Here is a 115,343-nt window from a genome sequence, read left to right as displayed (position 1 = left end):
AAGAAGTTCAACAACGATTGCTGTACCACAAATCCGTAAATGTAAACGCCATACGAGATGTCGCCAAAATTTTGTCCGATGCTCTTTAGATATGGTGTTTTGGATAGCCCAAAACTTAGGATAATCACCGGAAGCAGAAAATATCCTGCGTAATGAAAATATCCCATTTTTGTTGCAGCTATCAACAGGATTGGGCAGGCAATCAGTAAAGCCTTTTGGTATTTGAAATTCTCAAAATTTACCGAAGCCAAAAACGAGCCTGCAATGAAATAACATCCCAAATCATATAAATCTTTTGTGTCCAAAAAGAATTTGGAGAAGATGGCTGAATTCAGGAAATGCGGCGCAAAATTGGCTAAAACGAATAAACCGCCAAAGGTTAACAGCAATACAATCTGCGATAGTTTCCTTTGAAAGAAAAAGAACAACAATAGCGACAAATACATTGTAAATTCGTAGCGTATCGTCCACAAACTTCCGTTTATGGATTTCAGGTACGGATTGTCCTCGAATATGCCTTCAACATTATATTGCAAATGATACAGTCCTAAATTCCGGTAAAAATAACTCCAGTAATCCCAATGGCTGAAAATGCTTCCTTCTCCGGTATAAATCAATGGAAGGAACAACATTGTAAGCAGCAAAACCACAACCAAGGCAGGAAATATCCTGACGATTCTTTTCCAGATGTATTCCAAAAGGTTTTTACTCCGCTTCAGGCTGATGAAAATCAGGTAACCGCTGATGATAAAAAAACACTTCACCGAAAAAGTTCCCAAAGCAATCTGACCGTTGCTGATTACCAGGAAGATTTCATCCTTATTATTGTCGGTGAGCGAATAGGAATGCGAAACAATGACCAATGCCGAAAAGAGCAATCTTAAAAAATCGAAATTATTTTCTTTATCAATCATTTGGTAAACGCCGGATTTAGATGCATCCAAATGTAAGTATTTTTCATATCATCAACCATAAAAAAATCCCGCCAAAGCAGGATTGTATTTTATAAATCGACCATAATCTGGTTCTGCAGCAAATCTTCAAAACTCTCGCGTTCACGAATCAAATGGCCTTTGCCGTCTTTCCACAAAACTTCAGCCGGTTTGTAACGTGAGTTGTAGTTGGAAGCCATCGAAAAGCAATACGCTCCGGCATTCCTGAAACAAAGCGTGTCACCTTCGTGGATTTCTGCAATTCGACGGTTGTTCGCAAAGGTATCGGTTTCGCAGATGTATCCCACAACGGTATAAAAACGTTCTTTGCCTTTTGGATTGGAAATGTTTTCAATGCTGTGCTGCGAACCATAAAACATTGGCCGGATCAAATGATTGAAACCGCTGTCAATTCCGGCAAAAACAGTGGAAGTAGTTTGTTTTACCACATTTACCTTTGCAAGGAAATAACCAGCTTCGCTTACCAAAAATTTTCCGGGTTCAAAAGCCAGCGTCAGTTCACGGCCGTATTCCTTTTCAAATTCCTTAAAACGTTTGGTTAGTTTTTTGCCCAATTCCTCTACATTGGTTTCGATATCGTCCTTTTTGTAAGGAACCTTAAATCCCGAACCAAAGTCCAGGAATTCCAGATTTTTGAATTGTTTGGCTGTATCAAACAGGATTTCGGAAGCATATAAAAACACTTCAACGTCCAGAATGTCCGAGCCCGTATGCATGTGGATGCCGTTGATGTTCATTTTGGTATTCTCCACTATCCTTAAAACATGCGGAATCTGGTAAATTGAAATCCCAAATTTACTGTCGATGTGGCCTACAGAAATATTTTCATTACCACCAGCCATCACATGCGGATTGATTCGGATGCAAACCGGGGTTTTTGGATATTTGGCGCCAAAATGTTCCAGAATCGAAAGATTATCTATGTTGATTTGGACGCCCAAATGCGCTACAGCTTCAATCTCTTCAAAGGAAACACCATTGGGTGTGAAAATGATTTTATCCGGGGTAAAACCCGCATGAAGGCCGAGCTTTACTTCCTGGATGGAAACGGTATCCAATCCCGAACCCATATTTTTCAATAGCCTAAGGATGGAAACATTCGACAAGGCTTTCATCGCATAATTGATGCGAAGCTTCTCTACCTTAAATGCATTGGTCAAACGCTTATACTGAAACGCGATTTTATCGGCGTCATAAACGTATAACGGATTTCCAAAAGTTTCCGCAAGGTCAAGTAGCTCTTTAGGTTGCATTTAGTATTGGATGTTAAAGGTTCCTTCGGTGATGTTGATAAAATTCTGTGGCTGGATTTCGTCATCGCCCATTTGCCCGGCGAAAGTTCCAACTAATTTATTGTTGTTTCCATTGGATGTTAAATGAACTGTAAAAACTCCCGGAAGCCTTGTCCATTGTACGCCATCAGCAGTATAGAATACGCTGACAATGTCTTCCATATGGTTTTTCTCAGTAAAGAATTCTATATGTTCCGATGTGTTTTGCGGCATGGAATACACCCCCAAATCCGTGAATTCATCAGCTGTCCCGGGATTGATAACATTTTCACTCACATAAATGTTATCAAAGGTTTTTTGGACACCGTCAACTTTAAAACTTATGGTTCCTCCAATTACAGGATTGGTGTCATCTGAACTGCTTGAACAGGAATTAAACGAAAAAGCAGTAAGCGTTAAAACAACTAATAAAAATATTTTTTTCATAAGATTTAGTATTGAATGTTGAAAGTTCCTTCAGTTATAGTTATTGTACCAACAGGGCTAATCATATCGCCTTCAAAGGTTCCGATAAATTTGTTGTCGTTGCCATTTGACGCAACATTGACTGTAAAATTATCTTCGGTTTCATAACCCATATCGCCTTGGTTTACATAATTAAAATAGATGCTATTTCCGCCTGTAATTCCTTTGATGTAACTAAATTGACACCAGTTAAAATGCTCGTTGGAATCGGAATGGATGTTTACCGCAGTATATTCATCCGGAGTTCCTTTGAAAAAAACCGTTTCATGAAAATGAAGCCCTGTAAATGTTTCCAGGTTTCCATTAATCTTAAAGGATATTGTTCCGGTTGCCTTATCTGATTTACTGTCATCGCTAGAACATGAATTAACTGAAAATGCCGTTACTGAAATTAAAAGCAATAAGATTATTTTCTTCATGAATCTAGTATAAACTTGGAAACTGATTTGGTTTTGCCTCATGCATAATTGCATATACTTTTTCAAAAACGTCCTCTGCAGAAGGTTTAGAGAAATAATCACCATCAGTTCCATATGCCGGACGATGTGCTTTTGCGGTCAGTGTTTGCGGCTGGCTGTCCAAATGATTATATCCTTTTTGTTCATCGATGATTTGCTGCAGGATATAAGCACTTGCTCCACCAGGAACATCTTCGTCGATTACCAATAATCGGTTGGTTTTCATAATGCTTTTTACACAATCATGATTGATGTCAAAAGGCAGTAACGATTGTGCATCGATGATTTCAACATCAATGCCCACTTCCTGTAATTCCTTTGCAGCCTGTTCAATAATCCTCAAGGTTGAACCATAAGAAACAATAGTGATGTCGCTTCCGGTTTTGATGGTTTCCACTACGCCAATCGGAGTTTTGAATTCGCCAAGATTGGTTGGCATTTTTTCCTTCAAACGATAGCCGTTCAAACATTCGATTACCAATGCCGGCTCGTCGGTTTCCAATAATGTATTGTAAAAACCTGCAGCTTTGGTCATATTCCTCGGAACCAAAACGTGGATTCCACGAATGGCGTTGATGATCATTCCCATTGGTGAACCCGAATGCCAGATTCCTTCCAGCCTGTGTCCGCGTGTTCTGATGATCAAAGGCGCTTTTTGTCGACCTTTGGTTCTGTATTGTAGCGTTGCCAAATCATCACTCATGATCTGAATGGCATATAATAAATAATCCAAATATTGAATTTCGGCAATTGGACGTAATCCACGCATGGCCATTCCGATTCCCTGTCCCAAAATTGTAGCTTCACGGATTCCGGCATCGGCAACACGAAGTTCTCCGTATTTTTCCTGCATGCCTTCCAAACCTTGGTTTACATCGCCAATATTTCCGGCATCTTCACCAAAAACCAATGCTTCAGGATACTTTGAAAATATGGCGTCAAAGTTATCACGCAATACCAAACGCGCATCAACCTCTTCAGCCGAATCATCATAAGTTGCGGCAGTTTCAGTTGCTTTCAAAACATTTTTGCCTGATTGCGAAAATAAGTGTGAGCTGAATTTTGGCTGGATTTTTTCAGTGTAATTGGTAATCCAGTCTGCTAATTGTAGCCTGCCATTTTCATTGACTATCAAACGCAAAACTTTACGCGCAACCGTTAGAATCTCTTTGCGGATTGGTTCTTTTATGGATGCTAAATCTGTGGCTTCTTTTTCAATGAAAGCCTTTTTATCACTTGAAGCCGCAATCGAATTCAATAACGAAACCAATTCGCTTTGTTCTTCTTTCATTGGCGCGACAAAAGCTGCCCACGCTGCTTTTTTGCCTTCCAGGACTTCCTTTTTAGAGCTGGTTTCAATGGCTTCCAATTCTTCGGCTGTAGCCAAATCATTTTGGATTAGCCAAGTTCTCATTTGGGCAACACAATCAAATTCAGCTTCCCAACCCAATCTCTCAGCATTTTTATAACGCTCGTGCGAACCCGAAGTCGAGTGTCCCTGAGGCTGCGTTAATTCATAAACGTGTATCAAAACCGGAACGTGCTCTTCGCGTGCAATTTCGGCAGCTTTTTCATAGGTTGCCACCAATGCAGGGTAATCCCAGCCTTTTACGGTAAGAATTTCGTAACCTTTAACATTTTCGTCTCTTTGGAAACCTTTTAATATTTCCGATATATTTTCCTTGGTGGTCTGATGCCTGGCGTGGACCGAAATTCCGTATTCGTCATCCCAAACGCTGATTACCATTGGAACCTGTAAAACTCCTGCCGCGTTGATGGTTTCAAAAAATAATCCTTCCGAAGTGGAAGCGTTACCGATTGTTCCCCAGGCAATTTCATTACCGTCGTTGGAAAAATTTGAAAATCCTTCCAAACCACGAACGTTTCTATATATTTTGGATGCCTGAGCCAATCCTAACAATCTCGGCATTTGACCTGCAGTAGGAGAGATGTCGGCACTTGAATTCTTTTGTTGGGTCAGGTTTTTCCAATTCCCGTTTTCATCAATGGAATGTGTCATGAAATGGCCGCCCATCTGCCTTCCGGCACTCATTGGGTCGTGTTCCAAATCGGAATGGCCATATAATCCGGCAAAAAACTGTTCTATAGTCAATTGGCCAATAGCCATCATAAAGGTTTGGTCGCGGTAGTAACCCGAGCGGAAATCACCATTTTGGAAGGCTTTCGCCATAGCCAACTGCGGTATTTCCTTTCCATCACCAAAGATTCCGAATTTGGCTTTTCCGGTTAGCACTTCCTTTCGTCCCAACAGACTACATTCTCTACTAATTGTGGCAATTTTGTAATCGTTTAAAACTTCCTGCTTGAAGTCTTCAAATGTGATTTCTGTTTTAGATGTAGCCTCTGACATAGTGGTAAATTATTTCATGAAGTAACAAATTTAAATAAAAAGTAGTAACAAACTGCATCACAGATGCAAAATAAATATTTAAGTATCTGTAATTTATTTGTGAGATATAGAAGTTGTGTTGAGATATATTCAACAAAAATTAAATTTTGCAGAGAAAAATTTAAAATAAGTAAAGATTATGCTCTTTTTAAAACCATTTTCTTGTGAAAAGATTGATGAGTGTTTCCGGTCGGAATGTGGCAATAAATCGGATTCGTTCCGCATAATTTTGTTGGCCAATTTCCCACCCATTTCCGGAATAGACAGGAAAAAATAACTCGAAATAATCGGTTACCAGGTTCAAACGGATTCCGCTATCGTAAACAAACTTTGTTGGAATACCCTTGTTTTTCATTAAGCCGGCATCGCCATAAGCATCTATCCAGTTCCAAATAGTATAGCATGCATTGACTGTCGTCATCCAACGGTTTGCAGTTCGGGTTTCGAGCATTGATTTGAAAAAACCATCAGACATAATCAACTGCTGGCTGAAAACTCCCGAAGTTTCTGAACGTCCTATGTATTCACTTTCAAAAAGATAATCCGAAGGTCGGTCAAGGCCAAAATCAAAATAGCTGGAAGTGGTTTTATTGTGCAGAAAAGTTCCGGCAAAAACACGAAGGTTTAAGGTGCGGTTATTGTCAAAAAGCTTGCGGTACTGCACTTCGGCGGCTAATTTCCCAAAGTTCTTTTCATACTGAAAATCACCTAAAAACTGAATATGGTTGGTAAATTCTGTTTTAGTATTGTAGTATTTGGCATTGAAAACCGAATAATTTTCGCTATTTTCAGAAACCGTAAAAGCAGTCTTTTCTTTGCTCACAACGATTTCCTTAAAAACAAGTGTTTGCTTTCGGTTGTCCCTAAAATTATCAGGCCTGAAGAACATGAAAATTGTCGGTGCCAGTTTGGTGTAATACGCGTCTGGCGCATAATGCAGATAATGCCCGCTCATGATGTATTTTATCGAATACAGATTGCTTTCCCGATTATACTGATTGTACAATAAGGCTGCTTTACCGGACAGATTCTGCGTTTTGGTGGAAATTGTTGGATTAATGTCAAAGTTGAACGGTTTGTCCAAAAGCGTCTTGTTGTGAAAACGCATTCCCGGCAAAAAGCCGTCGTATAAATTGTATTCCAGCGTCGGAATGTAAATCACCTGATTGTAATAGGGATCTTCCAAATCCTTAAAGAAATTAAACTTTACAGGCCGGTTCAAATGAAAATTACGCAAAGAACGCCAGTTGTTCCTTCGGTTAAATTCGGGAACTTCATTGTTGTAATTGATGACAATTTTGTCGGCATTATTTCTCGGAAGCTTGTAAATGCTGTCGGCAGCAATGGTATCATACCATTTTTTGAAAACGACTTCCTTACCTTTTATTCCATAAACTGAAATAGGAACATCGGTTTGGGTTTTGTTTTTTATCGAAAAACCAACGCTGTCCTTTGTTTGGGTAACCTTGTCAAATTTGTAATCAATGATGTCGCGTGAAGCAATCATTTTGTCAAAAAACCAATTGATTTTCTTAGGGGAATTTGCCGTCAGGATGTTTTCAAAATCGGAGCTATTGGTTTGCCGGGTTTTGTTCAAAGTATAAAATTGCTGGATGCTTTTTTGAACGACATTATTTTCAAGGTAATGATCCAAATAGTTCAGGCTGAGTCCGGCCTTGTATTTTGAAGCAATTTTTTCATTGAACTTTATCAAAGTATTTTTAGGATTTGTCAAAGGTTGGTCCAAATTTTTTCGAGCCATCAGCATGGAAAAATAACTATACTGCCCATTAAAATCGAGCGAAACCAAATTGTAGCCTTTCAAAAGTTTCAGCTTGGCCACACTTCCCATCATCTTGCTGTCGGGATGGAATTCCTCCATGTATTTCATCATTAAATACGTCTGGATTCCATCGTAAACCCAACTGTCCCTGCGCTGGTCCAGTTGCAACGAAGTATGCAGGTAGTTATTGACATAAGTCTTCAAAAATTTAATTTCATACAAAAACTCATCTGAAAACGGACTCATGAATAACGGCAGCTGATTCAGTCCGTAAAACGGATTCCGGTCGTAATCGGTTTGCGAAACCGTTATTTTCTGGTTGGGATATTTACCCAGGTTTTCATTGACGTAAGTGACGATTTTATCCACAACAATCGCTCTTTGGATGTCATTCAGCTTATTGCCTTTTATATCTGAAATTACTTCAAGGTCACCATTTTTATAGACTTCGAAATCTTTTTTTGTATCAATGAAAAGGTTGAAATCCAAACGGTTTTTCCCCGAAAGATGATAAACATTAGCATCTTTTCCGACCTCATTCAAATCGGAATACAAATTGAAATTTTGAGGAACCGTAACATCAACTTCATAATCGGAAACCGCATTGGCAGCATCGTCAAGATTCAGGTTGTTGTATTTTATAAAGCCTTTGTTTTCATAGCGTGCAGGAATAAGAAAAAAATTCTTTAAGTACATTTTCCCATTCTCGCCATAACCGTATTTCGTGAATTTATCACTTGGGATTTTTACGGTATAATTTAAGGAAATCTTGATTTTTTGATTGGGCAGTAATTTTTCCTTTAATTGGATCAGGATTACATCAGGAATATTTGAATCCCTTTCCCATGTCAATGCTGTATTGGTTTGGTCATTAACTGAAATAGCGCTGGTTCTTCCGCGTTCTTTTTCTTTTGCCAAATGAAAACTCCTTTCAAACTCATCCGAAAACCGCGCAGCCATTGCTGTGTTTTTTGACGAATAACCATTCATCCAGTCGTTTAAAACGATTTGGGTTAAAGTGTCATTCGTCTGATTAAAATAAGTCAATTCCTGTTGAACCTTTAAAACCTTTTGCTCAAGGTCGACATTCACAACCATTTTGGAATTGTGTTGCGAAAATATGGCCTGGCTAGCAAGCAATAAAAGAATTAAGGCTTTTTTCAATGGAATTTATTTTGGATAAAATCGTTTAAAATAATGCTTGTAAATAATCGTGCGCCATCAACATTCATGTGGCCACAGGAAGCAAAATCTTTGTCATCGGTTACTTTGTTTTCATAATTATACACTTCGGGATAAACCGATTTGATGCTGTTAAAATAGGCATCAGATTGGCATTCCGGGCACATAGGCGTTGCAATGGCAATCAAATGGATATTATTCTTTTTACAGATTGCCTTGATTTCCTCGTAGGCAAAATTGCGTTTTGGTTTATAATCCGAAAGGTCATATTTCATATTCCGTCCTTCGCCTTGTAATGGGAAATAACCAAAATTATCCAATGCATTCGATTTTTTATTGGTCAAAGAGAAGAACATTTCCCTAAACCCAATCTTGGCGTCGCCTTCAATGTACCTATAAAACGGAATGTACAATAATTTATTGTACGATGCTTCGGTTTTGTAATGGTTGCGTATCGTTTCAGAGCAATGAAGGTAAGGCATGTACAAAGCTTTGGTACCTTCGGATTTGGAGTTGCTGTTCAGGTTCAAATCGACATCAAGGAAGATGTTTTTTATTTTGTAATTGCGCTCGAGCATCAGTTTCAAAAGCAATGCAGTCTCGTCTAATTTAGAGCCACTCATTCCAAAATTATAAGCCTTGATTCCTTTTTCGTCAAAGAGTTTCGCCATCATGTGGTTTTGTGTCCGCGACGAACCCATAAAAACCACGTCAAAGTTTTTGCCTTTGGAATTGTAAACGTATTCTATTTTGTTGCGCTTAGACGAATTCACATAAATCATGGTATACAAAACGTCAAGCACAACTGCCGAAAGCACAACTATGACTAATAATTTGGCTATAAAAACAACAAACTTTTTCATTAGAATTGAAAGTATATAAAGTTTTTATAATCAGTGAAAATTCCCAATGCGACAATTGCCATAATGCTCAAACTCACTTTCAGCCAGGAATATTTCCCCGAAAGCGGCTCAATTTTATAGCGGTTGTTCCATTCGACCATTACAAACAGAAGTATCATAATGATGATTTCGTAGTTGTAACGCTCGAAGCTGAAATATTGAGGAGCAAAATGCAAATCAGTCACCATTCGCTGGATGTAGGCAATGGCATCGTGTATTGTTTTTGCCCTGAAAAATATCCAGGCAAGACAGGTTATCGTAAACGTGATGAGGATATTAAAAAGTATCCGCAACGATTCCAAATTAAAAGAAATTTTGAAAGCCTCAAGATTGTTTCGGCTTCGGTTCAATACCAATAAAGGAATAAAATACAAGGCATTGATCAATCCCCAGGCGATGAAGGTCCAATTGGCACCATGCCAAAATCCGCTGACCAGGAAAATGATGAACACGTTCCGGATTTGGAACAATTTGGATCCTCTGCTTCCGCCAAGCGGAATATAGATATAATCGCGGAACCAGGTTGTTAAGGAAATGTGCCACTTGCGCCAAAACTCGGCGATATCCCTTGAGAAATAAGGAAAGTCGAAGTTTTTCAATAAGTCGATTCCGAAGAGTTTGGACGTTCCCAAAGCAATATCGGAGTAACCCGAAAAGTCACCATAAATTTGGAATGCAAAATAAACTGCGCCCAAAACCAGCGACAGCGAATTCATCGAATTATAATTGTCAAAAACCGCATTCGCATACATCGCGCAGGTATCGGCAACGACCACTTTTTTGACCAAACCCCAAATAATCTGGTAGATTCCTTCTTTGGCTTTTTCAAAATCGAATTCGCGTTTGACCTTTAATTGGGGTAAAAGATGTGTTGCCCTTTCAATTGGACCGGCAACAAGCAAAGGGAAATAACTTACGAACAGGAAATAATCGATAAAATTTTTCTCCGCTTCAATTCGTTTAAAATAAATATCGATGATGTACGACAAGCCATGGAATGTATAAAACGAAATCCCAACGGGAAGTATCAGTTTGAGAAGAAGAGGGTCGAGGTGCAATCCGAAACCGCTGGCCAATTCGGCAAACGAAACCGCAAAGAAGTCGTAATATTTGAAAATCCCAAGAAAGGCAAGGCTGATGATTACTGTCATCCAAAGCCAAAATTTGCGTGAAAATTCGGCTTTGCTTTCTTCTAATTTGAGTCCGGAAAAATAGACCAGCAAAGTTGAAAAAAGCAGTAAAAACATAAACCTCCAATCCCAGCACGAATAAAAATAATAACTCGCTACCGTTAGAACAATATTTTGGGAAGTCTTGGATTTATTGGGAATAAACCAATATGCCAAAAACACCACAGGCAGAAAATACGCAAATTGTAGTGAGTTAAAAAACATATTGGTTTATGATTTGGTTCTAGAAGTTCGGACTCAGATTGTACTTTTTGTAGAAGTTATCCAAAACTTCAACCACTTCGTCTTCGGTGTCTACAATTTTAATCAGGTTCAAATCGTCGGGATTGGCATTGTGTTCCTTGTCAATCATCACGGCTTTAATCCAGTCGAATAATCCTGCCCAAAATTCAGAGCCTACAAGGATGATAGGGAATTTTCCAATTTTTTTGGTTTGGATTAGGGTTACCGCTTCGAATAATTCATCTAGTGTTCCAAAACCACCAGGCATTACTACAAATCCCTGAGAGTATTTTACAAACATTACTTTGCGGACAAAGAAATAGTCAAAATTCAGGTTTTTATCCTTATCGATATACGGATTATAATGCTGCTCAAAAGGCAGTTCGATGTTCAGTCCAACCGAAGTTCCTGCGCCATTATGGGCACCTTTGTTTCCGGCTTCCATGATTCCGGGACCACCGCCAGTAATCACTCCATATCCGGCCTTACTGATTTTATAGGCAATTTTCTCAGCCAATAAATAATATTTTGTGTCGGGCTTTGTTCGAGCCGAACCAAAAATGGAAACACACGGACCAATTCGGGCCATCGTTTCGTAACCATTTACAAACTCCGACATGATTTTAAAAATTGCCCAGGAATCGTTGGTTCGTATTTCATTCCAGGGCTTTTGGATTAATTTATCCTGAATCCTGTCATCATCATTGGTGTACTGTTCTTTCATTTCAAAAATTTTAAGCGCGCTAAAGTAGTTATTATTTTAAATTTTGAATTATAAATTTTAAATTATTGGGTTTCATTTAGGATTCAAAATTTAGGATTCAAAATAGGATTTACTCCAATTCCTTCTTTAAAAACGGCGCAGTGTAGCTCTTTTTATTTTTTGCAATTTCTTCAGGAGTTCCTTTGGCTACAACTTCACCGCCGCCTTTTCCGCCTTCCGGACCAATATCGATGATATAATCTGCCAGTTTGATTACGTCCATATTGTGTTCAATAATCAAAATGGTGTTGCCTTTGTCAACCAATTTGTTGATAACGTCCATCAATACCCGAATGTCTTCAAAATGCAATCCGGTCGTAGGTTCATCCATGATGTAGAAGGTGTTTCCGGTATCTTTTTTGGATAATTCGGTAGCAAGTTTGATACGCTGTGCTTCACCACCGGAAAGCGTTGTGCTTTGCTGTCCCAAAGTGATATAACCCAAACCAACATCCTGAATCGTTTTTACTTTTCTGTAGATTTTCGGAATGTTTTCAAAAAACGGAACTGCTTCGTCAACGGTCATATTCAATACATCTGAAATCGATTTTCCTTTGTAACGGATTTCCAAAGTTTCCCTGTTGAAACGCTTGCCCTGACAGGTTTCACATTCCACATAAACATCAGGAAGGAAACTCATTTCAATAGTACGAACACCAGAACCTTCGCAGGCTTCGCATCTTCCGCCCGAAACATTAAAGCTAAAACGACCTGCTTTGTAACCGCGGATCATGGCTTCGGGAGTCTGCGTATACAAACTCCTGATTTCCGAAAACACATCGGTATAAGTTGCAGGATTTGAACGTGGCGTTCTTCCAATCGGGCTTTGGTCGATGTCGATTACTTTGTCGATATGTTCCAAACCTTCAATTTTTTTATAAGGTTGTGGTTTTTTGACACCGTTAAAATAATAGGCGTTTAGTATTGGATATAAAGTTTCATTAATCAATGTCGATTTACCGCTTCCCGAAACTCCGGTTACGCAAATCAGTTTGCCCAAGGGCAATTCAATCGAGACATTTTTGAGGTTGTTTCCCGTTGCGCCAGTCAGTTTCATAAACTTTCCGTTGCCTTCACGGCGTTTTTTGGGAACTTCGATTTTCATTTTTCCGTTAAGGTATTGGGCTGTAATCGTATCTTCTTTCAGTAATTCTTTTGGTGTTCCTTTACTGATAATCTGGCCACCATATTTTCCGGCTTTTGGGCCAATGTCAATCACATAATCGGCACGTTCTATCATGTCTTTATCGTGTTCCACAACCAAAACCGAATTTCCGATATCGCGTAATTGCTCCAACGAATGAATCAATTTCTCATTATCTCTTTGGTGCAAACCAATGCTTGGTTCGTCCAAAATATAAAGCACACCAACCAATTGCGAACCGATTTGTGTTGCCAAACGGATGCGCTGTGCTTCACCGCCGGAAAGCGATTTTGAACTTCGGGCAATCGAAAGGTAATTCAGGCCAACATTGACCAAAAAGCGCAAACGGTCTTTGATTTCCTTGACAATTTCGGTGGCGATTATTTTTTGTTTTTCATTTAAATGATGGTCCAAATCCTCAAACCAATTCGACAATTCAGAAATATCCATAGTCGATAATTCGAAGATGTTTTTTTCATAAATCCTGAAATACATTGCCTCTTTTTTCAAACGCGAACCATGGCATTCCGGGCATTCCACTTCGTCCATGAATTCCTTTGCCCAGCGTTTTATGGATGTAGACGGACTTTCATCGTATTGGTTTTTGATGAAATGCGAAATCCCTTCAAATTCAATTTTGTATTCTTTGGTAATGCCCAATGTTTTGGATTCCACTGAAAATTTTTCCTTTCCGCCATACAGGATAATCTGCATTGCTTCTTCGGAAATGGCCTCAATAGGATCTGTCAGGGCAAAGCCAAATTTTTCGCCAATGATTTCCAACTGCTTGAAAATCCAGGAACTTTTGTATTCACCCAATGGAGCAAAACCTCCATTTCTGATAGACAGTTTCGGATTTGGGATTATCTTTTTCAGATTGATTTCGTGTACTGTTCCCAAACCTTTGCAGTGTTCGCACGCACCTTTTGGCGAGTTGAACGAAAACAGATTCGGTTCCGGATTTTGATAGGATATCCCTGAAGTTGGGCACATTAAGTTCCTACTGAAATAACGCACTTCATTCGTGTCCTGATCCAAAATCATCAATACATCTTCGCCATGGTACATTGCGGTTTTGATGCTTTCGGCCAAACGTTTTTCATTTTCTTCATTGTCCTCAATCACCATTCGGTCGATGACAATTTCGATATCGTGGGTTTTGTAACGGTCGAGTTTCATTCCTGGCAATAAATCCTGTACCTCGCCATTGACGCGTACTTTCAGGAATCCCTGTTTGGTAATTTGCTGGAATAATTCGGCATAATGCCCTTTACGCGCACGGATGATTGGCGCAAGGATATTAATGCGTTTTCCTTTGAAATTCTGGATGATCAATTCCCTGATTTGGTCATCGGAATACGAAACCATTTTTTCACCAGTCACATAACTATAGGCTTCACCGGCACGAGCATACAGCAAACGCAGGAAATCATAAATTTCAGTGATGGTCCCAACGGTAGAGCGCGGACTTTTACTTGTGGTTTTTTGCTCGATGGCAATTACCGGAGATAATCCGTCGATTTTATCAACATCAGGGCGTTCGAGCCCGCCAAGGAATTGACGCGCATAAGCCGAGAAGGTTTCAATGTATCGACGCTGGCCTTCGGCATAAATCGTATCGAATGCCAAAGAGGATTTTCCCGAGCCGGAAAGACCGGTAATAACGACCAGTTTTTCCCTCGGAATCGTAATGTCAATATTCTTCAGATTGTGAACCCGTGCACCAAGAACTTCAATTGTATTTTCGGTATCTAACATAGCAATTTTGCAAAACGCAAAGGTAGTGTTTTACAGCGAGTTTTTAAATACAGGGTTCAGAAGTTATTGTTAAAAGATGCTAATCAATTATCATCTCTTTCAATCGCTGGCGGTAGCTTTCCAGGACATCGATTTTGGAAAGAAAACCAAAATATTTTCCCTTGTAGATTACAGGAAGAATCGACGCTTTTGATTTTTCGAATAGCGCCATTATTTTTTCGGGTTTGTCTTCAAACAGGATGAGCTCTTTGGGCTGATGCATTATCTCAGGAATGGTCATGAATTTTATCTTAAGCGGATTGAAGATAAATGCCCGGACTTCTTCAAAAGCTACAATACCCACCAGATTTTTATTGTTATCAATAATCGGAATGACTTTCTGTTCGGTTGTTGAAAAAATCTCTACGATGCTTTCGATGGAAGATTCCGGTGCTAATGTTTTATAATTCTGCTGCACCAATTTATAAAAATTGATACTCTGCAGGATGTTCTTGTCTTTGTCGCTGGTGAAAACATCGCCTTTGTCCGCCAGTGCCTTTACATCCATCGAGTGTTTTTCAAATTGCTTCGAAACCGCATAACTCACAGAAGAAACAATCATTAACGGAACCATCAAATCATAACCGCCGGTAATTTCGCCAATAAGGAAAATCGCGGTCAAGGGTGCATGAAATAAACCACTCAGGATTCCGGCCATGCCAACAATCGTAAAATTGGCAATCGGTAAATGATGGGTGAAATTGAGCAGGTTTACTGTTTTGGCTACAAAAAAACCAAGATATGAACCCACAAAAAGCGAAGGCGCAAAGTTGCCACCGTTTCCGCCACTTCCTAAAGTCAGTCCGGTTGCAAATGCTTTGAGCAACATCGTAACTCCAACAAACGCGAGCAAAACCCATTCGCTTTTGAATTGTTCGAGCATGGTATTGTCCATTAAAACTCCGGGGTTTTTGGATGCCAATATTTTGATGCTTTCATAACCTTCACCAAAAAGTGTTGGGAAAAAGAAAATCAGGACGGCTAAAATCGTAGCGCCAAATAAGGCTCTCCGATACCCTTTGTTTTTGAAGGTTCCGAAAAACTTTTCCACTTTTTGAAAATTGCGGGCATGGTAAATAGAAGCTAAACCAGCTAAAATTCCAAGTAAAATATAGTAAGGAGTATTGTGATAATCAAATTTTAAAGTTTGTTCGAAATTAAGTATTGTGTCCGAACTTAGTGATACTTTTGAAATTAAGGCGCCAGTTGCAGCCGATATGATGATTGGGATAAAAGCTGAAATCGAAACATCGGTCAGAACGACTTCAATGGCAAATAAAACTCCGGCAATGGGTGCATTAAACGCAGCTCCAATTCCGGCTGCGACACCACAGGCCAAAAGAAGTATCCGATCTTTTTGCGAGAGATGGTATTTTTGGGCAAAATTGGAACCAAAGGCTGCTCCGGTAATCACAATCGGGCTTTCCAATCCGGCTGAACCACCAAGTCCAACGGTTAAGGAACTTGTCACGATTTGCGCATACATTTGCTTTTTGGGAACTATTCCACCTTTTCGGGCAACGGCATAAAGGATTTTGGAACTCCCTTTTTCGAGGCTGTTCCCAAGGAAATTCCGAATGACAAATACCGTCAGCAAAATCCCGGCAATCGGAAGCAAACTGTTGATATAAGGCAATTTTAAAAATGCGTTGATATCATTGGCCCAAAGGAAAATATTGTGGGCAAAACTTTTAAGGATGATTACGGCAAAAGCGCAGGTGATTGCTACTACGACACTTGCAAAGTAGATGAAGTTCCGTTCGCTTACCTTGTCTTTCAAAAGGAAAATTAAATTCTCGGCTCTTCTGAGAATACTCCTTAAAATAATTTTAAAACTGGAAGCTTTGTTCTTTGACATTTATTCAATCTTTGAATCTGCTAAAATACTCCTTAAAAATAGTATTTCACAACATTAAACTCATAAATTAAGGGAATCTTTAAAATCCGGCAGCTTTGTCATCTCCACGATAATCGGCACCACCTTCGAGTTTGCCATTGGGCTGGACCAAAATCGCGTCGACTTTTCCAAGAACCGGTGCAAATTTTTCATTGATTTTATAGTTTTTCGCATTTAGGCTGTCAAGGGTTGGCTTGTCAAATTTCCCGGGCTCCACCATAATGTCATCGGGCAGCCATTGATTGTGGAATCTTGGAGAATCAACCGCGTGCTGCATATCCATGTCAAATTCATAAACATTTAAAATTGTCTGCAACACCGAAGTGATAATTGTTGAACCACCAGGAGAACCCAAAAGCATCAGCAGTTTGCCGTTTTTTTCGACAATAGTTGGCGTCATGGAGCTGAGCATTCTTTTTTGTGGCGCAATGCTATTGGCTTCGGCACCAACCAACCCATAATAATTTGGCACACCGGGTTTTGATGAAAAATCGTCCATCTGGTTATTTAAAAAGAATCCCAATTCGTCACAATACAATCGCGAGCCATAAGGACCATTTAAAGTCGTGGTTACCGCAACAGCATTGCCTTCGGCATCAACAATAGAGTAGTGGGTGGTTTCATTGCTTTCATAAACGGCAACATTCCCGTGGCTGACTTCTGAAGACTGCGTTGCTTTTTCAAAGGAAAAGTTTTTCATACGGTCTCTCAAATAAGAATCATCGAGCAATTGCTTTTGTGGGATTTTGACAAAATCGGGGTCACCCAAAAAATAATTCCTGTCGGCATACGCCCTTCTTTCGGCTTCCGCCAAAAGCTGTAGGTATTGAGTGGAATTGTGCCCCAGTTTTGAAACCTCATAAGGTTCAATCATTTTCATGATTTGCGCCAATGTAATTCCACCGCTTGATGGTGGCGCCATTGAAATTATCTTTAATTCCCTGTAGTTGAAAGTTATCGGCTTGCGCCAAACGACTTTGTAATCGGCTAAATCCTTCATCGAAATGATGCCGCCTTTTTGTTTTAGGAACGCCACCAATTTTTTAGCGGTTTTTCCTTTGTAGAATTCGTCTTTTCCGTTTTTTAGGATTTGTTTCAGCGTGCTGGATAAAGCAAGGTATTTTATTGTATCACCAACCTGAAAGTTTTTGTTGTAAAGTGTTTGGTCTCCACTAAGGGTGACAATAATATTGCGGTATTCATCGAGTTTTTCTTTTTGCTTTGCGGATACGATTACCCCTTTCTGGGCTAAATCGATGGCGGGTTGAAATAAATCTTTCAGTGGTAATGTTCCTAATTTTTTATGGACTTCAAAAATCCCGGCAATACTTCCCGGAACGCCTACAGATAAAGCACCATCGGTACTCAGATTTGGAATCACATTGCCATTTTTGTCTAAATACATGTTTTTGGATGCTTTTTGTGGAGCTTTTTCCCGAAAATCAAGTGAGCCGAAATCGCCGTTGGCTTTGCGATACACCATAAATCCGCCACCGGAAATATTTCCTGCATAAGGATAGGCCACCGCCAAAGCGAGTTGGGTTGCAATCATGGCATCAAAGGCATTTCCGCCTTTTTTGATAATTTCGATGCCAATTTTGGAAGCTTCCTCACGTGCGGAAACGACCATTGCTTTTTCGGTAACGAGGCCTTTTTGGGAATAAAGAAAAAAAGGAATCAGTAAAAATAGAACCAGGTACTTTTTCATGCATTCAGCTCTTTTAATTTTTCAATGCAATGCTGGCGCAATTCTTCGAAAAAAAGTTTGAATTCTGTTTCAAATTCAGAATAATATTGTTGCAGTTCCACCATTGATTCATGCATGTCAACTCGGTTTTTGGTGCGATGGTCCATTTGGAACATAATCATTTCCAAACCTGCTATGGTACTGTAACTTACAAGCCAGTTCCGGGCGACCATATACGGCATCATGCCTTTGACCCTTTCGGTAAGCACATCGTAGTGTTCCTTTAATAAATGATAGAAATTATCCGCATAATCTTCCAGGTTTTCATCGGAATAGCTGCTCCAGTTTTTGGCCAAAAAATGATCGTAGAAAATATCCATAATTACACCCGAATAATGCCCGTATTTTTCGTGTAGGCGATGTTTGCTCTGCCTGTAAACAGGATGCATATCGGTAAAACTGTCGATGGAACGATGCAGTAAAATCCCTTTTTGGATTTCCTCAGGATACACATCATAACTATGCCCGCGAATGCTGTCCGCCATAAAATTCCCGATTTTTATTAAATCGTTATCACCGGAAAGATAAATGTGTGCAAGGAAGTTCATGTGCCTAATTTAGGAATTTTAAATTATAAATTTTGAATTTTAAATTAGAATTGAAAATTGGCATTCTTTATATTTGTAAACCATTTAAAATTTATAATTCAAAATTCAAAATAATAAAAATGACTTTAATCAAATCCATATCGGGAATTCGTGGAACCATTGGCGGTAAAGTGGGCGATAACCTAACGCCTGTTGACGCTGTAAAATTTGCTTCGGCTTATGGAACCTTCCTGAAAAACAATATTAAAAAAGAGAAACTGACCGTTGTAATTGGCCGTGATGCGCGTATTTCCGGGCCAATGATTCATAATTTGGTGATAAATACCTTAATCGGATTGGGGATTGATGTGATTGATTTAGGTTTGTCGACAACTCCAACAGTTGAGATTGCCGTGCCTTTAGAAAAATCTGATGGTGGAATCATACTGACAGCTTCACACAATCCGAAACAATGGAATGCTTTGAAATTACTGAATGCCAAAGGAGAATTCCTAAGTGGTAAAGAAGGCGAAATGATTTTGGAAATTGCAGAATCAGAAGCTTTTGATTTTTCAGATGTGGATTCTTTGGGAGAAATTACCGTGAATGATGCGTATATGGACATCCATATTGATGAGGTTTTGGAATTGCCTTTGGTGGATGCAGCGACTGTGGCCAAAAGGAAATTCAAGGTTGTCGTTGATGGTGTGAATTCTTCGGGTGGCATCATTATCCCAAAATTATTGGAGCAAATGGGAGTGGAATGCGTAAAATTATACTGCGAACCCAATGGGCATTTTCCACATAATCCCGAACCTTTGAAAGAACATTTGGGTGATATCTGCAAATTGGTTGTAGATGAAAAAGCCGATTTCGGAATTGTAGTTGACCCTGATGTTGATCGTTTGGCGTTTATTTCCAATGACGGCGAAATGTTTGGCGAAGAATATACTTTGGTTGCCTGCGCCGATTATGTGCTCAGTAAAACTCCGGGTAATACGGTTTCCAATATGTCGTCTTCACGTGCGTTGCGGGACATTACCAACAAACACAACGGAAGCTATCAGGCAAGTGCCGTTGGAGAAGTCAATGTGGTGGAATTGATGAAAAAAACCAATGCAATCATAGGTGGTGAAGGAAATGGAGGAATCATTTATCCTGAATCGCATTATGGAAGGGATAGTTTGGTTGGAGTGGCTTTATTCCTTACCCATTTGGCAAACCTTGATATGACTGTGGCCGAATTAAGAGCATCCTATCCTCAATATTACATGAGCAAAAATAAAATCGAATTGACGCCACAAATTGACGTGGACGCCATTTTGGCCGCGATGACCGAAAAATATAAAAATGAGGAAATCAATACGATTGACGGAGTGAAAATTGACTTTGCTGAAAATTGGGTTCATTTGAGAAAGTCAAACACAGAGCCGATTATCCGAATTTATACCGAAGCGCAGACACAGCAATTAGCCGATGATTTGGCATTGCGGATCATAGACGAGATAAAGGCTGTAGCCGGAATTTAAAAACAAAACCCTTTCCGATTGGAAAGGGTTTTTAATTGTAAATCCACATCAAAACTGGCTTTTTGCTTGCCTTGAGCATCGGATCGATTAGTTTCATATTCTCATTCGATATTGTTGGGCATCCCCAGCCTTCAGCAGTTCCGTCAGGATAAACCTCTTTTTCTGAAACTTTTTCCCAGGAATGGAAAACAATGTAACGGCTCTGCGCGTTGCTGTTGGTTTTTTCCAATCCGTGCAAAACATATTTAACATTGATTCCCCAATCGCTCCAGGCTCTTTGACCGATTTTATATTTTCCCAAAGACGATTTATGGCTTCCATCTTCATTGCTAAAACCTGGCTTTTCCTTTGACCAGTCCTGGCTCCACGGATAATTTCCGCATCCATGCCCAACGAGCATTTTCATCGAAATAGTATCTTTTTTGAAATCATAAAGGAAAAAGCGGTTCAATCCCGAATGAATGCTCATATCAATGAGTATGCAGAAATCCTGATTGTAACCGTTCTTTTTGCAAAAAGACAATGCTTCTTTTGCTTTTTCGTCAATAGCTGAAACATTGATTTTTGGCTTGTGGTTTTTGGCAACAGCCCTGTTGTATTTAGTATATCCAAACGCAGTGGCGGCAATGATTAAGAGTAGTATGATAATTTTTTTCATTTGATTAAGATGAAGAATGATTGACTTATTTATCTAAACGTAAATAATGAAAAAAAAGTATGCCCGGATTCAAAATAATACCAATGAAATTAATATTATTGCTATTTCCAAAATCTGAAATCAATACTGTATATTTGCTTTTATTTTATAAGGAATGGATAAGAAGACAGAAGAATTTTATGCAAGATTGCGAGAGGAGTTGAACAATACTTCAACCTGGCCAAGTGAATACCTATACAAGTTCATTGTGCCAACAGATCCAAAAAAGATTGAGGAAGTTGAAAATGCTTTTGATAATCTGGGCGCTGTAATTCAGACTACACAATCAAAAACAGCAAAATACACCAGTATTTCGGTAAACGTAACAATGGAAAGCCCTGAAAGCGTGATTGAAAAATACGTTGAAGTGTCTACAATTGAAGGAATAATTTCATTATAATGGCTGAAAAGTATATAAAAGAAAATGCCAATGAGGTTGTATTCAATTTGGAATACAACGCAGAACGTCCGCATTTAATCATTCCGGAGTATGGCCGTCATTTACAGAAACTGATTGACCAGGCAACGATGATTGAAGACAGGGAAACTCGTAATAAAGCTGCCAAATATATCATTCAGGTAATGGGAAGTTTGAATCCGCACCTGCGTGACGTACTTGATTTTCAGCACAAATTATGGGACCAGATTTTCATTATGTCCGATTTTAAACTGGATGTCGATTCACCGTATCCAATTCCAACCCGTGATGTAATCCATCTCAAACCGGAGCGATTGGCCTATCCACAAAAAAATCCGAAATACCGTTTTTATGGCAATAATATCAAGTATATGATTGATGTTGCCAACAGCTGGGAAGAAGGTGAAATGAAAAGTGCCTTGGTGAAAGTCATTGCCAATCACATGAAAAAATCCTATCTAAGCTGGAATAAGGATACGGTTACCGATGCCGTTATTTTTGAACATCTTTATGAGCTTTCCGACGGAAAACTGAATTTACTGCAAAGTACAGAAGAACTGTTGACTACAAACGATTTGATGCGTACCAATAAAAAGATGTCAAATAAAAGCATGCCAATAAGCAACAAACCCAAAAACAATAAAAATGGCAAAAAGCCATTTGTAAAAAAAAATAATAACCAAAAATAGTTATGAGTTATAAGTTATAAGTTATGAATTCATTTTCTGACTATTAAACTCATAATTCATAACTCATAATTCATAATTAGAAGAAATGGGAACTTTTAAAATAGAAGGAGGCATCCAACTTAAAGGAGACGTACAACCACAAGGTGCAAAAAATGAAGCATTGCAAGTTTTGTGTCCTGCATTATTAACTTCAGAAAAAGTCAGGGTTACCAATATTCCGGATATTATCGATGTTAATAAACTAATAGTCCTACTTGGAAATTTGGGTGTTAAGATTCAAAAAAACGGAGTTGGGGATTACACTTTCCAGGCTGATGAAGTCAATGTTGATTATTTAAAAACCGAAGCATTCAAAAAAGAGGGCGGAAGTTTAAGAGGTTCCATCATGATTGTTGGACCACTTTTAGCACGATTTGGTTGTGGCTACATTCCGAAACCTGGTGGAGATAAAATTGGGCGTCGTCGTTTGGATACGCACTTTGAAGGATTCATTAATCTCGGTGCCAAATTCCGTTACGAAAGAGAAGACCATTTTTATGGCGTTGAAACTAAAGGAAGGTTAAAAGGAGCACACATGTTATTGGATGAAGCTTCTGTAACCGGAACGGCAAACATTGTTATGGCAGCTGTTTTAGCCGAAGGAACAACTACAATTTATAATGCTGCCTGCGAACCGTATCTGCAACAGCTTTGTAAAATGCTAAACTCAATGGGTGCCAAAATCACCGGAGTTGGTTCTAATCTGTTAACGATTGAAGGAGTTGAAAAATTAGGAGGATGTGAGCACCGAATCCTTCCGGATATGATTGAGATTGGTTCATGGATTGGCCTTGCGGCGATGACAAGAAGTGAAATCACGATCAAAAATGTAAGCTGGGAAAATCTTGGTGTCATTCCGAGTGTATTCAGAAAACTGGGAATCACTTTAGAAAAAAAAGGAGACGATATTTATATTCCGGCCCATACCAAAGGATACACCGTAAAAACCGATATCGACGGTTCCATCCTAACCATAGCCGATGCGCCTTGGCCTGGATTTACACCCGATTTATTGAGCATTGTTTTGGTTGTCGCAACCCAAGCCAACGGAGATGTATTGATCCACCAGAAAATGTTTGAAAGCCGTTTGTTCTTTGTGGACAAACTAATTGATATGGGTGCCAAAATCATGTTGTGTGATCCGCACAGAGCCGTAGTTATGGGCCACGATTTCAAATCGCAGTTGAAAGCTACGATTATGAGTTCGCCTGATATCCGTGCGGGAATTTCATTGCTGATTGCTGCGCTTTCGGCAAAAGGGACTTCTACCATTCAAAATATCGAGCAAATTGACAGAGGTTACGAACGCATAGACGAAAGGCTTCGTGCACTTGGAGCCAATATCGTAAGGGTATAATCCGATGAGAATCCTGAGTTTTTGCCTGCTGTTGCTGTTGGTGTCGTGCAAAACGACTTATCGCAGGGCGGATATCAATTCTATTTCTGAAGCAGAAAAAAATAAGGTTTATAATTTCGGGATAAAGAATATTAAAACTTGTGAAACGCGGCAATTTGTTCAGTTAAGCGAAAGAGAAGTTACTAAAAGCCTTGCCACACTTTCACTTGAAGAAATGCAGCACTTTTGTGATGTGATAGCAAAAAGAAACGGAAAGTTTATCGATATGACACTTATCGAAGTCATAGATGATACTTTTACAAGTAATTCCAAGATCTATAGGTACAAAGCCAATTTTGAAAAAAACGATTTTTTAAATGAAGTTAGGATTTGGCTCGGAACTGATGGAAAATTCCAGGGAATTATATGGAAAAAATGGGAAGACGAATACATCCCTTATAAAAAGAAGAAATAACAGAATCCCAATTGGAATGAAACCAATTGGGATTTTTTAATTACCACTCACTAAAAATCACACTGTCGTTAACTGCCGCGTGTGTAATATGTTTGCAACGCCTTCCGAAAGGCGCTAACGGAGTCCAGGATTTGGCATAAAATAATTTGATTTTTTTTCCTTCAAAATCTTTTTTGGCTTTCGCCAGATTGAACCCGTTTTCAAATCCGCGGTTGATGTAATAAACAGCCTTGTTGTTTTCCAATACAAAAACCACATCCTTAACGCCGCCTTCATACACTAATTTCACTTTTCCCGAAACCTTAACGGAATTTTCCATCGATGTATCTATAGCTGTTGATGCAATAATAACACAGCCAATAATGATGGCGATGATAATATAGATTACTTTTTTCATGATTTTGGTTTTAGTGTTAGTATCATAACGCATAAAACCAGATTTTATTATTCCAAAACATTCAGAAACTTCAACCCGAAAATAACACCATCGCCCTGATAGCCATCCTGATAGGCTCGGACATAATCAACGCGGAACAATCGGTATTTTCCAAAACCTAGATTATCCAATCCAACCGAGAATTCCTGATATGGCTTTCGGTCGGGAACGGCTAAGTTGTGAAAACCTAAAACCAGTTGGGACTGCAGGTATTTCAGCAACGGAATCTTATTCATAAAATACCCTTTGTCATTATGCTCAATGTGGGTTTCAAAATAACTGTCGTTGGTACTTGCAGCATAATAAGGCAGTAAGTTAAAGACATTGGTGTAATTATCAGCCTGCCCAATATGCGTTTGGTTTCCGTTGAAATGCCTGTAATCTACAAAAGAGATATTATCCCCGTTAAAGAATTTACCGCCTTTGAAAACAGACTGCAGGTTTCCTTTATTACCCAAAGTAACATCGTAATTGACTCTTGCTGCAAGAAAATCATATTCATAATTTTTATCGGTTGCTGCAAAAGTTTTTTCATAACCGATAGAAAGCGAAGGATAATCGTCGTTTGTGATATTGTACTTTCCGTCAGGACGTGTGATGTATTTTTGGCCAAAATTAAACCGCACGCCAATATTGGTTTTTACGAGGTTGTGTTTTGTTATTGCTGCCGAAGTTTCATCGTTTGGATCAAGAGGATTGTTGGAAGTATACAAATCATCGTTTTTGATGACGGTATAATCGGTAGTGTTGTATAAAGGTTTCCTTTCCGAATATTCTGCACCCACATTCATGTAAATCCCATTGACAACCTCCCTTGCGAAAGCTGCTGAAGCAAAATTTTTCTCATACAACTTCATGAAATTGTTCTTGAAAAATAGCGTGCTGACAGTATTTACAATATTCGAAATGGGATTATTGGCATTAAATTGATCGGCCGAACTTCCGCCCTGAAGGGTTAACAAACTATTGTTGGTGTTATTGAATTTATGCATGTAATATCCGGTTCCCCTAATTTTTTCTTCCGAAAAACCATATTCAAACCTCGAGCCAATGCGCGTGTAGGTTCGCGTGTCTTCGTCTCGTTTGGTGTACGATAACCCAGCATTGAGATTCCAGCCCTGAACCGTATTGAATGCTACCGAAGTGAGCGGTCCATCATAATCAAGTGACCATTTCTTAAAGGAGTTTTTATAGCTGTAGCCGGAAAGAATGTCCATTACCTTAAACTTGTTGTGCTTGGCATCGATGGAATCCAGATAGGTTTTCGATTTCTTTTTGGTCTGTAATATGTCTTTCTTTGTATAATCTGTAGATTCTTCTTCGGTCAACGGAACAGGGCGAATGGTGTTCCAAAAAGTATCTTCCTTTTTGTTGGCATTCTCTTCAAAAGAAATGATTTCACGGCTAAAGGTTTTTTTATCAAATTGCTTTTCAAATTCAAAATTGGAATAAACATACGTAAAACGTCCATTGACTTTGATGCTCAGAAAGCCCGCGACAAAGTCGAGTGTCTGTGTATTCTGGACCCAGATTTTGTTCAGTGAATTGTAACTATAACTTTGCTTCAAAGTCAGTTTGTCAATAGCCGGAGACTGCATTTGGTTTCCGGTAATTGACAAATCTGTAGCATAAATAGAGTGGGAGTCGTCTACAATATAAATGTAGCCTTCCATTACAGGTTCGTTATTCCTACGCGGAATCACTTTTATTTTATTAATCTGCTGCCTGTTTTCATTGTAAAATGAACCTTCGAATTTGTATTTATAATAATTGAAGGCATTGTCAGCAATTGGTGAAACCACGTTAATTTCAAACGGAAGGTAATTTTCATAGAAATCAAAGTTTACCGAAGCAGCATTGTTAAAGCTAAAGCCATTGTCCTTTCCGCTTACTTTGGAAGCCACAATGGTTTCCTTCATTTTATCGGGTTTTTGAAAGGTAATTTTGGAAACTGTTTCCGAGAGATAAATGATTCCGCTTCGGGTGGAGTCGAGTATTTCGTCAAAGAAATCAAATTTTTGCCCCATTATTGTTTTTGGCGCGTCTTTCAAGCGAATGATTCCGCGTGAATAAAAATCGGCCTTGAAGCGTGCTGTCTTCTCTGAGTTTTCCTTTTTGTGCTTAATGGCGTTTCGAATGATTTCGTTCGCCGGATTATCTTTCGGGTTAATCACTACTTCCTTCAGCGTGATGTTTTCTTCAACCAGGGTAATGGTCACGCTTTCCGCAAACTGATTTTTGCTGATTGTCTTTTTTACGGTTTTATACCCCAGGTATTGAAAAACGATGGTTGGATTCTCGGTTTTTACATTGAGGATGAACTTACCCATATCATTTGTCGTAGTTCCGTTATAGGTATTCTCTTCAAAGATATTTACAAACGGCAGCGGATTTCCTTTGTCATCAATAACGGTTCCTTTTATTTGTGCAAAGGATTTGAAAGCGATTAAAAGCAATAAAAGAGGCAGGAGTTTTTTAGGTAACATATATAGGTATAATGGTTATAGAAAAGATTGCAGTGCCAATTCGTAGCTTTTCATTCCGAACCCGATGATAATTCCTTTGGCATTTGCTGAAATAAATGATTGATGGCGAAAAGCTTCCCGCGAAAAGGTATTGGATATGTGAACTTCAATCACCGGACTCGAAATGGCTTTGACCGCATCACCAATACCTACAGAGGTATGGGTGTAAGCTGCAGCATTCAGTAGAATGCCATCATAAGAGAATCCCACTTCCTGAATCTTATCAATGAGTTCGCCCTCGATGTTGCTTTGATAATATTCCAAATCAATTTGAGGGTAAGCCTGCTGTAATTGCAGGAAGTAATCAGGGAAAGTGGTGCTGCCATACACTTCTGGTTCGCGTTTGCCCAGCAGGTTAAGGTTTGGTCCGTTTATGATGATGATTTTCATAATGAATGATGTTTTTAGTAAAAGTATGATAAACTTCGGAATATTAAAAGGCATTTCAAATAGTATTTTTTGGAAGGAAAAAGGCAGTAAAGTCGCTGTTTTGCCCTAATTACAGGCCTTGACGTTTTTTTGAACAAGATGTTTTTGTGTTGATATTTCCTATAAATACTTGATATGGAGTCAATTGTTGTCAACATCTTGTTGATAACATTGTTAATAACTGTAATATAGGGGTAGGATGATAGAAAAGGATTACTTATAAATTTGTTCATATTAATTTTAAAATTAAACAAACATGAAAAAAATTATTTTAACAGTAGCAGCAGTATTCGCTTTGACGTTTGCTAATGCACAAGACAAAAAAGAAAGCACTGGGGAAGGATTTTCTAACGGAGATCTTTACTTAACAGGTACTGTTGGTTTCAACAGCACTAAAGTAGGTGATTTCAAAGCTGACGGATGGGAATTATCTCCAGGTGTTGGTTACTTCATTGCTGATAACCTTGCTATTGAAGGAAAATTAAACATTATGGGTGGAAAAAACTACGAAGATGTTTTCAATGATGGAGATCTTTACGAAGTTAAAACTACAGGATTCGGTATTGCTGCAGGAGTAAAATACTTCTGGACTCCAGCAAGCAAATTCTCTCTTTCTATCGGAGGTAACTTATCTTACGATTCAGTAAAAAGAGATATCACTGGTTTAGGAGATTCTACTAGCAAAATCATTGGTGTTAACGTACCTCTAGGAATGAACTATTTCGTTTCTGATGACTTCGCTCTTACTGCTGAGTGGGGTGGTTTCGGTTACTCATCTAACGATAACGGTGGAAACGGAGCTGATAAAACTACATCTTTCAACTTAGGTGTTGATTTGTCTGCTATCAACTTTGGTGTGATCTACAAACTGTAATCAGTTTAAGACCATAAACATTTAAACCGCGCCATTGGCGCGGTTTTTTTATTTAAATATTTCATTATCTTGTATCCATGAACTGGAGTAACTACATCAAAAGCTTTCAATCCTATCTCAAAATCGAACGTGGCTTATCCAAGAATACCGTAGCCAATTATACGTTTGATTTAGAACGGTTGTGTGGCTTTTTAAGTGAAAACAATATTTCTGTTGCGCCGGAAAAGATAAGCGAAGAAACAATTCAGCAATTCATTTATGCTGTTTCCAAAGAACTCAATGCGCGTTCCCAGGCAAGGATTATTTCGGGGCTCAAAAGTTTTTTCTCCTATATGGTTTTTGAGGATTACCGCACCGACAATCCAATGGAACTGATTGATGCGCCCAAAATAGGCAGGAAATTGCCCGATACGCTTTCGCTGGAAGATGTTGACAATCTTATTGCGGCTGTTGACTTATCAACTCCGGAAGGGGAAAGAAACCGCGCCATACTTGAGACTTTATACGGTTGCGGGCTTCGGGTTTCCGAAATAGTAAGCTTAAGGATTTCCGATTTATTTTTTGACGAAGGATTTATAAAAATTACAGGGAAAGGCAATAAACAACGCTTTGTTCCCATAGCAAAATCGACACAGAAATACATTGAGCTTTATAAAAATGCCATTCGCAACCACATGACGGTTGCAAAAGGCGCTGAAGACACCTTGTTCCTTAACAGAAGGGGAAACCAACTTACACGCGCGATGATTTTTACCATCATCAAGAGCCTGGCTGTTAAAATTAATTTGCAGAAGAATATAAGTCCGCACACACTTCGACATTCCTTTGCTACACACCTTTTGGAGAATGGAGCTGACCTTCGTTCGATACAAATGATGCTGGGACACGAATCGATTACCACTACTGAAATCTATGTTCATTTAGACCGCAAACATTTAACGCAGGTCATCAATACATTTCATCCAAGAAAAATGTAAAATGTGATATTTTTATTTATTTTAGCATAGATTAAACAAATTAACCAATACCACAAACCACTTTTATAACGAATGAAATTTAACGACGTTTTTGTTGTAGATGATGATAAGATATTCCATTTTATCATCAAGAAATTATTAGTTAGCAATAACATAAATGTTGAACCTGAATTTTTCGAAAACGGCCTTCTGGCCATTGAAGGAATCAAAAGTAAACTCGACAGGCAGGAGTCTCCGCCCGATTTGATTTTATTGGATATCAACATGCCAATACTGGATGGCTGGCAATTTTTGGAAGAATTCAAAAAGCTAAAGGATCTGATCCAAAAAGAAATCTGCATTTACATCATCAGTTCTTCTGATAATACAGTTGACCGAAACAGGGCGAATGATTTTAAGGATGAAATCAAGGATTATTATCTTAAACCCATTACCGTCGACGGATTAAAATCAATCTTTTCAAGATAAAAAAAGGCAGCCATTTGGCCGCCTTTTTCGTTTATTATATTTTTCTTATTTCGCAATGTTCACTGCTCTGGTCTCCCTGATTACGGTAATTTTTACCTGTCCGGGATACGTCATTTCTGTTTGGATTTTTTGTGAAATCTCAAAAGAAAGGCTTGCTGCATTTTCATCGCTTACTTTTTCGCTTTCTACGATAACACGCAGTTCACGTCCGGCCTGGATTGCATAAGCATTTTTAACACCATTGAATCCAAATGCGATGTTTTCCAAATCTTTCAATCTTTGGATGTATGAATCCAAAACCTGGCGTCTTGCACCTGGCCTTGCACCCGAAATGGCATCACAAACCTGGATGATAGGAGAAATTAAATATTTCATCTCAATCTCGTCGTGGTGTGCTCCAATCGCGTTGCAAACTTCTTCTTTCTCACCATATTTCTCTGCCCATTGCATACCTAATAATGCGTGTGGCAAATCACTTTCTGTATCAGGCACTTTTCCAATATCGTGAAGTAAACCGGCTCTTTTCGCCAATTTCACATTCAATCCCAATTCTGCTGCCATGATTCCGCAAAGCTTAGAAACCTCACGCGAGTGTTGCAATAAATTTTGTCCGTAAGACGAACGGTATTTCATTCTTCCCACAACTTTAATAAGTTCCGGATGCAAACCGTGGATTCCCAAATCAATTACGGTACGTTTACCAACTTCGATGATTTCGTCGTCAATCTGTTTGGTTGTTTTGGCAACAACTTCCTCAATTCTTGCCGGGTGAATCCTTCCGTCTGTTACTAATTTGTGTAACGAAAGACGTGCGATTTCCCTTCTAACCGGATCAAAGCACGATAGGATAATTGCTTCCGGTGTATCGTCAACAATGATTTCAACTCCGGTTGCAGCTTCAAGCGCACGGATATTCCTTCCTTCACGCCCAATGATTCTTCCTTTAACGTCATCTGATTCAATGTTGAAAACAGACACGCAGTTCTCCACTGCTTCTTCTGTTCCAACACGTTGAATGGTGTTGATGATCACTTTTTTGGCTTCCTGCTGTGCAGTTAATTTAGCCTCTTCAATAGTGTCCTGAATGTGCGACATGGCTTTGGTTTTGGCCTCAGCTTTCAGGCTTTCCACCAATTGTTCCTTAGCGTCTTCAGCAGATAATCCGGAGATAACTTCAAGTTGCTCAACCTGGCTTTTGTGAAGCCTTTCAAGTTCCTGCTGTTTTTTGTTTAATGTTTCAATTTTCGCAGTATATTCGTTGGTTTTTGCTTCAAAATCGTCGTTGATTTTTTTGGCTTTTGCCAATTCGCTCGAAACCTGTGATTCCTTGTCACGCGTTCTTTTTTCAATTTCAGCGATTCTTTTATCCTTGCCTAAAATCTCCTGTTCGTGTTCGGATTTTAGTTCCAAAAATTTCTCTTTTGCCTGAAGTAATTTGTCTTTCTTGATGTTTTCTGCTTCAAGATTGGCATCCTTTAAAATCGATGCAGCTTCCTTCTTGGCATTTTTAACCATATTGGAAATATTGCTTTTTTCAAGGAATTTTGCAACTCCAAAACCTCCTGCAATTCCCGCAATAAGCGCAATTATAATTAGTGTAGTTCCCATTGTTTTGTTTGTGTTTATATATAAAAAAAGCCTACATTAGGTGAATGCATAAACTCGTAAAGACAAGTTTTGAGCTAACGCGCTGGTCAAGGATCCACTCAGGGTGGCTTGCTTTAGTAGCATCGACTGGCTCATTCTAAATTGTTAGTGTTGAGTTTACCAATTAAAATCTAATGTAGGCGGTATTGTAATCCTATGTGATAAGAACGTTATTTTTTTTCGAGATAATCGAATAATAAATCATTGATTTTTTTCAATCTTTCCAAATCTTTTCCGTCTATGGAGCTTTCGACCTGCTTTTGTTCTACTTGTGATGCAAACTGCAGGGCACACATGGCCAATACATCCTGTTTGTCGCGAACCGCATAGTTTTCCTCGAATTGCTTAATCATTGCATCAATTTTTTTGGAAGCACTTCGCAGTCCTTCCTCTTGTGACAAATCTACCGTTAACGGATAAACCCTGTCTGCAATTGATAATTTTATTTTAAGCTTTTCATCCATATTTTTAGTCTGATAACTGCGCTATGCAATAGTCTATCTCTCGGATTAATGAATTTATTTTAAGCTTTGTATCTCGTTTATTTTCTTCACCGCCTAATAATGAATTTGCCATTCGGAGTGATTCGCAATCTGATTTCAATTGTGCAATTTCATCAGCTTGTTTCTTAATCAGGGTTGCAGCGTTTTCCAATTCACTTTTTGCTGAGGCGGATTGGCGTTCTAAACCTTCTATTTTAGTAAAAAGTTTGCCAATTCTTCCTTCAAGGGAATCAATTATTTCTGCAATTTCACTCATGAATTTTTATTCATTACTTACTTCACAAAGTTAGGATTCTATTTCGGTTGTACAATAGTTTTGACAATTATTTCTTTCTCTTTCGAACTTATGCGGTAATAATTTGTTTTTTAACATATTATAAAATACACATTTGTTGTAATTTTTTGCTAATCCTTTTCATTACCTTAGCTGAAACGGTTTTTTATGAAAAGTTTGGGGTTTCTTTTATTGTTTTCGATAGTGGCTTTTGGGCAAAATCAATATCCAAAAGACTATTTTCGTTCGCCATTGGACATTCCGTTACAGCTTTCGGGAAATTTTGGTGAATTTAGGCCCAATCACATTCATTCGGGCTTTGATTTCAAAACCCAGAAAAAGGAAGGTTTCAATGTTTACGCCGCTGCCGATGGTTATGTTTCCCGAATCAAAATTTCTGAAGTGGGTTATGGCAAAGCTGTTTACATTACGCATCCCAATGGTTTTACTTCTGTTTACGGACATCTGCAATCGGGTTTTGGTCCAGTCGAAAAGTTTATCAAAAACGAACAATACAAAGCGAAATCCTATGAGATTGATGTCAATTTAAATCCAAATGATTTATTGGTTAAAAAAGGCGACACAATTGCAATCTCAGGAAATACTGGCGGTTCTGATGGTCCGCATCTGCATTTTGAAATCCGCGATACGCAATCTGAAAAAATCATCAATCCTATGTATTTCGGATTTGATACTGTAATCACCGATTTCAAACGTCCTAATATCAACAGCCTTTGGGTTTATCCTTTGGATGAAAACTCCATTGTAAACCAATCCAAACGCCCAATTTCTGTTAGTTTATCACTTCAGGACGATGGAAGCTATCTTGCTGAAAAAGTTTCGGCTACCGGAAAAATTGGTTTCGGAATCACAGCAACCGATTTTGATGATGTTTCCTGGAATGCCAATGGAACTTTTCGGACACAAACCTATCTCAATGGTAAAGCCGATTTTGGGTATCAGTTTGATACTTTTTCATTTGATGAAACACGCTATGTCAATGCCCTTATTGATTATGAACGCTATAAAAAACTGGGTCAGCGCGTTCAGAAATTATTCATGAAAAATCCGTACCCATTGAGTGTCATTAAACCCGGAATTGAAAATGGCGTGATTACGGTTTCCAACAATATTTCACAAACCTATCGCATCGAAGTGGCCGATTTTAGTGAAAATATTTCCAAAATTTTTATTCCAATACAATATTCAGATTTGCCTGCCAAAGTTGCCGAAGTCCCCATAACCTCAAAATATTTTATAAAATCCAAAAAGGAAAATATGTTTTCACTGGAAAATGTAACGGTTAATTTTCCGGCGAATACCTTTTACGATGACTTTTATATGAATTTTGAAGTAAAGAAAGGAATTCTCCAGCTCCACGAAGACATTGTCCCTGCACATACCAATTTTTCAATCACTTTTGAAGACAGTATTTCGACTCAAAAAGACCGTGATTTAATGTTTATTGGACTGATTGATGGCAAAAAAGTAAACTACTATAATACTAAACGCTATAAAAATTCGTTTACCATCTATACCAAATATTTTGGCGAATACAAGTTGTTTAAGGATGGAACGCCACCAAAAATTAAACCCGATAAAAGCATTGGAGGCAAATGGATTAGCAATTTGAACGAACTGAAATTCACAATTTCAGACAATTTATCGGGTATAAAAAGCTATGATGGTTATTTGAATGGAAAATGGATTTTGCTGGAGTATGAATCGAAAACCAAAAAGCTGATTCATCGTTTTTCGGATGGCATTGTTGCCGAAGGAAAAAATGATTTAAAAGTAGTAGTTACTGATAATGTTGGAAATTCTACTATCTTTGAAACACAATTTTTTAGAAGTCAAAAACCATAACGATATAATTTGAAAACAAATAGATTCCTTTTCACGCTCTTATTTTTTACGATAAGCATCATCGCTTTTGCGCAAAACCAAACAGCTAAAGTAGCCGGAATTGTGCTCGATGAAAACAACAAACCTGTTGAAGATGTTAATATCAGTTACCAAACCAAATCAGCAAAAACAAATGCTGACGGATTTTATGAATTGACCGTTCCGGCCAACCAAAAAATCGTTTTGGTATTTACCCATACCGCCTTAAAAAGCATTACAGCAACCTTGCAGTTAAAGCCTGGCGAAAACTTTGAATACCATGTCGTGATGACCGATAAGGCAGAGCAGTTGAGCGATGTTGTCATTACCAGCAGTAAAAGAAGAGTTCAGGGAATTACCTCAATTGAACCTGAAACCATTCGTAAAAATCCGAGTGCGAATGCCGGGATTGAGAGTGTTTTAAAAACTTTTGCCGGAGTAAATTCTAACAGTGAATTGAGTACAACTTATTCGGTTCGTGGTGGGAATTATGACGAAAACCTGGTTTATGTCAATGAAATTGAAGTTTACCGTCCGTTTCTGATCCGTTCAGGTCAACAGGAAGGTTTGAGTTTTACCAATACCGATATGACCCAGAATGTCGACTTTTCTGCAGGAGGATTCCAGGCAAAATATGGCGACAAATTATCTTCGGTTTTGGATATTACCTATAGAAAGCCAACCAAATTTGGTGCAGCTGCCGAAGCCAGTTTCCTTGGTGGAAGCCTTATGGTTGAAGATGCATCAAAAAACAAAAAATGGTCCGCCATCACAGGAATCCGTTACCGCGATAATTCACTTTTAGTCAACAGCCAGGAAACGCAGACCAATTACCGTCCAACTTACGCCGATGTGCAGACGAATGTGAATTTTAATCCGAATGAGAAATGGCAGTTTAGTTTCCTTGGTAACATTTCGCAAAACAAATACAATTACCAGCCGTTAACACGCCAGACTAATTTTGGTACCATTGACGAGCCAATAGCGTTACAGGTTTTTTATGAAGGTCAGGAAAAAGATAAATACCAAACACTTTTTGGTGCGTTCAAAACCAATTTTGCTCCGAACGAAAATAACACCTTCAAATTAATCGGGTCAATTTACCACACACAGGAGCAGGAGTATTTTGATATCCTTGCAGAATATTTTTTAGGGGAAGTTGATACCAATATTGGTTCGGAAACTTTGGGAGAAGTAACCTTTAATCGTGGAATTGGCTCGCAGTTGAATCACGCCCGAAATGATTTGGATGCGTTGATTGTAAATGCTGAAGTCAAAGGAACGCATCAATTCAACAATAAAAAACACCAGTTGGATTGGGGATTCAAATATACCCGAGAAAACATCCGTGACCGTATTGTGGAATGGGAAGTAATAGATTCGGCAGGTTTCCAGATTAATCCGCCAATCATTGATGTACCACATGAGCAGCCTTATAACCCTTATACAGGGCCATTGGTTCCGTATCAAAATGTGAGGGCAACCAATTTTATTGACATTAACCGTTTTTCCGGTTATGCACAATGGAGCACTAAAACCAGCATAGGTAGCCACCAATTGTGGATTACTGCGGGTTCGCGTTTCCATACATGGAAAGTTTCCGGTGATGGAATTACCGGAGCAAAACAACAGACAGTTATCAGCCCAAGAGCACAGTTAGCCTTAAAACCCGATTGGGATAAGGACATGATTTTCCGATTGTCTATGGGGTATTATCACCAACCGCCATTTTATCGTGAGCTAAGGGATTCGTTGGGTGTTGTTCGGCCAAATGTAAAAGCGCAGCAATCCATACATTTTGTATTGAGTAATGATTATAACTTTAAGATGTACAACCGTCCATTCAAATTTGTAACCGAAGCCTATTACAAAACCATGACCGATGTCAATAGCTATACGCTCGAAAACGTGAGGATTCGTTACCGTGCCAATAACGATGCGGTTGCTTATGCCTATGGTTTGGATATGCGTCTGAATGGGGAATTCGTTCCGGGAACAGAATCCTGGTTGAGTTTTGGTTATATGAAAACCGAAGAAAATCAGAACGATCGGGGTTATATAGCGCGTCCAACAGACCAACGTTTGAAATTCGGGATATTGTTCCAGGATTATATGCCTAATATTCCAAACATGAAATTGTACCTGAATTTGGTTTACAATACCGGTTTGCCTGGAGGTTCGCCTTCTTATGCTGATTCCTATACGTATCAAAACCGTTTGCGTGATTACCGTCGTGCCGATGTTGGATTCTCTTATGTCTTCACCGAAAAGAATAACGAAAGGCCGGTTGGGCACTGGTTAAAGAAATTCAAGGATTTGTCTGCCGGTTTTGAGATTTTCAATTTATTCAATAATCAAAACGCCATTACCAATACCTGGGTTCGTGATGTTTATACCAAAAATCAATACGGAATTCCAAATTACATGACGACGCGGGTTTTCAATATTAAACTGACGGCGAGATTGTAGAAATAATTCACTAATTTTAGTGTCTAATTTTATGAAAATGAAAAATTACCTTTCCTACATAGCAATAATTTTAGTGGTTCTTTTTGCAGCCTGCAAAAAAGAAGAAGCCGATAAACCCAAAGTTATTTACGAAGACACTGCCAAATCAAAGCCAACGGCACCAATAGACACAACTCAGATTGAAGTTGCCGATTTGCCAATCAATATGGAAGGAACCAACTTTTTGATTCATCCAATTGGCGTTGTTTCGGGAAGTGGCAAAGGAATTAAATCGTCTTCAGATTCGGAGCAGAGTTTTACAGTTTCCAATTATGGCGAATACCAAATTACAGGCTACCTGAAAAACCTAAAATTCCAGGAAATAGGGAAAGACAGCATTTATGCGTTGACCGATAAACAGGTGCTGATTGAAACGGCGACCTATCTTAAAACATTTGCCGATAAAAGCAAACAGCAATTTCTGGTTTACTCGTTGGCTGATATGGATACCAATAAGGACGGAAAACTGGACAGCAACGACATCAAATCCTTGTATATAAGCACCATTTCGGGTCAAAAGTTTACCAAACTTTCTCCGGATTTACAGGAATTAATCGATTGGAAAATCATTGAATCCAAAAATATGCTGTATTTCAAAACCATTGAAGACACCAATAAAAATGGGGAATTTGACACAGAAGACAAGCTACAGTACCATTTTGTAAATCTATTGGATAAGGATTGGAAAGTTGTGGCTTATAAACCAATTTAACTTTCAAAGGACTGCATCGAAACCAATTTGGAATAGGTTCCATTTTTGGATAAAAGCTCATCGTGGTTGCCCTGTTCTACAATTTTTCCTTTTTGCATCACGACAATGACATCCGCTTTTTGAATTGTGGAAAGCCTGTGCGCAATCACAATTGAAGTACGGTTCTGCATCATATTTTCCAAAGCTACCTGAACCAATCTTTCGCTTTCGGTATCCAATGCCGAAGTCGCTTCATCCAGGATCATAATAGGAGGATTTTTCAAAACGGCACGCGCAATCGATAACCGTTGCTTTTGACCACCGGAAAGTTTGTTTCCGCTGTCGCCAATGTTGGTGTGGATTCCTTCAGGCAGATCTTTTACAAATTCGTAAGCATTGGCAATCTTCAACGCATCGATGATTTCATCGTCAGTAGCATTGGGTTTTCCCAAAGCAATATTGCCTTTGATAGTGTCGTTGAACAAAATGGAATCCTGGGTTACCAAGCCCATTAAATTACGAAGTGACTGCAGTTTGATGTCCCGTACATCTACATTATCAATACGCACAACGCCTTCATTGACATCATAAAAACGCGTCAGCAGATTGGCAATGGTACTTTTCCCGGAACCAGACTGTCCAACCAAAGCGACGGTTTTTCCTTTTGGAATGGTGAGTGAAAAGTCTTTTAATACATTTTCATTTTCATATCGGAAATTGATGTTTTCCAAAGTGATTTTATCGTCAAATGAAGGTTTGTCAACCGATTCGCGAGTGTCGGTAATCGTATTTTCCTGTTCCATCAAAGTAAACACTCTTTCAGCTGCAGCCAAACCGGTTTTTACCTGATACGAAGCTTTTGAAATTGCCTTTGCCGGAGTCAAAATAGTATAAGCTAAAGCAATGTAAGTGATGAATGTTGCCGATGATAATGCGTGTTCCTCCACAACCAATTGCGCGCCAAACCAGAGCAGGACAGCGATGGTTACAATCCCCAAAAATTCACTCAAAGGCGAAGCGAGGTTGTTTTTGTTTCCAATACTGTTGCTGAGATTTAAAAGACGGTTGATGGAATCGTTGAATTTTTTAATAAAGGATTCCTCAGCGTTGTAGCCCTTTACGACTTTCAATCCGCCAAGGGTTTCGTCCAAAATTGAAATAAAAATACCATTTTCATTCTGTGCCTTTACTGATTTTGCCTTGAGGTTTTTTCCAACACGCGAAATAATGAATCCCGAAATCGGAATGAAGGCAAAAACAAAAAGCGTCAGTTTCGGGCTGATGATGAACATTGTAATAATAGAGAATAAAATCGTCAACGGTTCACGCACCACAAGCTCCAAAATCTGGAAAAATGAATTCTGCACTTCGTTGATATCGCCCAGCATTCGGGCCATAACGTCTCCTTTCCTTCTTTCGGAATAATAGGAAACCGGAAGGTTGATAATCTTGTGATACAATTTTTGCCTGATATCGCGAAGCACTCCGGTTCGTAATCGGGTAACGTGGTAGGAAGCAAAATAATTGGTGATGTTCTTTAAAAAAGCTGTGGTAATAATGATTGAAATTACAAATAGCAACGCCCATTTGAGTCCGTTTTCTTCGGTTAGGATTGTTATCTTGTAATTCAGGAACTCTTCTGCGTACGCTTTGATATGTCCAATGCCTTCATAAGTTGGTTCTTTGTAGACTTTTTTGGTCAGGCCAAAAAGAACGTTTAATGTTGGTATCATTGAAACCATCAATAATGTTGAAAACAAGGCATAGAATATGTTGAAGAACACATTCATATAAATGTGGTTCTTGTATTTTAACGCAAAAGGTAACAGCTTTTTTAAATTAGCATCCATTAGTTTAATTGCATTTCAGAAATTATATTTTTGATTTTGGTATCCAAAAATGCTTCTGCAGCCGGAATTTCGTCCAAACCTTCAATCGCAGTATTCACACTGAAATAGAATTTGATTTTTGGTTCCGTTCCACTTGGACGCGCGCAAATCTTCGAACCGTCTTCCAAATAATAAATCAGCACATTTGATTTTGGTACAGACAAAGTTTCGACTTCATCCGTCAATAAATTTTTTGCAGTAGAATTTTGGTAATCCTCAACCATAATAACGCGTTGCCCATTGATTTCAGAAACGGGTTTGTCACGTAAATCCACCATCATCTGTTTGATTTCGTTGGCGCCTTCAATTCCTTTTTTGGTCAGTGAAATCAAATGTTCCTTGTAAAAACCAAAGTCAACATACATCTGTTCCAATTCCTTATAAACCGAACTTCCTTTTTCTTTGGCCTGAGCTGCGATTTCACACATCAGTAAAATGGCGCCTACAGCATCCTTATCGCGTACAGCGTCACCAACCATAAATCCGAAACTTTCTTCGCCACCGCCAATGAATTTCAGTTCAGGGAAATCGCGGATGAATTTGGCAATCCATTTGAATCCGGTTAAACCAACTTTGCATTCCACATCATAAGCCGAAGCCAGTTCAAGCATCATAGGCGTTGAAACGATAGTCGAACCGATGAATTGTTTTCCATTGATTTTGCCTGCTTTTTTCCATTGTTCCAACAGATAATGCGTCATCACAACCATCGTTTGGTTTCCGTTCAGCAACTGCATCTCACCTTTGTTATTTCGAACGGCAACACCAAGTCGGTCACTATCAGGATCGGTTCCAAAAACAATGTCTGCGTTGATTTTTTCTGCCAAAGCCATTGCCATCGTCAAAGCTTCCGGTTCTTCGGGATTTGGAGAAATAACTGTTGGGAAATCGCCATTGGGTTCAGCCTGTTCGGGAACAACGTTTACATCGGTGTAACCTGCCTTTTCCAAAACTTTCGGAACCATTTTGATGGAAGTTCCGTGTAATGAAGTGTAGGCAATCTTTAGATTCTGCCTTGCAGCAGCCGAAGTATTAAAACTGGCATTTTCAACCGTTGATTTGGCGAAAGCCTCGTCAATGTCGGCGTCAATATATTTAATCAAACTTTCGTTAGCCTCAAATTTGACTTCATCGTATCGTAAATTTTCAATAACCTGTACAATTTCAGCGTCATTTGGCGGAACCAATTGTCCGCCGTCCTGCCAATATACTTTGTATCCATTGTATTCAGGCGGATTGTGTGAAGCGGTTAGAACAATTCCCGCATGGCAGTTCAGGTATCTCACTGTGAAAGACAATTCGGGTGTTGGGCGCATTTCCGAAAATAGGTAAACCTGAATTCCGTTAGCCGAAAAAACATCGGCAACCACTTTGGCCAAAGTATCACTGTTATGACGGCAATCGTAGGCAATGGCAACTTTTAATTGTTCGCCCGGAAATGATTTTTTAAGATAATCGGATAAACCCTGAGTGTTTTTTCCGAGAGTATATTTGTTGATGCGGTTGGTTCCAACGCCCATTATTCCACGCATTCCTCCGGTTCCAAACTCGAGGTTTTTATAAAAACTCTCTTGTAGGTCTTTTGGGGATGAAGTCATCATTGCTGTGATTTCGTCCTGTGTTTTTTGATCAAAATTCGGCGTAAGCCATTCGTTGACCTTGTCTAATATATTTTGTTCGATATGCATATTCTTAATTTTATCCTGATTCTAAAGATTCACTTCCTTAGAAATTTTATAACGTTCTTCGTTGTTTTTTGTCCGTAAGATTATTTCGCCCAAAAACCCGGCTAAAAATAATTGCGAACCAATAATCATAGCGGTTAAGGCGATATAGAAAAGAGGGTTTTCGGTTACTAAAATGGTTGGGACATCCAACACAAATAGTTTGAGTAATTTGATTCCGATAATCAAAAAGGTCGATAAAAATCCGATAATAAACATCACTACACCAAGTGCTCCAAAAAGGTGCATTGGGCGTTTTCCGTATTTCGACAGGAACCAAATCGTAATCAAATCGAGGAAACCATTGATAAAGCGGTTCATTCCAAATTTGGATTCGCCATATTTCCGAGCCTGATGGATTACGACTTTTTCGCCAATTTTCCCGAAACCTGCATTCTTGGCCAAAACCGGAATGTAACGGTGCATTTCACCCGAAACTTCGATGTTTTTGATGACAGTATTTTTATAGGCTTTCAATCCGCAGTTGAAATCGTTCAGTTGAACTCCCGAAGTTTTTCGTGCAGCCCAATTGAATAATTTCGATGGCAAATTTTTACCCACAACCGAATCGTAGCGTTTCTTTTTCCAGCCTGAAACCAAGTCGTAATCCTGGTTCAAAACCATATTGTACAAATCAGGGATTTCCTCCGGACTGTCCTGTAAATCGGCATCCATTGTAATGATTACATCGCCTTTTGCCTTGGCGAAACCTGCGTGCAATGCCTGTGATTTTCCAAAATTCCTAAGGAAACGGATTCCTTTTACATTTGGATTTTCGGTTGAGAGTTGTTCAATAATTTTCCACGAATCATCAGTGCTGCCGTCATCTATGAAAATAACTTCATAAGAATAGCTGTTGGCTGTCATGACTTTGACAATCCACTGATGTAATTCGGGTAAAGATTCCTGCTCGTTGAGAAGCGGAATTACTATCGATAAATTCATTTATAGTCCTTGTGATGAAGGTGATTTAGATTTGAAAATTGCTGCCAGGATTAATCCAAAAATAGCGCTGAATAAAATACTGAAAACAGAACCTTTTAATAATTGCCCGATGGAAAACTGGTCGTTTGCCTGCATGTCTTTGATGGCTTGGTTTATGGCGTCTTTTGGGGCATCAAATTTTTCCATCATCTCTACAGCAAACTTTATGGTTAATTCCTTGATGGTTTCTTTTGCACCCGGATCGATGAAATTAAATAAAATGATATTAAACGCTACCGATATTATGATTCCAACAACAGCCGAAATAAAATACGTTGTGAAAGCATCCTTAAAAGGAAAAACCCCGTGTAACTCTTTTTTGGTTTTAACCAAAAGAAAAACCCCAATGGAAATATAGATGATGATGTTTAACACACCAAGCCACCAAGCGGTGAAAAGTTTTAAGTCGATAATGTAAATTAAGGTCGTAATAAGAACTGAAACTAATCCGGTTACAATTCCAAAAGTTATTCCGTTTTTCTTAATAATTTCATTCATGATTGTTTAGGTTTTAATTAATCAACAAATATAGTAATTCCATAAATACTACAGGTATGTTCAGTTTATTTAAAAAAAGTTACATAAGGCTTTGTTTATTGCAAAAAAGTTGTATTTTTGCACACTCAAATTAAAAATTAGAATAATAAAAGTTGTAGCGGCGTTTACACCTTTCAGAGCGAAAGCTTCGAAACGAAACTACTCCATAACAATAAAAAGATTTATCATGAAAAAAGGACTTCACCCAGAAAATTACAGATTAGTTGCTTTTAAAGACATGTCAAATGACGACGTTTTTATCACTAAATCAACAGTAGAAACAAAAGAAACTATTACTCACGAAGGTGTTGAATACCCAGTTTACAAAATGGAGATTTCAAGAACTTCACACCCTTTTTACACAGGTAAATCTAAACTTATCGATACTGCAGGACGTATTGATAAATTCAAAACTAAATACGCTAAACACGCGAAATAATTATTTAAGTGTTTCAATTTTATCAAAACCATTCACGAAAGTGAGTGGTTTTTTTATGGTTTAAATTCTGATAAACTTTGTAACTTTGGCTCACAACTCATAACAGACAAAATGAACTACATACTTTTTGACGGAACGGTTCGCAACGCGCTTTTGCCATTTACTTTTACAAGACCGGTTGCCGATATCCGTATTGGGATTTTGACCATACGTGAAAAATGGGAGAAATATTTAGGCTACACCACAACAACCTTAACTGAAGAATATCTTTCCGAGAAATTTCCAATGGTCGAAATGGAGGACAATGTGATGATCAACGCTTCTTTTTTGCCAAATGATATTTTGTCGGAAATGGTTAAAAGCCTCGAGAAGAACCAGGCAATTTTCCAAGGTGATGAAGTTATAGCGTTTTATACCAATGATACTCAGGAAGAAGTCGATTTTGACAGTTATGAGATAATTGAATTCAACGAAGAATGTTTGAAAGTCCAGAATACCTGGGATATTTTTGCCAAAAATGATGCAGCGTTGCGCGAAGATTTTGAATTGATTACCGAAGGAAGGGATTCACAGCCCATCCCGAAAAGTGTCAATGTACTTTCGCCCGAAAACATTTTTATCGAAGAAGGCGCAAAGCTTGAATTTGTGACTTTGAACGCTTCAACCGGGCCAATTTACATCGGAAAAAATGCCGAAATTATGGAAGGTTCCGTAATTCGTGGACCATTTGCCTTATGCGAATCGGGAAGAGTGAAATTGGCAGCAAAAGTTTATGGAGCAACAACTGTTGGACCTCATTCGGTTATTGGAGGAGAAGTAAGCAATTCGGTTTTGATGGGTTATTCCAACAAAGGGCATGATGGTTTTTTAGGGAATTCCGTTTTGGGAGAGTGGTGCAACATTGGCGCCGACAGCAATAATTCTAATTTGAAAAATAACTACGAAGAAGTGCGTTTGTGGAGTTATGAAACCGAAGGTTTTGCCCGAACAGGGCTGCAGTTCTGCGGACTGATGATGGGAGACCACAGCAAATGTGGCATCAACACGATGTTCAATACCGGAACTGTGGTTGGAGTTTCGGCAAATATATTTGGCTCTGGCTTTCCGCGGAATTTTGTTCCAAGCTATTCCTGGGGCGGAAGCTCAGGATTTACAACCTATCTGACTTCAAAAGCATTTCAAACGGCCAAAATTGTGATGGCGCGCCGTCAGGTGGAATTTTCTGAGGAGGATGCCAAAATCCTCGAGCATGTTTTTGAAATCACTAAAAAATACCGAAAGGAATAAACATAAAAAAGCACCAGATTGGTGCTTTTTTATTTATCTCATTTTATAAAAGTTCCCTCTTTGGTAAACTCCAAATCGATTTTCCCGGTCAAATCCACATCCACGTCTTTGTGTCCGTAATCAATGTGCGTGATTTTGTTTTTTGGATAATTTTTGGCAACATAATCCACAATTTTCCTGTCGATGTAAGCTGTTGGAATGGGATTGTCTTTCCCGTCAACTTCACGCCATTTCCCATCTTTCCAAAATTCGACTTCTGTTCCGTCTGACAATATCACTTCATAGCCTTTTTCTCCGTGTTCAGCATCCTTTTTGGCTTTAGTTACTGTAGTGCTGGGAAAGTGTTCCCGTAAAAAATTGATTGAAGCAGGCGGTAGTTCAGAAGGATCGATTTTTTTCTGAGCACTCATTGTCATTGCAGCGAAAAGCAATAAAAATGCAAAAATGTTTTTTGTTTCCATAGGTATTTTAAGGTTTGGTCAACTTTATTTTTCCTTCAACGCCGTCGCTGTTGTCGGTATTTTTTCCTCCGATAATAACCGATATGAAATTGATCATCGAAACAAATTTTCCGAATTTAGTGTCCCAATAATAGGCTTCCTCAGGTGTTACTCTGATAATGCTCACATCCGGATCATCTTTACCATCAAACCAGGCATTGGCAACAACCGACCATTTTTCTTCAATGGTTTTCCGGTCATCATAAATATAGGCTTTGCCCAGAATCGATAAATATTCGTGATCGCTATTATTCATAAAATATAATTGGACCTCATTATCTTTCTCGATTTGAATGTTTTTCCCACTTTCCTTGCTGCTGATAAACCAAAAATTGCCTTCGCCGTCGCATTCCTGTAAGCCCATTGGCCTGGAATTATGTGGTGATTTGTCGCTAAGATTTGTGATGAACATACAAGTTTTTGCTTTTCCCGATAGCTCTTTCAGCTTTTCAATTGCCTTTGCATTGAATAAATTTTCCTTTGACATGATTGTATAGTTTTAATACATCAAAATTCCTAAATCCTTCACAAACCTACTTACACAATTAAATCATATTATTATATGATTGGTACCCCAAAATTTTATAAATCAAAAACTTGTATGTATTTTTGCGCTCTCAATTTTTTGACAACGATTTCATTAATTGAGCAAGCTTATGGAAAACAAAAAGAAAGTTGCCTTTTATACATTGGGCTGCAAATTGAATTTCTCCGAAACTTCTACCATCGCGAGAAATTTCCAGGACGAAGGTTTTGACCGCGTCGATTTTGAGGAAGTTGCCGATATTTATGTGATAAATACCTGTTCGGTTACTGAAAATGCTGATAAACAATTCAAACAGATTGTAAAGAAAGCCATGAAGCTCAACGATAAGGCATTTGTTGCTGCCGTTGGTTGTTATGCACAATTAAAGCCCGAAGAATTAGCTGCAGTCGATGGAGTTGATTTGGTTTTGGGTGCTACAGAAAAATTCAAGATTACCGATTACATCAATGACTTGTCCAAAAATGATATGGGCGAAGTGCATTCCTGCGAAATTGAGGAAGCCGATTTTTATGTCGGAAGTTACTCCATTGGCGACAGGACGCGGGCTTTCCTGAAAGTCCAGGATGGCTGTGATTATAAATGCACCTACTGTACGATTCCGTTGGCGCGTGGAATTTCAAGAAGCGATGCTTTGGAAAACGTATTGAAAAACGCCGCTGATATTTCAAAACAAAATATTAAGGAAATCGTTTTGACCGGAGTCAATATTGGGGATTACGGAAAAGGCGAATTCGGGAATAAAAAACACGAACACACTTTTCTGGATCTGGTAAAGGCATTAGATGAAGTTGATGGTATTGAAAGGCTTCGGATTTCTTCGATAGAACCAAATCTTTTGAAAAACGAAACCATCGAATTTGTATCGCAAAGCCGAACATTTGTACCGCATTTCCATATTCCATTGCAAAGTGGAAGCAACGAGATTTTGAAGAAAATGAAACGGCGTTACCTGCGTGAAGTGTATACAGACCGTGTAAATAAAATCCGTGAAGTGATGCCTCATGCCTGTATTGGTGTTGATGTGATTGTTGGCTTTCCGGGTGAAACCGATGAAAACTTCCTTGAGACTTATAATTTCCTGAACGAAATGGATATTTCGTATTTACATGTTTTCACTTATTCGGAAAGGGATAACACCGAAGCTGCCGAAATGCCAAATGTGGTTCCGATGAATGTGCGTAACAAACGAAGCAAGATGCTTCGCGGTTTGTCCGTTAAAAAACGCCGTGCCTTTTACGAAAGCCAGATTGGAACCAACAGGACAGTACTTTTTGAAAGCGAAAACAAGGAAGGTTATATTCACGGTTTTACCGAAAATTACGTAAAGGTAAAAACACCTTGGAATCCTGAATTGGCGAATACTTTGCACGAAATCAACCTGACCAAAATTGACGAAGACGGAAGTGTGCGAGTGGAATTTCTAAACGTAGAAGTTTAATATTTATAGTGAAACCTGATTTTCGTAATCCTGAAAACGGTTTCACTGTATTGCTCCACAAATTCAAATTTGTTCCTGCCGGGCTTTTTGAAATCAACAATGCGTTCGGCGGAAATCTCATAATAAGTTCCTTTGCCTTCGAGCATGAATTTATCTCCGGTGTTTCTATAAGCAGAGCGAACCAAATCAAATTCAGATAAATTCCACGCCGTCAGATTGGCATCAAGATTATCCAGCTCAGAAACCAAACCCTGTGTGATTTCTGTTTTACAGCCGTAGTATTTGGTAATGTCTTCAAAGAAGCTGATGATTCCCTGGCGTAATGCTTCTGTTTCCATTTGATAAATATAACAAAAAGGAATAAAAAAAGGAGTTTCAATTGAAACTCCTCAAGTTAAGGCTTATATCTTAATTCCCGGAGGAAGTAAATCCCTGTAACACGTGTTTTTCTTAAAGAAAAGTGCGATTTTTGGTAAAATCGGAACGACCTTTAATTTACGCTCGTAAGCGATTTCCATAATGTTTTTCAATAAATCATTGATAAACTCTTCATTATCAAATCCATCAAATACATTAATTCGGGTAAGGAATATTTTCTTTTCCTGGAAGGAATACTCCACAGAAATTAATTTCCCATCGACCAAAGTTTCAAACTGACGAGCAAAAGTATTGTCTTTAATCTCGATTTTTTCTAAAATTGCAGTTGCTTCCATGTGATTATAAACAAAAAGGATTATTTTTAGGCAAAGTTACTAATAATTAACGGTTTTACAGTTAAATAATGACTAAAATTCATGTTTATTTCATGCCGGGAATGGCTGCGAGCCCCACTATTTTTGAAAGGATTCAACTGCCTTCGGACACTTTTGAAATGCATTTACTCGAATGGCTGGTTCCTGAAAAAGAGGAAACTATAGAGCATTACGCACAAAGGGTAGCCAAAAACATAACACATGATAATGTTATTTTGATAGGTGTTTCTTTTGGTGGGATTTTGGTACAGGAAATGAAAGCTTTTGTAAAACCTAAAAAAGTAATCATCATTTCGAGCGTGAAATGCAATGCAGAACTGCCAAGAAGGATGAAGATTGCCAAGACTACCAAGGCTTACAAACTGGTTCCAACCCAACTTTTAGAAAATATCGACAATCTGGCCAAATTTACCTTTGGCTCTTCCATAATCAAACAAAGATTGAAATTATATGAAAAATTTTTGTCGGTGCGCGATAAGAATTATCTCGATTGGGCAATCGAAAAAATCATCAATTGGAAGCGTACGGAAATTGATCCGGAAGTCATTCACATACACGGAGATAAGGACGAAGTCTTTCCAATAAAACACATCAAAAACTGCATCGTTGTTAAAGGCGGAACGCACATTATGATACTTACAAAGTACCGCTGGCTAAGCGATAATCTGCCTAAAATTATGTTAGATAGTTTTTGAAACTAGGCTGATTTTTGTAGCTTTACCCATATAACCAATATGAAAATGATTATGAAAACGAATAAAGCCCTCATATCGACACTGTTAGTGATTTTAGTCTCGGGAATCCTTGTATTTGGCATTTCCGGAGACAATAAAGTAAAAATATTGCGCGAAGGCACTCCAATGTATTTTCCAACTGCAGTTGATTTTGCAGGAGAACCTGCGCCACTTCAAATAAGTGATGTCAGGGAAAGGCTTGACAGGGAATTATTGATTAATGCCAATCTCGACGCGACTACCGTTTTAATCATTAGAAGAGCCAACCGTTACTTCCCGATTATTGAACCAATTTTGGCTCAAAACGGCGTTCCCGACGATTTTAAATATTTGTCAGTTATCGAAAGTAACCTGATGAATGTAACTTCTCCTTCAGGAGCAAAAGGATTCTGGCAGTTCATGCCCGATACCGCGCGCGAAAGGGGAATGGAAGTCAACGAACTTGTTGATGAACGTTACCATTTGGAAAAATCTACCGAAGCAGCCTGTAAATATTTGTTGGCTGCGAAAGCAAGATTTGGTTCCTGGACCATGGCCGCAGCTTCCTATAATGGTGGCATGAGCGGTTTGGGCAAAAGGATTGAAGAACAAAAAGTTTCCAATTATTACGATTTGGGCTTAACCGACGAAACATCGCGTTATGTATTCCGAATTTTGGCACTTAAGGAAATCATGAAAAATCCGGCTTTGTACGGATTCAATATCCTGCCAGAGGATTTATATCCTGTAATCCCAACGAAAAATGTTGAAGTCGACAGCACACTGAATGATTTGACCGGATTTGCACAATCACAGGGAATCAATTATAAGATTTTGAAAATCCACAATCCCTGGCTGCGCGATAAAAAATTATTGAATCCAAGCAAAAAGAAATACGAAATCAAGATTCCTTTGTCAGGATATTAAAAAAAAAAGCCCCGGAATTCCGGGGCTTTTTTTTTTGTATTTTCAGGATTAGATTTTCTTCATCTGCTCCTTCATCATCATGATCTGGTCTTTCAGCATGTTTTGCTTGTCCAGCTTTTTGGCTTCGTTCAACAAGGCTGTAGCTTCCATTTTACGTCTTTTTGACATGGCGATTCCGGCTAAGTTTAATTTGGCAACAGCCAAATCCATATCCATACTCAATCCCAATTCCACTGCTTTCTTGAAATATTTCTCCGATTGGTGCAGGTTGGTTTGCGAAGTCATCAATCCGTGAAGGTAATTGTAATAACCCTGCTGTTTTCTAACCAAAGCCGTTTCGGGATTCTTGATTTTGTCCAGCCAGGTTTTCGCTCCGGCAAAGTCCTGTTTTCTCAATTTAAGGAAAGCCAAAAGGATATATTCGTTTTTGAAATAAAGAAAAATCGGAATTGCCGTAAGCAAAATCAAAAAGATTCCGTTACCAACATTTCCTTCAGTAAACTGCCAAATGGCTGTTATCACTAATAAAGCCGCTATAATTAATTTGATAAATCTGTGAAACATGTGTAATATTTTTAAGTGCGGCAAAGGTAATAAAATGAATTGAAAATATTTTTATAAAACTACTTGCCAGAAAAAAAAAGGTTTGTATATTTGCACTCGGTTTTGAAAGAACCATCATCAACAAGAATAATACACGATTTTAAAGATATAAAGCAATGAGCAAAAGAACGTTTCAACCATCGAAAAGAAAGAGAAGAAATAAACACGGATTTATGGACAGAATGGCTTCTGCAAATGGAAGAAAAGTCCTTGCGCGTCGTAGAGCTAAAGGAAGACATAAATTAACTGTATCTTCTGAACCAAGACACAAAAAATAATGATTAGCAATTAATCAATATCAAGCCGTTACTTTTATTTAGTAACGGCTTTTTTTGTAATCTGTTCATAAATTTTGATAAGATTTAGGAGCTATTTCCCGCTGTTCGCTGCAATCTTTTTATTTTAGGAAAATAAAAAGGATTTCCACTACCATCGGGGCTAAAAACAAAAGCATAAATACAACTACAAACAATAAACTACAAACAACAAACTAAAAATGCCAAAAGACAATTCCATAAAATCGGTTTTAATCATAGGTTCAGGTCCAATCGTAATCGGGCAGGCATGCGAATTTGATTATGCGGGTTCACAATCGGCGCGTTCCATCCGCGAAGAAGGAATCGAAGTAATCCTCATCAATTCCAATCCGGCAACCATCATGACCGATCCAAGCATGGCCGACCATGTTTACTTATTGCCGCTTACAACCAAATCCATCATCCAAATCCTAAAAGAGCATCCGCAGATTGATGCCGTACTTCCAACCATGGGAGGTCAGACAGCACTAAACCTTTGCCTGGAAGCTGACGAAAAAGGAATCTGGGAAGATTTTGGGGTAAAGCTGATCGGAGTTGACATCAACGCCATTAACATTACTGAAGACCGTGAGCAGTTCAAGCAATTGCTCGAAAGGATAAATGTGCCAACAGCGCCAGCCAAAACCGCAACCTCGTTTTTGCAGGGAAAGGAAATTGCGCAGGAATTTGGTTTTCCGTTAGTAATCCGTCCATCGTTTACTTTGGGTGGAACCGGAGCAGCTTTCGTTCACAGCAAAGAGGAGTTTGACGAAAAACTGACTTATGGTTTGGAAATGTCGCCAATCCACGAAGTACTGATTGACAAAGCTTTACTAGGCTGGAAGGAATATGAATTAGAATTACTTAGAGATAAAAACGACAACGTAGTCATCATCTGTTCCATCGAAAATATGGACCCAATGGGAATCCACACCGGAGATTCGATTACCGTTGCGCCGGCAATGACGCTTTCAGATACGACTTTCCAGAAAATGCGTGACATGGCGATTCTGATGATGCGCTCCATAGGGAATTTTGCCGGAGGTTGTAACGTACAATTTGCCGTTTCACCAGACGAAAAGGAGGATATCGTTGCGATTGAAATCAACCCGAGAGTTTCGCGTTCCTCAGCTTTGGCATCAAAAGCAACGGGTTATCCGATTGCAAAAATTGCATCCAAACTGGCTTTGGGTTATCATTTGGATGAACTTCAGAACCAAATCACCAAATCGACTTCAGCACTATTCGAACCAACCCTGGATTACGTAATCGTAAAAATCCCGCGTTGGAACTTCGATAAATTCGAAGGTGCTGACCGAACTTTAGGATTGCAGATGAAATCAGTAGGCGAAGTAATGGGAATCGGGCGTTCGTTCCAGGAAGCGTTGCACAAAGCAACACAATCATTGGAAATCAAAAGAAATGGTTTAGGAGCTGACGGAAAAGGATACAAGAACTACGAACAGATTATCGAAAAACTGACTTATGCAAGTTGGGATCGCGTTTTCGTAATCTATGATGCGATTGCGATGGGAATCCCATTGAGCAGAATCCATGAAATCACAAAGATTGACATGTGGTTTTTGAAGCAGTACGAGGAATTATATACTATAGAAAAGGAGATTTCCAAATACGATATTACCAATCTTCCAAAGGAATTGTTATTGGAAGCCAAGCAAAAAGGGTATGGTGACCGTCAAATCGCACACATGCTTAAATGTTTGGAAAGCCAGGTTTACAAACTGCGCGATGATATGAATATCAAGCGTGTTTATAAATTGGTGGATACCTGTGCCGCCGAGTTTAAGGCACAAACCCCATATTATTATTCGACTTTTGAAGCTGAAATTGAAACAGCAGGTGGACAGCCTTATGTGCATAACGAAAGCATTGTATCGAATAGAAAGAAAGTTGTGGTTTTAGGTTCGGGGCCAAACCGAATCGGACAGGGAATTGAGTTCGACTACTCCTGCGTACACGGAGTTTTAGCAGCCAAGGAATGTGGTTATGAAACCATCATGATCAACTGCAATCCGGAAACGGTTTCGACCGATTTTGATACGGCAGACAAATTGTATTTTGAGCCTGTTTTCTGGGAACACATCTATGACATCATCCGTCACGAAAAACCTGAGGGTGTAATTGTGCAGCTTGGTGGACAGACTGCCTTGAAACTTGCTGAAAAATTATCAAAATACGATATTAAAATATTGGGAACCTCTTTCGATGCTTTGGATTTAGCCGAAGACCGTGGAAGATTCTCAGAATTACTGGAAGAATTAAAGATTCCGTTCCCAAAATTTGGCGTGGCCGAAAATGCCGATCAGGCTTCACAATTAGCCGATGTGTTGGATTTCCCTTTATTGGTGCGTCCTTCTTATGTTTTGGGTGGGCAGGGAATGAAGATTGTCATCAACAAACAAGAACTCGAAGAACACGTAATTGATTTGCTTAAAAATATTCCGGGCAACAAACTGCTTTTGGATAATTATTTGGACGGAGCCATTGAAGCCGAAGCCGATGCAATTTGTGACGGTGAGAATGTCTATATCATTGGAATTATGGAGCACATTGAGCCATGCGGAATCCATTCGGGAGATAGTAATGCCACTTTACCGCCATTCAATTTGGGCGAATTTGTAATGCAGCAGATTAAGGACCACACAAAGAAAATCGCCTTAGCACTCAGAACCGTTGGATTGATCAACATTCAGTTTGCCATCAAAAATGATATTGTTTACATTATCGAAGCCAATCCAAGAGCATCGAGAACCGTACCTTTCATTGCAAAAGCCTATGGCGAACCTTATGTGAATTATGCGACCAAGGTAATGCTTGGAGAGAATAAGGTAACCGACTTTAAATACGAACCAAAGCTGAATGGTTTTGCGATTAAACAACCGGTGTTCTCCTTTTCAAAATTCCACAATGTAAATAAGGCATTGGGACCCGAGATGAAATCAACAGGTGAAAGCATTTTGTTCATAGACGACTTGAAGGACGACCAGTTTTACGAATTGTACTCAAGAAGGAAAATGTATTTGAGCAAGTAAGTTGCAACAGAATAGGAAACCGTAACAAATGTTGCGGTTTTTTTATTTTAAGTTTTTTCAATCATTTTATTCCCTATCATTGTAACCTTAAAACCTAAAAATTAAATTATAATGAAATCGAAGATTCAAGAATTCCAAAAAAACAATTTTAAGATTATGAGTAAAAAAATAATTTGCCTGATTGGATTTGTAGCAATGCTTGTGACTTCCTGTTCATCAAGTGATGATAATTCAACTATAAATGAAAATGATGTTTTGGTAAAACGCAGCATCAGAACCTATGCAAATGGCGGTTCAGTAACTACCGTTGACCATACTTATAATGGTAGGAAAGCTGTCAAATCTATCGATTCAAATGGGAATTACGAATTGTACACTTACACAGGTGACCTGATAACACAGGTTAGGAACTATAATTCTTCCGACGTACTTGTAGATACTGAAACATTTACCTATAATTCCGACACAAAACTTGTGTCGTATGTAAGAGCAAATGTGGCTGCCAATACAGGAGTGAAGCAAACCTATGTTTACAATCTTGACGATACGGTTACTACTGCTACTTTTTCTGGAGATGCCACTTCGCAGGTTACCTTAACAGGCACAGGTACCATTGCAATTTCAGGTGGTGAAGTCGTTATGCAGACATCTTCCGGAGGAGCTATGCATACCTATACCTATGATACCAAAAACAATCCTTTTAAGAATATAACAGGTTTTGATAAAATTATGGTTATCGGAGGAGTTGCTACCGGTGGTGTTCAACATAATATCTTAACAGATAACGATTCTTCGGGATATGTATATAATTTCGCTTACATCTATAACACTGCAAATTACCCAATGACAGTAACAAGGAGTGAAGGAACTGATTTGATTTTTACTACGGAATATATCTATTATTAACTTCTAAGGTTTTTTCAATCATTTTATTCCCTATCATTGTAACGATAAACCTAAAAGAAAATTATAATGAAAAAAATTTTATGCATACTGGCATTTTCCTCGTTGCTGCTAACTTCATGTTCGTCAAGCGATGATGATTCATCAACTACGAATGAAAGCGATGTATTGGTAAGAAAAAGCGTTGAAACCTATGCCAATGACGGTTCTGTAGTCACAACCAATTATACTTACAATGGGAGGAAAGCCGTAAAATCTGAAGATTCAGACGGTTATTATGAAACCTATACCTATACAGGTGATTTGCTAACCCAAATCAAATATTATAACCCAGATGATGAACTTGAGCAAACGGAAACGTTTACCTATAATGGCAGTAATCAGGTTACGTCTTATGTAAGAGCAGAAATAATGGACGATATTGGATATAAGGAAACTTATGTTTATAATGGAAATGGTACTGTAACTTCATCAAACTATTCAGGAGATGCAACTACACAAACAGATGATGTAGGTTCAAGCACCATTCATTTTTCAGGAAGTGAAGTAAGTTTGATAGAAATGGATTTAGGAGCTTTTATTACAACTCGTACTTATACCTATGACACCAAGAACGAGCCTTTTATGAATGTAACCGGTTTTGACAAAATTGCATTTGTGGATTCAGAAGCTATTGGGATTCACCACAACATCCTGACAGACAGTTATACTGATTTTTCCGGAAATATTATAACTACAAGTACCTATACTTATAACTCAATGAATTTCCCAACATCTGTTTCTGAGATTGAAGGTACAGATGCTTCATCGGAGATTACTACTGTGTATACTTATAATTAATTTGTATTCAAACAATAAAAAACCCGTCTCGAAATAACGAGACGGGTTTTTTTTATGACTCTTCTGTTACTGTAACAGCGGTTTTGCGGTTGGCAAATTTTTGCTGCAAAGCAAAAAGGCTATATCCAATAGGTGCTAAAGGTGTAAAGAAAGCAAGCGTAGAAGTAAGGACATAAATTCCGGTCGAAAATATCGATTCCCTTCTGATCTTAATTATTTCATGCGAAACATCAGAGCTTGTCAAATTATGTTTCGGGTTGAAGGCATACGCATATATTTTGTAATTGAAATAAGTGGCAATGGCATAATTCATATTGTAAATCAGCAACGGGAAAGGAGCAGGCTCATTTTCGAATACAAAGGCTGTTGAAAACGGAAGGAAAGCGATTGAAAGCAGCAAACTCAAATTGAGGTTTATAAATTTCTTGTCACAACCTACCAAATGCTTCATCAGGTCGTGATGGCGGTACCAAAACAACCCAATCAGGTAGAAACTCAACACCGTTCCGATAATTGTCGGGCTCATGATTAGGAAAGCATTCAGGCCTTGTAAAAAGGTACTTCCGTGTTCCAGATGCGGAGGTTTTATTTCGATAATCATCAGTGTAATTGCAATCGCAAACACTGCGTCGCTAAAAAGGAGTATGCGTTCTAATTGGAATTTCATGGCTGTAGTTTAAAAGGTTGTAGTCAAAAATAGTAAAATTATCTTTTATTCATTAGGATAGAGTACTGGTATAATTATTGTTAATGAAAAGCCAAAATTCATTTGCCAAAACGAAGCTTAACTAGACCAAAACCAGATTACTATGAAAAAAATTACTTGTTTGCTGTTCCTGACCCTATTGTTCTTAAGTTCTTGTTCCTCAGATACTACTACATCAGCACCTCAGGATGATGTATTGGTAAATGAAGTTTGGTCAGATAGTGATACCGATCCTATTCATTTCATCTACGATGGGAAAAAAATCGTTAGTGCCAGCCATCCTTATGAAGACAGGTATTATACTTATACAGGTGACCTGATTACAAAAATCCAAACTTTTGGTAATGGTAATGGTCTGCCTTATGGGTTAAGGACGGAAGATATTTTCACCTATGATACAAACGGAAGGTTGATTGAGCATATTTTTAAATTTACTCCCGATGCCATTAATATCATTGATGTTATTACAACAACTTTTGTTTACAACTCCGCTAATACGGTTTCAACTACAAAAATGCATGAGTATACAGACGTAGGAATTACCCGGCTTGAAGAAACAAGGATAATTCATTTATCAGGAACGAGGATAGCCAGTGAAGATATTTCGTTATATGATGCAGGAGGAAATCTTGGCTATAGTTACACGATTAACTACAATTATGATACTAAAAATAATCCCTTTAAGAATGTGATAGGTTACAATCAGATTTTTTTAGCCGAAGAATGTGTATTTAGTTTTGATCAACTACGTCATTTACATAATATTATATCCACTCAGGAAATTAACGGTAGTAATGCGATAACCGTGACTTATACCTATAACGACCTGGATTTTCCTTTAACGGCTGCAGAAAGTTATGTTTCGGAACCAGGCCTTCCGCCGACCATGACACATTATCTTTATTACTAAGCGAATACGATGAAAACCTCTCAATAAAGAGAGGTTTTTTTTATGTTTCGGATTTATTTTTCTTCCTCTTCCATCAAATCGCTCAAATGCAGTCGAAGTGCCGTGACCGAAATACTGATTTCCCAAAAGGAAATCCCAAGTGAAATCAACAACGTAAACAGGCTTGCTCCAAAAAGGTAAATGCCCATCACTTCCTGTTCCAGAAACAACGACAGCATCGCAAACACCGAAAGGAAGAGGCACAAAACACCAAAAAGCTGCATATACCGAATCAACGATAACCTTAAATTAAGATTTTTGATTTGGAGTAAAATGCTCTTGGTATGATTCTCATCGTAATGTTTTTTCAGGCTGCGCACGATTTGGGCGATCGTCAGGAAACGATTGGTATACGCCAGCAAAATCAATGATGTTGCAGAAAATAGCAGTGCCGGAGTTTCGATGTGGAGTGTCATGGTAAAAAGAATTACTTGGTTCCGCAGTTTTCGTCGAATAAATCGACTATGACACCCAAACCTTCGTTTTTGAGTCTTTCTTTGGTGATTAAAGGCAGTACATTTGGACAGTCGTCTTCAAAATGATAGCCTAAAATTTTCATGACAGTAGGATAGTAGCTTACATCCACTCCTAATCCATATTCATTTATCGGAACCAAAATCAGCGCGAAATTCTTTTCAAGACGGTGTAAATACAGCATTCTTCCCGACGACGATGACGATTGTCCTGCTGCGCCCATCACGCCATAGGAAGTATAATAAGCAGAAACCAATTCTATTTTCTTTCCAACCTTTTCAACCCGAACCCATGATTTTTTGGTATCGATTTTATAATTCTTTCCCGAAAACAATCTTCCCGAAGCAAGGTAAATCGATATAAAATTAAAGGTGACATTTTTGTCATTTACAATATCAAACCCGGCAATTTCATCAATGCTCAGTTTTTCGGTCTTGCCGTTTTCCTCGCTCCTGAATTTTAGTTTTTGTTCAGTCGGATTATCGGGCAGCTCGATGAAACCATTTTTGGTAGTGCCGTCATTGTAATTTACAACGCCTTTGTAATATTTGGCAAATGACAAAAAAGGAATGAGGATAAAAAGAAAGAATGCTTTTTTCATTTTTTATTTATTTAGCTAGGCTAATATATAAAAAAACCCGCAAGTTTGACTTGCAGGTTTTTTCCTTTTATCCAATACTAACTAATCTTATTTGATAAGCTCAAAACTACGCTTTACAAAAGCCGTAAGTTCTTCACCTTTTAAGAGTCCTTGTGAAATTTTGGCCAAATCCAGAGCTTGTTTTACCAAACCTTCCTGAACAGATTTATCCGAAGTAGTCAAAATGGTTGTAGCCAATTCGGAGTTGGTGTTTACCACCAAATTATACATTTCTGGGAAGTTGCCCATTCCGAACATTCCACCACCGCCAGTCTGGCTCATTTCCTTCATACGGCGCATAAATTCGGGCTGTGTGATGATGAATGGCGCTGCGGAACTGTCCATGGCTTCCAATTGAACCGAATAGTTTGCTTTGGGTATAATTTCCTCCACAACCGTTTTCAATTGGGTTGATTCCTCTTCAGAAAGCTTGGAAATCTGGGTTTCCTCTTTTTGAATCAGTTTGTCTATGTGATCCGAGTCTACACGAACGAAAGCAAGGTTATCATTGTCGCTTTCCAATTTCTGGATTAAGTGCGAAACGATAGGCGAATCCAACAATAAAACTTCATATCCTTTTTCTTTTGCGATTTCGATATAGCTGTGCTGTGCTTCCTTATTCGATGCATACAATACAACCGTTTTTCCGTTTTTGTCGGTTTGGTTTGCAGCAATGGCTTCTTTCAATTCAGCCAAAGTGTAATATTTGCCATCAACAGAAGGATACAAAACAAAATCTCCTGCCTTTTCATAGAATTTAGGCTCCGACAACATTCCGTATTCCAATACGATTTTGATATCGTTCCATTTTTTTTCAAAATCTTCACGGTTTTCCGTGAATAGTGATTTCAGTTTGTCGGCGACTTTACGCGTGATATAATTCGATATTTTTTTCACATTATTATCAGCCTGTAGACCCGAACGCGAAACATTCAGAGGAATATCAGGCGAATCGATAACGCCTTTCAGCATCACCAAAAACTCGGGAACAATACCTTCTACATTATCGGTAACAAAAACCTGGTTTTGGTAAAGTTGGATTTTGTCTTTCTGCATCTGGATATCTGCAGACATTTTAGGGAAATATAAAATCCCGGTCAGGTTGAATGGATAATCCACATTCAGATGAATGTTGAATAATGGCTCCTCAAATTGCATAGGATATAATTCGTGGTAGAAATTTTTATAATCCTCATCAGTCAGATCTACCGGTTGTTTGGTCCACGCGGGATTTGGATTGTTGATGAAGTTATCCACTTCAACTTCTTCCATTTTTTCCTCTTCGCCAACGCCAAAAGCTTTTTGTTCCTTTTTGGTGCCAAATTTAATCGGAATCGGCATGAACTTGTTGTATTTGGTCAACAACTCATTGATTTTGTAATCTTCCAAAAACTCCAAAGAATCATCCGCAATGTGCAGGATGATCTCGGTTCCACGCTCAGTTTTGTCAGAAGGCTCCAAAGTAAATTCCGGGCTTCCGTCGCAGCTCCAATGCGCAGCTGGTTCGTCTTTGTAAGATTTTGTGATGATTTCCACTTTTGAAGCTACCATAAAGGCAGAATAGAAACCAAGGCCAAAGTGGCCAATGATACCGGAATCTTTGGCAGTATCCTTATATTTTTCAAGGAATTCCTCAGCACCGGAAAAAGCGATTTGGTTGATGTATTTCTCAACTTCCTCGGCCGTCATTCCCAAACCTTGGTCGATGATGTGCAATTTTTTACCTTCCTTGTCAGCTTTGATTTCGATGATCGGATTGCAATATTCTATTTTGGCATCACCAATGCTGGTCAGGTGTTTTAATTTTAAAGTTGCATCAGTTGCATTCGACACCAATTCACGCAAGAAAATTTCGTGGTCATTGTATAAAAACTTCTTTATCAGTGGAAAGATGTTCTCTACGGATACATTAATTTTTCCTGTTGTCATACTTATATTTTTTTAGTTTAAACGATTTTGAAAACAGAGTAGTCAAAACTGATACCAATCATTTGGTTTATGACAAATTGGCGTAGTAACAATTCTACATTAATTCTGAAACAATTCTACGATATATTGTAAGACCAAATGTTAAAATCGGCGTATATTTGCCTTATCTAATCATAAATTAAAAATCAGCATGAAAAAATTTGTTTTATTCTGTGCCCTGTCAGTTTTGATTTTATCCTGTAAATCAAAATCTGCTACAGCTACCAAGTTGGACTCCAAAACACAGGTAGCCATGAAAGGCAATTGGACAGTTACTTCTGTCACTTATCCCAATTCAAATGTTATCAAAGTCACTTCTTTTGATTTGGCCGATTCAAAATGTTTTGTTGGAAGTACATGGAAATTTATTTCAAACAATAACAAAGGAAATTTTTCCTTAAACAGTCCAAGTTGTACTGCTTATAGTACGCCAATAACCTGGTTTATTAATAAGGATGGGCAGTTTGTTATGAAAATCCTTGATGCTGCTAAAGCTAAGAAAGTCAAAGATGGTTATGTATTGAGAGTTGCTAATGTAACCGACAATTCTTTCCAGCTAATTGACCAGATTGACGTTGTTGGAAAAGCAACAGATGTAGTATACCAATTCAATAGAAATTAAATCTAACCATTATGAAAAATATAAAAATAGTTGCTTTAGCAAGTCTTTTCTTTTTAGGAAATATATTCACAAGCTGCGAGGCTGTAAAAAATACAAATAACACTCAGCGAGGTGCAGCCATTGGAGCTGTAGGTGGAGCTGTGTTAGGAGGAGTTTTAGGAAACAATCTTGGCAAAGGTGGAAAAGGAGCTCTTGGAGCTGTAATCGGAGGTGTTGTTGGTGGTGTTGCCGGTGGTGTTATTGGTAACAAAATGGACAAACAGGCACGTGAGATTGAAACTGCCGTTCCTGGTGCACAGGTTGAAAGAGTTGGAGAAGGAATCAAATTGACACTTGGTGAAAATGCGGTTCGTTTTGATACTAATAAATCAACACTGACTGCCGGAGCAAAAGCAAATTTGGATAAATTGGTTCCAATTTTCAATCAGTATCCAGATACCAATATCCAGATTTTTGGATATACCGATAGTACAGGTACAGCGGAATACAATTTAAAATTATCCGATCAAAGAGCTGCTACCGTTAGAAGTTATTTGAATGGAAAAGGAATAAAAAATTCAAGATTTACCACAACAGGTATGGGTATTGCCGATCCTATTGCTACCAACGACACTCCGGATGGAAGAAGCCAGAACCGTCGTGTAGAGTTCGCGATTACTGCAAACGAGAAAATGGTTGAGGATGCTCAAAAGCAGGCCAAACAATAATTCAATGCTATGAAAAAGGAAAAAAAGCTGTCTTGGGAAAGGCAGCTTTTTTTTTATCGAATTTGTTTTACTTCAAAAAATGTTTTCCCAAAATAGGAATCTATATTTACGCCGGCTTGATAGTTCTCGGCATAGATTTCAATGTAGTCTCCAACGCCAAGGGAAACAATACAGGTAATGTTCCTTGGTACAGGTCCAAGATTAGTATGGTTGGCTGAAGTTTGTTGGTAGAGTGCTCCGTTTTTATAAACACCAATGGAGTAGAACTGCAAATTACTTTGATTGTCGGTGTGAAACCCTGCATTAACCTCATAATAACCTGCTTTGGTAGCAGTGAATCTTCCGGCGCTAAACTCCGAATTCAAATCAAAAACTACAGTATTGAAATTTATTTTTTGCCAGCCGGTATTGGTAAGTGCCTGATTGGCACTAAGATTTGTCCTTGTTACCGACATCGTACTGTTGTCATTTGTCCAGGATGTGCTTCCTGCTCCATTGGTTTGTAAAACCTGTCCGGCATTTCCTCTTATTGTTGGTAGTGAAAAACCTGTTGTAGCAGGGTTTCCTATCTGAATGGTACCATTAGTCCTTACAATCCTGTTGTCAAACTCTCCATAAATCAGTGCATTGTTCACACTCGAATCTGACCCTGCAACCGGAGATGTTACTGTAGACATTTCAATATATAATTTATTGCTGCCCGTTTCATTGTATGCAGCCTGATTCCCGATAGCTACATTATAATTACCTGTTGCGTTTTGACGTAAGGCACCAAATCCTATTGCTGTGTTATTACTGGCATTGGCACTCGTAAGGGCATTTCTACCTATGGCAACGTTACTGTTTCCGGAACTGTTTGAATATAATGCGCCAACTCCTATTGCAGTATTGGTGCTTCCACCTTGATTTGAAAACATCGTTTGGTCACCAATGGCAACATTGAGTTGTCCTGTTGTGTTTGATGGCATCACATTGGTTCCAATGGCAGTATTCCTTATTCCTGTTCCTAATGCATTAAGCGAATTGGCTCCAAAAGAGGTATTTTTATTTCCACTGGCAATACTCGGGTTACCGATAAATCCGGATCTTACATTGAATCGTTTAAACACGATATCCACATCATCAGTAGTTCCAAGGAAATTGGTATTCGGAACGGTTCCTGAATTCCCGCTCAGCAGCCAGCCATTGGACGAGGTTGTCAACTGAACCCAAACCGATCCATTCCAGTAATAATAACCATTGGGTGAAAACCCGGAATTATAAATCAATAACGAAGTTACAGGTGATGCAATAGTGGTAACATCTGAAGTACTTGTTAAAGCAACTCTGGGAATTAAAAGCCCGCTGTTTGTTGACGTAATATCCAAGATAGATGAAGCATCAGGCACAGTGGTTCCGATACCGACCTGGGCATGCGATGAAGCGATTACCAATAGTAAAAGTGAGGCTATGTAGGTTTTCAATTTCATAAATCAATCTGATATACAGGACAAATGTATATCTAATTTAACAAATTCCTAAAAAAATACCTTCAAAATCCGCTAGTTATGGAGCTACAACGTTATAGTTATAAATAGTTTCCTAAATATATTTTTTAATTCATCTTAGAATGCTGAATTTTGTATTTCAATTTTTGTGATGCTAAAAGTCGGAAACATTTCATTTTCCTATCAGGAAAAACCAACCATCAATTCCCTTTCTTTTGAATTGGAAAAAGGTAGAAGCGTTGCTGTTATCGGTGAAAGCGGTTGTGGTAAAAGCACCTTGCTCAAACTGATTTATGGCCTCCATGATTTGGATGAAGGCCATATTTTTTGGAATGATAATGAAGTGCTTGGACCGAAGTTTAACCTTATTCCGGGAATGGATTTTATGAAATACCTGGCTCAGGATTTCGATTTGATGCCTTTTATAACCGTCGCCGAAAATGTAGGTAAATACCTTTCCAACATTTACCCTGAAAAGAAAAATCAGCGCATTTCCGAGCTTTTGGAAATTGTTGAAATGACCGAATACGCCAATATCAAAGCCAAAAATCTTAGTGGCGGGCAAATGCAGCGCGTAGCATTGGCAAGGGTTTTGGCGTTGGAACCCGAGGTTTTGTTATTGGACGAACCTTTCAGCCACATTGATAACTTCAGGAAAAACAGTTTGCGGAGAAAGTTGTTCGGTTATCTAAAAGAGCAACAGATTACCACCATTTTTGCGACGCATGACAGCTCTGATGTATTGTCTTTCGCAGATGCGGTTTTGGTTTTAAAAAATGGTAAAATCATTGAGGAAGGAAACCCAAAATCGATTTACGACAATCCAAAAACCAAATACACAGCCTCTCTTTTTGGTGATGTAAACGAACTCGAAATCGACGGTAAAACCGAATTTATTTATCCGCATCAGTTAGAGATTGTCGAAAAATCGAATCTCAATGTTGAAGTTGTAAATTCTTATTTCCTGGGGAATCATTATCTGATAGAAGCCAGCTATAATGGCAAATCAGTCTTTTTTGAAAACGAAAAACAAATCCCAATAGGTGAGAAAATCCATTTAAATAAAAAACCCTGAAATCATTTGACTTCAGGGTTTTCTGTTTAGTTTTTCAGGTATTTCTCCAGGAACTGATCCTGTTCCCAAAGCAGGTGGAAAATGTTTTCCTTGGCTACATAACTGTGTTGTTCTTTTGGCAATAATACTAACCTGACTGGCGCACCCAAATTTTTCAAAGCCTGGAAATAACGCTCCGATTGTAGTGTAAATGTCCCCGGATTGTTATCGGCATCACCATGCACCAAAAGCAAAGGTGTTTTCATTTTATCTGCATTCATGAATGGCGACATTTCATTGTAAATAGCCGGAACATCCCAGTAATTACGCTGCTCGCTTTGGAAACCAAACGGTGTTAAAGTCCGGTTATAGGCTCCACTTCGTGCAATTCCACAAGCAAAAAGATTGGAATGCGTCAACAAATTTGCTGTCATAAACGCCCCATACGAATGGCCTCCAATAGCACATTTTTTCCTGTTGATGTAACCCAATTTATCTACCGCGTCAATTGCGGCCGCAGCGTCATCCACCAATTGTGTCATGAAAGTGTCGTTGGGTTCGGTTGTTCCTTCGCCAATGATTGGGAACGAAGCATCGTCAAGCACTGCATAGCCTTTGGTTACCCAATAAACGAATGAACCATAATATGGGAATGTAAATTCATTCGGGTTTTTATTGCTTTGCCCTGCTGAGCTTTTATCCTTGAATTCTTCTGGGTAAGCCCAAATGAGCAATGGGAGTTTCTCCGTTTTTTTAGTCCTGTCGTAACCATCAGGTAAATATAAGGTTCCCGATAAATCGACACCGTCCTTACGTTTGTATTTGATTACTTCCTTGTACACATTTTTGATGCTTTCAAAAGGATTTTTGAATGCTGTAAGTTGGGTCAGCTTTTTAGATTTCAGGTTTCTGAAGTAGTAATTAGGGAATTCATTTTTGGATTGGATTTGTACCAAAACATCCCCTTTTTTAAAATCCTCAATCGATAATAAATCTTCTTTTTTGTCCTTGAATGTTGAGGTATAAAGACGCTTTGGTTTTAAGGTGCCCAAATTGAATTCATCAATAAAAGGAAACTGCCCGTCTTTGGTAAATCCGTCACCAATAAGGTAGGCATTATTGTTTTCTATAGCCAGGACATAACGGTTGTATTCATTTCTTTTGGTTTCAAAATTTCCTGGGTCGGAATAAATGTCCTGCGAATTCCGGTCAAAAATTATTTTGGAAGCCTGAGCAGGATTTGATGGATTAATCAAATAAGTTTTGGTGTTCCTCGTGTCATACCATTCATCTGAAACAACAGCAGTAGTTTCATTGCCCCAGGTCACACCCGAAAAACGTTGCTGGGTTTTTAGCAAGGAAACCGGATTAGTAGTAAATGGAGCGTCCCATGAAAAAACTTCATCCCTGTAATCGGCTTTTACAGCCTGGTCACCTTCGTCAAGTGCCACAACATAGGCCCAGGTAGCCGGTTTGTCACCTCTCCAGCCCAAGCTCCTTTTTCCTTTTCTGACCGATGAAAACCCTTTTGGGATTACCTCATTCAAAGGAACTTCATTTACAACTTTTATCTCTTTTCCTGTGAGGTCGTAAACTACGGTTTTCAAAGGGAAACGATTGTAAGGAACAATATAGGAAAATGGTTTTTGAACCGTAGTAGCCATTAAATAATTTCCGTCAGGGGAAAAGCTTGTGCCTGCATATAGGCTGCTTCCCAGAAAGAAATCCAATTTTCCGGAAAGATTGACTTTATATAATTCAGAAGTCATTAAGGTTTCAAAATTGGTTTCGTCAGTTTTGTTTTTCAACAAATCGGGATAAGTCCTGTTCTGCGATTTCGAACCATCACTTGTAGAAACCGTTGCCCCTTTTGGAAGGTCTTTTTTGCTGTCAATTAATGCAGGACGGTTTTTTAGCAGTGTACAGATTAATAAAGTTTCATTGTCTTTCATCCAGCTGTACGGAGTTCCGAAATTCGCATTCAGATTGGCTGCAGTAAGTTTTTTGGCGGAAGCCGAAGCCACATCAATTACCCATAATTCCACTCCGGTTGCAACGGTATTGGTAAAAGCGATTTTCTTTTCGTTAGGCGACCAGTTGATATACGTAATGTGTGCATTTTCAGGCAGGCCGCTGATTTGGGTTTCAGTCTTATCGGTGATTTTCCTAATTTTTAAGTTGGAGATATAATTCGCTGAACTCGAAATATTGGTAACCGGATTGATACGCAAACCTCCCAAACGCATTTCTTCCTGATTCAAATCGTCGAGCGATTTATAAGTAGGGCGATAGGAGAAAAGCATGTATTCCTTTTTGGAGTCCATACTTACATTTGGAGCCCTTTCATAATCGGCTAAAGCCAAAATGGTAGCAGAAGGTTTTTGATAGGTGAGGTTTTCCTGAGCGACAGCAATTGTTATCGAAAAGCAGAAAATCAGCAGGAGTAAAATACGTTTCATATAAAGTTGGTTTTTGGTTTTTAGTATGTCGGAAATAAATCGGACTTGTTACAAATTTATTAAATCCTAAAATAAAATCTTTCCATTCAAAAATGTTTAATTTTGTTTTTCGCATTTTGATAATTTAATAAAACACGATATGTATCAATCCAAAATATCAGGCTTAGGATTTTATGTTCCGGACAATGTTGTTACCAATGAAGACTTGTCAAAAATAATGGATACCAATGACGAATGGATTCAGGAAAGAACCGGAATACAACAGAGAAGGCACATTGTGCGGGGCCAGGATACGACACTATCTATGGGAGTTAAGGCGGCAAATATTGCCATCGAACGCTCAGGAGTGGTAAAGGATGACATTGATTTTATTGTGTTTGCCACCATTTCACCCGACTATTATTTCCCTGGTCCCGGAGTGGAACTGCAGAAAGAGTTAGGATTGAAAACCGTAGGTGCTTTGGACGTACGCAATCAGTGTTCGGGTTTTGTGTATGCCTTGTCTGTTGCAGATCAATTCATCAAAACCGGCATGTATAAAAATATCCTGGTTGTGGCTTCCGAAGTGCAGTCGCTGGGACTGGACATGACAACACGAGGCCGTGCCGTTTCTGTAATTTTTGGAGATGGGGCAGGAGCAGTCGTTGTTACCAGAAGCGATGACGGCAGCGGCATCCTTTCTACGCATTTGCATTCAGAAGGGGAGCATGCGAAGGAATTAGCGGTTTTGGCACCGGGAATGGGAGGAAGATGGGTGACTGATATTATTGCCGAAAACAATCCGGAAGACGAAAGTTATTTTCCGTACATGAACGGGCAGTTTGTGTTCAAGCATGCTGTAGTCCGTTTTAGTGAAGTGATTATGGAAGGTTTGCAGGCCAATAACCTGCAGGTTTCCGATATTGATATGCTGATTCCGCATCAGGCGAATTTGAGGATTTCACAGTTTATCCAAAAGAAATTTGGCTTGAATGATGACCAGGTTTTTAATAACATCCAGAAATACGGGAATACTACCGCGGCTTCGATTCCGATTGCGCTGACCGAAGCCTGGGAAGAAGGAAAAATCAAAAAAGGGGATACGGTGGTTTTGGCAGCTTTTGGCAGTGGATTTACCTGGGCAAGCGCGATTATTAAATGGTAACGTCGACTTTAGCCCCGATTACCTCACAAAATTTTATTTTTATAAGTGTTCGGTGAATGCTTCGCATTTGCAGCTAGCTACCATGTAGCGCGGAAAGCGGGTCAGGAAGTCTTAGAAAAATAGATGCTGTGCTCCTAAAACATAAAAATAAAAAAAGCCATCCTGCACAAGATGGCTTTTTTCGTCATAACTAAATTCAAATAAAACTCTTATAATAATCCGCCGCCGCTCTGCGTTTCGTTGTTGTCACGTTGTTTTCTTTGCACGGCGCTGTTTTTGGCACCTCCAAAAGTTAGGTTAAAGCCTAAATAAAATCCGCGGCTTTCCCAGTAAAATGCACCTTCCTGACGGTAAGGAATACTTCCGTCAAACGCAAAATGCATGGTGTTGAAAATATCATTTACCCTCGCAGTGATGCTTCCTTTGCCTTTTAGTACGGTGTAAGTCGAACCAAAATCGGTTTTGTACATTGGCTTTCTGACGAATTGCAATCCCAAATCCTTTCCACGGTACATTCCGAATAGGTTGAAACGCAATTTTTTTGTTGCCGTGAAGTTATTGTTCATACGAACGTTGAAGGTTGTTACATCGGCTTCGCCATATTCCTGAAGACCGGTGTTGGCATTCTCAACCGTTCCTTTTACTTTTTTGAAATAGGCATCCGAGCTGGCATTGATTGCCCACCATTTGGTAGCTTTCAGGTTTCCTGAAATTTCAACTCCGTAAGCGTTGTTGTTTTTGAAATTGTCGAATGAAATGATATCCTGGTTGATGTTTTCAGGGTTTTTGTAAAGTGTTCGGATGATTTCGTCATTGATATTTCGGTAGAAAACTCCGGCTGTCATGCTTCCAATTTTCAGGGTTCTGGTATAATTTACCTCAAACGAATTGGTGAATTGTGGTTTCAGATTTGGATTTCCCCTTGATTCCACCAATGGTGTTGTCCACTCACGGATAGGGCTTATCTGGCCTACGCTTGGACGGTCAACCCTTCTGGAGAAATTAAAATTCCAGGAATCCTTTTCATTGGCCTTGTAATTGAAAAACAACGATGGGTAAACAGAAAAGATATTGTCATTGAGCTTTTTATGATCATTGATGTTTTCTGTGGAATTGGTTGAAGTTACTACATTCGAAAAATCCCCATCAATATTGAAGTGCTCTAAACGTACTCCAAGCTGCGCGCTCCATTTTTTCCATTGCTTTCCGATATTGGAATACACCGAATGGATATTTCTTCGGAAAACAAAATTGGAATGTCCATCTCTTTCATAACCAGTGGTTTCGTCTGCATTTTCAAGTAAATCATTAGTGATTTTCTGGATTCTGCTTTCTGCACCCAATTCCAGTTTTATCGATTCCGTAATCGGGTTGACATAATCCAGGTTAAATTGTAAATAATCGATATCACGCGCAATGTCATTGGTCGTCAGTCTTTCTGAAGGCGCTGTGGTTGTAAAATCGTAATCGGTGGCTTCCGGATTGTTGGTTTTGGAATAATCCGCCTGGAATTCGATGTTTTCACCAGCTTTCTTGAAATTGTGCTTGTAAACAAAATCGTAAGTCTGAGTGTTGTTGTCGGTATTGGAATCAAAAAGCTGCTGAGAGTCGGGATTGGCCGGATCCAAATAATTGATTAAGGTTACACCGTTTCCACCGCCATAATTAAAATTCAGGTTGGTGTAAAACGAGAAGGTGTTGTTTTCGTTCGCCAAATAATCCATACCAACTTTTACCAAATGCGAAGTGTTCAGGTTATCGAATTCAAATCGCTGTTCGTTTTCCAAATTTGGACGCTCACTCGTGATGTTTCCGTGATTTTGGTTTTTCCCGTGATTCAAACCGTAATTGGTATAGAAATTTACTTTCCCAACTTTGTAATTTAGGTTCAATGAAGTATTTACTTTTGGTGTTTTCGAAAAGGTCACGCCCGAGTTCACACTTCCGTTAAAGCCTTCGTTCGCATTTTTGTTCAAAATGATATTGATGATTCCGCTCATTCCTTCCGGGTTGTATTTTGCCGAAGGATTGGTAATCAGTTCGATTTGTTTTATCGAAGAAGACGGAATTTGCTGTAACAACTGCGTCGCATCAATGTTGGATGGCTTTCCGTCGATGAGGATTCTCACGTTGGTGTTTCCCCTCATACTGATTTCCTTTGTCTGCGGGTCAATGCTCACGGTTGGAATATTGTTCATGATTTCGGAAGCCGTATTTCCTGAAGCAATCAAATCTTTCCCGATGTTGATTACCTTTCGGTCAATCTTCTGAACCATCGTTGAACGTTCGCTCACAATATCCACACCTTTAAGCTGAACCGCTTCTTCCTCGAGTGAAATTGTGTTTAAATTGATGTTTTTGTCAGCCGCTGTAAGGCTGATTGTTTTTGTTTCTTTCTTGTAACCCATGAACAGGATTTCCACAGTATAGTTATCCAGAGCTAAATTTTTAATGGCAAAATTTCCATTATCCTGTGTAATTCCTCCGGTAATTAACTTGTCATCTTTTTTGATGCTGATGTTAACGTAAGGAATGGGCTGTTTTGAATTCTTGTCGATTACTTTCCCCGAAACGCTTCCCGGATTGGCAACCGGTGCAGGATTTTGGGCCTGTACGAAAGTAATAGTGCTAAAAAAGCAAAGGAGTAAAATTTTAAGTCGCATGGTGAGATTGATGTTTGTATGGTTTTTTATTCTTAGACCCCAAAGCTAGCGATTTGTTACAAAATTTAACACAAAAAAACTCCTGATATTCTCAGGAGTTTTCATAACATAATCATTATGTAGGTTATCGCTTCATAGCGAAATGGGCTCTAAATTCTTGTGGCATTTGATGCTCGTCTGTATAAGAAACACTGAACCAGTAGTCATCCGATGGCATTAGTTTTCCATTATAGGTTCCGTCCCAACCACCTGTACTTGGCCTGATTTGGGAAAGCATTTTTCCATATCGGTCATAGATGATGATTTTTGCATTGGTTTCGGTAGATAAATCCCTGATGTTCCAAGAATCATTGTATCCGTCACCATTAGGACTGAAAAATTTAGGATAGTTTACCACCAAAGCCTGAATAGTAGTGCTTCCACAACCATATTTATCCCTTACAGTTACAGTATGCATTCCCGATGGAACGTTTTCAAAAACATTGCTGTCCTGGAATGGTCCATTATCCAATTGATATTCAAAATTATTTCCCTGACCCGTTGCAGTTACTGTAATCGACTGACTGTCTGCAAAATCTTCACTTACTTCGTAGGTCACAAGCGCTGGCTCGGAAGGAGTAACAGTCACTGATACCGGATCTGATGCACAACCTGTGGCAATATTTGTAGCTACTACAGTATAAACTCCCGGCAAAGTAGCCTGATAGTTTGGAGTAGTTGCAACGGTATTTCCGGCTTCGTCGGTCCATACGAAGTGATGGCCTGAAGAAGTTAGGTTGCTGTAAATCATATACGGATTCAAAAGTGTTCCTGTTTCGCTGTCAATACAAACGATTCCGTCAACCGGAGTTGGCATTGGCAGTTTATTTACAATGATGATTATTGGTTTTATATCGAAACAGTTCGCTGTCAGATTATTTTTAACCCGAACATAAACTACTGCCAGGTTTGATGCCGTTACCGGATTTGTCCCTGTTGCAGCATTCGCCAAACTTTCATAATAGGTAACTTCAAATTCACTTGTAGTTTGTGTTCCAAGAACCGTTGCAGATAATGTTGTTAAATCGAATGATGTTACGCCATCGTTTGTTCCGTCCTCATCACAAACAGTTCTCAATCCAGCCGGAACTGTATTGGCAACCGGAGTATCGATAATAGTCACTGTAAATGAACTTTCATCAGTACACGCCGGACTAAATGGAGAAGTTGCATAAATATAAACTGTCGTTGAAGTATTGATCACTGAACCAGAGGATAGTTGTGTACCTGTTCCATTTGGGCCTGTATAATACCTTCCGATAGTCAATGCCGGTAATGTATAATTCTCACAGGTTGTAACATTTGATACATTGTCAACATTGAAAATGGTAACATTGAAATTTCTTTCGCTACTGCAATCAGGAGTAGTTGCCGAGTGCGCATATACGTAAACCGTTTGGTTTGTAGTGATAAGGTCACCAGCATTTAATAAATTCCCCGACGCATTTGTTCCCGTATAATAATTTCCAACAGTCAAAGCAGGTAAAGCATACGAGTTACAAGCCGTTACATTAGCAATCGGAGCAATCGTTGGCGTATTGTTTATCGTTACAACAAACGAAGTTTCATCAATACAAGAGAACGAAGTCCTAATGGTTGATTCCTTGAAAATGAAAATAGTCTGTGTTGTTGTAATTGCAGTTCCAGGAGCTATTTCCGTTCCTGTACCAAGTGGACCGCCAGATTGTGTGTAGTACTTATTGTTTGCAGTCAAGGTAGGCAAGGTATAGGTGTCACATGCTGAGATGTTTGGTGACGAATCTGCTGTCGTACTAAAGATATTGATTTGGAAACTGTTTTGTGCGCTACACGCAGGCGTGGTGTTTGAAACAGCATAAATGTATATCAATTGAGATGTTGTGATTACAGTATTTCCTGGAATTATAGTTCCGGTTCCGTTTGGACCTGTATAATAATCACCCACAGTTAGCGGTGTCAATACATATTGATCGCAAATGTCAATGTCAGAACGCGAATCAATTGCAGGGAGCGGATTTACAGTTACGGTAAAACTGGTCTGATTTGCACAAGTTGCATCCAGTCTTTTGAAAATATAAATCATCTGTGTTGAAAGGATAACATCGCCGGCATACAATTGTGTTCCGGTACCTTGGTCACCAGTGAAATATTCACCGTTTACCAATATTGGCAAGGTATAGGTTTCACATACGGTAACGTCTTGTAGTGTATCAACATGAGGCTGGGCAAATGTCAATGTGAAATGTAAATTATTGGTACAATTTGTTCCTTCACCAGTCATTGGTGCATAGATATAAATTGTTGAATTATCATTGATTACAGTTCCTGCCGGAATCATCGTTCCAGCTCCCATTGGTTCTGTAAAATAATTTCCAATCGGTAATGCAGGCAAAGTATACCCATTACACTGATTGATATCTGCAGGTTGGTCAATTCCAATCACAACATTAAAGCTGTCTTCATCCGAACATACAGTTGCAGCAGTTGTTGCAGCATAAACATAAATTGTCTGGCTGGTTGTTATTGGTGTTCCTGCGGCTAATTGAGTTCCATTTCCACCCGACTCGGTAAAATAATTTCCTAAAGTCAACGGAGGCAGCACATAAGATGTACAATGGAAAACGTCCTGACGGTCACCAACATTTAAATTGTTGATAATATTTACCTGGAAACTAGAATCTACCGTACAAATAGGTGGAGTAGTAGTCTGGAAATAATAATAAATCAATTGCGAAGTGGTGATTACCGTTCCAAATGGGATTTCAACTCCGCCACCAGCTGGTCCACCAGGAAGTGTATAGTATTTTCCATAGGTTAATGATGGCAAAGAATAGCTTCCACAGCTTGAAATGTCATCCGGAGTTAATTCATCTTCATCAACGATAACTACCCTGAAAGAGCTATTCGCTGCACAAGTTCCAGGTCCGCCTGGCTGATTGAATATATAAACTGTTTGAGTCTCAGTTAGGTCATCACCTGCAAACATTGGAATACCACCGCCACCGATTTCAGAAAAATAATTTCCATTTGTTAAAGGCAATAACGTATAGTGGTCACAAACAATTACATTTTGCAACACATCAACAACCGGCGTTTGGTTAACAATCAAATTAAAGCTTGAAACACTAAAGCAGCTTGGATCACTAATGTTTTGAACCCTTACATAAATAGTCGTATTTCCATACAAACCATAAGAAGGATCAGCGATTGGGCTTGTTCCGCTATTGGCATTTGCTGATGAAGTATAATAACTAACACTATAAATGCTTGGAGACTGAGTTCCTAATACTATTGGTGTTTGTGGATTAAAGTTGAAATAGGCTGTATTCTGTCCACTGGTATTGGTACATCTCAACAAATTAGGTGCCTGATGTGCCACAGGTGGAGGTGATACCTGCAACTGGAATGATTTTGTCGTGAAGCATTGACTTCCCGGTAATTGAATTCTAGCGTAAACAGTAGCTCCACTCGCACTGTTGTAATTCAATGGCAAAGCACCTGTATTATTATCTGCGTCATTTTGGGTTGCAAAATAACTAACGGTTGTCCCGGCAGGTAAGCCCTGAGTCACAACAGGAGTATTTTGCGCCAAATTATAAGTATACGTCGCCGTTCCCATATCACATCGGTACAATGTGTTTGGATTTGGTGAATTTATTTCCGGGCTGAATTCAATCACAACAGAATCACTAACCGGATCACAAGTACTAAATATATTTCTATAAGTTACTGTATAAGTCCCAGGTTGGGTAACGTTGATGCTTGGACCGGTTTGCCCAGTCATTACACTTTCTCCCTGTGTCCATACAAATGAATAATTTGTCGGGCTCAAACCAGTTGAAATTGTATGATTCGCACCATAACATAAAGCGGTATTATTAGCAAGGGTAAGATCCGGACCTAAAACGTCCTGTCCGATGTTGAAACTATCAGAAGAAAGGAAAATAGCCGAATCCGATTGCGGGTCAGCTCTATCTGCAATTACTAGTTTAATATGGTAAGGGATATTTGGTGTCAAAACAGAAGCAGCGGTCAACACTTTGGTTTGTCCATTAAAGTTTGTAGCCGAGTTTGCAGCTCCTGAACCTCCATTAAAGCTTCCAAAATATTGTGGATTCACTGATGGACATGAGGAATTGTAAAGAAAATCCCTGATGGTCACTACAGAAATTGGCAGGTTTGTACTTGGAACTACCGCTAAATTTGTAGTCACACCAGTATTTACATTGGTCAATAAGAATGCAAATGCATCAGAATACAAACATTGAAAGTTACCATACTCTTCCGAAGCAAAGATAAAATCAAAGCTGAAATTCGGAGAAATAGGCGTAAAGTCAAATTCTAATACAGTGGCGTTTTTAGACACCATGCTGATTCCGGCTGCAGCCAATGTGTTTTCCAAATCGGTATCACCTGGCCATCCGGCTGCACCATCATTCAATAAGGAACTGTTTGGTCCCGGAGTATTTAAAATATTTCCGGTACTCAAAACAACTCCACTCTGCATTGGGAAATTAGGATTTGTGTTCTGGAAATAACCCAGTCCGTTTGATGAACTAAAATTGGTTCCGGTTCTCCAGGTAATGTTCGTCGCCGAAACACATGGAGAATTAATAAGTACGTTATTTACCAATTGAGGCACAGTGTAGTTCGTAGAACTAACAGAAATTGGTTGTGAAAAACCAATGGCGCTGAGTAGGACAGCAACTAATAGTATTGTCTTTTTCATAATTTGGGGATTTTGACAAGACAAATATTGAAAGAATCATCGTTAAAACGCAAATAAAATCGATGAAATGCATAAAAATAATTGTTATTTAGGTAATATACTTACAAAATGTATTTTTTTCTGTAGAGTTTTGCCTTACTTTTTTATATAATTGGACTTATTATTGAAATTCTACAGTAATGTTTATCTTTGCCAACTCAAAATAAAATACCATGAAGCTTTCGCAAATTCTTACTTCACCTATTCAAAAAGCAGTACAGGAACTGTTTGATATCTCAATTGATAAAATTGAATTTCAAATTACACGTAAGGAATTCGAAGGTGATATTACGATGGTGATTTTCCCGTTACTCAAAGTTATCAAAGGGAATCCTGTTGAAATCGGAAACAAAATAGGAAGTTATCTGGTTGAAAATGTAGAGGAAGTAATTCGCTTTAACGTAGTTTCAGGATTCCTGAACATTGTTGTTTCGGACAGCTATTACCTTAATTTTTTCAATGAAATAAAAGGCAATCCAAACTTTGGTTTTGTTGCGGCTTCGCCAAATGACAAGGCAATTATGGTGGAATATTCTTCACCAAATACCAATAAGCCACTGCATCTTGGGCACGTTCGTAATAATCTTTTGGGATATGCTGTTTCCGAAATCATCAAAGCTTCAGGGAAAAAAGTATACAAAACCCAAATCATCAACGATAGGGGAATCCATATCTGTAAATCGATGCTGGCCTGGCAAAAATTTGGCAACGGCCAGACTCCCGAAAATACAGGCTTGAAAGGTGATAAACTGGTTGGGAATTTTTATGTGGAATTTGATAAATACTACAAGTCCGAAATCAAGGATTTGATGGCTCAGGGCAAAACCGAGGATGAAGCCAAAAAACAGGCACCAATCTTATTGGAAGCCCAGCAAATGCTGTTGGATTGGGAAGCCGGAAAACCTCAAACCATCGAGCTTTGGAAAACCATGAATCATTGGGTTTACGATGGTTTCAACGAGACTTACAAAAATCTTGGTGTTGATTTCGATTGCTATTATTACGAGAGCAATACCTATTTATTGGGTAAGGAAGTAGTGCAGTTCGGATTGGAAAAAGGGATTTTTGAAAAAGATCCTGATGGTTCCGTTTGGATTGATCTAACGCCTGATGGTTTAGACCGAAAAATTGTCTTGCGTTCTGACGGGACTGCAGTTTACATGACGCAGGATATCGGAACGGCAATTCAGCGTGTAAAGGATTTTCCGGACGTTGGCGGAATGGTTTACACCGTTGGTAACGAACAGGATTATCATTTTAAAGTGTTGTTTCTGATACTGAAAAAACTTGGTTTCGACTGGGCTTCAGACTTATTCCATTTGTCTTACGGAATGGTGGAACTGCCATCCGGAAAAATGAAATCGAGAGAAGGAACTGTTGTTGATGCCGACGATTTGATGGAAGAAATGACTGCAACTGCCGGAAAAATATCTACCGAATTAGGAAAACTGGAAGGTTATACCGAAGCTGAAAAAGCCAAATTATTTAAAACCATCGGTCTTGGAGCCTTGAAATATTACATCCTGAAAGTTGACCCAAAGAAACAAATCCTCTTCAACCCTGAAGAATCTGTTGATTTTGCAGGAAACACAGGGCCATTTATTCAATATACCTATGCAAGGATTCAGTCCATTTTGCGAAAAGCAGATTTCGATTTGAATACTAACACTATTGAAGTTGAATTGCATCCAAAAGAGAAGGAATTATTAAAGCAGATTGAACTTTTCCCGGAAGTAATCCAAAATGCCGCTAACAACCATTCTCCGGCTTTGGTTGCCAATTATACTTATGAATTGGTGAAGGAATACAATTCGTTTTACCAAACGGTTTCCATTTTAGGGGAAGAAAATAAGGATAAAAAAGTATTCAGGGTTTTGCTTTCGAAAAAAGTGGCAGAAACGATAAAATCGGCATTCCAACTACTAGGAATTGAGGTTCCAGAGCGAATGTAAATCCTTAGAAGCTTACTTTTACACTGACGTTTGGAGTCATTTCCAGCGAAGAGATATCCACACTTTCTACTGTAAAATTGGTCGTGTTTACGCGGTAAAACCTGTTAAGGCTGTTTTTGGCATTCAATAGGTTTAGTATCGAAACAGCAGCCTCAAGGTTTACTTTTGAATCCAGTTTCCAATCTTTTGAAGCCGAAAAATTCACCTGGAAATAATCCTTGAGTTTGGTGTTGTTGGGCGAATTGTAGACAATCACAGGATTAGTTTCGCTGACCGTAAACGATGTTGGTGTTGTAATCGGTCTTCCGCTGTGCCATTTCGCACCTAAAGCCAGCTTTAATTTCTCCCATTCATAAATTCCTGCCCAGGAAATGGCATGCGTAATCTCATAATTATTGGGAAAAGAAGTCATATTCAAACTGTCAAATTCATATTCATTGTCATTGAAGGAATAACTCAGCCACGTATAAAATCGATGGAACGATTTCTGTACCAAAAATTCCGCACCAATAGCGGTGTAACTTCCGGTAGATTTAACCGATTCAAATTGGTTCAGGAATCCCTGGCCACTTGTTGTAATCCCGGTTACTTTTTTGTAAAAATTGTCAATCGTCAAAAGCCAGTTGTTTTTGTCGAACGTCATTCCCATTGATACCTGAAGGCTTTTCTGAATAGGAATCCCTTCATTGTCTGCCAAAGTCCATCTACGCTTTTCTATCCCTAGGAAATCCTGTTGCAGGTCGATGACTTGTGAAAGTGTCTGGCTTTTTCGTTCCCCCAAAATTTCCAACCTCAAATTTGGACTGAAAGCCTGATTGAACTGTACTCGCGGTTCTAACAGGAAAGTCTTGAAACGGTCAAAATAATTGGCGCGCAAACCCGCTTTGAGCAGTGTGTTTTTGTCTTCGGTTTCGTAAATCCCTTCAACAATTCCGGCATTCGAACGCAATACAGTTGTGATTATCCTTGAGAAAACAGGAATGTTGATTTCGTCAAAATTGGTAACGCCGGTTTCATTGAACTGATAACCGGTATTCAGGGTTAGGGTTTTCGAAATAGTGTTGGAATTTTTTATCCTGAATCCGGTGTCCAAAACCCTGTTTTTCTGATTCAAGACCTGGCTGCTTTCTAAAGTTTCGTTTAATGAATTCAATTCGTAATTCGAAAGATAGGCTTCAAATTCGGTAAAATGTTTTGAATTCCAATTGGATTTCCATTGTACGCTTCCACCAAAATTCTCCTGCCTCAAATCGCTCATTTTGTTCAAATCGGTTGTCGACTGATTAAAATCCAAGGAATTTTCAATGGCAATCAAATCGATGCTCAATTCGTGCCGTGCATCAATTTTTTGTTCGTATTGAGCCGTAATGTCATAAAAATAAAAATCGAGGTTATTTTGATAATTCACTATCTCATTCGTACTCAAATTGGTAATGACTGTATTCTGAAAAACACGGTCGCTGTAATTTTTATAGGTTGGCGATTCAAAGAAATCGGTTAAGGAACGTCTTCCCGACAAGGTCAGTTTCGCTTTATCGGATACTTTTACTTTGGTATAAAATTCGGCACTAATCATATTGGCGCTGATGCTCGAATTGGTTTTTTCGACCGAATTGGTAAACGAGGAAATATCCACCAGACTCGAAACACTTTCGCCATAAAAGGCAGAGCTCCCGTTTTTTGTTATCGAAATATTTTGCGCCAGTGAAGGATTGAAAGCCGAAATCAGGCCAAAAAAATGACCGGTTTGAAACATCCTGATTCCATTCCACAGGAACAGATTCTGGTCATGCGTTCCACCACGAACATTGATGTTTGAAACCGTTTCGTCAATGCTTATGATACCCGGAATTTGCTGCATGGTCTGCAAAACATCAGGTTCAATGAGTCCGGGCAGGATTCCAAATTTCTTAGGCTTTACGACAATCGAGCCATCAATCTCCTTGCTAATTCCTGTCGCAAGATAACGTTGGGTCACAACTTCATCCAGTGACTGGCTGATGGATTGCAGATTGAATTTTGGACAACCCGTCACATACAAATCCACCGGATTGATGCTAAAAGACTGATAGCTTTGATGCTGTACCTTAATCACATCCGAAGAGACTTTCGGCAGTTCAAAATAACCCTTTTCATTGGTGAATACTGAAATCGCCATTTTATCGATGCTGATGACTGCATTTTCAATGCCCTGACCGGTTTCTGCATCAAGCAAAAAACCACAGAGTGGTTTGTCGAGGTTTTTATCGTTATAAATGGTGTAATATTTTTTGTCAATCAGCTTAAACTGGAGCCGGGTTTCCTGCTTTAAGTAATCTATTTTTTGCTCTAATGTCCAGTTTTGGTCTGGTTCAGCTACGGCATAAACTACGATTTCATCTTCGAGATAATTGAATTTTACCTGATGCTGCTGGCTGATTTGGGTTAAAATATTTTTCAATGGAATTACAGCCTTTCCCCTTTGTGCCATACAATGGATAAAAGAAAAAAGGAAAATGAAAAGTGAATAGAGTAACCTATTTTTGATCATTAATCATCGTTAATATGATTTTATTTTTATTCACTTTTACAGGCTTTAAATGATAGCTTGTTGACAAAACCTGTAATGCAACATCAATATTTTCGCCAGGAATTGTCCCGGTAAATAATTGTCCGTTGCCGATAACCTTATCAGCTTCCAAAGTTACATTGAAATGTCTTTCAAACTCACCTAAAATGGATGTTAAATCGGCTTTGTTAAAAACCATTTCATTAGTAAGCCATTCAGGGCTTTGAGCCAGAATTTGAGGAGTTTCCAGTGGTTTGCCATTTTCAAAAGCGACACCCATTCCTTTTGTGATGATCTGTTCGGTGTTGCTGTAATTTACTTTTACACGGCCTTCGTAACAAGTGACTTCAAATCGGCCGCCACGCTGTTTTACATTGAATTGGGTTCCAAGGACAGTTACTTTTCCAAGAGGTGTATTCACTTCAAATTTCTTTCCTTTAGCAACTTTAAAATAAGCTTCCCCATGAAGTTCAAGCGTACGGTTGTTGTCCCAATTCATTTTTTTGTATTCAATTTCAGAACCCGAATTCAGGACAACCTCTGAATTATCGGGTAAAAGGAAAGCTTTTTGGGTTCCATCGCCTGCCAATTCTGTTGAAGTCTGAAAGGTGGTGTACGTATAAAAAAGCCCTAGTCCAATAACCAAAATCGCAGCCACCTTAAACAGCCAGCTTTTAGTAAGTGAAACGGTTTTAACCTCTTTCTTTGGTGTGTTCACTATTTTTGAAAGCATTGCCTGTTCTTCAAGGGTAGGCACTTCCAATTGGGCCGAATGATTTTTAATTTTTTCATAAATAGCAAAATCGGGCTCTGATTGAAAAGCTTTCAATTCTTCCTGGCTCATTTCGCCGGAAAGCCATTTTGCTAATTTGTAATTTTCTTCCATGATTCTACTGCATTTCGATTTAAAACAGATTTACCTTATTATACCCTACTTAAAGTGGTCAAACTCCTTGCGTAACTCCACCAAGGCCAAATGGATGCGTTTTTCGACAGCCTTTACCGAAATCTCCAGTTCGGCAGCAATTTCAGCATATTTCTTACCGTCAATGCGGTGCATCAAAAAGGCAACACGCTGGGTTTCGTTTAGGTTCTGAATGGCAGATAATAGTTTGGTTTTGAATTCGTCTTCTTCAAGCAAAAATTCGGGGCTTTCATTGGTGCTCTCTTTTTTTGCAGCACTTTTGGCATAATTCAGAACCACTTTCTGATGGGCTATGACATTTAACGAAGCATTATTGGCAATGGTATAAATATAGGATTTGGCTTTTTCAATAGGAACATCGGCACAATTCTGCCACAATTTTATGAAGGCTTCCTGTGTAATGTCCTCTGCCTGGTTTTCGTTTCCAAATTTGTAATAAAGATAATTGCGTAAACCTTTGGCATGGCTTTTAAAAAAACCTGAAAAAATACTTTCCCTACAAATACCCAATAATTCTTCTTTTGACATACAATTTATTACCTTAGCCTTGGGTAAAAATAATTATTTTTTTCAAGTAAAGTAGGGTAAAAAAATAATTGTCTGTTTTTAAATCAAACCAACATGATACAACTCATGAAAACATTGCGATACTTAATTACGATCTTTGTATTTTTTCTTTTGGCAGCCTGCCAAATAGAAGAAAACAGCGTTACGCAGCAAGATACAAATGCTTTCCTGAAAAGCTCACCAATCGCAGGCCTTTTATCAAGGACTTCTCAAAATCCGACAGCCCTTGACAATGTATTGGATAATTCAAGCATGATTAAGATGCAATTGCCGGCTACAGTCACAGTAAATGGTAATGATATTACGGTGAATACTTCGGCAGATTACCAATTGGTTCAGGATGCGATTGATGCTTACCCTACAGACGACGATATTGTACATTGTCATTTTCCAATGGTGATTGAATTCCAGAATTATTCCACTCAAACCGTTTACAATTACACTCAGATGCACGATGCCATCCAGGGCTGTGGAGAAGACGATCATTTTGATGAAATAGCCTGCATATCATTGGTTTATCCAATTAGGGTTAATGTTTACGATACGGATAATCAAATTGCCAATACCTTTACGATGGAAGGGAACAGCAATCTTTTTAATTTCCTTGCGAATCTTAATAACAGCACTTATGTAGGCATTGATTATCCTATTTCTGCAATCGATGCAAATTCGCAAACCATCGTTCTCAACTCCAATGCCGAACTGATGGATTTTATTGAAAATTCTATTGACGAATGTGAAGATATGGGAGGAAATTCCCCAATGGATCTGAATCAGCTTTTGGTTAATAACAATTGGCATATTACCTATTGTTTGTATTATGGAGTTGATAAAACAGCTTATTATCAGGGATACGATTTTGATTATAACGGTAACGGAACCGTTACTGCACAAAAAAATTCCATTACCACTCAAGGTGACTGGGATATAAACGATGATAATGGTTTTCAGCGGCTGAGCCTCAATTTTGATGGTTCTGATTTGCATGACATTGAAACGAATTGGAGGGTTGTTGAGTATAGTGATACCGTCATTAAGCTCAAAAAACAGAACAGCAATAATAATGACTATCTGACTTTTACTAAAAATCAATAGCAATCATGAAACTTTTACACAAAAAAATGTTTACCCATGAAAATGAAGGTAAAGAGAGGTTGCATGGCTTTCCGTCAAAGCAGACATCCAGGATTCACTATTTCCTGAACCAGCTTTTGATATGGATTTTCATTATTTGTATACTCTGGTTCATCATAAATTTTTTAAATATTAATACTTACATAAACCTTTAGCTATGAAAAAATTGTTTTTAATTCCGTCCTTAATCTGTCTTTTATTACTGAATGTAAAATGCAGTTCGTCTGATGACAATTCCTCCACAAATCCAACACAGGTGATCAACGCCGCTACGGCAGGAACCTGGAAGATTACCAGTTTTATTGATTCCGGGAATGATGAAACCAATCATTTTACGGGTTACAATTTTACGTTTGCCGCAGGAAATGTCCTGACCGCAACCAACGGAACCAACACCTATTCTGGTTCCTGGACTGTTACAACTGACGACAGCAATGATGATAATCCGAGTGGGGATGTAGATTTTAATATTTTATTTACTTCTCCGGCTGATTTTGCCGATTTAACAGAAGACTGGCACATCGTTTCCTATTCTTCAACTACCATTTCATTGAGGCATGTCAGTGGCGGAAATGGTGGAACCGATACTTTGGTCTTCACGAAAAACTGAGTTTTTGTTTAATATTGTTAATATGCCTGAAAACCACCCGATAAAAAGGGTGGTTTTTTTATTTGTTCAATCATAGAAGTTCGAAATCAAATCCTTAAATTTGCACTTCATAAAAAAACAAGCATACCATCATGTTCAATAATTTAAGTGATAAACTAGATAAAGCATTCCACATCCTGAAAGGACACGGGAAAATTACCGAAGTCAATGTAGCCGAAACTTTGAAGGAAGTCCGTCGTGCCTTGCTTGACGCCGATGTTAATTTTAAAATCGCAAAGGATTTTACCACAAAAGTTAAGGAAAAAGCCATTGGTGAAAATGTATTGACGACATTACAACCGGGGCAGTTATTGGTTAAAATCGTAAAAGATGAATTAACCGAATTAATGGGTGGTGATGCAACAGGAATCAATCTTTCCGGAAATCCAACCGTAATTTTGATGTCGGGTTTACAAGGTTCCGGTAAAACCACTTTCTCAGGAAAGTTGGCCAATTACCTAAAAACCAAGAAAAATAAAAAGCCTCTTTTGGTTGCCTGTGATATCTATCGTCCTGCGGCGATTAACCAGCTGCATGTAGTTGGAGATCAAATAGGAGTTGAAGTTTATTCAGAACCGGAAAATAAAAATGCAGTAAGCATTGCACAAAATGCAATCCAATACGCAAAATCAAAAGGATTCAATGTTGTCATTGTCGATACGGCCGGTCGTTTGGCAATTGACGAAGAAATGATGAACGAGATTGCCAATGTTCATGCGGCTATCAAACCACAGGAAACCTTGTTTGTTGTAGACGCAATGACAGGGCAGGATGCTGTGAATACTGCAAAAGCATTCAACGACCGATTGAATTTTGACGGAGTTATTTTAACCAAATTAGATGGTGATACCCGTGGTGGAGCTGCAATTTCGATTAAATCGGTTGTAGACAAACCTATCAAATTCATAGGAACAGGAGAGAAAATGGAAGCCATTGATGTGTTCTATCCGTCGCGTATGGCGGAAAGAATCCTCGGAATGGGTGACGTTGTTTCCTTAGTAGAAAGAGCTCAGGAGCAATATGACGAAGAAGAAGCAAGAAAAATCCAAAAGAAAATCGCTAAAAACGAATTTGGTTTTGATGATTTCCTAACGCAGATCCAGCAGGTGAAAAAGATGGGTAACATGAAAGACCTTGTCGGGATGATTCCCGGAGCAGGTAAAGCTTTGAAGGATGTAGAGATTGAAGATGATGCTTTCAAACACATTGAAGCAATTATTTACTCGATGACACCAAAGGAAAGAAGCAAACCATCAATCATTGATATGAAAAGAAAAACCAGGATCGCTAAAGGTTCGGGAAGGAAAATAGAGGAAGTGAATCAGCTGATGAAACAATTCGACCAAATGAGCAAGATGATGAAAATGATGCAGGGTGGCGGAGCGAAGAACCTGATGAAGATGATGGGCGGCGCAGGCGGCATGAGATAAGAATAGTAAAGGCGCGAGGAATCGCGTCTTTTTTTATAAACTACAACAACACAAACATGAAATTATTAGACGGGAAAAAAACTTCGAATGACATCAAAGCTGAAATCACAGCTGAGGTTAAGAAGATGAAGGCAGACAACGAAAAAGTCCCTCATCTGGCGGCCGTAATTGTAGGGAATGATGGCGCAAGTTTAACCTATGTTGGAAGCAAAGTAAAAGCCTGCGAATTGGTTGGTTTTGAATCGACTTTGATCAAAATGCCAAGCACTACTTCTGAAACCGAACTGCTCAAAAAAATTGCGGAACTTAATGAAAATGACGACATCGATGGATTCATTGTCCAACTTCCGTTGCCCGATCAGATTGATACCCAGAAAGTATTGATGGCAATTGACCCAAGCAAGGATGTTGATGGTTTTCACCCGGAAAATTTCGGAAAGATGGCGTTGGATATGACGACTTTCATACCGGCTACACCTTTCGGGATTTTGGAATTATTGGAACGCTATAATGTAGAAACCAAAGGGAAGCACACCGTTGTCATTGGCAGAAGCCATATTGTTGGAAGGCCTATGAGCATCTTAATGGGTAGAAAAGGTTTTCCCGGAAATTCAACAGTAACGCTTACACACAGTTACACCAAAAACATTGCCCAAATAACAACACAGGCAGATATCATCATCACTGCTTTGGGTGTACCCAATTACCTGAAAGCCGAAATGGTAAAAGACGGAGCCGTAGTCATTGATGTTGGAATTACACGTGTAGCCGATGAAAACGATGCCAGAGGTTACCGCATTACAGGTGACGTAGATTTTGAAAATGTTTCCAAAAAAGCATCACACATCACTCCGGTTCCAGGTGGAGTAGGACCAATGACCATTGCAATGCTGCTCAAAAATACTTTGTTGGCACGAGAACAGAAACGATTGAAAAGCTAGATTATTCTACAACAACTTTCTTGGTGGTTGAATAATTTCCTGCAGTGAATTTTAGCAGGTAAACGCCTTTGGAATATCCCGAAAGATCTAATTCGCTGCGGAATTCCTGTTCGATGATTTTTTGGCCGATAGCATTGTAGACTTCCATCATACCATTTTCCGGCTGCGTAAACTGGATGTTGAATTTTCCATTTGACGGATTCGGATAAATAGAGAGATTGTGCATTGTATATTCGCTGTTACCTAATGGAATTGCATCATTGTGAGCAATGTATAAATCATTATCGTCCCAAAGACCAGTGGTATTTTTTACAAAAACAATCCATTCCATATTGTTGGATACTGTAGGCTGAGAATTTATTGGCCTTAGATTGTTCACACCTTGTAATTCCGAAAAAGTGGTTAGGGCAAAGTCAGTACCCGTAGAGGTGCGTGCCAGTTGTGACAATCTGAAATCATTGCTCGCATAGTTTGCCGCAAACACAAAAGTCAGGTCGTCTTTCGAAAACTGGCCGGGCTGAATTGTGTAGGGTGAAGTTGATTCCAGTATTCCAACATAATTGAACGCCGTTGTAGAGGTTCTTGTGAATTTGAGCAGCCCCCTTCCGCCAGCGGTTAGGTTTGCAAACAAATAAAGATTATTCAGTGTACTATCCAAAAATGCTCCGGAACTAAAGGTCATCGAAGGCGCACCATTCAGGGTTAATGGTGTAAGCGATGTAAAGGTCCCTGATGCAGAGGATCTATGGCTGTAGTATACCACATCTTCCCCTACAGCTGAAATGTAAATGTCTAATTCGTCTGGAGATAACCAACCCGATCTTATCCAGTCAAAGCCCACGGGATAATTTATACCAACCGCAACCGGTGTTGCAAAATTACTCAATACATTCGGCCTGCTTGTAAACTTTAGGGTAGCGGTATTAGAAAGGCCTTGAGTGAAATACAATCTTAATCCGTCCGGGGAAATCCAAGGATAGGCTTCCGCCATATTGTTCGTATTCAATTCGGTCAATGCCCTTTGATTTTCGAAAGCATCTACCGAAAGAGGCGCATAATTTTGTTGGATGTTGTTTTTGGAAAGATTCCCATTCTGAATGAAATTTCCATTCATGTCCTGGTCCTGAGAAAACATCAACATAGGAACCATTATTAGCAGCGAGAGTATTTTTTTGTTCATTATCACAGATTTGCGATAAAAATATAAAAATATCTTTACTAATTACATTTTAATCAGATTGTTTGGGATTACTTTTTGTTTTTGCCGTTTTTGTATTGCACCTTTTCAACAATCTGCACTTTTTGTACAGGTTTTTTATCCTTTGGGTTGAATGGCTTTTTTTTGGTTTCTGTTTTTGGCTTGAATTCTGTCTTCGACTTTAATTCAGTTTTTGGTTTTGCACTGATGTTCTTTTTAACAGCTTCCTGGTTTTGCTTAATCACATCCATGGCATTTTTTGGTTCCTCTTTCGTACCACGTAAATGGATTACCAATCCGTTTAGGAAATTACGCAACACTTGGTCGCCACAATCCATATATTTTGGATGATCGGCATTTCTAAAAAAAGCACCAAGTTCCGCTGCTGAAATCCGAAAATCGACCAATTTCATAATCTCTACAATTTGGTCATCACGCAATTGCAGTGCAACACGGAGTTTTTTAAATATATCGTTGTTATTCATAGCTTGCTTTTTTAGAATAGCCAAAGGTACGCCTTTTTAAAGCTTTCCCTCCACAATTTTTCATTGTGCTGTCCGCCTTTTACGATTACCTCCTTATTGAGTTTCTTGCAGGGACAGCGTTTGGTATTAACCCAATGTTCTACATTCCTCATGTCGGGAATCACATCTCCATCGCCTTCATTATCACCGCATAAGAAATATACTTTGGCATCGAAGTCTTTGGTTTTAGCCAATAATTCGTTCATATCATTTCTGCCAAACCAAAAGGAAGGCGAAAAACAACCCACTTTTCCAAAAACAGTTGGGTATTTTATTGCTGCATAAAACGAAACCAATCCACCCAATGAACTGCCAAAAATTGCGGTGTTTTTTGCATCGGTTTTGGTCCTGTATGTGGCATCCACTTTAGGTTTTAGGGTGTTGACAATGAAATCGAGATAATCATCAGCTTTGCCACCGCCATATTTTTCATGCCTGAAAGGCGTTAATTCTTCAATCCGCTTGTCACCGCCATGTTCAATCCCGATGACGATAACTTTGGCATTAATGCTGTCAAGGGTTTCATCAACATTCCATTCACCTACGTAAGATGTTTTGGCATCAAACAGATTTTGGGCATCATGCATGTAAATGACAGGATACCTTTTTGACGAAGTGGAATACCCTTTTGGGAGGTAAACCCAGATTTTTTTGCTTGATTTTAGTTGTGGCGCTTCAATAGAGAAAGTCGAAACCTGTTTGCCTGTAGTACTTTGCTGGGCATTAAGGCTGCTAAGGATGAATAGCGTAAGAAGGCTGAAAAAATATTTCAAAATAGATCCTGATTAAGATTATTCGTCACTTGGTTTGTCTTCCTTTTTACTTTTTTTATCTTTTTTGTCCTTCCTGATGTTCTTGTTGTTTTTCATTTCTTCAAGGAAAACATCGTATTTTTCTTTTTGGGTTTTATTCAGATAGGATTTAATGCGAATGTCCATTTTGTCAAGAAGTGCTTTGGATTCCGTATTTTTTTCTTCCTGTGAACTTTCCTTTTTCATCACAATGTCAACATTTTTACTGTTGCTTGTGATTTCATTCTTGATTGCAATAAACTGCAATTCGTCAAGCATCAGCTTTTCTTTCATGATAACCATGTACTTGTCAATCTGCTCCGAACGCATTTTTTCGATTTCCTCTGGCGAAGGTTCTTTCTGTTTGTTATCCATTCCAGTCATGCTACGGTCTAAACTATAACGACGGTAATCAGTGCCGTAGCCATTATTGTAGTACTGCGAAAAAACGCTGCAGGAAGAAAGCATTAAAGCAAAAAGAAATATTTTGAAAACCTTCATAATGATTCAGATTAAGGGAGTAAAATTATATAAAATTGCTCAGTATCAATGTTAAAAAATAAATGATTATCATATTCATAAAAATTATATTTTAGCTAAAAAAAAAATATTTGATGAACAAATACCAGGAAAAACTCGCTCTATTGTCTGAAATGATTGCTTTTTCTGTCATTGATGGAAAATTGCACGAACGGGAATACCTTTTCCTCAAGATGATAGCAGAAGAACTTCAGGTGGAAAAGGAAGAATTTAAAAGCTTGTTCCATCAGGAAGAATATCCGGTTGTCATTAAATCTGAATTCGAACGCATCCAGCAATTTTACCGTTTGGCCTTACTGATGCACTGTGATGGTGTTTTGCACGAACGCGAGCAGAATAAGATCCATGAAATTGGAATCAATATGGGACTGAATCCCCATGCAATCAAACGCGTGCTGAAGGCTATGGAAGCTTCGCCAACCAAAATGATTCCTGCCGAATTTTTATTGGAAGTCTTCCAGGAACAACTGAATTAAAAATACAGCCTGAATCCAAAAACAGGAAGTTCGCCCTGAAGGAAATCCAAATCTTCAGCTCTTTTAAAACCCATATTCTCATACATTTTCCAGGCAGTCTGCATGGCTTTGGTGCTGTGGATAATCATTTGTGAAAGCTTGCTTTCTTTCGCTTTTTGAATGCAGGCTTCAGTCAGTAGTTTTCCTATTCCCATTCCTCGGGCATCCGGACTTACTGCCAACAACCGGAATCCGGCAGCATTTTTTTCCTGTGTTGCAGTTCCGCCTGAACCATAGTATTGCATGTCGCCAAAATAAACAACTCCGCCAAGCAAAACATTTTCGGAAGTAACAGCGACTAAAAGTTCGGTACTGGGTTTGTGGGTAAAATCGCCAATATTTAAAAGCAAATTATAATAAGCGGGTTGCTCTAATGGTTTCGGAAAGCCCTCAAGTTGGGAATACACCGCTACCATTAGTTTTCCTATAGCCTCAAACTCTTCAGGTTTAGCGTTCCGGATTATAAATTGCGTTGCATCCATACTATTGCTTTGGTTTTCTTACCAATTCGCCAATAAAGAACAGCAGGCTAAAAACCAGGAAAAGAATGTTAACTGTCGATGCGAAGGGTGGTGCTTCTTCAGGCCACAACTGCCCAAGCAAAACCACAAAATTGAGTATGGTTAGTACAATGAGTAATGTTTTTTTATTCATATAAATTAATTTGTGATGACATTTTTGCCCAAGGTTTTAAAACGGGTTCCATCCCTTTGTACCACCGTAATGGTAATATGCCCTGTTTTACTGGTGTTAATATCGGCGATTGTCCCTGATTTTCCTTTATGGGTTCCACCAATTACGGTGCAATTTTCGCCATCTTTGAGATTTTGTTTTTCCATAATCCTATTGCATCGGTGTATAATGTTGGTGTACAAACCGGTTCCAGCCCTTTTTTGTTTTGGATTCTACAACCCAGTGAAAACCTTCGTTTTCATCAGGCCAGAAAACCTGTCTTGCAATTCCTGCAGGCATTGTAGCTTCAAATCCGATTGCCTGTTGGTGGATATCACTCACATCGGCAAATTGCCCGGTCGAATTTTTTCCATCCGAAGTAAAAGACCAAAACGTAATCACTTTTGAACTGTCCAACCCAATAACTGTATGGTCGTCGTAATTTTTATCGCCAAGGTTCCAGCTCACTTCTTCAATAATATAATTGTTGCCAAGATCGTATCGGAATGTTCTTGTGCATTCGGGATTCATTCGGTCTTTGCTGCCTTTGTTGCAAATCCATTTTCCAATCAATGGGTCAAAAACACCCAATTTCCCGCGTCCTTTTTTCCAGATAATAGCCATAAATTAAATCTTTTCCTGTAAAACCTTTATTTCATCACGTAGTTTTGCCGCCTGTATAAAGTCGAGTTCCTTTGCTGCCTTTTCCATTGCTTTTCGGGCATCACGGATTTTCTTTTCAATTTCAGGTTTGGATAAATACAGGCTTTCGGGCTCAGCCGCTTTTGCGATTTTATCTTCAAAATATTGTGTAGAAACCGAATTGTTCCCCAAGGCACTTCCCAAACTTTTGTTCAACGCTTTTGGTTCCAATTTGTGTTCTGTATTATAAGCCATTTGCTTTTCGCGACGGTAATTCGTATCATCAATCGTTTTTTGCATCGAAGCCGTTATCTTATCTGCATACATGATTGCCTTTCCGTTTACATTCCTTGCAGCTCTTCCTACAGTCTGCACCAAGGAACGATGGCTTCGAAGGAAACCTTCCTTGTCGGCATCCAAAATGGCAACCAAAGACACTTCGGGTAAATCCAAACCTTCACGCAGTAAGTTAACGCCAATCAAAACGTCAAACAGACCTTTACGTAAATCCTGCATGATTTCTACACGTTCCAAAGTATCCACATCAGAATGGATGTAACGACAGCGAATCGAAACTTTTGTCAAATATTTAGTCAGTTCTTCTGCCATACGTTTGGTTAAGGTTGTAACCAAAACACGTTCGTCGGCTTCACAGCGTACCTGGATTTCCTCAATCAAATCGTCAATTTGGTTTAAACTCGGGCGTACTTCTATGATTGGGTCCAACAATCCTGTTGGCCGGATAACCTGTTCCACATAAATCCCTTCGCTTTTTTCGAGTTCATAATCAGCGGGTGTTGCCGAAACATAAATCACCTGGTTCTGCATGCCTTCGAATTCCTCAAATTTCAACGGACGGTTGTCCATCGCGGCTGGTAATCGGAAACCATATTCAACTAAATTTTCCTTTCTGCTCCTGTCGCCGCCATACATCGCATGGACCTGTGAAATGGTAACGTGGCTTTCGTCCACAACCATCAGGTAATCTTTTGGGAAGTAATCCAAAAGGCAGAATGGCCGTGTTCCCGGAAGACGTCGGTCAAGATAGCGCGAGTAATTTTCAATTCCCGAGCAATAGCCCAATTCGCGTATCATTTCCAAATCGAAATTGGTACGTTCTTCCAAACGTTTTGCTTCAAGATGTTTTCCGATTTCCTTAAAATAATCGACTTGTTTGACCAAATCCTGTTGAATGTCCCAAATTGCGGATTGCAAAACTTCGGGAGAAGTGACAAACATATTGGCGGGATAGATATTCAGTTTATTGTATTTTTCTAAAACCTTTGAGGTCTTTTTATCGAATGCTTCGATGTCTTCGATCTCATCTCCAAAAAAATGAATCCGGTAGGGTTCATCACCATAACTAGGAAAAACATCCACAGTATCGCCTTTAATCCGGAAGGTTCCCGGAGTAAAATCGGCTTCGGTCCTTGAGTATAAACTTTGTACCAATCGGTGTAATAATTTGGTTCGCGAAATGATTTCGTTTTTGGCAATCGAAACCACATTTTTCTGGAATTCCACCGGGTTTCCAATTCCGTACAAACACGAAACCGAAGAAACCACAATAATGTCGCGGCGTCCTGAAAGCAAGGCAGAAGTGGTACTCAAACGAAGTTTTTCCAATTCCTCATTGATGGATAAATCTTTTTCGATATACGTTCCCGTAACCGGGATAAACGCTTCGGGTTGGTAATAGTCGTAATACGAAACAAAATACTGCACCGAATTGTTTGGAAAAAACTGTTTGAACTCAGAGTATAATTGGGCTGCCAAAGTCTTGTTGTGCGCTAAAACCAAAGTAGGTTTGTCGACATTCTGTACGACATTGGCAACGGTAAAGGTCTTTCCGGAGCCTGTAACCCCAAGCAGTGTTTGGTATTTTTCACCATTGATAATTCCGGCAGAGAGTTTCTCAATGGCTTGCGGTTGGTCACCTGTAGGTTTATAATCGGATACGACTTGGAATTTCATTTTTGATTGGCTTAGCTACAAAGTTACAAAGTTAAAAGTACAAATTTCAATACTTTTAACTTTGGCTTTGTATAAAATCCTGACTTACTTGAACTGTAATGCCAACGTAATAATATGGGAATCCAATCCGTCATTCCTTGTGTAGAATCCGTATCTAAGGTCAAGGCTGTGAATTCTTTTGATATTAAAAATGCCTTTGTCGCTGTCTACGAGATGGTATTCCAAGCCAATCATATTGCTGGAGAATTTTGATAAATCATAATCGCTGGTGTAATAATCATCTGCGAGTCGGTGCTGGTTTTTTGCATCAAAATATTTTGCCTGGCTCTGATGATAAAATCGGTATGGAATTGATAAGGTTGAGAATGGAGTCAGCTTATAACTGGGCTCAAAACTTATAGTGTGTGAGTTTATATTCCAATTGTCGTAATAATACCTGTAAAAGGTTCTTAATACGATTTTGTCGTTTAGGAAATAATTTGCTCTGATTCCAACAGGAATTTTAAAGCGTGTGTCCGGAAGTTTTTCAGAACGGACTGAAAGATCTTCAAAATAAACGCGGTTGAATTTTGTTGCCAATAATCCTTCCTGGTAGCCAATATCGGCCAGAAATGCAATTTGGAAATTTTTGTTGATTACCTGCGATAAGGTGAAGCCAAGATTATAAGAATTCCTAGGTTTGGTATCTAAATGTTTGGCATCATTATCAGAAGGGTTATCCCTGAGTTCGATGGGCAGGATGACTTTCCAGGTGTCGAAAAATGCCATTCCCTTGACTGAAAACTCCCTGTTATTATCCTTTGAAGTTTTGGTAAACCCAACATTAGCACCTATTGAGGTGTAATCGAATTCTGCTGAGAAGGAAACACCTCCGTTATAAATCGTTTTCTTTTTTTCGTTTTCAAAACTGTAATTTGCCGAAGGATAAATGCGGATATCCTGATAAGAAGCTGAACTCACCGAACTAGGGTCGATTTTATCCGAAGAAGCAGATGTATAACTGTCGATACCGAGATTTAAATCCAGGCGATGTGTATTGTTGTCTTTGTTTTTTTTGGACAATATAATCTCAAAGTTGGCTGCAATATCTGTAAGCTTTTCCGTTCCTTCTCCACCAGTTACTGCTGAATGGTTTCCGTCCTGGGTGTAGTAGCTTGAGATAAAATTGATTTCCTCAATTTTTAATTTTTGTTTTTTATAATTTGTCGCAACACTATCCGTTTGGGCCTTGCTTTGGTGTGCAAACAAAAAAGCTAAACATGCGGCTGTAATAATCCTTTTTTTCATTTTTTTGCTGACTTTTAATTACAACCACATCCACCTCCGGTTTTTCCACCGTTGGCTCCTGAACTGGCTTCCCTGTAAAGCTGGAAGGTGTTTTCAAATTTCTCTGTTTTTTTGGCGGTAAGCGCCATTTCGGCATCGTTGATTTTTGATTTCTGGTATTCCTTTACCGAAGTACAGGCGCAAAGGGAAAACAGAGCAAGGGCAATCATGAGTTTTTTCATAGCGTTTGGTTTATTGTTATATTTTTTGAAAAATAGGTTTTGTCGTTATCATCAATGATGATGCATCCTATTGTTTTTAACTGGTTAATAAAATCCATTCCGACATCTATGCCCATTACGGTTACCGGAGTTGCCAAAGCATCGGCAATCTCTGCATTTTCCGCCAGGATCGTGACACTTTTTATTCCCGATATCGGATAACCTGTTTTAGGATCTATGGTATGCGAATAGCGTTTGTTATTTATCATTACAAACTTTTCGTAGTTTCCCGAGGTTGCAACGGCCTTATCTGTAATCTTAAATGATGAAAAGAGCGAATTTCTTTGATTGGGATCGGCAACACCAATAGTCCAGGCGTTACCATTTTCCTGGAATCCCCAGGCAGTCAAATCTCCGGAAGCATTGACAATACCGTTTAAGACATTATTTTCAATCAGTTTTTTTTTGGCCATTTCGGCGGCATAACCTTTGCCAATTCCGCCAAAACCAATCCGCATTCCTTTGTTTTTCAGAAAAATGGTTTTGCGTTTTTCATCTAATATGATATTCTCATAATTGATTAATTGCACTGTTTTCCTGGCTGTTTCCGGTTCGGGAAGCGAGGTCATGTTCAAATCAAAATTCCAAAATCTTTTATCGAGGCTTCCATAACTGATGTCGAAGGCTCCTTGCGTTATCTTTGAAATAAACTGGCATCTTTTAATCAACTGGAACACTTCGTCATCAACCTCAACCGGAGTAAGTCCGGCATTTTCATTTATTTTATAAGTTATGCTGGTTTCTGAGAAAGTGGTCAATAACGCTTCAATTCTCTTTATTTCCTGTATGGCAATTTCAAAACGGGCTTCGGCATTGGCTTCAGTTTCATCAATGAGCGTGAACTCAAACTGATTCCCCATTAACCGAATATTTTTCTTAAAATGCATATTGCAAAATTATTTCAATTGACTGATAAATTCTTCAACAGATTCAGATGGCAGTTCTTCCCATTTTTTGATGATATTCCCGTTTTCATTAAAAAGGATTATCAGAGGGAAAAGCCCTTTTGGATTATATTTTTCTGCAAGCCTTTCATTTTCCAATGTTTGTTCAGCTGGTAAAGCGTTCTTTTTCTGTCTTGGAAAATCGGCATTAAATAAAAGTAGATTTTTTTCTGAAAAATCTTTGAAAGTTGGATTGTCAATATAATTTTTCTTAAACCTCACGCAAGGGGAGCACCAATCTGAACCCGAGAAATAGAACAATACTTTTTTATGTTCTTCTTTGGCTTTGCTCAAAGATTGATTTAATGTTGCTGCCGGTTGTGAATGCAATGGCAAGCTTAGCAATACGAAAAGGATAAATGCTGAAAATTTCATAAAACAAATGATTAAAACATTAGAATAAAAGTAGTATATTAATTTTGAAGTTCCTTTTTTTGGGCTTAAGATTCCGTTAAGACTGGTTAATTTTTCATGATTCTAAATCAGGTTGCTGATTTTTGCATATTGCAACAACATGATTGTTTTGGCGTCTTTGATTTCGCCAGATGCAATCATCGCATAAGCGCTGTCAAAATCAAATTCCAACACCTCAATATTTTCATGTTCGCCTGCTACGCCGCCACCTTCGCCGACCTTCATGTCCTTCGTGTATTCGGCAGCAAAAAAATGCACAATTTCGGTTACCGAACCTGGCGACATATACACTTCAAATAGTTTTTGGACTGAGGAAATCTTATAACCCGTTTCCTCTTCGGTTTCCCTTCTGATGGCTTCTTCGGCGTTGTCCTTGTCCAATAATCCGGCGCAGGCTTCAATCAGCATTCCGGTTGCGTTTCCGTTAAGGTAAGTCGGCATCCTGAACTGCCTTGTCAGGATTATGGTTTTGTTGATTTTGTTGTACAATAAAATTGTGGCGCCATTTCCACGATCGTAGGCTTCTCGGGATTGCGTTTCCCAAGTGCCGTCTTTTTTTTGATAATTATAAGTGATTTTTCGGAGCATATACCAATTATCCGAAAGCACTTCAGTCTTAAGGATTTCAATTTTAGGGTTTATCATTTGATTAAATTAAGTTAGTCCCAGCATTCCATCAGCAATAAATCGCCGTCTTTGTGGGTTATGGAAACGATGCCGTCTTCAGTAACGTGGTTGCTGCTTCCGGTTCGGTAACCAATGGTTAAATCTTCATTAGTTAACGAATAAAAAAGGTTTTTAGTATGGATGCCGGTAACTTTTCCGATAGGGATTAGGGAAAGGATGGTATTGGCTGTGTACCATTTCTCAAAAGTTGGAGGAAGCAGATACACTTTGGAATGGTCGTCAAGGATGACGATTTTCAATTTGTTGCGATAGGCAACGATGTTGGTAAGATTGGTAATGGTATGGTCGGCACGCCTTCCGGTAGCCCAAATGACATTGGCTGCTTTGTGCCCTTTTTCGATAAGATAATCAAAGGCTTTTTCCAAATCGGTTTTATCCTGATTTGGCGTATGAATAATTTCGATAGGATATTGTTTTTCCTTGTAATGACCGGCATCAAAACCGCGGTCGAAATCGCCCAGTAAAACATCAACTTTTATTCCGAGTTCGAGAACCCGTTCTATGGCAGAATCCAAAACTATGACCAGAGGTGACCATTCGAGAAGCTGTCCTAATAATTCGGAGCTGCAGGCTTCACCATTGGCAATAATCAAGGCTGGTTCCTGGTCGTCGCGAACGATGTGGTGTGATGACATTGGATATACGATTTACGATTGGTAAATATAAATAAACCGTCTCGTAAACCGTACATCGCCAATCACAAAATTATTGTATTAGATAATTTCTAAAATCCGTTTCAGATACATTGAAATAACCTAAAGCATAATTATTTTGATTTGTCTGATTGATAATATTTCCGCGGACAGTTGCCGGTGGAGTAGAGAATGGACCGCCACCACCTTCGGCAATAAGGATCAGCTTATTCATATATTCATAATAGCGTTTGGAAACACCGTAAATGGTAATGTCTAAGTTGTCACCGCTTTTTACATCTTCATGCGAAAAATAAGCGAAGAACTCGTTACCTTGGAAAAACTCATCTTCATCCACTCCGAAGTACGGAATAGACAGGCTGCTTGCTTTGTATTTGTACAGGTAATAATTGTTTACCAGAGCAGGATCGTTGTAATAGGTTTTGATTTCGATTTCATCACCACTAAATCCGCCTTCATTGTTTTGCTCGATATGCGTAATCGGAGCCACACTTTTTAAGGTTTCTGTTGCCGTGTAGGTTTCGCCGTTTAGCGAAACTGTCATTACATAAGTTTCATCAATTTCGGGAATGAAGTTATGACACAGGTAAATTCCTGAATTGGGTACTTCCTCAGTAAAATTGAAAGCTACGTTATCACTATTGGTTACAAATACCACAGCTCCTGAAACTGTTGGGATATTCGGGTCGTAAAAACCTGTAGTGGTCGTTAATTTTATTTTCTGTTCGTTTCCGGCAGTTCCTTTCTGCCATTGGATCGAACCATTGATTACCAATCGTGGTGCTGCAGTATCTAAATCGACGTGGACCACTTCTTCACAGCTGGTTAATGTTAATAAAACAATTGCAATAATTGAGAATATGTATAGGAATGATTTACTCATGGCTATTTTGTTTGAATTATATTGTATACTAGATTTCATGATATTAAAATTTAAAATTATAACTAACACCCGGCACTATACCGAATATGGATAAACGGGTAGCTTCATTAACACCTGTGGTTTCATTCTGCCCGAACGAAATCGATGCGGCATTCTGACGTCCGTAGACGTTGTAAAGACTGAAAACCCATTCGCTTTGATATCCTTTTTTCTTATTTGGTTTCGGAGTAAACGTAGCCGATAAATCCAAGTGATGGTAAGCTGGTAAACGGTCAGCGTTACGCGAGCCATAGCTAGGCACATTGATTCCTTCATATTCGTAATATCCGTTTGGATACGTTACCGGTTGCCCTGACTGCAATACAAAGTTGGCACCAAATGTCCATTTCTTGTTGAAAGCATATGAACTCGTAACCGACAGGTTGTGCAGTTTGTCATGTCCTGAACTATACCATTCCCCGTTGTTGATTCCGGTTTCTGCGGCTGTCCTTCCTGGAGTTCTTTGCTCCGATTTAGAAAGCGTATAAGAAACCCATCCTGTTAATTTTCCTGTATTTTTTCTCAGTAAAACTTCCAATCCGTAAGACCTCATTTGGCCATTCAATACGACTTGCTCCAAAGCTTCATTGGCAATCAAATCGGCACCATCGATGTAATCAAGACGGTTTTTGATTTTTTTGTAAAAGGTTTCCACTTCCAAAGAGTATTCATCGTCCTTAAAATTCTTGAAATAACCCAAAGCAACCTGGTCTGCAATCTGTGGTTGAATATAATTGTCACTTGGTGTCCAAACATCCAAAGGCGTTGGCGAAGCTGTATTGGAAACCAATTGCAGGTATTGCGTTGTGCGGTTATAGCTTGCTTTGATTGATTGGTCTTCATTCAACTGATACGATGCAGCAAAGCGTGGTTCCAGATTGGCAAACTTCTTAATAACGTCTTCCTCACCGTAATGCCTTGTTCCGATTGGCGTTCCTTTTTCATATATCTGTAATTCTTCATTAAAGACTACAGCCTGATTGTTGTCGTAAAGGTTAACGTTTCCGCTTCCTAAACGGTAGAACTTGCTGAAACGCAATCCATAAGAAAGGGTAAGGTTTTTGGTAACTTTTTGTTCCGCATCAATGTAGAAAGCCGATTCATAAGCATGCTTTTTCTCCAGCTGTTTGTAATTGATACCTGAATTTTCATTCGAAGGCTCGATAACTCCGGGATTAAAGTCATAGTAAATTCCGTTTACACCATAATTCAGCTTTATCTTATCAGATACATAATGTCTTAAATCGTATTTGATGTTGTAATTCCTGATACCCGATTTCCATTCAAAACCTAACAGATTTAAATCTAAACCATAATAATAGTCAGAATAAATAGTTGAAAGGTTAGAGAACAATTTGTCTGAGAACAAGTGGTTCCAACGCAGGTTTAAGGTTGCGTTTCCGTAAGTGTTGATAAAACTTTTATTCAGGCTGAACACATCCCTTCCAAAATATCCCGAAAGGAATAAATTGTTGTTTGGATTCAGTTTGTAGCTAACCTTGGTATTCAAATCATAAAAGTAAGCCGAGTTTGGTTCGTCAGCAAGTTTCATGAATAAATGCGCGTAAGAACCTCTACCAGCCAAAAGGAAAGAACCTTTGCCTTTTGCAATTGGGCCTTCGGCAAGCAAACGGCTCGAGATTAATCCGATACCACCGTTCATGCTGAATTTGTTGCTGTTTCCGTCTTTCTGGTAAATATCCAGAACCGAAGAAACCCTTCCGCCATAACGTGCCGGAATTCCACCTTTGTACAGTTTTAAGTCTTTAATCGCATCCGGATTGAACACTGAGAAGAATCCGAAAACGTGCGATGAATTAAAGATTGTGGCTTCATCCAGCAGGATTAAATTCTGGTCAGCACCACCGCCACGAACGTTGAAACCCGATTGTCCTTCTCCGGCATTGGTAACGCCTGGTAAAGTCAGGATTGCTTTCAAAACATCGACTTCACCTAAAACCACTGGGATTTTTTTGATGGTTGCTGTCGAAAGCCTGTTAACGCTCATTTCAGGTTTACGGATGTTGGTTGCTGTTTTTTCGGTATTGATGACAACTTCCTCCAGTGCCTGTCCGGTTTCGTTTAACGAAATGTTTTTCTTGGTGTCTTTCGTTAATTCGATGGTTTCCGTCATGGTTTCATACCCCATATAACTAATTTGGATGGTGTACGTTCCTTTTGGGATTGTAAGAGAATAAAAGCCATATTCATTGGTAACGATTCCCGCCTTTATTTCCGGGATGAATAGGTTAACACCAATAAGGGTTTCATTGGTTTTCAGGTCAGAAATTGTACCACTAAGGGTTACTTTTTGCTTTTCGGGTTCACCGAAACTGTCTCCTCCTTGCGCGAAGGAAAGGGTCGTTGCTAACAAGAGCAACAACAGAATGATTTTGTTTTGCATTTTGATTGTGATTGTGATTTTTGTGTGATTGTGATTTTTGTGTGATTGTGATTTTTTCCGCTACGCTCCAAACAATTCGGCTTCGCCTCGGGTGATGATTTTTATTTTATTCTTCTACTGTCGTAACACTAACATTAGTGAGTAGTTTTGGATTGGAAAGCTTTACAGTGTATTGCTCATCCTGGTCCATGGTAAAGGCGATTTTATTTTCACCTTCCTTACAGTATCCTTTCGAGAATACGATGTTTTTGTCTGCATCCAAGATCAATACATCGAAAGCATCTTCTTTTTTAAGCTTGAATTTCAGGTTTACATCCACATCTTCGTGGGCTACAATTTTGAATTCGTTGTTTTCCTTTTTTGAAAACTCGGTTTCAAGATTTTGAATTTCGATAGCATTTTTTACTTGTGCTAAAGACTTAGTTACTGATAGAACTAAGAGTACTGTGATTAAAAGTAATTTTTGCATTTTGTGATTGATTTAATGATTAATAATTTTTCCGCTTCGCTCCAACAATTCGGCTACGCCTCGGGCGATTTTTTTTGATTTTGTTTTTGATTAAAAATTTAAATTAGTTGCTCTTCTTTTCTGAAAATTCCTTACCAGGATTTTTGATGCAGATAAGATTGTTTTTGATTTTGTCATCGCCGCAACTAGAAGTACTGTGATTAAGAGTAGCTTTTTCATTGAATTGATTTTTGATTTTAATGATTAATGATTTGTTTTTAATTAATATCGATATTGATGAGGCAAATGTAATGTCACATTTTACCCAGGCCCAAGCAATTAAAAGGCTTTGTTGTCGAAGTGTAGCAAATTGACTGCTGAAATGCGATGTCAAAAAGCTGTTTCCGGCTGAACTGTAGTAGATGTTGGGGCGAATTGTCGACTAATAATTGATTCATTTGATTTAATTTGATTAATGATTTTTTTTGCGATTGACGATTGGAACATTTTAGTGTTACCAACCGAATGTTAGAATTGGTTAAAATTCTGATGCAAATGTCAGGACGAAACAAGGGTGTATTGTTCAGATTTATAAATCCGAACGCCTTTGTTTATAAATCAGAACCTATTAGGCTGCTTTTTTAAATTCACTAGGGGTTTGCCCTGTGTATTTTTTGAAGGTAGTATTGAATACGGTTTTGGAGTTGAACCCAACCTCAAAGCCTATTCCCAGAAGGCTGAGGTGATTCATCTGAGGGTTTAGGATTTGCTTTTTGGCTTCTTCAATGCGGTAACGGTTGATGAACTGATAAAAGTTCTCATCAAAGCCATTATTTATGATATAGGATAAAATATGTGTCGAAACATCCATCAAAGATGCCAATTTTACCAAACTTAATTCGCTATCCAGGAACGGTTTTTCGGCTTCCATCAATTCGATTAACTCTTCTTTTGATTCGGCTAATTTTTCATCCGTAAGTAGCTTTTTCCTGTTCTCTTCGGCAATCTCTGTTTCGGTAATGATTTCGTTAATCTCTTCCGTCTGTTCTTCCTTAAACGGATAGATTTCCTTTTGCTTTACGGAATGGTAAGCAATAAAGAAGAAGCCCAAAAGATAAATCGAATACGTGATGAAATTTAAATAAACACCACCAAAAGAAGATTGGAAAAGGATATTGACAATCCAGAAAAAAGCCATTACTACGGCTCCGATAATCATGTATTCGAGCCATTTCAGGTCGACATTTTCAAGTGTTGACGAAAATAAACGAACATTTTTCTGGTGTTTGATGATTTTGCGGTACGAAAGATAGAAATATGGGAGCAATTGTGCTGTAAAGATAATTCCGAAAGAAACCTGGAACCACTTCGGAAAGAAGTCCTGGTCGCTCATTTCCGGTGGTTTGACCAATAAGGTAAAAATCAATAATGCAATCATAAAAAAACCAAACCCAAAAAGCAGGAAGTCTTTATTTCTCCATTTACGTGTGGGGTTGATATAATAGGTAACGCTGAGATAAAAAATGGGAGCGAGGATAAAATTAGGAAAATTCAGGATGAAGGTCAGAATTCCTTGTTCAGGCGCCAGCTTAGCATTCATCAAAGCATCGACAAAAAGCAGGCAGAATATGCATAATACAGATGTCCCAAACCATAGGTTCGCCTTTACGTTGACTTTCTGCGGATTGGAAATAAGCAAAAAGCCCAGCAATAATGAGGAACCCGATGATAAATAAATGACTATGTCGACTAGATGTTTCAAATCTCTTTTTTACTTCGTTCAATTCGAACTAAGGTCTCGAGTGTAAAGCTACATTTTTTTATTAGAATTTTAACAAAATCGACATTGTTAATCTATGGTTAATTTGGAACAATTTTTGCGCAAAATTTAAATACTTTTACAACCTAAATAAATGGCACATGAAAGCAGTTTATGCTTTTTTATTATTGATATTGGTTTCCTTTAAGGGATTTTCACAATTTGAAACACCTAAAAGGACCATTAATATTGCCCCGGTTTCCGATCCTAAAGGAAGCATTGCGCCATCAAGTTCCAAATCAATTACCTATCCGAGCATTTTTGACAAGAAAGACAAATTGCTTTCGGGCGTTTCATTACTTAAAAAGAAGGAAGAAGAACCCAAAAGTGTATTTGAAAAAGAGCAGTTTGCAAGCCCGGCACAGGAGAAAACCGAAAAAATGAATGAGCAGCTGAAGTCAGAAGGGCTGACCAGCGTAGTTGAAAACAAGGATTATTTTTATGGTGAATACAAAGTTTTTACTGAGAATATATTCATTGGCTGCAGGGATTATGGCGCCATTGACGGCGATATGATTACCATTTATTTAAATGGGGAAAAAGTCATTCCTCTTATTGGGCTGGAATCGGGTTTCAAAAGATATGAGTTTAATTTAAAGGTTGGGCTGAATATTATACAGATTGAAGCCTTGAACACCGGTCAGTTATTCCCAAATACAGGACAGTTTAATTTCTTTGACGGAAATGAAAAACTAATTACCAATCAATATTGGGGTTTGAATACAGGTTATAAGGGAATCTTCAAGGTTTATAGAATGACCGGAGTAGAGCTTAAATTAAAAGACCAAAACAAAAAAGACGACCAATAGGCCGTCTTTTTTTATTGTATTGAAATCAGTTTGTTATCCCAATTTTTTATCTAAATTCTCTTTAATTGCAGCAAGGAAACCTTCTGTAGTTAAATAATCAGCTTCTGTCAGACCTTCCGGTTTTACAAGCATGGCTAAATCTTTGGTCATTTTCCCTGATTCAACAGTATCAATGCAAACCTGCTCCAGTTTCAGACAAAAATCAATCAATGGCTGATTGTTGTCCAATTTACCTCGATGTTCCAAACCACGAGTCCATGCAAAGATCGAAGCGATTGGATTGGTAGAAGTTGCTTTTCCCTGTTGGTGCATTCTGTAATGACGTGTAACGGTTCCGTGTGCAGCTTCTGCTTCAACGGTTTTTCCGTCTGGTGTTACCAATACAGAAGTCATTAATCCCAAAGAACCAAATCCTTGTGCAACAGTGTCCGACTGAACGTCTCCGTCATAATTTTTACAAGCCCATACAAATCCGCCATTCCATTTCATTGCCGAAGCCACCATGTCATCGATTAATCGGTGTTCGTAAACCATTCCGTTTTTATCAAAATCAGCTTTGTAATGTTGCTGGTAAACTTCCTCAAAAATATCCTTGAACCTTCCGTCGTAAGCTTTTAGGATGGTGTTTTTGGTAGAAAGGTATAAAGGCCATTTTTTGGTCAATGCCATTTGGAAAGAAGAATGTGCAAAACCATAAATGCTTTCGTCAGTATTGTACATCGACATCGCCACACCGTCACCTTTAAAATCGAAGACTTTCCACTCAGTAGTTTCTCCGGCTTCATTAGTAAATGACATCGTTAAAGTTCCTTTTCCTTTGATAACCTTATCTGTTGCTTTGTACTGATCTCCAAAAGCATGACGACCGATTACGATTGGTTTTGTCCAACCCTGAACATAACGCGGAACGTTGCTCATAATGATGGGCTCACGGAAAACGGTTCCTCCAACAATGTTACGGATGGTTCCGTTTGGGGATTTCCACATTTCAGAAAGGTTGAATTCCTTTACTCTTTCTTCGTCAGGAGTAATGGTAGCACATTTGATACCTACATTGTATTTCTTGATTGCTTCTGCAGAGTCTATGGTAACCTGGTCTTTGGTAGCTTCTCTGTGCTCAATGCCAAGGTCGTAATATTTGATATCTAAATCTAAATAAGGAAGGATTAGTTGTTCTTTAATGAAACTCCAGATAATTCGTGTCATCTCATCGCCATCCAATTCTACGACCGGATTGGCCACTTTAATTTTTGCCATATGCTTTAGTTAGTTTAAATTTTGCGATAGCAAAGATAATTAATATGATAGAAATTTTGCCGATATGCACTACGAAATCGATTGAATTATCAAATTGTCATTTTACCTTTGAAAAAATATTGATTTGATAAAATTGAAGGTTTTAAATTGACGGAATAAAAAAAGTCCCGATTGTATCGGGACTTTTTTTATGATCAGAAAGATTCGGATTATCTTCTTCTTTCTTTGATTTTTGCTTTTTTACCGGTAAGTTCTCTAAAGTAGTAGATACGAGCTCTTCTAACTTTACCTCTTTGGTTAACTTCTACTTTTTGCAAAGCTGGCATGTTAACTGGGAAGATACGCTCTACACCAACTGCTCCAGACATTTTACGGATTGTAAAAGTTTCAGTCATTCCAGCACCTTTTCTTTGGATTACAACTCCTTTGAAAAACTGTGTTCTTGTTTTTTCACCCTCTTTAATTTCGTAGTAAACTGTGATGGTATCTCCAGCTCCGAATACAGGGAAATCTTTTCTTGTCGATAATTCGTTGTTAACGAAATCTACTAAATTTGCCATTTTTTCTAAATATTATGGTTTTAAATCTGAGCAACATTCACGGTTCTCGCCAGAGGTTGGTCAAAGTGGGGGCAAATTTATATAATTATTTTGAATTTTGAATTATAAATTTTGAATTATTTTAGAGAAAAATAAAACCCATAAACTATTTGTTATCAACGAATTATAGTTAAGGGGATATTAATTTAAAATTCAAAATTCAAAATTTAGAATAAAAAACTTATTCGTCAAGTAAATCAGGACGTCTCTTTTTAGTATGTTCATACGCCATATCCTCACGCCATTTGTCAATTTTTGCAAAATGGCCACTGGTCAAAACTTCGGGGACTTTCCAGCCTTTGTAATCTGCAGGCCTTGTATAAATTGGTCCCGATAATAGATTATCCTGAAAACTATCCGTCAAGGCTGAGGTTTCATCCGATAAAACTCCGGGAATCAAACGAATGATAGCATCACAAAAGACAATGGCACCAATTTCACCGCCACTCAAAACATAATCACCAATCGAAATTTCCTTGGTAATAAAATGATCGCGGACACGTTGGTCCACACCTTTATAATGCCCGCAAAGTATGATAATATTCTCATACATCGAAGCCGTGTTTGCCATTTTCTGGTTCAGCGTTTCACCATCAGGTGACATATAAATGACTTCATCGTAGTTGCGCTGGTTCTTTAAATGCGAAATGCAGGCGTCAATCGGCTGCACCATCATGACCATTCCGGCACCGCCACCAAAAGGATAATCGTCAACGCTTTTCTGTTTGTTGGTCGTGTAATCCCTCAAATTGTGAAAATGGACTTCCACCAATCCCTTTTCAATAGCGCGTTTCATAATCGACGCTTCAAAAGGGCTTCTCAGTAATTCCGGTAAAATGGTGATGATATCTATTCGCATGGCGCAAAGATAAAATAATTTTTAGGAGCTATTTCCAGCTTTCCACTATATCTTTTGTTTCGTTCATGGAACGAAACAAAAGGATGCCGTTTCAATCTGGGCTAAGGTTTATTTTTTTAAACCCCAAACTGCCTTAAATGATGATCCAAATGCATCGTGTGCAGCTGGCTCCATTCGTCATAAGTCATTTCGCCAAAGAAAGGATGTTTGGTAGTTTTAATGGCACCTTGGCCCAAATCAGAAAAATAGTTGATTCTTTCAATCAGTCCGTTTTTGGTATCCTCAAAATCATATTTTTCGGTCCTGATAAAAGCAGGAGCAGTTGGGCTGTTTTTTTTGAATTCCTTTGATTTAAGCATCTTACCTTTTATCATTTTACCCAAAAGCTGCATCAGGAAATTCGCTTTCATCGGAGTTTTTCCAAAAGCAAAATCCATCGGTGCCTGGCAGTGTGACAGCATTTGGTCTACCGTCATTTTTCCCCATTGTCCCTGGCTTTCCGGTGTAAGTTTGTTGATTCGTGAAATAATGATTTCGTTGTCTGCTTTGTTGTAAATTGAGCTCATAATATTATTTTGAATTTTGAATTTTGAATTTGTTGTTTTATTTCTCTTGATTGGGAATGTCAGTGTTCATTTAAAATTTATAATTCAAAATTTATAATAATTCCAGTTCCATCTGAATGTCGGCACGATCATAATCGGTTTCGTCCAACGGAACTTCCTTAAAATTATATTTTCGGTATAAATTCAAAGCGGTATCCAGTTTCGTGCTCGATACCAGCATGATTTTTTCTGCGTTCTTTTGTTTGGCAAAAGCAATGCAGGCATCCATCAATAGGTTGCTCAGCTTTTGTCCCTGGAATTTTTTATCCACTGCCAGTTTTGCGAGTTCATAAGTAACGTCATTCACTTTCTGCATGGCAACCGTTCCGGCAACTTCATTATCGACAAGGCAGAAGAAAATTTCACCGCCAGGATTGAGGATGATTTCCTCCAGTTTTTCAAAAGCATCAATGTCATGCGGTTCCACATAAAAAAATTCTTCAAGCCAGGCTTTGTTCAATGAAATGAAAAACGCTTTGTATTCGGGCTTGTAAGGGATTATTATTGCGGGCATTCACTTGTTTATTTGTCCAAACAAATTTAGCAAGTTTTACAATTTTCAATAGTAGATTTTTGACTTTTATTTTAGATTTTTTTAGCGTTATAATTCGTAATTTTGCGCCACATTTAAAAAACACAGATAATGGAAAACGGAATATACGCTAAATTCAATACCTCAAAAGGTTCGATTTTAGTAAAACTAACACACGATTTGACACCTGGAACTGTAGGTAATTTTGTTGGATTAGCCGAAGGTCAATTGGAAAATTCAGCAAAACCAATGGGAAAACCTTATTATGACGGATTAAAATTCCACAGGGTAATTCCAGATTTTATGATTCAGGGTGGCTGCCCACAAGGGATTGGATCAGGTGGTCCCGGTTACAACTTTGATGATGAATTCCATCCAAGTTTAAAACACGACAAACCCGGAGTTTTATCTATGGCAAATGCCGGTCCAGGAACCAATGGTTCGCAATTCTTCATCACGCATGTTCCAACAAACTGGTTGGACGGAAAGCATACTGTTTTTGGCCACGTTGTTGAAGGACAGGATGTTGTTGATGCTGTTGCTCAGGGAGATTTAATCGAAAGCTTGGAAATCGTGAGAGTAGGAGATGAAGCTCAAAAATGGAATGCCATTGAGGCGTTCAGGACTTTTGAAGGTTCTCGTTTGAAAAGAATTGAAGAAGCCAAAAAACAGGCTGAAGGAGCTATGGAAAAACTGGCTGCAGGTTTTGATCAGACGGAAAGCGGTTTACGTTATAAAATCATCCAAAAAGGAAACGGTAAAAAAGCAGAAGCGGGTAAAACGGTTTCGGTTCATTATACAGGACAATTGGAAAACGGAAAGACATTTGATTCTTCATATCCAAGAAAAAAACCAATTGAATTTCCATTAGGAAAAGGCCATGTTATCGAAGGTTGGGACGAAGGAATCCAATTGTTGCATGTTGGCGATAAAGCACGTTTTGTCATCCCATCTTATTTAGGTTACGGTTCAAGTGGTGCCGGAGGTGTAATTCCGCCAGATGCTACTTTGGTATTTGACGTTGAATTGATGGACGTTAAGTAAGAAGCAGGAATGTCAAGGCTAGCCCCGATTGCAGCAAACTACCATGTAGTGTGGAAAGCGGGAAGATTAGTCTAGCAATGAGCATAACGTGTGCTCCTAAAATATAGCACTAAATCTAAAGATTTGGTTAAAATTAAAATCCCAATAGTCCGCTGTTGGGATTTTTTATATATTTACCCTTCAACCAAACAAAAAAATCAACCATGAAATACAAAGTAACTGCCCTTGCCATTTTAGCCCTAATGATTTATTCGTGTGCTTCAAAATCAAATGCTCCTGCAGCTGCATCTACACCCGTTGCAACAAGCGGAACCAGAGAATCTACAGCAACGGTCATGACGCCCGAACTGGCTCAGGGAAAAGAGCTTTATGATAACAATTGTGCCAAATGCCACAGGCTTTATGGACCGAAGGAATATTCTGCAGAAGAATGGAAACCGATTGTTGACCGTATGCAGAAAAAAGCACATCTTGATGATATGCAGGGACAAAAAATCTACAATTATCTAACAATGAACTAATAGTAAATCCCGATTCGTCGGGATTTTTTATGCTACAACTATGGAACATATACTTTCGTGGCCCGATTTTGAAAAGGTGGAAATGCGGATTGGAACCATCCTTGAAGTCAGGGATTTTCCCGAAGCGCGAAAACCTGCTTACCAACTGACAATCGATTTTGGAACCGAAATCGGAATCCGGAAATCATCAGCCCAAATTACGAAGCGATACAATAAGGAGGATTTGATAGGAAAGCAGATTGTAGCCGTGGTCAATTTCCCCAAAAAACAAATCGGAACTTTCATGAGTGAATGTTTGGTTTTGGGTTCGGTAAATCAGGATGACATTGTTTTATTGTCTTCTGATCTTAAAGTGGAAAATGGCTTGAGGATTGGCTAAGCGCGATTTTTCCTTTTTTGCGCCATGTACATATTGAATGCAGACAAAAGGATGAATAGCACCGGAACTATAAAATAGTATTTTCGTTGTTCAAATGAATTTTCTGCCTGAGATGTCTGGTAATTTTCATAAATGATCCATAACCAAAAGGCAATGCAAACAGAATTGATAATAAGGCTGTGTTTATTTAAATAAGCTATAATTTTTTGCATGTAAATTTTAATTTAAAAGCCCAAAACATTGTTTTGGGCTTTTTTATTGTTGATTAAATATCGTCAAAATCAATATCGGTGAAACTCTTTTCAGAAGCTGGCTTTACGCTTGCATCTTCGAGCGCGGTTTCCTGTTGGAATTCCCTTTTGAAATCTTTTTGGTGTCTTTCTGAGATTACTTCTTCGCCTTTGTTATTCAAAACATAAGCAGTCATTTCCTCTAAAATTTCGGTGAACGCTGCGAAGTCCTCTTTGTACAAATAAATTTTGTGTTTTTTAAAGTGAAAGGAACCATCTTCTTCAGTGAATTTTTTACTTTCTGTAATGGTTATGTAGTAATCATCAGCTTTTGTAGCTCTTACATCGAAGAAATAGGTTCTTCTTCCTGCTCTTAAAACTTTAGAAAAAATCTCATCTTTTTCTAACATATCGTTTTCTCTCATTTTCTTTCAGTCAATTAGTAGTGTTTCTATACAGTTCAAAAATGGTAAATTTTTTGTTACCAAACAACATTTTAATTTAATTCTTTTTCTGAAAGTTGCTTTGCATACAACTCGGCGTAATAGCCTGTCTGGTTTACTAATTGATTATGAGAACCTTCTTGGATGATTTGTCCTTCATCTAGGATGATGATTTTGTCGGCATTTTTGGCAGAAGAAACCCTGTGGCTTACAATAATCGTGGTCTTGTCTTTTGATATTTCCAACAGATTATTCAGAATCTGTTCTTCGGTTTCGGTATCAACAGCAGAAAGGCAGTCGTCAAACAATAATATTTTAGGTTCTTTGATGATGGCGCGCGCAATCGAAACCCGTTGCTTTTGCCCACCTGAAAGTGTAATGCCGCGCTCGCCTAAAACCGTATCATATTGTTTGTTGAAATTCATGATGTTGTCATGTACAACAGCTTTTCGCGCCGCATTGATGACTTCTTCTTCAGAAGCATTTTCCTTCCCGAATTTAATGTTATTGCGGATTGTGTCCGAGAAAAGGAACGCATCCTGAGGCACAATCCCAATGCTGTTGCGCAGGTCATACAAATTGACTTCGTCTATTTTTGTTCCGTCAATGGTAATCATACCTTCCTTAATATCATACAACCGGGTAATCAAGGATAAAATACTCGATTTACCGGAACCTGTTTTGCCAAGGATTGCCAGTGTTTCTCCCTTTTTTACCTTGAATGAAATATTTTCTAAGGCCGTGATATTGGTGTCGTCATACGTGAAAGTCACATTTTTGAATTCGATTTCGCCTTCAATGGCAATAGTTCCAATCGTTTTATTTTTGATTTCAGGTTCTATTTTCAGGAATTCGTTGATGCGTTTCTGTGAAGCTTCTGCTTCCTGAACCAACGAAGAAACCCAGCCAATAGTTGCCACAGGGAAAGTAAGCATGTTGACATACATGATAAATTCGGCTATGGTGCCAATATCCTTGATTGTTCCGTCAATGACCATAATGCCGCCAAAATAAATTACAATCAGGTTGCTCACGCCAATCAGCCCAATCATCAACGGGCCAAAAAGCGATTGTATCCGCGCCAGGCTCATGCTTTTGGCTTTGCTTTCTTTTGCAATCCCATCATAATTATCCTGATACTGTTTTTCCAGGCCATAGGCTTTTACCACACGGATTCCGGAGAAAATTTCCTGAGTAAAAGTAAATACCTTTGATAGATATTGCTGAAAAATGGTACTGCGCTTATTGATTTCCTGGCTTAATTTGAAAATGATGTAGGCAACAATTGGTAAAGGCAATATGGTGTATAAGGTCAGACGAGGCGAAACATTATACATATATATAATGACAACCGTAAAACGGATGCAGGTATTAATGGTATACATTACGGCCGGCCCAACATACTGGCGGACTTTGCCAACGTCTTCGCTGATGCGGTTCATCAAATCTCCGGTACGATTGCGTTTGTAAAAATTTTGATCCAGCACTTCGTAATGCCTGAAGACTTCATTTTTCAAATCAAACTCCACATGACGCGACATCACGATAAGCGTTTGACGCATCAAAAAAGTTAAAATGCCTGCAATCAATGCCGTAGCCAAAATCCAAAAAAGATTGTGGATTAAGGCAGTTTTTACAACATCATAAGTTATCTCTTTTTTTAGGTAATGGTCAATGTCAGTAAACGATTTGCTTACCAGTTTGGCAACATAAACGAAAAAAATCTGGGCTACGATTGTGATGATAATTCCTAATAAAAAATGGAATTTATATTTTACAAAGTATTTGTTTAAATATTGAAGTTCTTTCATTGAAATTCGGCAGAAATGGGTTTTAAAAACAGATTAGTGTTAAAACGTTAAAAATAATCAAATTATTATATTCTTGGTATAAATTGATTTTATTAACAAATTGTCGATTATTCCCGATTTAAGTGAGTTTTGTTGAATAAAGTTTTAATTTTGTAGGGCTTTTTTAAAAAGCATTAATAATTAACTTTTACAAAATGACATCAGAAATCACAACGCCAGCAGAGCTTAAAAAAATGGATCCCGTTTTTGGTCAGTTATCTTTTGATAATCACGAACAAATTGTTTTTTGTAATGACAAAGATACAGGATTAAAAGCAATTATTGGAATTCATAACACAGTTATGGGACCAGCACTTGGCGGAACACGAATGTGGAATTATGCTAATGAATGGGAAGCATTGAATGATGTTTTGCGTCTTTCCCGCGGAATGACTTATAAATCGGCCATTACCGGATTAAATCTTGGTGGAGGAAAAGCAGTCATCATTGGTGATGCTAAAACGGATAAAACTCCGGAATTGATTACACGTTTCGGTCAGTTTGTAAATTCCTTAAGCGGAAAATATATTACTGCTGAAGATGTAGGGACAACGACTGAAGATATGGACAGGATCCACGAAGTAACCAAACACGTTACCGGTATTTCTGTTGAAAAAGGTGGTTCAGGAAATCCTTCTCCTGTAACTGCTTATGGTGTTTATATGGGAATGAAGGCTGCTGCCAAATATCAGTTTGGTTCAGACAGCTTAGCAGGAAAAAGAGTATTGGTACAAGGAAACGGACACGTTGGAGAAACTTTGATTAGTCATTTGACTAATGAAGGCGCTGTCGTTATCGTTTCAGATATCCACCAGGACAAAATGGAAAACATGGTGGCAAAATATGGTGCACAGATTTTTACTGGCCCAGATTTATATGCTGCTGATGTTGACATTTATTCTCCTTGTGCTTTAGGAGCAACCATCAACGATGAGACTGTATATAAAATAAACGCTAAGGTAATTGCCGGAGCTGCAAACAACCAATTGGCTGTTGAAGCGGTTCACGGGAAAATCTTAAGGGACAGAGGCATTGCTTATGCACCGGATTTCCTGATTAACGCTGGTGGAATCATCAATGTTTACGGAGAATTGGTAAAATACAGCGATGGTGAAGCAATCAGAAGAACAGAGAATATCTATAACACGACTCTTGAAATCTTCAAGTTTGCTGACGAGAAAAACATGACCACGCAACAGGCTGCAATGCAAATCGCAGAAAACCGTATTGCTGAAAGAAAAAAAGAAAACGCTAAATAAAAAGTCGTTTAAAAATATTTCCTATTTTTGCAGGGCGAAAGAATTTCTTTCGCCTTGTTAATTTTTAAAAGTTCTTACAGGTGTTAAACAGAAGACATATTCGGGTGAAAGTGATGCAATCTATTTATGCATTACACCAAAAAAGCTCTGACGATATTGAGAAAGAAGAAAAGTTTTTGCTTCATAGTATCGATAGTATTCAGGATTTGTATTTAATCATGCTGTCTTCATTGATTGAAATCAGAAAGAAGGAAGTGGTCTTTCTTGAGACTTCGAGCAAAAAACATTTAGCAACACCGGAAGAAAAAAATCCCAACAGAAAATTTGTCGATAATGCCGTACTCCAGCAATTGGAGGAAAGCAACTCGTTGAGCATTGCCCTTGAAAAAAGGAAAATCAACAATTGGACTCTCGATGATACCTATATCTTGATTTTATTGAATGAAATCAAACAAAGTGCTTTGTATCAAAAGTATATGGTTAACAGGAAAAACACCTATCAGGAAGACAAGGATTTTGTTGCCGATGTGTTTACCGAAATCATTGCGCCAAACGAAAAATTGTATGATTACCTTGAGGACAATAAACTAACGTGGATTGATGACATTCCGTTGGTCAATACCCAAATTGTAAAGCAACTGAAACAGCTTAATGAAAAAGACGAATTTAGGGTAACCAAATTATACAAAGACCAGGAAGACCAGGAATTTGTAGGTAACTTGTTTAGGAAAACGGTTCTTAACGAAGTGGATTTGGCCAAAGAATACATCGACAAAACCCCAAACTGGGATGCAGAAAGAATAGCCGAACTCGATACGATTATTTTGAAAATGGCTATCTGTGAGTTCCTGAAATTCCCGTCAATTCCGCTTAAGGTTACCATCAATGAATACCTGGAAATTGCCAAGGAATATTCAACACCAAAAAGCAGCATCTTTATCAACGGAATCCTGGATAACCTTATCAAGGAATTCCAAAACGAAAATAAAATCCAAAAAACCGGAAGAGGTTTAATGTAATATGAATGCAATCAGAAAAGTAAGTCTAGTATTTTTTGCAGTATTGTTTTTGGCATCTTGTGAGCACAAGGATGCAGAAATGACTTTTAGCGAATCGGAATACGATTTCGGAACCATCAACCAAGGCGACAAAGTGGTTCATGATTTTAAGTTTACCAATACCGGTAAGGCAGATCTGCTTATTTCCAAAGCAAAAGGTTCTTGTGGCTGCACTGTGCCCGAATATCCGAAGGAAGCAATCAAATCGGGCGAAAGCGGAACGATAAAAGTATCGTTTAATTCGACAGGCAAACACGGAGAAACCCAAAAAACCGTTACACTTTTCTGCAATACGAAAGACAGTATCGAAATATTAAAAATTAAAGCAACTATAGAAGTGCCTGAAAAGGCAAAATAAATTAATCATTATGGGACAAATAAGTCAGTTTTTACCGTTTATACTAATGTTTGTGGTGATCTATTTCTTTATGATCCGACCACAACAAAAGAAAATCAAACAGGAAAAAGAATTCGAAGCCGGACTTAAGGTTGGCGATAAAATCATTACTAAAAGTGGTTTCCACGGAAAGATAGCCGAGTTGACGGAAACTTCAGTAGTAATCGAAACCATGTCGGGAAAACTTAAGATTGAGCGCTCTGCCATTTCATTGGAACTAACAGCAGCCTTGAACAAAAAAGCTTAGGCTTTCAAAACAAAAACACGAATCCCAAATTCCTCAGGAGTTTGGGATTTTTTTATTCCAATTGATACAGCACATCGCGTATTTCCTTAAAATGCGTCCATGGAATAAAATGATTCGCATCCTTAATCGAAATTACCTTTAGCGTTTTGGCATTTACCAGTTCGCGTCGCAGGAAACCCACATTGCTGTAGGGAACCAGTTGGTCTTTGGTGCCGTGAATGATAATCACTTTTGAAGTAATGTTTTCCAATTTTGGTTCCAGCTCATATAATGAACTTTTCAGCCACCAGCATTCGTCATTTGAAGGGCGGAGCGCACCGGGAATAAAATAACGCAGTGGTTTTGCCATAATGATGGGACGCCAGTTTTCGGGTGTTTCGGCTTTCGGGTCAACCGAACCAGCCAAAATAATCAAACCTGCATAATCCGCAGGCTGTTCAGCCGCCATCTGTACTATCGTTGGGCCACCCAAAGAATGCCCAATAAGGTAAATTGGTTTTCCATTGGAAGTTTGTTTTACGAATTTTTCAATGATGAACGTGTTGGTTTTAAGGTTTTCGGCTTTGCCAAAATTACTATAGCCAAAACCAATCCGGTCAATGGCAATCATTCGGTATTTGGAAAGCAGCAGGCTGTCTTTCAGATAGTCTTTATAGGCATCCCAGCTTCCGGGCGAACCGTGGACAAAAAATAGGGTAGAAGCGTCTTTTTTCCCGGTTTCGATGTAATGGATGGTATAGCCATTGATGTCAATGGACGAATCGACATAGGCCGTTTTGGAAGTTTTGAAAAAGGTCTTGGTTTCCTTTGGTGTCATCCGCATCCGCATGCAGGACTGGCAAAAAATAAGGTAACACAATATCAATGAAAAGAAAATGGTCTTCATTTTGTTGTTGCGTACAATAAGAAAACCATTCTTCATTAGTTATTTTCTGTATTTATCATTCAATCCGATGTGGTCCATAATCATAGGCCTGATTTTTTCCAATCGGGTAACTTTTGTTTTTTCCTGTTTGGCTGTCGCCATAAATTCCCAAAACTCCTTTTGCTTGCCTGGAGTAAATTTTTCCAAGGCTGCCTTTAATGTTTTGTCTTTTTGAAGCGCATCTTCAAAAAAATCACATTTCATGGCTTCTTTCTTTTCGGGTTTAATTGAAAGCCCGGCTTTTTCATTGGCAATCGCTTCGTTTATGTAATGCAGGATCAACTTTTCGTTGAGCTCCTTAGCCGAAGTAAAACGCCATTGGCGCAAACCTTTGGTCACACCTTCGTTGGCATTTACCAATACTTTCGCATCATCTTTTAGGAAGACACCATTCCAGAACCAAATGACAAAATAGTTCTTGAAGCCACCAATGCCCAACACATTTTTGTTGTTCACCGTATACACTTCGCCGCCCCATTTATGCGTTTCAACCAATTCGGTTTTCTGTATGATTTCGCGCAACAGCACCAACTCATTCTCCCATTGATTGACTTTGTCCCAGGTTTTCTTTTCTTCCATATGCTGAATCAATACGTCAGTTCGAGTGTTCGCGAAGCGAATGTATCGAGAACTATTATTATTTAAAGCTTCTCGATACATTTTGGCTTTGCCAAAACACTCGAAGTGACGGTTCTATTTTTTCTTTTTAGCTCCGCTCCGTTCGGCTTTGCCTCGGGTCTTCTTATCCTTTTTGTTAGATTTCGAAAAATCGGTAGTCGCGGTAAGCTCTGCAATCTTAATGATCACATCAATGGCTTTCTGCATGCTTTCCACAGGAACATATTCGTATTTTCCGTGGAAGTTATGTCCACCTGCAAAGATATTTGGGCAAGGCAATCCCATATAAGACAATCGACAACCGTCAGTTCCACCGCGAATCGGTTTGATTAACGGTTTGATGTCTAAGGATTTCATTGCTTTTTCAGCCAAATCCACAATAAACATTACCGGTTCCACCTTTTCCTTCATATTGTAATATTGGTCTTTAATCGTTGTGATTACGATGTCTTCACCAAACTGTTTCTTGAATTTCTTATTGAATTTTTTCGTGATGTCGTGAACCAGTTCCTTACGCTTCCTGAATTTCTTCATATCGTGGTCACGGATGATCAAATCCAGTTTCGTTTCCTCAATACTTCCCGAAATCCCTGTCACGTGGAAGAATCCTTCGTAACCTTTGGTTTCCTGTGGGGTTTCACCTTTTGGC

General features: G+C 38.7%; 109 protein-coding genes and 1 other RNA gene (2 of these 110 cut by a window edge). 39 read left to right on the top strand and 71 right to left on the bottom strand.

Annotated elements, in window-relative coordinates:
* The 13 genes from L1S31_RS12085 to L1S31_RS12025 form a co-directional block, all read right to left on the bottom strand.
* On the bottom strand, positions 1–914 hold the 5' portion of the coding sequence (locus tag L1S31_RS12085) for an acyltransferase family protein (protein ID WP_236464998.1). 121 nt of this gene lie to the left of the window's left edge; the window shows 914 of its 1,035 coding nt (coding positions 1–914); it begins with the start codon at positions 912–914; its stop codon lies beyond the left edge, outside the window.
* An 89-nt stretch (positions 915–1,003) separates the two neighbouring features.
* Positions 1,004–2,206 (bottom strand): diaminopimelate decarboxylase, encoded by a 1,203-nt coding sequence (lysA, locus tag L1S31_RS12080; RefSeq protein WP_236464997.1) that lies wholly within the window; start codon positions 2,204–2,206, stop codon positions 1,004–1,006.
* Positions 2,207–2,671: a hypothetical protein gene (locus L1S31_RS12075; protein WP_236464996.1), complete on the bottom strand. Its 465-nt coding sequence runs from the start codon at positions 2,669–2,671 to the stop codon at positions 2,207–2,209.
* 5 nt (positions 2,672–2,676) lie between these two features.
* Positions 2,677–3,129 (bottom strand): hypothetical protein, encoded by a 453-nt coding sequence (locus L1S31_RS12070; RefSeq protein WP_236464995.1) that lies wholly within the window; start codon positions 3,127–3,129, stop codon positions 2,677–2,679.
* Positions 3,130–3,133: 4 nt separating this feature from the next.
* Positions 3,134–5,539 carry an alpha-ketoacid dehydrogenase subunit alpha/beta gene (locus L1S31_RS12065; RefSeq protein WP_236464994.1) on the bottom strand — a complete coding sequence of 802 codons (2,406 nt, stop codon included), beginning with the start codon at positions 5,537–5,539 and terminating at the stop codon, positions 3,134–3,136.
* Positions 5,540–5,726: 187 nt separating this feature from the next.
* Positions 5,727–8,525, bottom strand: a complete 2,799-nt coding sequence (locus L1S31_RS12060; protein WP_370637877.1) for a gluzincin family metallopeptidase — start codon at positions 8,523–8,525, stop codon at positions 5,727–5,729.
* On the bottom strand, positions 8,522–9,406 hold the full coding sequence (locus L1S31_RS12055) for a hypothetical protein (protein ID WP_236464993.1): 885 nt from the start codon (positions 9,404–9,406) through the stop codon (positions 8,522–8,524). Before L1S31_RS12055 ends, L1S31_RS12060 begins: the two co-directional genes overlap by 4 nt.
* Positions 9,406–10,839, bottom strand: a complete 1,434-nt coding sequence (locus L1S31_RS12050) for an MBOAT family O-acyltransferase (protein WP_236464992.1) — start codon at positions 10,837–10,839, stop codon at positions 9,406–9,408. The genes L1S31_RS12055 and L1S31_RS12050 overlap by 1 nt, the downstream gene beginning before the upstream one ends.
* 19 nt (positions 10,840–10,858) lie before the next feature.
* A complete protein-coding gene (locus L1S31_RS12045) occupies positions 10,859–11,581 on the bottom strand; it encodes an LOG family protein (RefSeq protein ID WP_236464991.1) in 723 nt (240 codons plus the stop codon).
* Positions 11,582–11,690: 109 nt separating this feature from the next.
* Positions 11,691–14,522, bottom strand: a complete 2,832-nt coding sequence (gene uvrA / locus L1S31_RS12040) for an excinuclease ABC subunit UvrA (RefSeq protein WP_236464990.1) — start codon at positions 14,520–14,522, stop codon at positions 11,691–11,693.
* A gap of 79 nt (positions 14,523–14,601) precedes the next feature.
* Positions 14,602–16,419, bottom strand: a complete 1,818-nt coding sequence (locus tag L1S31_RS12035; protein ID WP_236464989.1) for a chloride channel protein — start codon at positions 16,417–16,419, stop codon at positions 14,602–14,604.
* A 79-nt stretch (positions 16,420–16,498) separates the two neighbouring features.
* Complete coding sequence (ggt, locus tag L1S31_RS12030) at positions 16,499–18,166, bottom strand: gamma-glutamyltransferase (protein WP_236464988.1); 1,668 nt, start codon at positions 18,164–18,166, stop codon at positions 16,499–16,501.
* Positions 18,163–18,753, bottom strand: a complete 591-nt coding sequence (locus L1S31_RS12025; protein WP_236464987.1) for an acyl carrier protein phosphodiesterase — start codon at positions 18,751–18,753, stop codon at positions 18,163–18,165. The genes ggt and L1S31_RS12025 overlap by 4 nt, the downstream gene beginning before the upstream one ends.
* Before the next feature lie 119 nt (positions 18,754–18,872).
* Between L1S31_RS12025 and glmM the strand changes: the two genes are divergently transcribed.
* Positions 18,873–20,261 (top strand): phosphoglucosamine mutase, encoded by a 1,389-nt coding sequence (gene glmM, locus L1S31_RS12020; protein ID WP_236464986.1) that lies wholly within the window; start codon positions 18,873–18,875, stop codon positions 20,259–20,261.
* 31 nt (positions 20,262–20,292) lie between these two features.
* Here the strand turns inward: glmM and L1S31_RS12015 are convergent, their stop codons facing one another.
* On the bottom strand, positions 20,293–20,919 hold the full coding sequence (locus tag L1S31_RS12015; protein WP_236464985.1) for a murein L,D-transpeptidase catalytic domain-containing protein: 627 nt from the start codon (positions 20,917–20,919) through the stop codon (positions 20,293–20,295).
* Between the two features lie 154 nt (positions 20,920–21,073).
* Here L1S31_RS12015 and L1S31_RS12010 point away from each other — a divergent pair, with 154 nt between their 5' ends.
* From L1S31_RS12010 to L1S31_RS11995, 4 genes are all read left to right on the top strand, one after another.
* Positions 21,074–21,358: a DUF493 family protein gene (locus L1S31_RS12010; protein WP_236464984.1), complete on the top strand. Its 285-nt coding sequence runs from the start codon at positions 21,074–21,076 to the stop codon at positions 21,356–21,358.
* Positions 21,358–22,065 carry a DUF4290 domain-containing protein gene (locus tag L1S31_RS12005; RefSeq protein ID WP_236464983.1) on the top strand — a complete coding sequence of 236 codons (708 nt, stop codon included), beginning with the start codon at positions 21,358–21,360 and terminating at the stop codon, positions 22,063–22,065. The genes L1S31_RS12010 and L1S31_RS12005 overlap by 1 nt, the downstream gene beginning before the upstream one ends.
* 85 nt (positions 22,066–22,150) lie before the next feature.
* Positions 22,151–23,461: a UDP-N-acetylglucosamine 1-carboxyvinyltransferase gene (gene murA / locus L1S31_RS12000; RefSeq protein ID WP_236464982.1), complete on the top strand. Its 1,311-nt coding sequence runs from the start codon at positions 22,151–22,153 to the stop codon at positions 23,459–23,461.
* A 4-nt stretch (positions 23,462–23,465) separates the two neighbouring features.
* Positions 23,466–23,915, top strand: a complete 450-nt coding sequence (locus L1S31_RS11995) for a hypothetical protein (protein WP_236464981.1) — start codon at positions 23,466–23,468, stop codon at positions 23,913–23,915.
* Between the two features lie 40 nt (positions 23,916–23,955).
* Here L1S31_RS11995 and L1S31_RS11990 read toward each other — a convergent pair whose 3' ends face one another.
* The 3 genes from L1S31_RS11990 to aroQ are packed head-to-tail and all read right to left on the bottom strand — an operon-like array spanning position 23,956 to position 27,266.
* Positions 23,956–24,312 (bottom strand): hypothetical protein, encoded by a 357-nt coding sequence (locus L1S31_RS11990; RefSeq protein WP_236464980.1) that lies wholly within the window; start codon positions 24,310–24,312, stop codon positions 23,956–23,958.
* A gap of 47 nt (positions 24,313–24,359) precedes the next feature.
* Positions 24,360–26,837, bottom strand: a complete 2,478-nt coding sequence (locus tag L1S31_RS11985; protein WP_236464979.1) for a DUF5686 and carboxypeptidase regulatory-like domain-containing protein — start codon at positions 26,835–26,837, stop codon at positions 24,360–24,362.
* A gap of 15 nt (positions 26,838–26,852) precedes the next feature.
* Positions 26,853–27,266, bottom strand: coding sequence for a type II 3-dehydroquinate dehydratase (gene aroQ / locus L1S31_RS11980; RefSeq protein ID WP_236464978.1), 414 nt, complete (start codon positions 27,264–27,266; stop codon positions 26,853–26,855).
* A gap of 295 nt (positions 27,267–27,561) precedes the next feature.
* On the opposite strand from aroQ, the gene L1S31_RS11975 reads away from it, so the two are divergent.
* The 3 genes from L1S31_RS11975 to L1S31_RS11965 all read left to right on the top strand — a co-directional run bounded on the left by L1S31_RS11975 (position 27,562) and on the right by L1S31_RS11965 (position 29,624).
* A complete protein-coding gene (locus L1S31_RS11975) occupies positions 27,562–28,179 on the top strand; it encodes an outer membrane beta-barrel protein (RefSeq protein ID WP_236464977.1) in 618 nt (205 codons plus the stop codon).
* A 77-nt stretch (positions 28,180–28,256) separates the two neighbouring features.
* Positions 28,257–29,156 carry a site-specific tyrosine recombinase XerD gene (gene xerD, locus L1S31_RS11970; protein ID WP_236464976.1) on the top strand — a complete coding sequence of 300 codons (900 nt, stop codon included), beginning with the start codon at positions 28,257–28,259 and terminating at the stop codon, positions 29,154–29,156.
* 72 nt (positions 29,157–29,228) lie between these two features.
* Positions 29,229–29,624, top strand: a complete 396-nt coding sequence (locus tag L1S31_RS11965) for a response regulator (protein ID WP_236464975.1) — start codon at positions 29,229–29,231, stop codon at positions 29,622–29,624.
* 45 nt (positions 29,625–29,669) lie between these two features.
* Here L1S31_RS11965 and rny read toward each other — a convergent pair whose 3' ends face one another.
* From rny to L1S31_RS11945, 4 genes are all read right to left on the bottom strand, one after another.
* On the bottom strand, positions 29,670–31,232 hold the full coding sequence (rny, locus tag L1S31_RS11960) for a ribonuclease Y (RefSeq protein ID WP_236464974.1): 1,563 nt from the start codon (positions 31,230–31,232) through the stop codon (positions 29,670–29,672).
* Positions 31,233–31,282: 50 nt separating this feature from the next.
* A non-coding RNA gene (ssrS, locus tag L1S31_RS11955) (6S RNA) lies at positions 31,283–31,388 on the bottom strand.
* Positions 31,389–31,441: 53 nt separating this feature from the next.
* Complete coding sequence (locus L1S31_RS11950) at positions 31,442–31,735, bottom strand: cell division protein ZapA (RefSeq protein WP_236464973.1); 294 nt, start codon at positions 31,733–31,735, stop codon at positions 31,442–31,444.
* A gap of 4 nt (positions 31,736–31,739) precedes the next feature.
* Complete coding sequence (locus L1S31_RS11945; RefSeq protein WP_236464972.1) at positions 31,740–32,030, bottom strand: coiled-coil domain-containing protein; 291 nt, start codon at positions 32,028–32,030, stop codon at positions 31,740–31,742.
* A gap of 186 nt (positions 32,031–32,216) precedes the next feature.
* On the opposite strand from L1S31_RS11945, the gene L1S31_RS11940 reads away from it, so the two are divergent.
* Genes L1S31_RS11940 through L1S31_RS11930 form a run of 3 tightly spaced genes read left to right on the top strand, consistent with a single transcriptional unit; the run spans position 32,217 to position 37,152 of the window.
* Positions 32,217–33,914 carry a M23 family metallopeptidase gene (locus L1S31_RS11940; RefSeq protein WP_236464971.1) on the top strand — a complete coding sequence of 566 codons (1,698 nt, stop codon included), beginning with the start codon at positions 32,217–32,219 and terminating at the stop codon, positions 33,912–33,914.
* A gap of 9 nt (positions 33,915–33,923) precedes the next feature.
* Positions 33,924–36,401, top strand: a complete 2,478-nt coding sequence (locus L1S31_RS11935) for a TonB-dependent receptor (RefSeq protein WP_236464970.1) — start codon at positions 33,924–33,926, stop codon at positions 36,399–36,401.
* Between the two features lie 37 nt (positions 36,402–36,438).
* Positions 36,439–37,152, top strand: coding sequence for a hypothetical protein (locus L1S31_RS11930; protein WP_236464969.1), 714 nt, complete (start codon positions 36,439–36,441; stop codon positions 37,150–37,152).
* Here L1S31_RS11930 and L1S31_RS11925 read toward each other — a convergent pair.
* The 4 genes from L1S31_RS11925 to L1S31_RS11910 are packed head-to-tail and all read right to left on the bottom strand — an operon-like array spanning position 37,149 to position 42,226.
* Positions 37,149–38,981, bottom strand: a complete 1,833-nt coding sequence (locus L1S31_RS11925; RefSeq protein ID WP_236464968.1) for an ABC transporter ATP-binding protein — start codon at positions 38,979–38,981, stop codon at positions 37,149–37,151. The two genes, L1S31_RS11930 and L1S31_RS11925, sit on opposite strands and share 4 nt — an antisense overlap.
* Positions 38,981–40,708, bottom strand: coding sequence for a phospho-sugar mutase (locus tag L1S31_RS11920; RefSeq protein WP_236464967.1), 1,728 nt, complete (start codon positions 40,706–40,708; stop codon positions 38,981–38,983). The genes L1S31_RS11925 and L1S31_RS11920 overlap by 1 nt, the downstream gene beginning before the upstream one ends.
* A gap of 21 nt (positions 40,709–40,729) precedes the next feature.
* Positions 40,730–41,689, bottom strand: a complete 960-nt coding sequence (locus L1S31_RS11915; protein ID WP_236464966.1) for a glycosyltransferase family 2 protein — start codon at positions 41,687–41,689, stop codon at positions 40,730–40,732.
* Positions 41,690–42,226, bottom strand: coding sequence for a DUF4199 domain-containing protein (locus L1S31_RS11910; protein ID WP_255702269.1), 537 nt, complete (start codon positions 42,224–42,226; stop codon positions 41,690–41,692).
* Between the two features lie 226 nt (positions 42,227–42,452).
* Here L1S31_RS11910 and L1S31_RS11905 point away from each other — a divergent pair, with 226 nt between their 5' ends.
* Both L1S31_RS11905 and L1S31_RS11900 read left to right on the top strand, forming a co-directional pair.
* Positions 42,453–42,704 (top strand): type B 50S ribosomal protein L31, encoded by a 252-nt coding sequence (locus tag L1S31_RS11905; protein WP_236464965.1) that lies wholly within the window; start codon positions 42,453–42,455, stop codon positions 42,702–42,704.
* Positions 42,705–42,815: 111 nt separating this feature from the next.
* Positions 42,816–43,991, top strand: a complete 1,176-nt coding sequence (locus tag L1S31_RS11900; protein ID WP_236464964.1) for a GlmU family protein — start codon at positions 42,816–42,818, stop codon at positions 43,989–43,991.
* Positions 43,992–44,029: 38 nt separating this feature from the next.
* Here L1S31_RS11900 and L1S31_RS11895 read toward each other — a convergent pair whose 3' ends face one another.
* On the bottom strand, positions 44,030–44,452 hold the full coding sequence (locus L1S31_RS11895) for a PepSY-like domain-containing protein (protein WP_236464963.1): 423 nt from the start codon (positions 44,450–44,452) through the stop codon (positions 44,030–44,032).
* A 7-nt stretch (positions 44,453–44,459) separates the two neighbouring features.
* Positions 44,460–44,978, bottom strand: a complete 519-nt coding sequence (locus tag L1S31_RS11890; RefSeq protein WP_236464962.1) for a pyridoxamine 5'-phosphate oxidase family protein — start codon at positions 44,976–44,978, stop codon at positions 44,460–44,462.
* A 169-nt stretch (positions 44,979–45,147) separates the two neighbouring features.
* On the opposite strand from L1S31_RS11890, the gene mtaB reads away from it, so the two are divergent.
* On the top strand, positions 45,148–46,476 hold the full coding sequence (mtaB, locus tag L1S31_RS11885) for a tRNA (N(6)-L-threonylcarbamoyladenosine(37)-C(2))-methylthiotransferase MtaB (RefSeq protein WP_236464961.1): 1,329 nt from the start codon (positions 45,148–45,150) through the stop codon (positions 46,474–46,476).
* Here the strand turns inward: mtaB and L1S31_RS11880 are convergent.
* Together L1S31_RS11880 and L1S31_RS11875 are read right to left on the bottom strand one after the other, a co-directional pair.
* A complete protein-coding gene (locus tag L1S31_RS11880) occupies positions 46,473–46,814 on the bottom strand; it encodes a hypothetical protein (RefSeq protein WP_236464960.1) in 342 nt (113 codons plus the stop codon). The two genes, mtaB and L1S31_RS11880, sit on opposite strands and share 4 nt — an antisense overlap.
* Before the next feature lie 63 nt (positions 46,815–46,877).
* Positions 46,878–47,189 (bottom strand): GNAT family N-acetyltransferase, encoded by a 312-nt coding sequence (locus L1S31_RS11875; protein WP_236464959.1) that lies wholly within the window; start codon positions 47,187–47,189, stop codon positions 46,878–46,880.
* Positions 47,190–47,257: 68 nt separating this feature from the next.
* Here L1S31_RS11875 and L1S31_RS11870 point away from each other — a divergent pair, with 68 nt between their 5' ends.
* Positions 47,258–47,923 (top strand): alpha/beta hydrolase, encoded by a 666-nt coding sequence (locus L1S31_RS11870; RefSeq protein ID WP_236464958.1) that lies wholly within the window; start codon positions 47,258–47,260, stop codon positions 47,921–47,923.
* Positions 47,924–47,974: 51 nt separating this feature from the next.
* Complete coding sequence (locus L1S31_RS11865) at positions 47,975–48,868, top strand: lytic transglycosylase domain-containing protein (RefSeq protein ID WP_236464957.1); 894 nt, start codon at positions 47,975–47,977, stop codon at positions 48,866–48,868.
* A 48-nt stretch (positions 48,869–48,916) separates the two neighbouring features.
* On the opposite strand, the gene L1S31_RS11860 is transcribed toward L1S31_RS11865, so the two are convergent.
* The gene (locus tag L1S31_RS11860; RefSeq protein WP_236464956.1) at positions 48,917–49,432 is read right to left on the bottom strand and encodes a DUF2892 domain-containing protein; all 516 of its coding nucleotides are present in this window, start codon (positions 49,430–49,432) and stop codon (positions 48,917–48,919) included.
* Between the two features lie 155 nt (positions 49,433–49,587).
* Between L1S31_RS11860 and rpmH the strand changes: the two genes are divergently transcribed.
* From rpmH to L1S31_RS11840, 4 genes are all read left to right on the top strand, one after another.
* Positions 49,588–49,749 (top strand): 50S ribosomal protein L34, encoded by a 162-nt coding sequence (gene rpmH / locus L1S31_RS11855; RefSeq protein WP_008464848.1) that lies wholly within the window; start codon positions 49,588–49,590, stop codon positions 49,747–49,749.
* A 218-nt stretch (positions 49,750–49,967) separates the two neighbouring features.
* A complete protein-coding gene (gene carB / locus L1S31_RS11850) occupies positions 49,968–52,820 on the top strand; it encodes a carbamoyl-phosphate synthase large subunit (RefSeq protein WP_236464955.1) in 2,853 nt (950 codons plus the stop codon).
* 111 nt (positions 52,821–52,931) lie between these two features.
* Positions 52,932–53,726: a hypothetical protein gene (locus L1S31_RS11845; RefSeq protein WP_236464954.1), complete on the top strand. Its 795-nt coding sequence runs from the start codon at positions 52,932–52,934 to the stop codon at positions 53,724–53,726.
* 66 nt (positions 53,727–53,792) lie between these two features.
* Positions 53,793–54,563 (top strand): hypothetical protein, encoded by a 771-nt coding sequence (locus tag L1S31_RS11840; RefSeq protein WP_236464953.1) that lies wholly within the window; start codon positions 53,793–53,795, stop codon positions 54,561–54,563.
* 52 nt (positions 54,564–54,615) lie between these two features.
* Here L1S31_RS11840 and L1S31_RS11835 read toward each other — a convergent pair whose 3' ends face one another.
* Positions 54,616–55,230, bottom strand: a complete 615-nt coding sequence (locus L1S31_RS11835; RefSeq protein WP_236464952.1) for a TMEM175 family protein — start codon at positions 55,228–55,230, stop codon at positions 54,616–54,618.
* 142 nt (positions 55,231–55,372) lie between these two features.
* On the opposite strand from L1S31_RS11835, the gene L1S31_RS11830 reads away from it, so the two are divergent.
* Positions 55,373–56,179 carry a hypothetical protein gene (locus L1S31_RS11830; protein ID WP_236464951.1) on the top strand — a complete coding sequence of 269 codons (807 nt, stop codon included), beginning with the start codon at positions 55,373–55,375 and terminating at the stop codon, positions 56,177–56,179.
* A 53-nt stretch (positions 56,180–56,232) separates the two neighbouring features.
* On the opposite strand, the gene L1S31_RS11825 is transcribed toward L1S31_RS11830, so the two are convergent.
* The 3 genes from L1S31_RS11825 to htpG form a co-directional block, all read right to left on the bottom strand.
* Positions 56,233–56,634: a DUF2721 domain-containing protein gene (locus tag L1S31_RS11825; protein ID WP_236464950.1), complete on the bottom strand. Its 402-nt coding sequence runs from the start codon at positions 56,632–56,634 to the stop codon at positions 56,233–56,235.
* A gap of 11 nt (positions 56,635–56,645) precedes the next feature.
* Complete coding sequence (locus tag L1S31_RS11820; protein ID WP_236464949.1) at positions 56,646–57,293, bottom strand: hypothetical protein; 648 nt, start codon at positions 57,291–57,293, stop codon at positions 56,646–56,648.
* Positions 57,294–57,380: 87 nt separating this feature from the next.
* Positions 57,381–59,261 (bottom strand): molecular chaperone HtpG, encoded by a 1,881-nt coding sequence (htpG, locus tag L1S31_RS11815; protein ID WP_236464948.1) that lies wholly within the window; start codon positions 59,259–59,261, stop codon positions 57,381–57,383.
* A 190-nt stretch (positions 59,262–59,451) separates the two neighbouring features.
* Between htpG and L1S31_RS11810 the strand changes: the two genes are divergently transcribed.
* Both L1S31_RS11810 and L1S31_RS11805 read left to right on the top strand, forming a co-directional pair.
* Entirely contained in the window at positions 59,452–59,922 is a 471-nt protein-coding gene (locus L1S31_RS11810; RefSeq protein ID WP_236464947.1) for a lipocalin family protein, read from the top strand.
* 11 nt (positions 59,923–59,933) lie between these two features.
* Positions 59,934–60,629, top strand: coding sequence for a YiaD family glycine zipper/OmpA-like lipoprotein (locus tag L1S31_RS11805; RefSeq protein ID WP_236464946.1), 696 nt, complete (start codon positions 59,934–59,936; stop codon positions 60,627–60,629).
* Between the two features lie 53 nt (positions 60,630–60,682).
* Here the strand turns inward: L1S31_RS11805 and L1S31_RS11800 are convergent, their stop codons facing one another.
* Entirely contained in the window at positions 60,683–62,098 is a 1,416-nt protein-coding gene (locus L1S31_RS11800; RefSeq protein WP_236464945.1) for a phage tail-like protein, read from the bottom strand.
* A 169-nt stretch (positions 62,099–62,267) separates the two neighbouring features.
* Between L1S31_RS11800 and L1S31_RS11795 the strand changes: the two genes are divergently transcribed.
* Positions 62,268–63,191, top strand: a complete 924-nt coding sequence (locus L1S31_RS11795; protein ID WP_236464944.1) for an ABC transporter ATP-binding protein — start codon at positions 62,268–62,270, stop codon at positions 63,189–63,191.
* A gap of 26 nt (positions 63,192–63,217) precedes the next feature.
* On the opposite strand, the gene L1S31_RS11790 is transcribed toward L1S31_RS11795, so the two are convergent.
* Positions 63,218–65,629, bottom strand: a complete 2,412-nt coding sequence (locus L1S31_RS11790; protein ID WP_236464943.1) for an alpha/beta hydrolase family protein — start codon at positions 65,627–65,629, stop codon at positions 63,218–63,220.
* Between the two features lie 139 nt (positions 65,630–65,768).
* On the opposite strand from L1S31_RS11790, the gene L1S31_RS11785 reads away from it, so the two are divergent.
* Complete coding sequence (locus L1S31_RS11785) at positions 65,769–66,773, top strand: 3-oxoacyl-ACP synthase III family protein (protein WP_236464942.1); 1,005 nt, start codon at positions 65,769–65,771, stop codon at positions 66,771–66,773.
* 209 nt (positions 66,774–66,982) lie between these two features.
* Here the strand turns inward: L1S31_RS11785 and L1S31_RS11780 are convergent, their stop codons facing one another.
* A complete protein-coding gene (locus L1S31_RS11780) occupies positions 66,983–69,436 on the bottom strand; it encodes a TonB-dependent receptor (protein WP_236464941.1) in 2,454 nt (817 codons plus the stop codon).
* 124 nt (positions 69,437–69,560) lie between these two features.
* A complete protein-coding gene (locus L1S31_RS11775) occupies positions 69,561–74,183 on the bottom strand; it encodes a T9SS type B sorting domain-containing protein (RefSeq protein WP_236464940.1) in 4,623 nt (1,540 codons plus the stop codon).
* A 212-nt stretch (positions 74,184–74,395) separates the two neighbouring features.
* Here L1S31_RS11775 and argS point away from each other — a divergent pair, with 212 nt between their 5' ends.
* Positions 74,396–76,174: an arginine--tRNA ligase gene (argS, locus tag L1S31_RS11770; RefSeq protein ID WP_236464939.1), complete on the top strand. Its 1,779-nt coding sequence runs from the start codon at positions 74,396–74,398 to the stop codon at positions 76,172–76,174.
* A gap of 4 nt (positions 76,175–76,178) precedes the next feature.
* Here argS and L1S31_RS11765 read toward each other — a convergent pair whose 3' ends face one another.
* From L1S31_RS11765 to L1S31_RS11755, 3 genes are read right to left on the bottom strand one after another with little or no spacing between them, the layout of a single operon-like run.
* Positions 76,179–78,644 carry a TonB-dependent receptor gene (locus tag L1S31_RS11765; protein ID WP_236464938.1) on the bottom strand — a complete coding sequence of 822 codons (2,466 nt, stop codon included), beginning with the start codon at positions 78,642–78,644 and terminating at the stop codon, positions 76,179–76,181.
* A gap of 46 nt (positions 78,645–78,690) precedes the next feature.
* Positions 78,691–79,608, bottom strand: a complete 918-nt coding sequence (locus L1S31_RS11760; RefSeq protein WP_236464937.1) for a FecR family protein — start codon at positions 79,606–79,608, stop codon at positions 78,691–78,693.
* 45 nt (positions 79,609–79,653) lie between these two features.
* The gene (locus L1S31_RS11755) at positions 79,654–80,175 is read right to left on the bottom strand and encodes an RNA polymerase sigma factor (RefSeq protein WP_236464936.1); all 522 of its coding nucleotides are present in this window, start codon (positions 80,173–80,175) and stop codon (positions 79,654–79,656) included.
* A 93-nt stretch (positions 80,176–80,268) separates the two neighbouring features.
* Between L1S31_RS11755 and L1S31_RS11750 the strand changes: the two genes are divergently transcribed.
* The 4 genes from L1S31_RS11750 (at position 80,269) to L1S31_RS11735 (ending at position 84,368) form a co-directional block, all read left to right on the top strand.
* The gene (locus L1S31_RS11750) at positions 80,269–81,309 is read left to right on the top strand and encodes a hypothetical protein (protein WP_236464935.1); all 1,041 of its coding nucleotides are present in this window, start codon (positions 80,269–80,271) and stop codon (positions 81,307–81,309) included.
* Between the two features lie 196 nt (positions 81,310–81,505).
* The gene (locus L1S31_RS11745; protein ID WP_236464934.1) at positions 81,506–81,958 is read left to right on the top strand and encodes a hypothetical protein; all 453 of its coding nucleotides are present in this window, start codon (positions 81,506–81,508) and stop codon (positions 81,956–81,958) included.
* Between the two features lie 131 nt (positions 81,959–82,089).
* Positions 82,090–83,427, top strand: a complete 1,338-nt coding sequence (gene ffh / locus L1S31_RS11740; protein ID WP_236464933.1) for a signal recognition particle protein — start codon at positions 82,090–82,092, stop codon at positions 83,425–83,427.
* A gap of 56 nt (positions 83,428–83,483) precedes the next feature.
* The gene (locus L1S31_RS11735) at positions 83,484–84,368 is read left to right on the top strand and encodes a bifunctional 5,10-methylenetetrahydrofolate dehydrogenase/5,10-methenyltetrahydrofolate cyclohydrolase (protein WP_236464932.1); all 885 of its coding nucleotides are present in this window, start codon (positions 83,484–83,486) and stop codon (positions 84,366–84,368) included.
* 1 nt (position 84,369) lies between these two features.
* Here L1S31_RS11735 and L1S31_RS11730 read toward each other — a convergent pair whose 3' ends face one another.
* The 4 genes from L1S31_RS11730 to L1S31_RS11715 form a co-directional block, all read right to left on the bottom strand.
* On the bottom strand, positions 84,370–85,548 hold the full coding sequence (locus L1S31_RS11730; protein WP_236464931.1) for a T9SS type A sorting domain-containing protein: 1,179 nt from the start codon (positions 85,546–85,548) through the stop codon (positions 84,370–84,372).
* 68 nt (positions 85,549–85,616) lie between these two features.
* The gene (locus L1S31_RS11725) at positions 85,617–86,051 is read right to left on the bottom strand and encodes a DUF1456 family protein (protein WP_236464930.1); all 435 of its coding nucleotides are present in this window, start codon (positions 86,049–86,051) and stop codon (positions 85,617–85,619) included.
* Positions 86,052–86,062: 11 nt separating this feature from the next.
* Positions 86,063–86,863, bottom strand: a complete 801-nt coding sequence (locus L1S31_RS11720) for an alpha/beta hydrolase (protein WP_236464929.1) — start codon at positions 86,861–86,863, stop codon at positions 86,063–86,065.
* An 18-nt stretch (positions 86,864–86,881) separates the two neighbouring features.
* The gene (locus L1S31_RS11715) at positions 86,882–87,382 is read right to left on the bottom strand and encodes a hypothetical protein (RefSeq protein ID WP_236464928.1); all 501 of its coding nucleotides are present in this window, start codon (positions 87,380–87,382) and stop codon (positions 86,882–86,884) included.
* Positions 87,383–87,495: 113 nt separating this feature from the next.
* Here L1S31_RS11715 and L1S31_RS11710 point away from each other — a divergent pair, with 113 nt between their 5' ends.
* A complete protein-coding gene (locus L1S31_RS11710; protein WP_236464927.1) occupies positions 87,496–87,897 on the top strand; it encodes an excinuclease ABC subunit B in 402 nt (133 codons plus the stop codon).
* On the opposite strand, the gene L1S31_RS11705 is transcribed toward L1S31_RS11710, so the two are convergent.
* The 16 genes from L1S31_RS11705 to L1S31_RS11635 form a co-directional block, all read right to left on the bottom strand.
* Complete coding sequence (locus tag L1S31_RS11705; protein WP_236464926.1) at positions 87,894–88,418, bottom strand: GNAT family N-acetyltransferase; 525 nt, start codon at positions 88,416–88,418, stop codon at positions 87,894–87,896. The genes L1S31_RS11710 and L1S31_RS11705 overlap by 4 nt on opposite strands.
* A gap of 1 nt (position 88,419) precedes the next feature.
* Positions 88,420–88,590, bottom strand: a complete 171-nt coding sequence (locus L1S31_RS11700; protein ID WP_236464925.1) for a hypothetical protein — start codon at positions 88,588–88,590, stop codon at positions 88,420–88,422.
* Between the two features lie 5 nt (positions 88,591–88,595).
* Positions 88,596–88,775, bottom strand: a complete 180-nt coding sequence (locus L1S31_RS11695; RefSeq protein ID WP_236464924.1) for a KOW motif-containing protein — start codon at positions 88,773–88,775, stop codon at positions 88,596–88,598.
* Between the two features lie 4 nt (positions 88,776–88,779).
* Entirely contained in the window at positions 88,780–89,232 is a 453-nt protein-coding gene (locus tag L1S31_RS11690) for a hypothetical protein (RefSeq protein WP_236464923.1), read from the bottom strand.
* A gap of 3 nt (positions 89,233–89,235) precedes the next feature.
* Complete coding sequence (uvrB, locus tag L1S31_RS11685) at positions 89,236–91,224, bottom strand: excinuclease ABC subunit UvrB (RefSeq protein WP_236464922.1); 1,989 nt, start codon at positions 91,222–91,224, stop codon at positions 89,236–89,238.
* 84 nt (positions 91,225–91,308) lie between these two features.
* Positions 91,309–92,511 carry a DUF3570 domain-containing protein gene (locus L1S31_RS11680; protein WP_236464921.1) on the bottom strand — a complete coding sequence of 401 codons (1,203 nt, stop codon included), beginning with the start codon at positions 92,509–92,511 and terminating at the stop codon, positions 91,309–91,311.
* A 14-nt stretch (positions 92,512–92,525) separates the two neighbouring features.
* Positions 92,526–92,732: a DUF4266 domain-containing protein gene (locus L1S31_RS11675; RefSeq protein WP_236464920.1), complete on the bottom strand. Its 207-nt coding sequence runs from the start codon at positions 92,730–92,732 to the stop codon at positions 92,526–92,528.
* A complete protein-coding gene (locus L1S31_RS11670; RefSeq protein ID WP_236464919.1) occupies positions 92,729–93,631 on the bottom strand; it encodes an FAD:protein FMN transferase in 903 nt (300 codons plus the stop codon). The genes L1S31_RS11675 and L1S31_RS11670 overlap by 4 nt, the downstream gene beginning before the upstream one ends.
* 36 nt (positions 93,632–93,667) lie before the next feature.
* Positions 93,668–94,090 carry a thioredoxin family protein gene (locus tag L1S31_RS11665; protein WP_236464918.1) on the bottom strand — a complete coding sequence of 141 codons (423 nt, stop codon included), beginning with the start codon at positions 94,088–94,090 and terminating at the stop codon, positions 93,668–93,670.
* A gap of 102 nt (positions 94,091–94,192) precedes the next feature.
* A complete protein-coding gene (nudK, locus tag L1S31_RS11660) occupies positions 94,193–94,774 on the bottom strand; it encodes a GDP-mannose pyrophosphatase NudK (RefSeq protein WP_236464917.1) in 582 nt (193 codons plus the stop codon).
* Positions 94,775–94,788: 14 nt separating this feature from the next.
* A complete protein-coding gene (locus L1S31_RS11655) occupies positions 94,789–95,451 on the bottom strand; it encodes a thiamine diphosphokinase (protein ID WP_236464916.1) in 663 nt (220 codons plus the stop codon).
* Positions 95,452–95,521: 70 nt separating this feature from the next.
* Positions 95,522–96,391 (bottom strand): DUF4249 family protein, encoded by an 870-nt coding sequence (locus L1S31_RS11650; protein ID WP_236464915.1) that lies wholly within the window; start codon positions 96,389–96,391, stop codon positions 95,522–95,524.
* 4 nt (positions 96,392–96,395) lie between these two features.
* Positions 96,396–98,795: a TonB-dependent receptor gene (locus L1S31_RS11645; protein WP_236464914.1), complete on the bottom strand. Its 2,400-nt coding sequence runs from the start codon at positions 98,793–98,795 to the stop codon at positions 96,396–96,398.
* A gap of 106 nt (positions 98,796–98,901) precedes the next feature.
* The gene (locus tag L1S31_RS11640) at positions 98,902–99,264 is read right to left on the bottom strand and encodes a hypothetical protein (RefSeq protein ID WP_236464913.1); all 363 of its coding nucleotides are present in this window, start codon (positions 99,262–99,264) and stop codon (positions 98,902–98,904) included.
* Between the two features lie 90 nt (positions 99,265–99,354).
* A complete protein-coding gene (locus L1S31_RS14915; RefSeq protein ID WP_255702268.1) occupies positions 99,355–99,483 on the bottom strand; it encodes a hypothetical protein in 129 nt (42 codons plus the stop codon).
* 388 nt (positions 99,484–99,871) lie between these two features.
* Complete coding sequence (locus L1S31_RS11635) at positions 99,872–101,005, bottom strand: helix-turn-helix domain-containing protein (protein WP_236464912.1); 1,134 nt, start codon at positions 101,003–101,005, stop codon at positions 99,872–99,874.
* Positions 101,006–101,163: 158 nt separating this feature from the next.
* Between L1S31_RS11635 and L1S31_RS11630 the strand changes: the two genes are divergently transcribed.
* Positions 101,164–101,871, top strand: coding sequence for a hypothetical protein (locus tag L1S31_RS11630; RefSeq protein WP_236464911.1), 708 nt, complete (start codon positions 101,164–101,166; stop codon positions 101,869–101,871).
* A 33-nt stretch (positions 101,872–101,904) separates the two neighbouring features.
* Here L1S31_RS11630 and L1S31_RS11625 read toward each other — a convergent pair whose 3' ends face one another.
* From L1S31_RS11625 to L1S31_RS11605, 5 genes are all read right to left on the bottom strand, one after another.
* Positions 101,905–103,128 carry an NADP-dependent isocitrate dehydrogenase gene (locus tag L1S31_RS11625; RefSeq protein WP_236464910.1) on the bottom strand — a complete coding sequence of 408 codons (1,224 nt, stop codon included), beginning with the start codon at positions 103,126–103,128 and terminating at the stop codon, positions 101,905–101,907.
* A gap of 209 nt (positions 103,129–103,337) precedes the next feature.
* A complete protein-coding gene (gene rplS, locus L1S31_RS11620; protein ID WP_236464909.1) occupies positions 103,338–103,688 on the bottom strand; it encodes a 50S ribosomal protein L19 in 351 nt (116 codons plus the stop codon).
* A gap of 220 nt (positions 103,689–103,908) precedes the next feature.
* On the bottom strand, positions 103,909–104,586 hold the full coding sequence (gene trmD, locus L1S31_RS11615; protein ID WP_236464908.1) for a tRNA (guanosine(37)-N1)-methyltransferase TrmD: 678 nt from the start codon (positions 104,584–104,586) through the stop codon (positions 103,909–103,911).
* A 116-nt stretch (positions 104,587–104,702) separates the two neighbouring features.
* Positions 104,703–105,152 carry a DUF1569 domain-containing protein gene (locus L1S31_RS11610; protein ID WP_236464907.1) on the bottom strand — a complete coding sequence of 150 codons (450 nt, stop codon included), beginning with the start codon at positions 105,150–105,152 and terminating at the stop codon, positions 104,703–104,705.
* Positions 105,153–105,243: 91 nt separating this feature from the next.
* Positions 105,244–105,705 carry a GNAT family N-acetyltransferase gene (locus tag L1S31_RS11605; protein WP_236464906.1) on the bottom strand — a complete coding sequence of 154 codons (462 nt, stop codon included), beginning with the start codon at positions 105,703–105,705 and terminating at the stop codon, positions 105,244–105,246.
* A 129-nt stretch (positions 105,706–105,834) separates the two neighbouring features.
* Here L1S31_RS11605 and L1S31_RS11600 point away from each other — a divergent pair, with 129 nt between their 5' ends.
* The 3 genes from L1S31_RS11600 (at position 105,835) to L1S31_RS11590 (ending at position 107,667) form a co-directional block, all read left to right on the top strand.
* The gene (locus tag L1S31_RS11600; protein ID WP_236464905.1) at positions 105,835–106,767 is read left to right on the top strand and encodes a peptidylprolyl isomerase; all 933 of its coding nucleotides are present in this window, start codon (positions 105,835–105,837) and stop codon (positions 106,765–106,767) included.
* 203 nt (positions 106,768–106,970) lie between these two features.
* Positions 106,971–107,288: a c-type cytochrome gene (locus L1S31_RS11595; RefSeq protein ID WP_236464904.1), complete on the top strand. Its 318-nt coding sequence runs from the start codon at positions 106,971–106,973 to the stop codon at positions 107,286–107,288.
* A 40-nt stretch (positions 107,289–107,328) separates the two neighbouring features.
* Complete coding sequence (locus L1S31_RS11590; protein WP_236464903.1) at positions 107,329–107,667, top strand: tRNA-binding protein; 339 nt, start codon at positions 107,329–107,331, stop codon at positions 107,665–107,667.
* Positions 107,668–107,932: 265 nt separating this feature from the next.
* On the opposite strand, the gene L1S31_RS11585 is transcribed toward L1S31_RS11590, so the two are convergent.
* A complete protein-coding gene (locus L1S31_RS11585) occupies positions 107,933–108,322 on the bottom strand; it encodes a PUR family DNA/RNA-binding protein (protein ID WP_236464902.1) in 390 nt (129 codons plus the stop codon).
* A gap of 71 nt (positions 108,323–108,393) precedes the next feature.
* The gene (locus tag L1S31_RS11580; protein WP_236464901.1) at positions 108,394–110,151 is read right to left on the bottom strand and encodes an ABC transporter ATP-binding protein; all 1,758 of its coding nucleotides are present in this window, start codon (positions 110,149–110,151) and stop codon (positions 108,394–108,396) included.
* Between the two features lie 194 nt (positions 110,152–110,345).
* On the opposite strand from L1S31_RS11580, the gene L1S31_RS11575 reads away from it, so the two are divergent.
* The 4 genes from L1S31_RS11575 (at position 110,346) to yajC (ending at position 113,151) form a co-directional block, all read left to right on the top strand.
* Positions 110,346–111,449 carry a Glu/Leu/Phe/Val family dehydrogenase gene (locus tag L1S31_RS11575; protein WP_236464900.1) on the top strand — a complete coding sequence of 368 codons (1,104 nt, stop codon included), beginning with the start codon at positions 110,346–110,348 and terminating at the stop codon, positions 111,447–111,449.
* A gap of 113 nt (positions 111,450–111,562) precedes the next feature.
* Positions 111,563–112,468 carry a transcription antitermination factor NusB gene (gene nusB, locus L1S31_RS11570; RefSeq protein WP_236465004.1) on the top strand — a complete coding sequence of 302 codons (906 nt, stop codon included), beginning with the start codon at positions 111,563–111,565 and terminating at the stop codon, positions 112,466–112,468.
* 1 nt (position 112,469) lies between these two features.
* Positions 112,470–112,865 (top strand): DUF1573 domain-containing protein, encoded by a 396-nt coding sequence (locus L1S31_RS11565; protein WP_236464899.1) that lies wholly within the window; start codon positions 112,470–112,472, stop codon positions 112,863–112,865.
* 10 nt (positions 112,866–112,875) lie between these two features.
* Positions 112,876–113,151, top strand: a complete 276-nt coding sequence (gene yajC / locus L1S31_RS11560; protein ID WP_236464898.1) for a preprotein translocase subunit YajC — start codon at positions 112,876–112,878, stop codon at positions 113,149–113,151.
* Between the two features lie 52 nt (positions 113,152–113,203).
* Here yajC and L1S31_RS11555 read toward each other — a convergent pair whose 3' ends face one another.
* The 3 genes from L1S31_RS11555 to pepT form a co-directional block, all read right to left on the bottom strand.
* Positions 113,204–114,037 (bottom strand): alpha/beta fold hydrolase, encoded by an 834-nt coding sequence (locus tag L1S31_RS11555; protein WP_236464897.1) that lies wholly within the window; start codon positions 114,035–114,037, stop codon positions 113,204–113,206.
* 39 nt (positions 114,038–114,076) lie between these two features.
* Positions 114,077–114,655 carry a YdeI/OmpD-associated family protein gene (locus tag L1S31_RS11550; RefSeq protein WP_236464896.1) on the bottom strand — a complete coding sequence of 193 codons (579 nt, stop codon included), beginning with the start codon at positions 114,653–114,655 and terminating at the stop codon, positions 114,077–114,079.
* 114 nt (positions 114,656–114,769) lie between these two features.
* Positions 114,770–115,343: the end of a peptidase T gene (gene pepT, locus L1S31_RS11545; protein ID WP_236464895.1), read on the bottom strand. 740 nt of this gene lie beyond the right edge of the window; 574 of the gene's 1,314 nt are visible here — the last part of the coding sequence; the start codon falls outside the window, past its right edge; it ends in the stop codon at positions 114,770–114,772.

The organism is Flavobacterium wongokense, assembly GCF_021608265.1.
Lineage (GTDB): Bacteria > Bacteroidota > Bacteroidia > Flavobacteriales > Flavobacteriaceae > Flavobacterium > Flavobacterium wongokense.
The sequence above is the reverse complement of the archived record's forward strand: the minus strand, read 5'-3'. Positions and strand labels throughout refer to the sequence as shown.

Excerpts from the sequence above, each read along its gene's own strand:
- trmD (WP_236464908.1), bottom strand. The coding sequence starts at position 104,586 with ATGCGAATAGATATCATCACCATTTTACCGGAATTACTGAGAAGCCCT.
- L1S31_RS11805 (WP_236464946.1), top strand. The coding sequence starts at position 59,934 with ATGAAAAATATAAAAATAGTTGCTTTAGCAAGTCTTTTCTTTTTAGGA.
- L1S31_RS11750 (WP_236464935.1), top strand. The coding sequence starts at position 80,269 with ATGATACAACTCATGAAAACATTGCGATACTTAATTACGATCTTTGTA.
- L1S31_RS11585 (WP_236464902.1), bottom strand. The coding sequence starts at position 108,322 with ATGAGAGAAAACGATATGTTAGAAAAAGATGAGATTTTTTCTAAAGTT.
- L1S31_RS11915 (WP_236464966.1), bottom strand. The coding sequence starts at position 41,689 with ATGAATTTATCGATAGTAATTCCGCTTCTCAACGAGCAGGAATCTTTA.
- L1S31_RS11665 (WP_236464918.1), bottom strand. The coding sequence starts at position 94,090 with ATGAAATTTTCAGCATTTATCCTTTTCGTATTGCTAAGCTTGCCATTG.
- L1S31_RS11800 (WP_236464945.1), bottom strand. The coding sequence starts at position 62,098 with ATGAAATTGAAAACCTACATAGCCTCACTTTTACTATTGGTAATCGCT.
- L1S31_RS12015 (WP_236464985.1), bottom strand. The coding sequence starts at position 20,919 with ATGAAAAAAATTATCATACTACTCTTAATCATTGCCGCCACTGCGTTT.
- L1S31_RS11675 (WP_236464920.1), bottom strand. The coding sequence starts at position 92,732 with ATGAAAAAACTCATGATTGCCCTTGCTCTGTTTTCCCTTTGCGCCTGT.
- L1S31_RS11925 (WP_236464968.1), bottom strand. The coding sequence starts at position 38,981 with ATGGATGCTAATTTAAAAAAGCTGTTACCTTTTGCGTTAAAATACAAG.
- L1S31_RS11755 (WP_236464936.1), bottom strand. The coding sequence starts at position 80,175 with ATGTCAAAAGAAGAATTATTGGGTATTTGTAGGGAAAGTATTTTTTCA.
- L1S31_RS11775 (WP_236464940.1), bottom strand. The coding sequence starts at position 74,183 with ATGAAAAAGACAATACTATTAGTTGCTGTCCTACTCAGCGCCATTGGT.
- L1S31_RS11655 (WP_236464916.1), bottom strand. The coding sequence starts at position 95,451 with ATGTCATCACACCACATCGTTCGCGACGACCAGGAACCAGCCTTGATT.
- L1S31_RS11950 (WP_236464973.1), bottom strand. The coding sequence starts at position 31,735 with ATGGATGAAAAGCTTAAAATAAAATTATCAATTGCAGACAGGGTTTAT.
- L1S31_RS11575 (WP_236464900.1), top strand. The coding sequence starts at position 110,346 with ATGACATCAGAAATCACAACGCCAGCAGAGCTTAAAAAAATGGATCCC.
- ffh (WP_236464933.1), top strand. The coding sequence starts at position 82,090 with ATGTTCAATAATTTAAGTGATAAACTAGATAAAGCATTCCACATCCTG.
- L1S31_RS11630 (WP_236464911.1), top strand. The coding sequence starts at position 101,164 with ATGAAAGCAGTTTATGCTTTTTTATTATTGATATTGGTTTCCTTTAAG.
- L1S31_RS11965 (WP_236464975.1), top strand. The coding sequence starts at position 29,229 with ATGAAATTTAACGACGTTTTTGTTGTAGATGATGATAAGATATTCCAT.
- murA (WP_236464982.1), top strand. The coding sequence starts at position 22,151 with ATGGGAACTTTTAAAATAGAAGGAGGCATCCAACTTAAAGGAGACGTA.
- L1S31_RS12055 (WP_236464993.1), bottom strand. The coding sequence starts at position 9,406 with ATGAAAAAGTTTGTTGTTTTTATAGCCAAATTATTAGTCATAGTTGTG.
- L1S31_RS11985 (WP_236464979.1), bottom strand. The coding sequence starts at position 26,837 with ATGTTACCTAAAAAACTCCTGCCTCTTTTATTGCTTTTAATCGCTTTC.
- L1S31_RS11820 (WP_236464949.1), bottom strand. The coding sequence starts at position 57,293 with ATGAAAAAAGCATTCTTTCTTTTTATCCTCATTCCTTTTTTGTCATTT.
- L1S31_RS11780 (WP_236464941.1), bottom strand. The coding sequence starts at position 69,436 with ATGCGACTTAAAATTTTACTCCTTTGCTTTTTTAGCACTATTACTTTC.
- L1S31_RS11670 (WP_236464919.1), bottom strand. The coding sequence starts at position 93,631 with ATGGGGAATCAGTTTGAGTTCACGCTCATTGATGAAACTGAAGCCAAT.
- L1S31_RS11695 (WP_236464924.1), bottom strand. The coding sequence starts at position 88,775 with ATGGAAAAACAAAATCTCAAAGATGGCGAAAATTGCACCGTAATTGGT.
- L1S31_RS12075 (WP_236464996.1), bottom strand. The coding sequence starts at position 2,671 with ATGAAAAAAATATTTTTATTAGTTGTTTTAACGCTTACTGCTTTTTCG.
- L1S31_RS11610 (WP_236464907.1), bottom strand. The coding sequence starts at position 105,152 with ATGAGCTCAATTTACAACAAAGCAGACAACGAAATCATTATTTCACGA.
- L1S31_RS11840 (WP_236464953.1), top strand. The coding sequence starts at position 53,793 with ATGAAAAAAATTTTATGCATACTGGCATTTTCCTCGTTGCTGCTAACT.
- L1S31_RS11920 (WP_236464967.1), bottom strand. The coding sequence starts at position 40,708 with ATGCATATCGAACAAAATATATTAGACAAGGTCAACGAATGGCTTACG.
- L1S31_RS11910 (WP_255702269.1), bottom strand. The coding sequence starts at position 42,226 with ATGAATGAAATTATTAAGAAAAACGGAATAACTTTTGGAATTGTAACC.
- L1S31_RS11645 (WP_236464914.1), bottom strand. The coding sequence starts at position 98,795 with ATGCAAAACAAAATCATTCTGTTGTTGCTCTTGTTAGCAACGACCCTT.
- L1S31_RS11710 (WP_236464927.1), top strand. The coding sequence starts at position 87,496 with ATGAACAAATACCAGGAAAAACTCGCTCTATTGTCTGAAATGATTGCT.
- L1S31_RS11745 (WP_236464934.1), top strand. The coding sequence starts at position 81,506 with ATGAAAAAATTGTTTTTAATTCCGTCCTTAATCTGTCTTTTATTACTG.
- aroQ (WP_236464978.1), bottom strand. The coding sequence starts at position 27,266 with ATGAAAATCATCATCATAAACGGACCAAACCTTAACCTGCTGGGCAAA.
- L1S31_RS12070 (WP_236464995.1), bottom strand. The coding sequence starts at position 3,129 with ATGAAGAAAATAATCTTATTGCTTTTAATTTCAGTAACGGCATTTTCA.
- rplS (WP_236464909.1), bottom strand. The coding sequence starts at position 103,688 with ATGGCAAATTTAGTAGATTTCGTTAACAACGAATTATCGACAAGAAAA.
- L1S31_RS11680 (WP_236464921.1), bottom strand. The coding sequence starts at position 92,511 with ATGAAAAAAAGGATTATTACAGCCGCATGTTTAGCTTTTTTGTTTGCA.
- L1S31_RS12050 (WP_236464992.1), bottom strand. The coding sequence starts at position 10,839 with ATGTTTTTTAACTCACTACAATTTGCGTATTTTCTGCCTGTGGTGTTT.
- L1S31_RS11830 (WP_236464951.1), top strand. The coding sequence starts at position 55,373 with ATGAAAAAAATTACTTGTTTGCTGTTCCTGACCCTATTGTTCTTAAGT.
- L1S31_RS11895 (WP_236464963.1), bottom strand. The coding sequence starts at position 44,452 with ATGGAAACAAAAAACATTTTTGCATTTTTATTGCTTTTCGCTGCAATG.
- htpG (WP_236464948.1), bottom strand. The coding sequence starts at position 59,261 with ATGACAACAGGAAAAATTAATGTATCCGTAGAGAACATCTTTCCACTG.
- L1S31_RS11930 (WP_236464969.1), top strand. The coding sequence starts at position 36,439 with ATGAAAAATTACCTTTCCTACATAGCAATAATTTTAGTGGTTCTTTTT.
- L1S31_RS11945 (WP_236464972.1), bottom strand. The coding sequence starts at position 32,030 with ATGAGTGAAATTGCAGAAATAATTGATTCCCTTGAAGGAAGAATTGGC.
- L1S31_RS12035 (WP_236464989.1), bottom strand. The coding sequence starts at position 16,419 with ATGTCAAAGAACAAAGCTTCCAGTTTTAAAATTATTTTAAGGAGTATT.
- rny (WP_236464974.1), bottom strand. The coding sequence starts at position 31,232 with ATGGGAACTACACTAATTATAATTGCGCTTATTGCGGGAATTGCAGGA.
- L1S31_RS11625 (WP_236464910.1), bottom strand. The coding sequence starts at position 103,128 with ATGGCAAAAATTAAAGTGGCCAATCCGGTCGTAGAATTGGATGGCGAT.
- carB (WP_236464955.1), top strand. The coding sequence starts at position 49,968 with ATGCCAAAAGACAATTCCATAAAATCGGTTTTAATCATAGGTTCAGGT.
- L1S31_RS11595 (WP_236464904.1), top strand. The coding sequence starts at position 106,971 with ATGAAATACAAAGTAACTGCCCTTGCCATTTTAGCCCTAATGATTTAT.
- L1S31_RS11835 (WP_236464952.1), bottom strand. The coding sequence starts at position 55,230 with ATGAAATTCCAATTAGAACGCATACTCCTTTTTAGCGACGCAGTGTTT.
- L1S31_RS11715 (WP_236464928.1), bottom strand. The coding sequence starts at position 87,382 with ATGAAGGTTTTCAAAATATTTCTTTTTGCTTTAATGCTTTCTTCCTGC.
- ggt (WP_236464988.1), bottom strand. The coding sequence starts at position 18,166 with ATGAAAAAGTACCTGGTTCTATTTTTACTGATTCCTTTTTTTCTTTAT.
- L1S31_RS11760 (WP_236464937.1), bottom strand. The coding sequence starts at position 79,608 with ATGGAAGAAAATTACAAATTAGCAAAATGGCTTTCCGGCGAAATGAGC.
- L1S31_RS11730 (WP_236464931.1), bottom strand. The coding sequence starts at position 85,548 with ATGAACAAAAAAATACTCTCGCTGCTAATAATGGTTCCTATGTTGATG.
- L1S31_RS11550 (WP_236464896.1), bottom strand. The coding sequence starts at position 114,655 with ATGGAAGAAAAGAAAACCTGGGACAAAGTCAATCAATGGGAGAATGAG.
- L1S31_RS11875 (WP_236464959.1), bottom strand. The coding sequence starts at position 47,189 with ATGGAAGCAACTGCAATTTTAGAAAAAATCGAGATTAAAGACAATACT.
- L1S31_RS11690 (WP_236464923.1), bottom strand. The coding sequence starts at position 89,232 with ATGGCTATTATCTGGAAAAAAGGACGCGGGAAATTGGGTGTTTTTGAC.
- L1S31_RS11880 (WP_236464960.1), bottom strand. The coding sequence starts at position 46,814 with ATGGAAACAGAAGCATTACGCCAGGGAATCATCAGCTTCTTTGAAGAC.
- glmM (WP_236464986.1), top strand. The coding sequence starts at position 18,873 with ATGACTTTAATCAAATCCATATCGGGAATTCGTGGAACCATTGGCGGT.
- mtaB (WP_236464961.1), top strand. The coding sequence starts at position 45,148 with ATGGAAAACAAAAAGAAAGTTGCCTTTTATACATTGGGCTGCAAATTG.
- nudK (WP_236464917.1), bottom strand. The coding sequence starts at position 94,774 with ATGATAAACCCTAAAATTGAAATCCTTAAGACTGAAGTGCTTTCGGAT.
- L1S31_RS11565 (WP_236464899.1), top strand. The coding sequence starts at position 112,470 with ATGAATGCAATCAGAAAAGTAAGTCTAGTATTTTTTGCAGTATTGTTT.
- L1S31_RS11600 (WP_236464905.1), top strand. The coding sequence starts at position 105,835 with ATGGAAAACGGAATATACGCTAAATTCAATACCTCAAAAGGTTCGATT.
- L1S31_RS11580 (WP_236464901.1), bottom strand. The coding sequence starts at position 110,151 with ATGAAAGAACTTCAATATTTAAACAAATACTTTGTAAAATATAAATTC.
- L1S31_RS11810 (WP_236464947.1), top strand. The coding sequence starts at position 59,452 with ATGAAAAAATTTGTTTTATTCTGTGCCCTGTCAGTTTTGATTTTATCC.
- L1S31_RS11605 (WP_236464906.1), bottom strand. The coding sequence starts at position 105,705 with ATGCCCGCAATAATAATCCCTTACAAGCCCGAATACAAAGCGTTTTTC.
- L1S31_RS12010 (WP_236464984.1), top strand. The coding sequence starts at position 21,074 with ATGGATAAGAAGACAGAAGAATTTTATGCAAGATTGCGAGAGGAGTTG.
- L1S31_RS11590 (WP_236464903.1), top strand. The coding sequence starts at position 107,329 with ATGGAACATATACTTTCGTGGCCCGATTTTGAAAAGGTGGAAATGCGG.
- L1S31_RS11735 (WP_236464932.1), top strand. The coding sequence starts at position 83,484 with ATGAAATTATTAGACGGGAAAAAAACTTCGAATGACATCAAAGCTGAA.
- uvrB (WP_236464922.1), bottom strand. The coding sequence starts at position 91,224 with ATGAAATTCCAAGTCGTATCCGATTATAAACCTACAGGTGACCAACCG.
- L1S31_RS11845 (WP_236464954.1), top strand. The coding sequence starts at position 52,932 with ATGAAATCGAAGATTCAAGAATTCCAAAAAAACAATTTTAAGATTATG.
- L1S31_RS11650 (WP_236464915.1), bottom strand. The coding sequence starts at position 96,391 with ATGAAATCTAGTATACAATATAATTCAAACAAAATAGCCATGAGTAAA.
- L1S31_RS11890 (WP_236464962.1), bottom strand. The coding sequence starts at position 44,978 with ATGTCAAAGGAAAATTTATTCAATGCAAAGGCAATTGAAAAGCTGAAA.
- L1S31_RS11900 (WP_236464964.1), top strand. The coding sequence starts at position 42,816 with ATGAACTACATACTTTTTGACGGAACGGTTCGCAACGCGCTTTTGCCA.
- lysA (WP_236464997.1), bottom strand. The coding sequence starts at position 2,206 with ATGCAACCTAAAGAGCTACTTGACCTTGCGGAAACTTTTGGAAATCCG.
- L1S31_RS11785 (WP_236464942.1), top strand. The coding sequence starts at position 65,769 with ATGTATCAATCCAAAATATCAGGCTTAGGATTTTATGTTCCGGACAAT.
- L1S31_RS11705 (WP_236464926.1), bottom strand. The coding sequence starts at position 88,418 with ATGGATGCAACGCAATTTATAATCCGGAACGCTAAACCTGAAGAGTTT.
- L1S31_RS11870 (WP_236464958.1), top strand. The coding sequence starts at position 47,258 with ATGACTAAAATTCATGTTTATTTCATGCCGGGAATGGCTGCGAGCCCC.
- L1S31_RS11725 (WP_236464930.1), bottom strand. The coding sequence starts at position 86,051 with ATGAATAACAACGATATATTTAAAAAACTCCGTGTTGCACTGCAATTG.
- L1S31_RS11940 (WP_236464971.1), top strand. The coding sequence starts at position 32,217 with ATGAAAAGTTTGGGGTTTCTTTTATTGTTTTCGATAGTGGCTTTTGGG.
- xerD (WP_236464976.1), top strand. The coding sequence starts at position 28,257 with ATGAACTGGAGTAACTACATCAAAAGCTTTCAATCCTATCTCAAAATC.
- L1S31_RS11975 (WP_236464977.1), top strand. The coding sequence starts at position 27,562 with ATGAAAAAAATTATTTTAACAGTAGCAGCAGTATTCGCTTTGACGTTT.
- L1S31_RS11990 (WP_236464980.1), bottom strand. The coding sequence starts at position 24,312 with ATGAAAAAAGTAATCTATATTATCATCGCCATCATTATTGGCTGTGTT.
- L1S31_RS11995 (WP_236464981.1), top strand. The coding sequence starts at position 23,466 with ATGAGAATCCTGAGTTTTTGCCTGCTGTTGCTGTTGGTGTCGTGCAAA.
- L1S31_RS11795 (WP_236464944.1), top strand. The coding sequence starts at position 62,268 with ATGCTAAAAGTCGGAAACATTTCATTTTCCTATCAGGAAAAACCAACC.
- L1S31_RS11555 (WP_236464897.1), bottom strand. The coding sequence starts at position 114,037 with ATGAAGACCATTTTCTTTTCATTGATATTGTGTTACCTTATTTTTTGC.
- L1S31_RS11865 (WP_236464957.1), top strand. The coding sequence starts at position 47,975 with ATGAAAACGAATAAAGCCCTCATATCGACACTGTTAGTGATTTTAGTC.
- L1S31_RS11860 (WP_236464956.1), bottom strand. The coding sequence starts at position 49,432 with ATGTTTCACAGATTTATCAAATTAATTATAGCGGCTTTATTAGTGATA.
- L1S31_RS11765 (WP_236464938.1), bottom strand. The coding sequence starts at position 78,644 with ATGGCACAAAGGGGAAAGGCTGTAATTCCATTGAAAAATATTTTAACC.
- nusB (WP_236465004.1), top strand. The coding sequence starts at position 111,563 with ATGCAATCTATTTATGCATTACACCAAAAAAGCTCTGACGATATTGAG.
- L1S31_RS12025 (WP_236464987.1), bottom strand. The coding sequence starts at position 18,753 with ATGAACTTCCTTGCACACATTTATCTTTCCGGTGATAACGATTTAATA.
- L1S31_RS11700 (WP_236464925.1), bottom strand. The coding sequence starts at position 88,590 with ATGAATAAAAAAACATTACTCATTGTACTAACCATACTCAATTTTGTG.
- rpmH (WP_008464848.1), top strand. The coding sequence starts at position 49,588 with ATGAGCAAAAGAACGTTTCAACCATCGAAAAGAAAGAGAAGAAATAAA.
- yajC (WP_236464898.1), top strand. The coding sequence starts at position 112,876 with ATGGGACAAATAAGTCAGTTTTTACCGTTTATACTAATGTTTGTGGTG.
- L1S31_RS14915 (WP_255702268.1), bottom strand. The coding sequence starts at position 99,483 with ATGAAAAAGCTACTCTTAATCACAGTACTTCTAGTTGCGGCGATGACA.
- L1S31_RS11825 (WP_236464950.1), bottom strand. The coding sequence starts at position 56,634 with ATGACACTCCACATCGAAACTCCGGCACTGCTATTTTCTGCAACATCA.
- L1S31_RS11640 (WP_236464913.1), bottom strand. The coding sequence starts at position 99,264 with ATGCAAAAATTACTTTTAATCACAGTACTCTTAGTTCTATCAGTAACT.
- L1S31_RS12045 (WP_236464991.1), bottom strand. The coding sequence starts at position 11,581 with ATGAAAGAACAGTACACCAATGATGATGACAGGATTCAGGATAAATTA.
- L1S31_RS12065 (WP_236464994.1), bottom strand. The coding sequence starts at position 5,539 with ATGTCAGAGGCTACATCTAAAACAGAAATCACATTTGAAGACTTCAAG.
- uvrA (WP_236464990.1), bottom strand. The coding sequence starts at position 14,522 with ATGTTAGATACCGAAAATACAATTGAAGTTCTTGGTGCACGGGTTCAC.
- L1S31_RS11905 (WP_236464965.1), top strand. The coding sequence starts at position 42,453 with ATGAAAAAAGGACTTCACCCAGAAAATTACAGATTAGTTGCTTTTAAA.
- L1S31_RS12005 (WP_236464983.1), top strand. The coding sequence starts at position 21,358 with ATGGCTGAAAAGTATATAAAAGAAAATGCCAATGAGGTTGTATTCAAT.
- L1S31_RS11790 (WP_236464943.1), bottom strand. The coding sequence starts at position 65,629 with ATGAAACGTATTTTACTCCTGCTGATTTTCTGCTTTTCGATAACAATT.
- argS (WP_236464939.1), top strand. The coding sequence starts at position 74,396 with ATGAAGCTTTCGCAAATTCTTACTTCACCTATTCAAAAAGCAGTACAG.